The organism is Actinoallomurus sp. NBC_01490, assembly GCF_036227085.1.
Lineage (GTDB): Bacteria > Actinomycetota > Actinomycetes > Streptosporangiales > Streptosporangiaceae > Actinoallomurus > Actinoallomurus oryzae.
The window spans coordinates 8,069,594-8,181,605 of sequence record NZ_CP109433.1; the positions used below are offsets into that span (position 1 = coordinate 8,069,594).

At 70.4% G+C, this 112,012-nt stretch carries 118 protein-coding genes (3 of these 118 running past the window's edge); 34 read left to right on the top strand and 84 right to left on the bottom strand.

Features of this window, described 5'->3' with window-relative positions; all coding sequences use genetic code 11:
- Positions 1-69, bottom strand: partial view of an asparagine synthase (glutamine-hydrolyzing) gene (gene asnB / locus OG417_RS37155; protein WP_329239173.1) — the beginning only. It extends 1,947 nt beyond the left edge of the window; only the first 69 of its 2,016 coding nucleotides appear in the window; it begins with the start codon at positions 67-69; the stop codon falls past the left edge of the window.
- Positions 1-778 carry the 5' portion of an SDR family oxidoreductase gene (locus OG417_RS37160; protein ID WP_329239176.1) on the bottom strand. 35 nt of this gene lie to the left of the window's left edge, so the window shows 778 of its 813 coding nt (coding positions 1-778); it begins with the start codon at positions 776-778; its stop codon lies beyond the left edge, outside the window. Before OG417_RS37160 ends, asnB begins: the two co-directional genes overlap by 104 nt.
- 62 nt (positions 779-840) lie before the next feature.
- The gene (locus OG417_RS37165; protein WP_329239179.1) at positions 841-2,340 is read right to left on the bottom strand and encodes an aldehyde dehydrogenase family protein; all 1,500 of its coding nucleotides are present in this window, start codon (positions 2,338-2,340) and stop codon (positions 841-843) included.
- Positions 2,341-2,408: 68 nt separating this feature from the next.
- Entirely contained in the window at positions 2,409-3,278 is an 870-nt protein-coding gene (locus tag OG417_RS37170; protein ID WP_329239182.1) for a TauD/TfdA family dioxygenase, read from the bottom strand.
- A 192-nt stretch (positions 3,279-3,470) separates the two neighbouring features.
- Entirely contained in the window at positions 3,471-4,631 is a 1,161-nt protein-coding gene (locus tag OG417_RS37175; RefSeq protein WP_329239185.1) for an MFS transporter, read from the bottom strand.
- A gap of 143 nt (positions 4,632-4,774) precedes the next feature.
- Complete coding sequence (locus OG417_RS37180; protein ID WP_329239187.1) at positions 4,775-6,838, bottom strand: RiPP maturation radical SAM C-methyltransferase; 2,064 nt, start codon at positions 6,836-6,838, stop codon at positions 4,775-4,777.
- A gap of 209 nt (positions 6,839-7,047) precedes the next feature.
- Complete coding sequence (locus tag OG417_RS37185) at positions 7,048-7,680, bottom strand: CPBP family intramembrane glutamic endopeptidase (protein ID WP_329239190.1); 633 nt, start codon at positions 7,678-7,680, stop codon at positions 7,048-7,050.
- Positions 7,681-7,841: 161 nt separating this feature from the next.
- A complete protein-coding gene (locus tag OG417_RS37190) occupies positions 7,842-8,552 on the bottom strand; it encodes a dTMP kinase (RefSeq protein WP_329239193.1) in 711 nt (236 codons plus the stop codon).
- Positions 8,553-8,557: 5 nt separating this feature from the next.
- A complete protein-coding gene (locus tag OG417_RS37195) occupies positions 8,558-8,770 on the bottom strand; it encodes a PqqD family protein (RefSeq protein ID WP_329239195.1) in 213 nt (70 codons plus the stop codon).
- 508 nt (positions 8,771-9,278) lie between these two features.
- Positions 9,279-10,256, bottom strand: a complete 978-nt coding sequence (locus tag OG417_RS37200) for a helix-turn-helix domain-containing protein (protein ID WP_329239198.1) — start codon at positions 10,254-10,256, stop codon at positions 9,279-9,281.
- Between the two features lie 481 nt (positions 10,257-10,737).
- Complete coding sequence (locus OG417_RS37205; RefSeq protein ID WP_329239202.1) at positions 10,738-12,774, bottom strand: glycoside hydrolase family 31 protein; 2,037 nt, start codon at positions 12,772-12,774, stop codon at positions 10,738-10,740.
- A gap of 236 nt (positions 12,775-13,010) precedes the next feature.
- The gene (locus OG417_RS37210; RefSeq protein WP_329239205.1) at positions 13,011-13,595 is read right to left on the bottom strand and encodes a dihydrofolate reductase family protein; all 585 of its coding nucleotides are present in this window, start codon (positions 13,593-13,595) and stop codon (positions 13,011-13,013) included.
- A 44-nt stretch (positions 13,596-13,639) separates the two neighbouring features.
- Entirely contained in the window at positions 13,640-14,296 is a 657-nt protein-coding gene (locus OG417_RS37215) for an SRPBCC family protein (protein ID WP_329239208.1), read from the bottom strand.
- Complete coding sequence (locus tag OG417_RS37220; RefSeq protein WP_329239211.1) at positions 14,293-14,637, bottom strand: NIPSNAP family protein; 345 nt, start codon at positions 14,635-14,637, stop codon at positions 14,293-14,295. Before OG417_RS37220 ends, OG417_RS37215 begins: the two co-directional genes overlap by 4 nt.
- Before the next feature lies 1 nt (position 14,638).
- A complete protein-coding gene (locus OG417_RS37225; protein ID WP_329239214.1) occupies positions 14,639-15,514 on the bottom strand; it encodes an FAD binding domain-containing protein in 876 nt (291 codons plus the stop codon).
- Positions 15,511-16,494, bottom strand: a complete 984-nt coding sequence (locus tag OG417_RS37230) for an amidohydrolase family protein (protein WP_329239218.1) — start codon at positions 16,492-16,494, stop codon at positions 15,511-15,513. The genes OG417_RS37225 and OG417_RS37230 overlap by 4 nt, the downstream gene beginning before the upstream one ends.
- On the bottom strand, positions 16,491-18,890 hold the full coding sequence (locus tag OG417_RS37235; protein WP_329239222.1) for a xanthine dehydrogenase family protein molybdopterin-binding subunit: 2,400 nt from the start codon (positions 18,888-18,890) through the stop codon (positions 16,491-16,493). Before OG417_RS37235 ends, OG417_RS37230 begins: the two co-directional genes overlap by 4 nt.
- Positions 18,883-19,377 (bottom strand): (2Fe-2S)-binding protein, encoded by a 495-nt coding sequence (locus tag OG417_RS37240; protein WP_329239225.1) that lies wholly within the window; start codon positions 19,375-19,377, stop codon positions 18,883-18,885. Before OG417_RS37240 ends, OG417_RS37235 begins: the two co-directional genes overlap by 8 nt.
- Position 19,378: 1 nt before the next feature.
- Positions 19,379-20,137 (bottom strand): alpha/beta fold hydrolase, encoded by a 759-nt coding sequence (locus tag OG417_RS37245; protein ID WP_329239227.1) that lies wholly within the window; start codon positions 20,135-20,137, stop codon positions 19,379-19,381.
- 2 nt (positions 20,138-20,139) lie between these two features.
- Positions 20,140-20,883 carry an ABC transporter ATP-binding protein gene (locus OG417_RS37250; RefSeq protein ID WP_329239230.1) on the bottom strand — a complete coding sequence of 248 codons (744 nt, stop codon included), beginning with the start codon at positions 20,881-20,883 and terminating at the stop codon, positions 20,140-20,142.
- A 5-nt stretch (positions 20,884-20,888) separates the two neighbouring features.
- The gene (locus OG417_RS37255) at positions 20,889-21,746 is read right to left on the bottom strand and encodes an ABC transporter permease (protein WP_329239233.1); all 858 of its coding nucleotides are present in this window, start codon (positions 21,744-21,746) and stop codon (positions 20,889-20,891) included.
- On the bottom strand, positions 21,746-22,759 hold the full coding sequence (locus tag OG417_RS37260; RefSeq protein WP_329239236.1) for an ABC transporter substrate-binding protein: 1,014 nt from the start codon (positions 22,757-22,759) through the stop codon (positions 21,746-21,748). The genes OG417_RS37255 and OG417_RS37260 overlap by 1 nt, the downstream gene beginning before the upstream one ends.
- Before the next feature lie 19 nt (positions 22,760-22,778).
- A complete protein-coding gene (locus tag OG417_RS37265) occupies positions 22,779-23,582 on the bottom strand; it encodes an IclR family transcriptional regulator (RefSeq protein WP_329239239.1) in 804 nt (267 codons plus the stop codon).
- 100 nt (positions 23,583-23,682) lie between these two features.
- Positions 23,683-24,555: an ATP-binding cassette domain-containing protein gene (locus OG417_RS37270; RefSeq protein ID WP_329239242.1), complete on the bottom strand. Its 873-nt coding sequence runs from the start codon at positions 24,553-24,555 to the stop codon at positions 23,683-23,685.
- Between the two features lie 79 nt (positions 24,556-24,634).
- Entirely contained in the window at positions 24,635-25,678 is a 1,044-nt protein-coding gene (locus tag OG417_RS37275; RefSeq protein WP_329239245.1) for an ABC transporter permease, read from the bottom strand.
- Between the two features lie 13 nt (positions 25,679-25,691).
- Positions 25,692-26,672, bottom strand: a complete 981-nt coding sequence (locus OG417_RS37280; protein ID WP_329239248.1) for a sugar ABC transporter substrate-binding protein — start codon at positions 26,670-26,672, stop codon at positions 25,692-25,694.
- Positions 26,673-26,885: 213 nt separating this feature from the next.
- Between OG417_RS37280 and OG417_RS37285 the strand changes: the two genes are divergently transcribed.
- Entirely contained in the window at positions 26,886-27,680 is a 795-nt protein-coding gene (locus tag OG417_RS37285) for a class I SAM-dependent methyltransferase (protein ID WP_329239251.1), read from the top strand.
- An 18-nt stretch (positions 27,681-27,698) separates the two neighbouring features.
- Here the strand turns inward: OG417_RS37285 and OG417_RS37290 are convergent, their stop codons facing one another.
- Together OG417_RS37290 and OG417_RS37295 are read right to left on the bottom strand one after the other, a co-directional pair.
- Positions 27,699-28,295, bottom strand: coding sequence for a hypothetical protein (locus OG417_RS37290; RefSeq protein WP_329239252.1), 597 nt, complete (start codon positions 28,293-28,295; stop codon positions 27,699-27,701).
- Positions 28,296-28,399: 104 nt separating this feature from the next.
- The gene (locus OG417_RS37295) at positions 28,400-29,371 is read right to left on the bottom strand and encodes a LysR family transcriptional regulator (protein WP_329239256.1); all 972 of its coding nucleotides are present in this window, start codon (positions 29,369-29,371) and stop codon (positions 28,400-28,402) included.
- A gap of 7 nt (positions 29,372-29,378) precedes the next feature.
- Here OG417_RS37295 and OG417_RS37300 point away from each other — a divergent pair, with 7 nt between their 5' ends.
- Positions 29,379-30,176 carry an aspartate/glutamate racemase family protein gene (locus OG417_RS37300; protein ID WP_329239259.1) on the top strand — a complete coding sequence of 266 codons (798 nt, stop codon included), beginning with the start codon at positions 29,379-29,381 and terminating at the stop codon, positions 30,174-30,176.
- Between the two features lie 812 nt (positions 30,177-30,988).
- On the opposite strand, the gene iolD is transcribed toward OG417_RS37300, so the two are convergent.
- The 6 genes from iolD to OG417_RS37330 form a co-directional block, all read right to left on the bottom strand.
- Entirely contained in the window at positions 30,989-32,848 is a 1,860-nt protein-coding gene (iolD, locus tag OG417_RS37305) for a 3D-(3,5/4)-trihydroxycyclohexane-1,2-dione acylhydrolase (decyclizing) (RefSeq protein ID WP_329239262.1), read from the bottom strand.
- A 2-nt stretch (positions 32,849-32,850) separates the two neighbouring features.
- Positions 32,851-33,699, bottom strand: coding sequence for a 5-deoxy-glucuronate isomerase (iolB, locus tag OG417_RS37310; RefSeq protein ID WP_329239265.1), 849 nt, complete (start codon positions 33,697-33,699; stop codon positions 32,851-32,853).
- Positions 33,696-34,586, bottom strand: a complete 891-nt coding sequence (locus tag OG417_RS37315) for a Cgl0159 family (beta/alpha)8-fold protein (RefSeq protein WP_329262851.1) — start codon at positions 34,584-34,586, stop codon at positions 33,696-33,698. Before OG417_RS37315 ends, iolB begins: the two co-directional genes overlap by 4 nt.
- A gap of 82 nt (positions 34,587-34,668) precedes the next feature.
- Positions 34,669-35,613, bottom strand: a complete 945-nt coding sequence (iolC, locus tag OG417_RS37320) for a 5-dehydro-2-deoxygluconokinase (protein WP_329239268.1) — start codon at positions 35,611-35,613, stop codon at positions 34,669-34,671.
- A gap of 66 nt (positions 35,614-35,679) precedes the next feature.
- Complete coding sequence (locus tag OG417_RS37325) at positions 35,680-36,531, bottom strand: TIM barrel protein (RefSeq protein WP_329239271.1); 852 nt, start codon at positions 36,529-36,531, stop codon at positions 35,680-35,682.
- The gene (locus OG417_RS37330) at positions 36,528-37,526 is read right to left on the bottom strand and encodes a Gfo/Idh/MocA family protein (protein WP_329239274.1); all 999 of its coding nucleotides are present in this window, start codon (positions 37,524-37,526) and stop codon (positions 36,528-36,530) included. The genes OG417_RS37325 and OG417_RS37330 overlap by 4 nt, the downstream gene beginning before the upstream one ends.
- A 176-nt stretch (positions 37,527-37,702) precedes the next feature.
- Here OG417_RS37330 and OG417_RS37335 point away from each other — a divergent pair, with 176 nt between their 5' ends.
- From OG417_RS37335 to OG417_RS37350, 4 genes are all read left to right on the top strand, one after another.
- A complete protein-coding gene (locus OG417_RS37335; RefSeq protein ID WP_329239277.1) occupies positions 37,703-38,440 on the top strand; it encodes a GntR family transcriptional regulator in 738 nt (245 codons plus the stop codon).
- A 345-nt stretch (positions 38,441-38,785) separates the two neighbouring features.
- The gene (locus OG417_RS37340) at positions 38,786-39,211 is read left to right on the top strand and encodes a hypothetical protein (protein ID WP_329239280.1); all 426 of its coding nucleotides are present in this window, start codon (positions 38,786-38,788) and stop codon (positions 39,209-39,211) included.
- 67 nt (positions 39,212-39,278) lie between these two features.
- Complete coding sequence (locus tag OG417_RS37345) at positions 39,279-39,929, top strand: DUF6928 family protein (protein WP_329239283.1); 651 nt, start codon at positions 39,279-39,281, stop codon at positions 39,927-39,929.
- A 52-nt stretch (positions 39,930-39,981) separates the two neighbouring features.
- Positions 39,982-41,154, top strand: a complete 1,173-nt coding sequence (locus OG417_RS37350) for a geranylgeranyl reductase family protein (RefSeq protein WP_329239286.1) — start codon at positions 39,982-39,984, stop codon at positions 41,152-41,154.
- 215 nt (positions 41,155-41,369) lie between these two features.
- On the opposite strand, the gene ehuA is transcribed toward OG417_RS37350, so the two are convergent.
- From ehuA to ectA, 8 genes are all read right to left on the bottom strand, one after another.
- Positions 41,370-42,191, bottom strand: a complete 822-nt coding sequence (gene ehuA, locus OG417_RS37355) for an ectoine/hydroxyectoine ABC transporter ATP-binding protein EhuA (protein WP_329239289.1) — start codon at positions 42,189-42,191, stop codon at positions 41,370-41,372.
- On the bottom strand, positions 42,178-42,831 hold the full coding sequence (ehuD, locus tag OG417_RS37360) for an ectoine/hydroxyectoine ABC transporter permease subunit EhuD (RefSeq protein ID WP_329239291.1): 654 nt from the start codon (positions 42,829-42,831) through the stop codon (positions 42,178-42,180). The genes ehuA and ehuD overlap by 14 nt, the downstream gene beginning before the upstream one ends.
- On the bottom strand, positions 42,828-43,529 hold the full coding sequence (ehuC, locus tag OG417_RS37365; protein ID WP_329239294.1) for an ectoine/hydroxyectoine ABC transporter permease subunit EhuC: 702 nt from the start codon (positions 43,527-43,529) through the stop codon (positions 42,828-42,830). The genes ehuD and ehuC overlap by 4 nt, the downstream gene beginning before the upstream one ends.
- A 6-nt stretch (positions 43,530-43,535) precedes the next feature.
- Complete coding sequence (gene ehuB / locus OG417_RS37370; RefSeq protein WP_329239296.1) at positions 43,536-44,423, bottom strand: ectoine/hydroxyectoine ABC transporter substrate-binding protein EhuB; 888 nt, start codon at positions 44,421-44,423, stop codon at positions 43,536-43,538.
- A gap of 79 nt (positions 44,424-44,502) precedes the next feature.
- Complete coding sequence (gene thpD, locus OG417_RS37375) at positions 44,503-45,411, bottom strand: ectoine hydroxylase (RefSeq protein ID WP_329239299.1); 909 nt, start codon at positions 45,409-45,411, stop codon at positions 44,503-44,505.
- Position 45,412: 1 nt separating this feature from the next.
- Positions 45,413-45,805: an ectoine synthase gene (locus OG417_RS37380; RefSeq protein WP_329239301.1), complete on the bottom strand. Its 393-nt coding sequence runs from the start codon at positions 45,803-45,805 to the stop codon at positions 45,413-45,415.
- A gap of 34 nt (positions 45,806-45,839) precedes the next feature.
- Positions 45,840-47,087, bottom strand: a complete 1,248-nt coding sequence (ectB, locus tag OG417_RS37385; protein WP_329239304.1) for a diaminobutyrate--2-oxoglutarate transaminase — start codon at positions 47,085-47,087, stop codon at positions 45,840-45,842.
- A gap of 5 nt (positions 47,088-47,092) precedes the next feature.
- Positions 47,093-47,572 carry a diaminobutyrate acetyltransferase gene (ectA, locus tag OG417_RS37390; protein ID WP_329239307.1) on the bottom strand — a complete coding sequence of 160 codons (480 nt, stop codon included), beginning with the start codon at positions 47,570-47,572 and terminating at the stop codon, positions 47,093-47,095.
- A gap of 434 nt (positions 47,573-48,006) precedes the next feature.
- Here ectA and OG417_RS37395 point away from each other — a divergent pair, with 434 nt between their 5' ends.
- Positions 48,007-49,668: a nitroreductase/quinone reductase family protein gene (locus tag OG417_RS37395; RefSeq protein ID WP_329239310.1), complete on the top strand. Its 1,662-nt coding sequence runs from the start codon at positions 48,007-48,009 to the stop codon at positions 49,666-49,668.
- Between the two features lie 6 nt (positions 49,669-49,674).
- Here OG417_RS37395 and OG417_RS37400 read toward each other — a convergent pair whose 3' ends face one another.
- The 5 genes from OG417_RS37400 to OG417_RS37420 form a co-directional block, all read right to left on the bottom strand.
- Positions 49,675-50,253 (bottom strand): hypothetical protein, encoded by a 579-nt coding sequence (locus OG417_RS37400; protein WP_329239313.1) that lies wholly within the window; start codon positions 50,251-50,253, stop codon positions 49,675-49,677.
- Positions 50,254-50,400: 147 nt separating this feature from the next.
- Positions 50,401-52,797, bottom strand: coding sequence for an endopeptidase La (gene lon / locus OG417_RS37405; RefSeq protein ID WP_329239316.1), 2,397 nt, complete (start codon positions 52,795-52,797; stop codon positions 50,401-50,403).
- Positions 52,798-53,067: 270 nt separating this feature from the next.
- Positions 53,068-53,994 (bottom strand): hypothetical protein, encoded by a 927-nt coding sequence (locus OG417_RS37410; RefSeq protein WP_329239319.1) that lies wholly within the window; start codon positions 53,992-53,994, stop codon positions 53,068-53,070.
- A 218-nt stretch (positions 53,995-54,212) separates the two neighbouring features.
- Positions 54,213-55,232 (bottom strand): HEAT repeat domain-containing protein, encoded by a 1,020-nt coding sequence (locus OG417_RS37415; RefSeq protein WP_329239322.1) that lies wholly within the window; start codon positions 55,230-55,232, stop codon positions 54,213-54,215.
- A 6-nt stretch (positions 55,233-55,238) separates the two neighbouring features.
- Complete coding sequence (locus OG417_RS37420; protein WP_329239325.1) at positions 55,239-55,901, bottom strand: HEAT repeat domain-containing protein; 663 nt, start codon at positions 55,899-55,901, stop codon at positions 55,239-55,241.
- Positions 55,902-56,058: 157 nt separating this feature from the next.
- Between OG417_RS37420 and OG417_RS37425 the strand changes: the two genes are divergently transcribed.
- A complete protein-coding gene (locus OG417_RS37425) occupies positions 56,059-56,466 on the top strand; it encodes a hypothetical protein (protein WP_329239329.1) in 408 nt (135 codons plus the stop codon).
- A 59-nt stretch (positions 56,467-56,525) separates the two neighbouring features.
- Here OG417_RS37425 and OG417_RS37430 read toward each other — a convergent pair whose 3' ends face one another.
- From OG417_RS37430 to OG417_RS37440, 3 genes are all read right to left on the bottom strand, one after another.
- Positions 56,526-58,475: an FtsX-like permease family protein gene (locus OG417_RS37430; protein ID WP_329239332.1), complete on the bottom strand. Its 1,950-nt coding sequence runs from the start codon at positions 58,473-58,475 to the stop codon at positions 56,526-56,528.
- Positions 58,472-59,239, bottom strand: coding sequence for an ABC transporter ATP-binding protein (locus OG417_RS37435; RefSeq protein ID WP_329239335.1), 768 nt, complete (start codon positions 59,237-59,239; stop codon positions 58,472-58,474). The genes OG417_RS37430 and OG417_RS37435 overlap by 4 nt, the downstream gene beginning before the upstream one ends.
- A gap of 83 nt (positions 59,240-59,322) precedes the next feature.
- Entirely contained in the window at positions 59,323-59,901 is a 579-nt protein-coding gene (locus OG417_RS37440) for a hypothetical protein (protein ID WP_329239338.1), read from the bottom strand.
- A gap of 173 nt (positions 59,902-60,074) precedes the next feature.
- On the opposite strand from OG417_RS37440, the gene OG417_RS37445 reads away from it, so the two are divergent.
- The 3 genes from OG417_RS37445 to OG417_RS37455 are packed head-to-tail and all read left to right on the top strand — an operon-like array spanning position 60,075 to position 62,181.
- The gene (locus OG417_RS37445; RefSeq protein ID WP_329239340.1) at positions 60,075-61,418 is read left to right on the top strand and encodes a sensor histidine kinase; all 1,344 of its coding nucleotides are present in this window, start codon (positions 60,075-60,077) and stop codon (positions 61,416-61,418) included.
- Complete coding sequence (locus OG417_RS37450; RefSeq protein WP_329239342.1) at positions 61,388-62,062, top strand: response regulator transcription factor; 675 nt, start codon at positions 61,388-61,390, stop codon at positions 62,060-62,062. The genes OG417_RS37445 and OG417_RS37450 overlap by 31 nt, the downstream gene beginning before the upstream one ends.
- The gene (locus OG417_RS37455) at positions 62,059-62,181 is read left to right on the top strand and encodes a hypothetical protein (protein ID WP_329239345.1); all 123 of its coding nucleotides are present in this window, start codon (positions 62,059-62,061) and stop codon (positions 62,179-62,181) included. The genes OG417_RS37450 and OG417_RS37455 overlap by 4 nt, the downstream gene beginning before the upstream one ends.
- On the opposite strand, the gene OG417_RS37460 is transcribed toward OG417_RS37455, so the two are convergent.
- Positions 62,171-62,932, bottom strand: a complete 762-nt coding sequence (locus tag OG417_RS37460; RefSeq protein ID WP_329239347.1) for a class I SAM-dependent methyltransferase — start codon at positions 62,930-62,932, stop codon at positions 62,171-62,173. The genes OG417_RS37455 and OG417_RS37460 overlap by 11 nt on opposite strands.
- 110 nt (positions 62,933-63,042) lie before the next feature.
- Between OG417_RS37460 and OG417_RS37465 the strand changes: the two genes are divergently transcribed.
- Positions 63,043-64,032, top strand: coding sequence for an NAD-dependent epimerase/dehydratase family protein (locus OG417_RS37465; protein ID WP_329239349.1), 990 nt, complete (start codon positions 63,043-63,045; stop codon positions 64,030-64,032).
- A gap of 17 nt (positions 64,033-64,049) precedes the next feature.
- On the opposite strand, the gene OG417_RS37470 is transcribed toward OG417_RS37465, so the two are convergent.
- From OG417_RS37470 to OG417_RS37490, 5 genes are all read right to left on the bottom strand, one after another.
- Positions 64,050-64,505 carry a GNAT family N-acetyltransferase gene (locus tag OG417_RS37470; protein ID WP_329239351.1) on the bottom strand — a complete coding sequence of 152 codons (456 nt, stop codon included), beginning with the start codon at positions 64,503-64,505 and terminating at the stop codon, positions 64,050-64,052.
- A gap of 96 nt (positions 64,506-64,601) precedes the next feature.
- Entirely contained in the window at positions 64,602-64,787 is a 186-nt protein-coding gene (locus tag OG417_RS37475) for a hypothetical protein (protein WP_329239352.1), read from the bottom strand.
- Complete coding sequence (locus OG417_RS37480; protein ID WP_329239354.1) at positions 64,784-65,134, bottom strand: hypothetical protein; 351 nt, start codon at positions 65,132-65,134, stop codon at positions 64,784-64,786. The genes OG417_RS37475 and OG417_RS37480 overlap by 4 nt, the downstream gene beginning before the upstream one ends.
- A 109-nt stretch (positions 65,135-65,243) precedes the next feature.
- The gene (locus tag OG417_RS37485) at positions 65,244-66,110 is read right to left on the bottom strand and encodes an alpha/beta fold hydrolase (RefSeq protein ID WP_329239356.1); all 867 of its coding nucleotides are present in this window, start codon (positions 66,108-66,110) and stop codon (positions 65,244-65,246) included.
- Positions 66,111-66,196: 86 nt separating this feature from the next.
- On the bottom strand, positions 66,197-66,820 hold the full coding sequence (locus tag OG417_RS37490) for a hypothetical protein (protein ID WP_329239358.1): 624 nt from the start codon (positions 66,818-66,820) through the stop codon (positions 66,197-66,199).
- Positions 66,821-67,263: 443 nt separating this feature from the next.
- Between OG417_RS37490 and OG417_RS37495 the strand changes: the two genes are divergently transcribed.
- The 4 genes from OG417_RS37495 to OG417_RS37510 all read left to right on the top strand — a co-directional run bounded on the left by OG417_RS37495 (position 67,264) and on the right by OG417_RS37510 (position 69,409).
- Positions 67,264-67,806: a membrane dipeptidase gene (locus OG417_RS37495; RefSeq protein WP_329239360.1), complete on the top strand. Its 543-nt coding sequence runs from the start codon at positions 67,264-67,266 to the stop codon at positions 67,804-67,806.
- Positions 67,787-67,984: a hypothetical protein gene (locus OG417_RS37500; protein ID WP_329239362.1), complete on the top strand. Its 198-nt coding sequence runs from the start codon at positions 67,787-67,789 to the stop codon at positions 67,982-67,984. Before OG417_RS37495 ends, OG417_RS37500 begins: the two co-directional genes overlap by 20 nt.
- A gap of 213 nt (positions 67,985-68,197) precedes the next feature.
- Positions 68,198-68,512, top strand: a complete 315-nt coding sequence (locus OG417_RS37505; protein ID WP_329239364.1) for a hypothetical protein — start codon at positions 68,198-68,200, stop codon at positions 68,510-68,512.
- 369 nt (positions 68,513-68,881) lie between these two features.
- Complete coding sequence (locus OG417_RS37510; RefSeq protein WP_329239366.1) at positions 68,882-69,409, top strand: hemerythrin domain-containing protein; 528 nt, start codon at positions 68,882-68,884, stop codon at positions 69,407-69,409.
- Here the strand turns inward: OG417_RS37510 and OG417_RS37515 are convergent.
- Both OG417_RS37515 and OG417_RS37520 read right to left on the bottom strand, forming a co-directional pair.
- Positions 69,400-70,344: a phosphotransferase family protein gene (locus OG417_RS37515; protein ID WP_329239368.1), complete on the bottom strand. Its 945-nt coding sequence runs from the start codon at positions 70,342-70,344 to the stop codon at positions 69,400-69,402. The genes OG417_RS37510 and OG417_RS37515 overlap by 10 nt on opposite strands.
- Before the next feature lie 116 nt (positions 70,345-70,460).
- Positions 70,461-71,393 carry a phosphotransferase family protein gene (locus OG417_RS37520; RefSeq protein WP_329239370.1) on the bottom strand — a complete coding sequence of 311 codons (933 nt, stop codon included), beginning with the start codon at positions 71,391-71,393 and terminating at the stop codon, positions 70,461-70,463.
- A 36-nt stretch (positions 71,394-71,429) separates the two neighbouring features.
- On the opposite strand from OG417_RS37520, the gene OG417_RS37525 reads away from it, so the two are divergent.
- Positions 71,430-72,212 (top strand): class I SAM-dependent methyltransferase, encoded by a 783-nt coding sequence (locus tag OG417_RS37525; RefSeq protein WP_329239371.1) that lies wholly within the window; start codon positions 71,430-71,432, stop codon positions 72,210-72,212.
- A gap of 94 nt (positions 72,213-72,306) precedes the next feature.
- On the opposite strand, the gene ftrA is transcribed toward OG417_RS37525, so the two are convergent.
- On the bottom strand, positions 72,307-73,278 hold the full coding sequence (gene ftrA, locus OG417_RS37530; protein ID WP_329239372.1) for a transcriptional regulator FtrA: 972 nt from the start codon (positions 73,276-73,278) through the stop codon (positions 72,307-72,309).
- Positions 73,279-73,349: 71 nt separating this feature from the next.
- Between ftrA and OG417_RS37535 the strand changes: the two genes are divergently transcribed.
- The 3 genes from OG417_RS37535 (at position 73,350) to OG417_RS37545 (ending at position 75,845) form a co-directional block, all read left to right on the top strand.
- Positions 73,350-73,808, top strand: a complete 459-nt coding sequence (locus OG417_RS37535) for a rhodanese-like domain-containing protein (RefSeq protein ID WP_329239373.1) — start codon at positions 73,350-73,352, stop codon at positions 73,806-73,808.
- 839 nt (positions 73,809-74,647) lie between these two features.
- Positions 74,648-75,238, top strand: coding sequence for a PadR family transcriptional regulator (locus OG417_RS37540; RefSeq protein ID WP_329239375.1), 591 nt, complete (start codon positions 74,648-74,650; stop codon positions 75,236-75,238).
- A complete protein-coding gene (locus OG417_RS37545; RefSeq protein WP_329239377.1) occupies positions 75,219-75,845 on the top strand; it encodes a GyrI-like domain-containing protein in 627 nt (208 codons plus the stop codon). The genes OG417_RS37540 and OG417_RS37545 overlap by 20 nt, the downstream gene beginning before the upstream one ends.
- A gap of 132 nt (positions 75,846-75,977) precedes the next feature.
- Here OG417_RS37545 and OG417_RS37550 read toward each other — a convergent pair whose 3' ends face one another.
- From OG417_RS37550 to OG417_RS37560, 3 genes are all read right to left on the bottom strand, one after another.
- The gene (locus OG417_RS37550; protein WP_329239379.1) at positions 75,978-76,295 is read right to left on the bottom strand and encodes a DUF3817 domain-containing protein; all 318 of its coding nucleotides are present in this window, start codon (positions 76,293-76,295) and stop codon (positions 75,978-75,980) included.
- Positions 76,296-76,335: 40 nt separating this feature from the next.
- Positions 76,336-76,677 (bottom strand): hypothetical protein, encoded by a 342-nt coding sequence (locus OG417_RS37555; protein WP_329239381.1) that lies wholly within the window; start codon positions 76,675-76,677, stop codon positions 76,336-76,338.
- A gap of 147 nt (positions 76,678-76,824) precedes the next feature.
- Complete coding sequence (locus tag OG417_RS37560; RefSeq protein ID WP_329239382.1) at positions 76,825-77,664, bottom strand: helix-turn-helix transcriptional regulator; 840 nt, start codon at positions 77,662-77,664, stop codon at positions 76,825-76,827.
- Between the two features lie 101 nt (positions 77,665-77,765).
- Here OG417_RS37560 and OG417_RS37565 point away from each other — a divergent pair, with 101 nt between their 5' ends.
- Complete coding sequence (locus tag OG417_RS37565; protein ID WP_329239384.1) at positions 77,766-78,650, top strand: NAD(P)-dependent oxidoreductase; 885 nt, start codon at positions 77,766-77,768, stop codon at positions 78,648-78,650.
- Positions 78,647-79,426 (top strand): SDR family NAD(P)-dependent oxidoreductase, encoded by a 780-nt coding sequence (locus tag OG417_RS37570; protein WP_329239386.1) that lies wholly within the window; start codon positions 78,647-78,649, stop codon positions 79,424-79,426. Before OG417_RS37565 ends, OG417_RS37570 begins: the two co-directional genes overlap by 4 nt.
- A gap of 259 nt (positions 79,427-79,685) precedes the next feature.
- Here OG417_RS37570 and OG417_RS37575 read toward each other — a convergent pair whose 3' ends face one another.
- A complete protein-coding gene (locus OG417_RS37575) occupies positions 79,686-80,900 on the bottom strand; it encodes a citrate/2-methylcitrate synthase (RefSeq protein WP_329239388.1) in 1,215 nt (404 codons plus the stop codon).
- 139 nt (positions 80,901-81,039) lie between these two features.
- Here OG417_RS37575 and OG417_RS37580 point away from each other — a divergent pair, with 139 nt between their 5' ends.
- Positions 81,040-81,570: a methylated-DNA--[protein]-cysteine S-methyltransferase gene (locus tag OG417_RS37580; protein ID WP_329239390.1), complete on the top strand. Its 531-nt coding sequence runs from the start codon at positions 81,040-81,042 to the stop codon at positions 81,568-81,570.
- 7 nt (positions 81,571-81,577) lie between these two features.
- Here OG417_RS37580 and OG417_RS37585 read toward each other — a convergent pair whose 3' ends face one another.
- Complete coding sequence (locus OG417_RS37585; RefSeq protein WP_329239391.1) at positions 81,578-82,486, bottom strand: oxidoreductase; 909 nt, start codon at positions 82,484-82,486, stop codon at positions 81,578-81,580.
- A 25-nt stretch (positions 82,487-82,511) separates the two neighbouring features.
- Here OG417_RS37585 and OG417_RS37590 point away from each other — a divergent pair, with 25 nt between their 5' ends.
- A complete protein-coding gene (locus tag OG417_RS37590; RefSeq protein WP_329239394.1) occupies positions 82,512-83,183 on the top strand; it encodes a hypothetical protein in 672 nt (223 codons plus the stop codon).
- Between the two features lie 74 nt (positions 83,184-83,257).
- On the opposite strand, the gene OG417_RS37595 is transcribed toward OG417_RS37590, so the two are convergent.
- Positions 83,258-84,484 carry an IS110 family transposase gene (locus OG417_RS37595; RefSeq protein WP_329239396.1) on the bottom strand — a complete coding sequence of 409 codons (1,227 nt, stop codon included), beginning with the start codon at positions 84,482-84,484 and terminating at the stop codon, positions 83,258-83,260.
- A gap of 458 nt (positions 84,485-84,942) precedes the next feature.
- On the opposite strand from OG417_RS37595, the gene OG417_RS37600 reads away from it, so the two are divergent.
- From OG417_RS37600 to OG417_RS37610, 3 genes are all read left to right on the top strand, one after another.
- The gene (locus OG417_RS37600) at positions 84,943-85,323 is read left to right on the top strand and encodes a hypothetical protein (RefSeq protein ID WP_329239398.1); all 381 of its coding nucleotides are present in this window, start codon (positions 84,943-84,945) and stop codon (positions 85,321-85,323) included.
- Between the two features lie 144 nt (positions 85,324-85,467).
- Positions 85,468-86,223, top strand: coding sequence for a hypothetical protein (locus OG417_RS37605; protein WP_329239399.1), 756 nt, complete (start codon positions 85,468-85,470; stop codon positions 86,221-86,223).
- 44 nt (positions 86,224-86,267) lie between these two features.
- Positions 86,268-87,113, top strand: a complete 846-nt coding sequence (locus OG417_RS37610; RefSeq protein ID WP_329239401.1) for an NAD(P)H-binding protein — start codon at positions 86,268-86,270, stop codon at positions 87,111-87,113.
- 27 nt (positions 87,114-87,140) lie between these two features.
- On the opposite strand, the gene OG417_RS37615 is transcribed toward OG417_RS37610, so the two are convergent.
- Both OG417_RS37615 and OG417_RS37620 read right to left on the bottom strand, forming a co-directional pair.
- A complete protein-coding gene (locus OG417_RS37615) occupies positions 87,141-87,725 on the bottom strand; it encodes a TIGR00725 family protein (RefSeq protein WP_329239403.1) in 585 nt (194 codons plus the stop codon).
- Positions 87,608-88,093: a glutathione peroxidase gene (locus OG417_RS37620; RefSeq protein ID WP_329239404.1), complete on the bottom strand. Its 486-nt coding sequence runs from the start codon at positions 88,091-88,093 to the stop codon at positions 87,608-87,610. Before OG417_RS37620 ends, OG417_RS37615 begins: the two co-directional genes overlap by 118 nt.
- 23 nt (positions 88,094-88,116) lie before the next feature.
- Between OG417_RS37620 and OG417_RS37625 the strand changes: the two genes are divergently transcribed.
- Entirely contained in the window at positions 88,117-89,004 is an 888-nt protein-coding gene (locus tag OG417_RS37625) for a DUF72 domain-containing protein (protein ID WP_329239405.1), read from the top strand.
- Between the two features lie 84 nt (positions 89,005-89,088).
- Here the strand turns inward: OG417_RS37625 and OG417_RS37630 are convergent, their stop codons facing one another.
- From OG417_RS37630 to OG417_RS37650, 5 genes are all read right to left on the bottom strand, one after another.
- Positions 89,089-89,241, bottom strand: a complete 153-nt coding sequence (locus tag OG417_RS37630) for a hypothetical protein (protein WP_329239407.1) — start codon at positions 89,239-89,241, stop codon at positions 89,089-89,091.
- A 133-nt stretch (positions 89,242-89,374) separates the two neighbouring features.
- Positions 89,375-90,427 (bottom strand): LCP family protein, encoded by a 1,053-nt coding sequence (locus tag OG417_RS37635; RefSeq protein WP_329239408.1) that lies wholly within the window; start codon positions 90,425-90,427, stop codon positions 89,375-89,377.
- A gap of 92 nt (positions 90,428-90,519) precedes the next feature.
- Complete coding sequence (locus tag OG417_RS37640; protein WP_329239410.1) at positions 90,520-91,086, bottom strand: nitrile hydratase subunit alpha; 567 nt, start codon at positions 91,084-91,086, stop codon at positions 90,520-90,522.
- Positions 91,076-91,360, bottom strand: a complete 285-nt coding sequence (locus tag OG417_RS37645) for an SH3-like domain-containing protein (RefSeq protein WP_329239411.1) — start codon at positions 91,358-91,360, stop codon at positions 91,076-91,078. The genes OG417_RS37640 and OG417_RS37645 overlap by 11 nt, the downstream gene beginning before the upstream one ends.
- Entirely contained in the window at positions 91,357-91,620 is a 264-nt protein-coding gene (locus tag OG417_RS37650) for a hypothetical protein (RefSeq protein WP_329239413.1), read from the bottom strand. Before OG417_RS37650 ends, OG417_RS37645 begins: the two co-directional genes overlap by 4 nt.
- Positions 91,621-91,684: 64 nt before the next feature.
- Between OG417_RS37650 and OG417_RS37655 the strand changes: the two genes are divergently transcribed.
- Positions 91,685-91,945 (top strand): hypothetical protein, encoded by a 261-nt coding sequence (locus tag OG417_RS37655; protein WP_329239418.1) that lies wholly within the window; start codon positions 91,685-91,687, stop codon positions 91,943-91,945.
- Positions 91,946-91,963: 18 nt separating this feature from the next.
- On the opposite strand, the gene OG417_RS37660 is transcribed toward OG417_RS37655, so the two are convergent.
- Positions 91,964-95,488, bottom strand: coding sequence for an AAA family ATPase (locus OG417_RS37660; RefSeq protein ID WP_329239421.1), 3,525 nt, complete (start codon positions 95,486-95,488; stop codon positions 91,964-91,966).
- Positions 95,489-95,559: 71 nt separating this feature from the next.
- On the bottom strand, positions 95,560-95,850 hold the full coding sequence (locus OG417_RS37665) for a type II toxin-antitoxin system Phd/YefM family antitoxin (RefSeq protein WP_329239424.1): 291 nt from the start codon (positions 95,848-95,850) through the stop codon (positions 95,560-95,562).
- A 63-nt stretch (positions 95,851-95,913) separates the two neighbouring features.
- Here OG417_RS37665 and OG417_RS37670 point away from each other — a divergent pair, with 63 nt between their 5' ends.
- Both OG417_RS37670 and OG417_RS37675 read left to right on the top strand, forming a co-directional pair.
- On the top strand, positions 95,914-96,531 hold the full coding sequence (locus tag OG417_RS37670; protein WP_329239427.1) for a ClpP family protease: 618 nt from the start codon (positions 95,914-95,916) through the stop codon (positions 96,529-96,531).
- Positions 96,532-96,545: 14 nt separating this feature from the next.
- On the top strand, positions 96,546-97,154 hold the full coding sequence (locus OG417_RS37675; RefSeq protein WP_329262858.1) for an ATP-dependent Clp protease proteolytic subunit: 609 nt from the start codon (positions 96,546-96,548) through the stop codon (positions 97,152-97,154).
- Between the two features lie 49 nt (positions 97,155-97,203).
- Here OG417_RS37675 and OG417_RS37680 read toward each other — a convergent pair whose 3' ends face one another.
- The 9 genes from OG417_RS37680 to OG417_RS37720 all read right to left on the bottom strand — a co-directional run bounded on the left by OG417_RS37680 (position 97,204) and on the right by OG417_RS37720 (position 106,420).
- Complete coding sequence (locus OG417_RS37680; protein WP_329239430.1) at positions 97,204-98,166, bottom strand: ABC transporter substrate-binding protein; 963 nt, start codon at positions 98,164-98,166, stop codon at positions 97,204-97,206.
- 13 nt (positions 98,167-98,179) lie between these two features.
- Entirely contained in the window at positions 98,180-99,196 is a 1,017-nt protein-coding gene (locus OG417_RS37685) for an ABC transporter permease (protein ID WP_329239433.1), read from the bottom strand.
- A gap of 82 nt (positions 99,197-99,278) precedes the next feature.
- Entirely contained in the window at positions 99,279-100,034 is a 756-nt protein-coding gene (locus tag OG417_RS37690) for an ATP-binding cassette domain-containing protein (protein WP_329239436.1), read from the bottom strand.
- 14 nt (positions 100,035-100,048) lie between these two features.
- Complete coding sequence (locus OG417_RS37695) at positions 100,049-101,038, bottom strand: LacI family DNA-binding transcriptional regulator (RefSeq protein WP_329239438.1); 990 nt, start codon at positions 101,036-101,038, stop codon at positions 100,049-100,051.
- A gap of 229 nt (positions 101,039-101,267) precedes the next feature.
- Complete coding sequence (locus tag OG417_RS37700) at positions 101,268-102,044, bottom strand: SGNH/GDSL hydrolase family protein (protein ID WP_442875598.1); 777 nt, start codon at positions 102,042-102,044, stop codon at positions 101,268-101,270.
- 39 nt (positions 102,045-102,083) lie between these two features.
- Complete coding sequence (locus OG417_RS37705; protein WP_329239443.1) at positions 102,084-102,644, bottom strand: GTP-binding protein; 561 nt, start codon at positions 102,642-102,644, stop codon at positions 102,084-102,086.
- A 19-nt stretch (positions 102,645-102,663) separates the two neighbouring features.
- Positions 102,664-103,116, bottom strand: coding sequence for a DUF742 domain-containing protein (locus OG417_RS37710; protein WP_378201960.1), 453 nt, complete (start codon positions 103,114-103,116; stop codon positions 102,664-102,666).
- Between the two features lie 2 nt (positions 103,117-103,118).
- On the bottom strand, positions 103,119-103,520 hold the full coding sequence (locus OG417_RS37715; RefSeq protein WP_285576345.1) for a roadblock/LC7 domain-containing protein: 402 nt from the start codon (positions 103,518-103,520) through the stop codon (positions 103,119-103,121).
- Positions 103,517-106,420, bottom strand: a complete 2,904-nt coding sequence (locus OG417_RS37720) for a sensor histidine kinase (RefSeq protein WP_329239445.1) — start codon at positions 106,418-106,420, stop codon at positions 103,517-103,519. The genes OG417_RS37715 and OG417_RS37720 overlap by 4 nt, the downstream gene beginning before the upstream one ends.
- 748 nt (positions 106,421-107,168) lie before the next feature.
- On the opposite strand from OG417_RS37720, the gene OG417_RS37725 reads away from it, so the two are divergent.
- Together OG417_RS37725 and OG417_RS37730 are read left to right on the top strand one after the other, a co-directional pair.
- Positions 107,169-107,909, top strand: a complete 741-nt coding sequence (locus OG417_RS37725; RefSeq protein ID WP_329239448.1) for an ABC transporter permease — start codon at positions 107,169-107,171, stop codon at positions 107,907-107,909.
- A gap of 64 nt (positions 107,910-107,973) precedes the next feature.
- Positions 107,974-108,843, top strand: a complete 870-nt coding sequence (locus tag OG417_RS37730) for an ABC transporter permease (protein ID WP_329239451.1) — start codon at positions 107,974-107,976, stop codon at positions 108,841-108,843.
- 77 nt (positions 108,844-108,920) lie between these two features.
- On the opposite strand, the gene OG417_RS37735 is transcribed toward OG417_RS37730, so the two are convergent.
- Positions 108,921-110,573, bottom strand: a complete 1,653-nt coding sequence (locus tag OG417_RS37735) for a thiamine pyrophosphate-binding protein (protein WP_329239454.1) — start codon at positions 110,571-110,573, stop codon at positions 108,921-108,923.
- A gap of 553 nt (positions 110,574-111,126) precedes the next feature.
- On the opposite strand from OG417_RS37735, the gene OG417_RS37740 reads away from it, so the two are divergent.
- Positions 111,127-112,012 carry the 5' portion of an ABC transporter substrate-binding protein gene (locus OG417_RS37740; RefSeq protein ID WP_329239457.1) on the top strand. Its footprint extends 74 nt past the window's final position, so 886 of the gene's 960 nt are visible here — the first part of the coding sequence; the start codon lies at positions 111,127-111,129; the stop codon falls past the right edge of the window.

A 112,012-nucleotide genomic window follows, 5' to 3' on the forward strand; every position in this document is an offset into this window, starting at 1 on the left:
CGCTGATGACCGCGCCCGTGGTGGCTCTGCTAAGTGGTGACAACAGGAAGAGGACCGCGTTCGCGACATCTGCCGGCGACACCCGTACGCCCAGGAGTGTTCGCTTCGCGTAGAAGTCTGGAAGCTCGGCAACGCTGACACCGTGCGACTGAGCCTTTTCCGCGGACAGACCCTGCTCCCAGAACTTTGAGCCGTCGAACACCGCGCCGGGATTGACGGTGTTCGCCCGCACACCGAGCGGGGCGCCCTCGAGAGCAAAAAGACGAGCCAACTGGAGCACTGCGCCTTTGGCGATCGGATATCCGCCGAAGCCCGAGCTGGGGGCCACCGCCTGCTTTGACGCGATGTAAACCAACGAACATTGAGCGCCGACACGCTGGGTGGTCCGGTGCCGCAGGACCGCCTGTGACAGCGGCAGATGCACGGTCAGGTTGCGGGCCAAGTCCTCATCGAAGTCCTTCAGCTCGATCTCAGTCATCGAACCGGCCGAAGAAGTACCGGCGGCGAACACTACTCCGTCGAGCCGCCCACTGGCCGTGGCGATCTCGAGCGCCCGATCGGCAACGCTCGGCAGCGTCACGTCGCCGCACACCGCCCTGACGTCACCGTCGAGACCTGTGACCGCATCGGTGTTGATGTCGACCACGACGACCGACGAACCCAGCGCGACAAGGTGCTTGACCGTGCACAGCCCGATCCCGGACCCACCGCCAGTGACGATAAAGGTCTTTCCACCCAGGGCGAGCGGCCCATCGACATTCGGACTTGGAAACGACACAGCCCGAGTTCCTCTCTTCTTTGGTTCACGAATCGCGGGGCTGCAGGAGCCTTTATGAGGCCTCACTCGTGGTGGATCGCTCTCCCTGTTCGTCTCAGACCGGACACGTCGCGAACGTCGGATCCGAGATCGACCCACACAGCCTTCTGTTCGCTGAACTCGTCGAGGCAGCCGGGCCCGTTCTCGCGGCCGAGGCCACTCATGCCCATACCCCCGAACGGCACATTGTGCGCAAGCTTGCGATAGGTGTTCACCCACACCGTGCCGGCGATCAGACGGCTGGCGACTCGATCCGAGCGCCGGCGGTCGGTCGTCCAGACCCCGGCCGCCAGCCCATATCTGGTGCTGTTGGCCAGGCGGACGGCTTCATCCTCGCTTTCGAAGGGAATGACGCACACCACTGGGCCGAAGACCTCCTCATGGAATATCCGTGAGTCAGGGGTCACATCCGTCAGCACGGTCGGACGGTAGAAGAACCCTTCGGGCAGCTCGGCGACGTACTCGCGCCTTCCACCTGCGGCAACGCACGCGCCGCCCGCGACAGCTTCGTCAACCATCGTTTCGATCTTCTGCAATTGCGCTGCCGAGGCGATCGGGCCCATGTCGACCGACGGATCGAGGGGATTACCGATGCGGATGGCGTCGGCAGCGGCAACGAGGCCGTGGAGCACCTCGTCGTAGACGGATCTCTCGACCAGGATGCGCGAGCCCGCCATACATGCCTGCCCGGCCGCCCCGAACGCCCCGTTGGCCGCACCGCGTACCGCTTGTTCGAGGTCAGCGTCCCCGAACACGACATTGGCACTCTTGCCGCCGAGTTCCAGCGAGACCGGCCGAAGACCGCGCGCAGCGGCTACCGCGACCTGCTCACCGGTGGCCGAAGAACCAGTGAACGCAATGCGCGCGACCGAAGGGTGTTCGACGAGCGCACGGCCGACCGCGGCGTCACCCGACACCACATTGAGGACCCCTGGTGGCAAGCCGGCCTTCGTGGCCAACTCTGCGAGCCGCAGCGTCGAGAGCGGGGTGACCTCTGATGGCTTTACGACAACGGTGTTGGCCATCGCGATCGCCGGCCCCAACTTCCACAGCAAGAGGTTGATCGGCGAGTTCCACGGCGTTAGGCAGGCCACAACGCCGATCGGCACTCGTTCCGTGTGGACGCGCATCGACCCGGCCGGCGGCTCCACGACGTACCCACTCGGCATCTGTAGCAGATGCGCGGAGTATCGCAGGTGGTCTCCGTAACGCTGGGCGTTACGCACGTTCAGCGCCTTGCCATTCTCCCGGACCTGGAGGACGGCAAGCTCCTGAGCGTGATCATCCAGCAGCGCTGCCAGAGCGGTCAGGACGGCGACACGTCGCGGCGTGGGTGCTTCACGCCAGTCAAGAAAAGCCTCCTCGGCAGCCGACACAGCGCGGGCAACGTCGGTGGCCGATGCGGTGGATATGCGGTCGACCAGCTCACCATTCCAGGGCGATCGCACGTCGAGCACGGCGCCGTTTCCCGGGGTAAGACGACCATTGATGAAGCATCCCGGCCCCACGTCTTCGTCGCTCACGACCTACTCCCCCTAATATCCGATCGCACCGATAGCACCCAACGCCTGATGCCGGATGTCCTACAGCGTCAGATGATCGTGTGATACCTCGAGTTAAGAAAGTAACCTTTGGAGCGTCGCAGCTCGCGTGCGCCTTTTCCCAACGCCGTCCGCGCGTGGAGCGCGCGACGGTTGTCGATCAGGAGATAGTCGCGTGGTTGCAGACGAATAATGATTTCGACGTCATCGAGCGGATCAGCGAGCACGGATTGAAAAATGCGCAACGCCCTGCCGTGTCGTTCGTCCAGCTCGTACTTTGGTAGCAGTGCCTCCAAGACGTCGCTGCGATACCGTACGTGCCACTCGTCTGCGACACGCCGTAGAAGGGGGACTTTCTGCACGCCGTAGCCGACGACCGGATCACGCAGGAAAAACGGGAACACTGGATCCTGGAGCGCGAGCAAGGCCTCATGGCCCGCTTTAGACTCGACCTGGGCGGCGATATCCGCCGCCCGTATCAAGCTGGAGTCGCCACCGCCGGAATCGTTGACGACACACCCCAGACCGAGCATCTCGTGAGGATGGATCATATACGTCGAGTCGGAGTGGAACGGGAAGGGCGCCCCGGTTCTCGACACGTCAGCCACCTCGCCCTCGCCAGCCGTCGGGGATATAGTAAAAAACAACTCGCCGCCGTTGCCCTCGTTCGAGAGGGTCGACACCAGCCCCAGGAATGTCGCCAATTCCTCATCAGATCGAGTCGGCACGTCGTGAACGAGGCAGTATCCGTGATCATTGACTTCTCGCAGCACGCGAGACGCAAGGTTCTTGAGGGCCTCAGAACGTCCTGTAGCACGTCTCAATGCCTCAAGCGTTGCCTGGTCCAGTGCCCACCCTGTCGCGGTCGACGCCACTTCAGAGAGTTCACTTCGCTCGTGTTCGGTGAGCGTCGTCACCATCTCGACGCCTTTCTTGATCAATGAATGGGCACTGGACCAGTGTTTCGACTAGAGCTAGTCGATCAGCTGCGCACCGAGAAGGTCGATGTTACGAACCGCCGGCTTCACATAGCGCTTCTTCATCCCGCCACACCTCCTTTCATACCATTGACTAAGCATTAATTCATTCTACCATAAATGGTAGAAGAATATCTACTGGAAAGCTTCTAGTTTCATTGCCTTCAAACGCTGGTCGGCCATGCCCACAGCGTGCGGAACAAAAAGGCTCGCAACGCTCACGACAATGGCAAGCGCGACCCAGCCGACCAGCCCGGTACTCAGCACACCAACTGCCAATAGATAAGGCCCAGCAGACGTTGCCAGCCCGAGACCGAGCGTGAATACGCCGCCGTACTCACCCTGCAACTCCTTAGGGGCGAGTCCGAAGCTCAACTCGAACTCGGCCGCTGCGTAACGGATCTCTGCAAAAGACAAAAGGGTCATGCTCGCGATCAACACAACGACCGCGCCCACCGTTCCCAAGAGAGAGCTCGCCCCGATCGCCAGGAAAGAGACCGCAAGCCCGAAGCCCGACGTTCTCATGACCCTGCCGGCGATCGTGACACCGTCGACTCCACGCGCCGCGCGTATCTGAAACAGCGTCACTACGGCCGTGTTCAGCACCACGAGTACTGCGAATAGCGAGGGCGGGGCATCGGTACTGCTCTCGATCCACAGCGGGAGCGCGAATGTGAACACCGGCGCTTGAAGGATCAACACCGAATTGAGCAGGGTGACCAGCAAGAAAGGGAAGTTTTTGAGGGCCGCGTCCGATCGTCTTCTCGCCCGCTGCGGCGTGCGCGCGACCTTTGGGAGCTTGAGAACAATGAAGACGTTGGCGGCGAAGGTCAACGCATTGGCAGAGATCAGCGTGTAGTACGCCGGCGCGACGTCGAAGTAGATCGCAACACCGGCCACGAGGGCTCCGAAGCTCGAGGCAAGATTCACGATAGTGCGAATCACCGACCGCAAATGGGTTGCGGAGTCACCTCCTACCATACGGAAGACCGGTAGGCGCGCAGTCTGACTGGCCGCAGCGGCGAACTGACTCACACACGCGACAACGAGAAATGCCCAGAAAGATCGAGCGACGAGAAAGGCAGCCATGGCTGAGGCTTCGATACCCAACGATGCGGCCCAAACGCCCCGCGCACCCCAACCATCGGCCAACCGCCCAACGGACAAGTTCGCGCTGAGCGCCACGAAGCCGGCCACCGTGAGCCCGACGCCGACTTGCGCTGCCGAAAGCCCGACGATACCTGTGAAGTACAGGGCGCTGGAGGTGATGAACATCCCCGTGCCGACAGAGTTCACCAGTGTTGACCACGCTACCGTCCGCCGCGGACCGGGCGGGAGATTGAGCGCGCCGACGACTCTTGACCAGATCCGGATGCGAGGCTCACCCGACGGCTTCATGCGGGACACCGTCCGATCAGTTTGACTACTCGCCGCGCCACTCACGTTGATTGCACCAGCGGCAAGGCGTGACGCACGCGCGAGGACGACGCCTGGGGAAGGTTTCGTCGATTGAGTATGGGCAAGCCGAGATAGGTGCCGCCGTTCTCGATGACCAGACCACGTTCGACCAGTTCCTCGAGGATCTTCGCGGTGCGCTCACCCGGAACGGGGAACGGGAGTGCGCGTTCGATCGCGCGGAGCGAACGCATCTGATCGACGGCGATCAAGACGCTGCTCTCCTCCCGGCCCAGCTTGGTCATCCCCGACGGCCCACTCCACATCGCACGTTCGTCCCGCACCATCAGACCGTCATCGGTCCAGGTAGCCTCGAGCCGGGCATCGCGATGGGCCGCACTCCAGCGCGCTGCCGACTGCCGGACTTTGTCGAGGACGAAGTCGGAAGCCAAGGACTTTCCATGTTCCATCCTGAAAAAGTAAGCGATATCGCTGCGCCTGTCCGCCGGCGTTTCGAAATAGATATGGTCGTAAGCGCGCTCGTGGGTCAATCGCCGGATGCCGAAGATTTCGGGTGTTTGTTGAAAAGGACTGAAGCGGTCCGCGCGAGCCGGACCGACGTGCTCAGGAGGAGGAAGGTGTGAGATCAGGGAGAACAGTTCCGGGAGCTCACGGTAGTCATCGTCACTTTCCCCGGGGAAACCGTGCAGATAGTTCCAGGACACACCGATACCGAGCTCTGTAGACCACTTCATTGTTTGAATATTGCGAAGCCGGGTCGTCCCCTTCCGCATGGTTTCTAGCAGGTGATCACTCATCGACTCGATACCTGGCTGCAAATGGAGCACGCCGGCAGCGCGCAAGAGTTCCAGCTGGTCATAGCGAAGGTTTGATTTGACCTCGAAATGCAGGGTGACTCGCAGATCGGACTCGGCGATCATTGGCAGCAGATCGTTGAAATACCGGTAGTCCAGGATATTATCCACGACCAGTACGTATGTGCGTCTACGGGGATCCGCGCCATGTCGTTCGACAAGGTCTGCCAGTTCCAGAAATGCGCGGTCCGCAGACTTACTGCGGAATGACATGGTTAGTCCGTTCAATCCGCAAAACGTGCAGTGTTTCTTCTCGCCCCACCAACATCCACGAGACATCTCAATCGGGATGGCCGTGTCCGCAGGCAGATCACTACCTTCTAGGCGGCGTTGGAGGCGCGCGTAGAAGTCGTGATAGGTCGGTTGGGGAATGTCGTCCATGTTCGGCATCGAGTCACTGCGGATGACTGCCCTCCCATCAGTGGTCAGCTCCGCTCGTTCGGACCAGTAGGAGTGATCGTTGAGCCACGTCCGCCGATCGTCCGCCGTTCGTAGGTCGCGGACGAATCGGGATATCGACGACTCGGCATCACCTTGGAACACGTAGTCGATTGCGGGAAACGATTCGAGAAGTGCACGACCCATCGGGCCTTCGCAGTTTCCCCCGCCCATGATCGTCGTAACCTCCGGCCGGCGTCGTTTGAGACGCTCGGCCAGACCAACCACGGGCATGTTCTGCTGGAATGTTGAGGTCATGCCTACGATGTCGTAGTGCTCCCACACGTCGTGTGCGGCCACATCATCGAGAAATTTCGCGCCGATGGCGCGCACCTCACCCATCTCGAAAATCGTCGCGAAGTCGAAAAAGTCAGCGTGCTCAGCGAGGAGAACCTCCGCCAGGTACCGTTCCGCTGCGTCGATGTCGTTGGGGGCCGGGCCGAAGATCCAGTCCCCGGCGAGGCTGGTCTTTGGCGTCGCCGCGCCGATACGGTTGTAGACCCGCGCCCCAACCGCCTCGGCCAGGTCGAGGTTAGGGTAGATGACGTCGCACGGAATTCGATCGGCGTCCAACGCGGATTGCAAGATGGACACCCCGATCGACGCCCAGCGAATATCGGCCCAAGGCATTACTACCAACGCGACTCGTGGGCTCTCTGGAGCAGCGTGGATCTTCTCCAGTGTGATATCTAGGCTGGTAAGCGGAGGCGCAGTCGACATCGAGCGAGCTCTGTCGGATCCGACGTACTCTTCGATCTCCTCGAGCAACGCGACGCGATCGGCGACGTTTTCCACTGCCATATCCGAGTCCGAGAGGGCGGCGGCTGCATCACGACACAAGTTTCGCCGAAAATCCGCATCAGAAAGGACCCGTGCAAGTACGCGCCGGCGAAACAACTCGCCCTTACCTGTAGAATCCCCCATTGTCGTCTACCTCGCAAACCTTGACGTACAAATGTTGTTTAGTGCATCGAAGCACTCCACCATAGGGTGCCTCGGAACCCTCAGGTCGCAGTCGCCAGGTACGGATTGACGCGCCGGTGCCAAAGCCCCTGCAATACCGGAACCAAGTTGTATGCCAGGTGTCCGGCAACGGCGGGTATCACCGAGTCCGCGACGTAGGCGACAACCGCCAGGCCAATGGACAAAACGCTGATACGAGCCAGGTAGCCGGTCGTGAAAATCGTGGCCGCCCACCGGTTGGACCGGTGCTCGGCGACGAACAATGCTGCGGACACTGGCACGACACCCCAATTCAACACCGGCGCAAGGAGCACGAAGATCACGCCTCGATAGAAGAGCTCCTGCCCGATCGCGGCTGCAATTGACTGATAAGAGCGCAGCAGGAGGGTGGAACGCCGCAGAGGCGGCATCAGTTCCAGCATCCCCCTGTCAAAGCCGAGCCGGAGTCGGGAGAATTCGGTCAGGCGCACACCTACGGCAATACCGACGGCGACGACGATCCCGACCAGCGCCGGCTTCAACGATGGTGGGAACATCACGCACCACACTATGTACGGCAAGAAGAACAGCAGAAATGGCGCTGCGAACTGGACTTCAGCGACCCAGTTGTCGCCCGTCATGCTAAGCCGGCGAATGGCGGGAGCGAGCAGTTGCATGAACGTCACTGCGCTCACGCCGGCCAGCGCCCAACCGGGTCCGGTCCACGCTAGTGCCCAGCACAACAACGCACCAAGCCCGGCCACAACAGGCAAACCGAGCGTCCTCAGAGTGAATATAGGTGGCAGCGGCCGCCCCGTCCGCGGCGCTGGATACAATCTCGACAATCGGGGAGCCATCAGATCACATCTTCATCCAACCGTGGCGGTCGCACTCCTGCGGCCGCCGTGTTGATTGCCGCATACACCGCTTGGGCAACCTCATAGGGCGGGCAGGTCGCGTCGACCGTCACCTGCGGGATATGCGTCGGCAGGAGGCGTCTGACTTCGTCGATAACACGCCGTTGAAAACTTGCATAGGCTTCCCAGCTCGGAACCGCCCCCTCGATTTCGAAGACCGTCGGGGAGCCGTTCCGACGCCAGGACTCCGTCAGCGGCATGTCCAGCCAGATTACAAGGTGCGGATCTGGCATCGTTGCCGCAAGTTTCTCCAGGAGAAAGGCGGCCTCGGGGTTGTGGACCGACTCCTTCACGGTGGCCCGATACCAGTAGGAGTCACTCACCACAACGCCGCCGGCCTCTAGGTGCGGACGCATCCGGTACTCCCAGGCCATCGATAGCACGTGAGTGAAAAACGAAACTCGCGTGAGCGGCCGCATATGCGCGACATACTCGCGTGGATGGGTGGACAGCGCCCAAAGGTTATATTCAGGGATTTCGTCGAGCGGGTACAGGTCCTCGGGCTGCAAGGATGCGAAATGCCAGTCCGCGGCCAGGGTCCGCAACTCACGGCTAAGCGTGGTCTTCCCCGCGCCGTCCGGCCCGAGTATGACGGCGAGAAATCCCGTACTGTGCGCGCCGTTAGCTGGTCCGATTCCATTCGAGGTCAACGCGGCTACGCTTTCGGCTCCAGATCGAGCGCATCGAGGGCCTCCAACTCTTGGACGAGTTCAATGACATCCTCGGCGATCTGCTCGGACTCGGCGTCATACTCGTCCGCGATCGAGTCGACGATGGATTGGATCGGGACCTCCCCCGAACACAGGCGCCACACGGCTTCGGCAGTATCGTTCAACTCGACGCCCTGTGAGCCGAGGACCAGCACCACTCGCGTCCCTATGCGCCGCAAGCGAACGCCATCTCGACGCCTTGGTCGAACATCAAGGTCAAGGTTGGGCATGCGCACATCCCCCGTTTCGGTACACGTGTCGGACGAATTCAGGCCGAGCCGACCCCGTACCCGTGGGGGAAGGCCCCGCTAGCGACTCCCATCGTGGTGGCGCCGGCGGGCGTTGTCTTTGACAGTGAGTGCACTGCTTCTTGACGATGCGTACCCGGACGCGACCCGGCTTTCAGAGCGCGTTGAGAAGTGGTGCCATCGGGCGCGTTCGGGCGGCCGGCGGTCTGGGGGCGGCGGATCTTCCGCGCACGCAGGGGTGACCTCCGCCGGCCTCACTACGGCCGTGTAGGGGCCGTGCATGCGGACGTTCTACGGACGGGTTGGTCCGTCGGTTCGGGCGCGAAACGACCCCAGGGCCGTACGAAAGCCCGGAGCCGAGGGGAGACCCGTCGGTGGCGGGACCTCGCCCGGCGGTCGTGCGGGTGGCTGGTCCGCCTTACATCAACGCCCTTAGAACGTGCTGTCGATAGTCCCTGGGCGGGACGTCATAGGCGGCGTGGAAGGCACGGGTGAAGCTGGCGTGATCGTTGAATCCCCAGCGAGTCGCGATCTGGTGGACGGGCATGATCAGCAGCGTCGGGTCGGCGAGGTCACGCCGCGCGCGTTCAAGGCGCTGGCGGCGGATCCACGCTGAGACGGTGGTGCCGTGGTCACGGAAAATACGGTGCAGATAGCTGACAGAGATATGGTGCGCGGCGGCGATCGACCGCGGCGATATCTGCGGGTCGTGCAGGCGCTGTTGCACGAACGCCTCGATGCGCAGGAACAGGGCGCGCCGGCGGGAGTCGGCCGGCATCTCGGTGTATGCGTCGATGTGGTGAGCGATCGTTGCGCTCACCAGATCGACGGCCACGCCGCTCAGCCGAGGGATGTCGGCCGGCCGGTAGCACGCCGAGCCTGCGGTCAGACTGGTCAGGAACTGGGTGAGCAGAGCCCCCACCCCTCCGCGCCCGGACATGGGAACCGCGAGAATCCGGTCGACCTGGCGCGCGGGCAGCGGCAGGAGGACCCGTGGCAGGTGGGCACGCACCAGCGTCGCTGTCTCGCCCTCGGGAGCGATTCGTACCTGCAGGGACCGCTGGCTGTCGTACAACGCGAAGTCTCGCGCTGAGAGAGTGGCTCGGCGGTCGGCCTGGACCACGTCGACCCGGCCGCGCAGGGGAAACACGATCGAGTACAACTCCGGGTCGTGGTCTCGGATCATCCGGGGCGTCCGCCGTACGTCGGCCGAAGAGCATGTCAGCTCCACCACGTTCACTGCCGCGAGGTCGAGTTCTCGCGCCGTGGCGCGGAAGTTCTCCGGCTCATCGCTGCGCACCCGCATCGGGCAACAACTGTTGACCTGAAGCTCATCGAAGCGGGTCAACCGGTTTTGCCGAGGCACGTCGTCGCTGTGAAACACCGTCTTGATCATTGTCCCTCGAGCACGCGATCAGGGCAGTTACGGACACCTTTAACCTGTGCCGGCGCCATACTCTCATCGCGATTATTGCGTTGTCATGCGCATATTGATCTTGACAGAGTTCGCAGGGACCCCTGAGGCGGGTCACGCCGATCTGAAGCGAGAGACCTGCAAGGCCGGAGGTGCTGCTGCTTTCAGCCAATGGCGCGGAGGAAGGCGTCCTACCGTGGACGGCCTGTTTCCTGACCCCGGCGCCCGGCTCGATGGCCACATCGAGCTGGGTAATGTCGAGCGAGGCGAGGGGCGAGGTATCAGGCGGACGAAGGTGTCGTTTCCGGAGGCAGCAAGGCTATACCGGGACACATCGTGCCGTATCGCGGCCGGCGCCCCGCACGGTCTTGTCGGGACTCACCGGCGACGCCGGGCCGTGACGGTGCCGGCCCGGAACCGAACGCGCGGCGCCGCGCCGAGCGCGGCGCCGCCCGCTTCCATCTCAATAACGCAGGGCGCTGATCAGGGATTTGGTGTCGCCGGTGCCCATGCGGACGAACAGCGGCAGGGTGCCCAGGTCCGCCGGGTAGGCCTTCAGGTCGCCGTGGACGACCTTGCCGTGGGCCACGTCGTACCAGGCGCCCGGCGGGAGGTGGACGTCGCGGCTCGTGCCCGCCGACAGCAGCGGTGCGGCCAGCAGCGAGTCGCCCAGGAGCCACTCGTCGCCCACCGTGTACGACGCCTGGTCCGACGGGAAGTCGAAGAACAGCGGCTGCATGATCGGGTCACCCGTCCTCAGCGTGCGCTTCACCTGCCGCTGGATGTACGGCGCGAGGCGCTTGTGCACGTCCAGGGCCTTCGCGTACAGCTTCGCCGTGTCCGCGTCGTAGTCGACCCACTTCTTGTTCACGTAGTCATAGACACGGATCGGTGACGTGGAGGAGTAGACGAGCGGCATCGCGGCGGCCGCCTGCGCCCAGCGGATGAGCACCTCCTTCGACGGCGGAGGCTCACTCTCCGAACCGCCGACCATGTCGGTCTCCACGAACGGGTAGCCGATGGTGGAGATCGCCAGGTCCTGGTGGACGGCGGCCTGGAGCGACCTCCAGTCGGTGCCCTTGTCGATCTCCCGGGTCACGAAGCCGTACTTCTGCGACCCGGTCCAGTGGATCCGCACGCCGACGCCCTGCTGGTCGAACTCGTCGGTGAGCTGGGCGCCCAGCTTGACGTAGTCGTTCGCGGTGTAGCCGGAGGCGGGGGCGCACGTCTCGTCGTAGAAGCGGGTGTCGAACTTGAAGCCGTCCACGCCGTACGTCTGCTGGAGCGCCTTCAGCTGTCCCTCGTACCAGGCGCGGGCGTCGGGGTTGCCCAGGTCGACGATGCCCGCCTTGCCGTTCCACCAGGTGACCGTGCACGGCTTGGACGGGTCGTCCTTGGACTTCAGCAGGTATCCCTTGTCCGCGGCGACCTTGTAGTTGTCGGCGTCGAGGTTGATCCACAGGGTCACCCAGAGGCCGAACTTGTAGCCCAGCCGGTGCACCTCGTCGGACATGGCCTTCGGGTCGGGGAACTTGCCGTTGAAGGTGAAGTCGCCGTAGTGGCTCATCCAGCCGTCGTCGAGCGACATCGTGTGGCCGGACACGCCGGCGTCGTGCAGGCGGTGGACGTAGTCCAGGAAGCTCGCCTGGTCCACGTTCGTGTAGAACTGCGCCCAGGAGTTCCACAGCGGGGTCTCGTACTGGTACGGCTCCGCGTCGCTCTTGGCCGGCTTGCCGGTGACGCCGATGTAGTCGTCGTAGACCGCCTTGGGCGTCTTCTCCACGAAGAAGGTGGCGGCGAGGCTCGGCGTCCCGGTCACCTCCATGCCGGCGACGCCGGGCGTGTCCTTGCCGAGGGAGACCTTCATCAGGTCCTGCGTGTCGAACCAGATGCCGGCCGCCGACTGGGTGAACCAGAACGGGTCCACCATCTGGTACGACGCGGGTCCGAACGCGTCGTCGGCGACCTTGCCCGAGTCGAGCGGCCAGGGCTGGTCGGTGTACGGGCCACCGGCGTCGGTGCTCGCCTCACCGTGGCCGTACCAGTGCCCGGCGGAGCCCATGGCGAAGCGCATGCCGGTGGACTCCGGCGTCGCGCCCCGGACCGTGCTGTCCAGCCGGTACCGGTCGGCGGAGGGGGTGATCTTCACCGCCAGCGTCGCGGCGGCGTCGGTCGTGCCCACCTGAAGGGTCAGCGCGCCGTGGGACCAGCGCGCCCCGCGCACGTCGGTGGCGGTGACCCGGCCGTCCGGGCCGGAGAAGCCGAGGGCGTCGGTGTTCGTGGTGGCCAGCACCGTACGGCCGGCGCGGCGGGTCGTGATCTGGAACTTCCGCTTGGCCACGACCACCTGGTAGGCGGGCGTGGTCAGCGTGATGGTGCTCGCGCCGTCGCGGTACTTCACGGCGGGCTCGGCGGAGGCCGCACCCGCGGTGAGGGAGGTCGCGACGAGCACGAGGGCGGCGAGAGGAGGGAACAGTCGGCGGGATCTCAGCGCGATCACCTCGCGTGGTCAGGGAGCCGAATGGAAGCCGGGTCGGCGAGCGGTCCAGCGTGCTCCCCGCCGGACTGCTCATTCTTGCGCACTACTGCGGGATACTGCGCATGAACGAGCGCTACGTCAAGATCTTCCCCATGATGACCCGCCGGCGACCGGCCCGCCCTGACGTACGGAGGCGCGTGGCGGCGCCGATCGGGCCCCTCCCCCGCGGCCCCGCCGACGGACCGCGCCGCCCTCCCTCACCGGCGGGTGTAGTGCGCGATGATCACGCCCTTGGTGGTCGTGACGCTGCCGGTCAGCGCGAACTCGGCCGGCGGGGCGGAGCCGTCGAACAGCCGCTTGCCACCTCCCAGGGTCAGCGGGTGGATCAGCAGCGTGTAGCGATCGATCAGGCCGGCGGCGTGCAGGCTCCGGACCAGCGACGCGCTGCCGTTGATCGACAGGTCGCCGCCCGGCCGGGCCTTCAGCTCGGCCACCGTCTCGACGGCCTCGCCGCGCAGCAGGATCGAGTTCTGCCAGGCGTCGGCGTTCTCGAGCGTTCTCGACACGACGTACTTCGTGGCCGCGTTCATGTGCGCGGTGAACGGGTTGCCGTCGGTCGCGCGTCCCCACGCGGTGGTGAAGTCCTGCCAGGTCGAGCGCCCGAACAGCATGTCGCCGGGCTTGGCCATGCCCTTGGCCAGCTCGCGGCCCATCACCTCGTCGTTGTACCGCGGGCCCCAGCCCCCGTGGGCGAAGCCGCCGCTGGTGTCCTCATCCGGGCGGCCGAGTCCCTGCACCACTCCGTCGAGGGTGACGAACATCGTGGCGGTGATCGAACGCATCGCACCTGGTCCCTTCGTGCCGCAGGCCGCCCTGCGCGGCCCCGTCACCCCCTACACGAACGACCACCGGCGAATTCGACACCGCCACGAGATCCCCGGTGGGCGCTCCAGCGGCCGACGACGAGGCCGGCCAGGCCGGCGAGCACGGCGGTGACGGCGGGGATCGCGGCGCGGCGCAGCACGGGGACGACCACCGTCGCGGCGAGGTCGAGGCTCTCCCCCGGCCCGTCGGCGACCGGCGCGGGCGCTGCCGTCGTCCCCTCCCGTGCCATCGCCTCCAGCCGGCTCGCGAACTGGGCCATCAGCGCGGCGCTGACCTCGCTGAACAGGCTGCGGCCGAACTGGGCGGCCCGGCCGCTGATCGAGAGTTCGGTGGCGACCTCGACGCGGGTGCCGTCGCCGTCCGGGTGCAGGGTCGCGGTCACCGTGGCGGCGGCGGTGCCGGCGCCGCGCTCCTCGCGGCCCCGTGCCTCGATGACGCCGCGGTGGCCGACGTCGTCGCGCTCGACGAAGCGGGCGGTCCCCCGGTAGCGGGCCGTGATCGGGCCGATCTTGGTGGACAGGCCGCCCCGGTACTCGCCGTCGACGACGTCGTCCAGGTGCGCTCCCGGCAGGCAGGGCGCGATCCGGGGCAGGTCGGTCAGCAGCTCCCAGGTCCGCTCGACCGGCAGCGGCACGCGGAAGGTGTTCTCGAGTCTCATCGCCCGCCCTCCGAGCTCACGGTCTCGTGCGGCCAGTACGGCGCGCGGTCCAGCGTGCGGCTGTGCATCTCCGCGACGATCTTTCCGTCCGCCTCGCTCTCCGCCTTCACCCGCTGCCAGTCGGGGTCGGCCTGGAACGCGGCCCACGCCGCGCGCTGGGCGTCGGCGTCCGGGAAGGCCAGCAGGTAGACGACGCGGTCGCGGTCCGCCCGGTCGGTCCAGAATCCGGCGACCCGCATCCCGTGCCGGGCGAACAGGCCGAGCGTGTGGTCCGCGAAGCGCGCGTGCAGCGCGTCGGCGCGGCCGGGCACGGCCACGTACTCACGTAGTTCGTAGATCAATTCAGTTCTCCTCGGGTACGGCACGGCGGCAGGCGGCGCTGATGGCGCGGGTCAGCAGGGTGCCGGCCACGTCCTTCCGGTAGCCGGCGGTCGCGTGCAGGTCGTCGCTCGGCGTGACGGTGTCGCGGACCGCGTCGGCGGCGCGGGTCAGCTCGGCGGGCTCCGGCGGGCGCCCGCGGAGCAGCTCCTCCGCCTCGGTGGCGCGGTACGGCGTCGACGCCACGCCGGTCAGGCAGACCCGTACGTCGGCGAGCAGGCCGTCGTCCAGGGTGACCTGCGCGGCCACGCCGACCAGCGCGAAGTCGCCGCGCCTGCGCCCCACCTCCTCGAACGCGGCGCCGGTGCGCGGGGCGGCGCGGGGGAAGCGGACCGCCACGAGCAGCTCGTCCGCCTCCAGGTCGGTGGTGAGGTGGGTGCGGAAGAAGTCCCGGGCCGCGATCTCGCGTCGCCCGCGCGGCCCGGCGGCGACGAACACCGCGTCGAGCGCCCGGGCGACGGCCGGCAGCTCGGCGGCCGGGTCCGCGTGCGCGAGGCTGCCGCCGACGGTGCCCCGGTTGCGGATCGGCGGATGGGCGATGTTGGGAAACGCCGCGGCGAGCAGCGGGGCGTGCGCCGCGACGGCCGGGGAAGCCTCGGCCCGCGCCTGGACGACCATGGCGCCGACCACCAGTTCGTCGTGCGTACGCCGCAGCTCGGCCAGTGCCGCGATCCGCCCGAGGTCGACCAGGTGCTCCGGACGAGCGAGCCGGAAGTTCAGCAACGGCAGCAGGCTCTGGCCACCCGCCAGCACCTTGACGTCCGCGGAGTGTTCGGCGAGCAGCGCGACCGCCTCGTCCGTCGTGGCCGGGCGGTGCAGCGTGAAGTCGACCGGCTTCATGACGACAGGAGCCGCGCGACGGCGCCGCCCAGGATCTCGGACCGATCGCCGTCCTTCAGCTCCGCCCGGTCGACCACCTGGCGCGGCGTGAGGTCGCCGATCGGGAAGGGGTAGTCCGAGCCGAGCAGGACCCGCTCGGCACCGACCTTGCCGACGAGGAACTCCAGCGCGGCCGGGTCGAACACGACGCTGTCGAAGTACAGCCGGCCGAACGACTCCAGCGGGTCGGCGGTGCCTTCGGGGTTGATGAGGTGGTTGCGGACCAGCCGGCCGAGGACGTACGGCAGGGCGGCGCCGCCGTGCGCGACGACGATCCGCGCGCCCGGGTGCCGCGCCGGGACGCCCGCGTACAGCAGCCGCGCGAGCGTCACGGTGCTGTCCTCCAGGCGGGCGAGCCCGTTGACCAGCCCGAAGTCCTGGTATCGCGCGCTGGCGCCGCCGAAGCCCGGATGCAGCAGGACGACCGCGCCGGTCGCGTCGGCGGCCTCCCAGAAGGGGGTGAAGGCCGGGTCGTCGAGTTCACGCCCGCCCGCCCGGGTGGCGATCATGACGCCGGGCAGACCGGCGGCGCGGCAGGCCGCGAGCGCCTCGGCCGCGCGTCCGGGGTCCTGCAGCGGCACCGTGCCCAGCCCGACGAGCCGGTCGTCGGCGCCGGCCTCCTCGCCGATCGCCTCGGTCAGGCACGTGGACCAGTCGGCGCCCTCGTCGGCGGGCAGGTCGTAGCCGAAGATGTCGAGCCAGCCGCCGACGATCTGGCGGCCGACCCCCTGCTCGGTGAGCCAGTTCCGGCGCCGCTCCAGGTCGACGAGGCCGGGTGCGATCGGCCGGGTGGGCGTTCCGCCGGCGAAGCTGACGACGTGCGTGGCCTCGTGCGGGCGCACCTCGACATGCGGGAACCGCACGCGGCCCGCGGCCAGATCCTCCAGCAGCCCGCGGGGCACGAGGTGTGCGTGGATATCGGTCACCGGCATATCGGTCATTTCTCTCCTTGTTCTTCGGTCGCCCGCAGCGCCGACCAGACGTCGCTCGGCTTGATGGGCAGTGCGTGGATCGGTGGTGCGCCGCGCGCGGCGAGCGCGTCGTTGACGGCGCCGGCCACGGCGGCGGGAGCGCCCATGTAGCCGGCCTCCCCGGCGCCCTTCTGCCCCAGGCTGGTGAACGGCGACGGGGTGCAGTGCTCGGCGTCGGCGATGTCGGGGACCTCGTGGGCGCTGGGCAGCAGGTAGTCCATGAAGGACGTGGTGAGCGGCTGTCCGTCCGGGCTGAAGGCGAACTGCTCGTACAGCGCGACCCCGATCCCGTGCGCGGTGCCGCCGTACACCATCCCGCGTACGACGTCCGGGTTGATCACGGTGCCGCAGTCGTGCGCGATGAAGTAGCGGTCGAGTTCGACCCGGCCGGTGCCCGGGTCGATCGCCGCGAGCACCAAGTGGGCCTCGAACGAGTAGCAGGGGTAGAGCTGCACGGTGCCGTCCGGAGCGGCCAGGGTGCCGGACCGCGGCGTGTGCGCCACGTGGACGACCTCCAGGCCGGGCTGGATCCCCGGCGGCATCCGGTGCTGTTTCCGGTGGGCGATCACGGCGATCTCCCGCCAGCCGAGCCGCCGGTCCGGGTCCGTACGGACGAACACCTCGCCGCCGTCGTACCCGACCTCATCGGGTGACACGCCGAGGTTGTGCGCGCCGATCGCGGCGACCTTGGCCTTCAGCTCGTCGGCGGCGCCGCGGATCGCCTGCCCGAGGACGATCGTCATCCGGCTGCCCACCGGGCTCTGGGAGGGCATCCCGGTGAGCGAGTCGGCCCGGATCACCGCGATCGTCCGCGGGTCGCGGCCCAGCTCCTCCCCCACGAGGGTGGAGACCATCGTGTCGTGGCTCTGGCCGGCGGAGGAGATCCCGATGACCGCGGTGACCTGGCCGTCGGCGTCGACGCGGAGCCGGCAGCCCTCCGGGAAGGTCGTCTTGTCATTGGCCGGGTTCATGACGTTCTCGAAGATCGCGTTGCCGCCGCCGGGCTCCAGGCACGTCGCGACGCCGATGCCGGCCAGGCGCCCGGAGGCGCGGATCTCGTCGCGGCGGGCCTCCAGCGCGGCCAGGTCGGCGAGCGCCTCCGCCTTGTCGAGCACGGCCGGGTAGTCCCCGGAGTCGTACTCGGTGCCGCTGGGAATCCGGTACGGGAACTCCTCGGGCTGGATGAAGTTGCGGCGCCGCAGCTCCAGCCGGTCGACGCCCAGGTCACGCGCTGCCGCGTCCACCGCGGCCTCGATCGCGTAGTTCGTCGGCGACTGGCCGAACCCGCGCACCGCCACCTGCCCGGTCTTGTTCGTCACGACGGCGGTGGCGTTGTAGGCGACGCCGCCGATCCGGTACGGGCCGACGATGGCGCCGATGGGCTTGGCGAGCTGGAGCGGCGACCGGCCGGGGTAGGCGCCCTCGTCGTCGATCACGTCGATGCGGATGCCGGTGAAGACGCCGTCGGCGGTGTAGGCGAGCTCGACGTCGAAGATCCGGTCGGGACCGTGGAAGTCGCCGCCGTGCATGTTCTCGGTGCGGTCCTCGATGAGCTTCACCGGCACGCCGAGCATCCGCGACAGGTAGCCGGTGAGCACGCCGTGCTTGATCCCGCGCTTGACGCCGTAGCTGCCGCCGACGTCGACGTCGAAGTGCACGCGCACCTGGTTCGTGGGGATGCGCAGGGCGTGCGCGAGCTGGTCGGGGAACTGCGGCATCTGGATGGAGGCCCAGACGTCGAGCAGGTCGCGCGTCCGGTCCCAGGAGGCGACCACGCCGAAGGTCTCGATCGGCACCGTGGAGTTGCGGTTCCAGCGGCACCGGACGCGGGACGTGCCGGCGGCCTGTTCGAACGCCGCGTCCACCTCACCCCACCGGAACTCCCGGTGCGCCATGACGTTCGTGCCGTGGGCCGGGTGGACGAGCGGCGCGTCGGGGGCCGCCGCGACCTCGGGGTCGAGCACCGCCTCCAGCGGTTCGTAGTCGACGGAGACGAGCTCGGCCCCGTCCTCGGCGACCGCCCGCGACTCGGCGACCACGGCGGCCACCCACTCCCCGGCGTACCGGGTCTCCTCGGCGGCGAGCGGCCGCCACTGGACCTCCGGAACCGCGAGGTACTGGCGCAGTGGATCGGTGTCCTTGGCCAGCTCCGCACCGGTCAGCACGGCGACCACGCCGTCCAGCGCGAGGGCCTCCGACGCGTCGACGCCGGTGATGCGGGCGTGCGCGTACGGGCTGGTGACCAGGCCGACGTGAAGGGTGCCCGGCGGCGTGATGTCGGCGACGTAGCGCCCCCGGCCCGTGACGAAACGCCGGTCCTCACGGATGTTCCCCGGCCGGGACACCCAGCGGTAGGACTCACTCATGCGGCACGGCCTCCTCCGCGAGCGTCCGCGCGGCGCGTTCGACCGCCGCGCGGATCTGTACGTAGCCGGTGCAGCGGCAGATGTTGCCGCCGAGCGCCTCGTCGATCGCCTCGCGGGAGGGGTCGGGGTCGGCGTCCAGCAGCGCCTGCGCGGCCAGCACCATGCCGGAGGTGCAGTAGCCGCACTGCAGGGCGTGGGTCTCGCAGAACGCCTCCTGCACCGGGCTCAGGGCGTCCGGCCCGCCGACGCCCTCGATCGTGGTGACCTCGCGCTCCTCGGCCTGGACCGCCAGCACGATGCAGGAGCGGACCGGCGCGCCGTCGAGCAGCACCGTGCAGGCGCCGCAGACGCCCTGCTCACAGCCCAGATGTGTGCCGGTCAGGCCCAGGGTGTCGCGCAGGAAGTCGGCGAGGCTCGTCCGCGCGGGCGCCGTGCCGCGGCGCTCCTCGCCGTTGACGACCAGGGAGACCTCATGTCGGCTGCCCACGTCAGCTCCTTCCGTCGGCGAAGCCGGCCACGAGGCGCGTGAACTCCGCGGGGTTCTCCAGGTTGGACAGGTGGCCCGCGCCGGGGACCTCGGCGAGCTCGGCACCCTCGATGCCGGCGGCGATCCGCTCGGACAGCGCGCGCGGCGTCTTGCGGTCCCGGTCGCCCCACAGCACCAGCGTGGGCGCCCGGACCGCGCCGAGCCGGTCCTCCACCCGGGCGCCGAAGCAGGCGCGGGCGGTCGCCGCGTACGCCTCGGCGTCCATGCCGGCGATCGCGGACCGCACCACCTCGGCTCCCGGTGGCAGCGGCGAGACCGTGAAGGTGTCCGCGACGTAGGTGTCGGCGAGCGCGGCGGTGCCCTCCGACAGCGCCTGCCCGGCCAGCCCCTCGGCCTTGGCCGTGGCGACCTCCGGGTCGAGGGCGGCGAAGCTGTCGGCGACGACGAGCGCGGACACCCGGCCGGGGTGCGCGGCGGCGTACGCGATGGCCTGGATGCCGCCGAGGGAGAGCCCGACGAGCACGGCCCGCCGTACGCCGGCGGCGTCCAGAACGCCGTCCAGGTCGGTCACCCAGTCGCCGACGGCCGGCGGGCCGGTCCAGGCGGAGCCGCCGTGCCCGCGGCTGTCCGGCAGCACCACCCGGTGCCGGGTCCCCAGCGCCTCGGCCTGGTCGCGCCACATCCGGTGGTCGGTGCCGAGGCTGTGCAGGAACACCACGGCCGTGTCGCCGTCGGGTCCGGCGCTCACGTGGTTCAGCACCGTCACTCCGTGCCGCCTTCCGGGGTCATGCCGGCCAGCACCCGCGCGCGCAGCGCCTCCAGCGCGGCCGGGTCCGGGTCGGAGGGCACGGCGATATCGTCGGCGAGGTGTCCGGGCGGGCGCAGCACGAGGATGCGGCTGCCGAGCGTCAGCGCCTCGGCGAGCGAGTGCGTGATGACGACGCCGGTCTTGCCGCCTTCGCGCACCAGGTCGACGAACTCCCGCCGCAGCCCCTGTGCGGTGATCTCGTCGAGCGCGGAGAACGACTCGTCGCACAGGATGATCTCCGGGTCGACGGAGAAGGCGCGTGCCAGCGAGACGCGTTGCCGCTGCCCGCCGGAGAGCTGGTGCGGGTAGGCGTTCTCCCGCCCGGCGAGGCCGAGGCGCGCCAGCCAGTCGCGTGCGCGGTCCTGCCACTGGTCCTTGGGGATCCCGGCGAACCGCATCCCGATGCAGACGTTCTGCAGGGCGGTACGCCACGGCAGCAGGCGCGCGTCCTGGAACACCACCGCGACACGACGGCGGAACCAGTCGAACTCCGCGTACGGGTCGTGCCCCGCGACCCGTACCGTGCCCTCGCTGGGCGGGAACAGGCCGAGGATCAGGTTGAACGTGGTCGACTTGCCGCAGCCGGTGACACCGACGACGCTGACCAGCTCGCCCTCCTCGATGCCGAAGGTCAGATCGTGCACCGCGCGGTGGTCGACGAAGGCCTTCTCGACGCCGGTGAACTCGATGACGGGCATGGCGATCAGCCCTTCTGTGACGGGGTGGTGACGGACGCGCGGGTGTGACCGGCGGCGGACGGCCGGTAGCGCAGCGCCCACGCCTCGACGAGTTCGACGACGCCCTGGACGATCAGCATGCAGACGGCGAGCAACAGGGTCCACGAGACCACCGACGCCATGTCGAACAGCTGCTGCGCGGTCAGGAGCTGCGCGCCCACCCCGACAGTCGCGCCGACCAGCTCGGCGACCAGCACCATCCGGATGCCGAGCCCGAGGTTGACCTTCCACGCGGTGAAGATCCCCGGCGTGATGGCCGGCAGCGTGAGCTCGCGGAACAGCGCCCACCGGCCCGGCCGGAAGGACCGCGCCATGTCGCGCAGCTCCGCGGGCACCGCCCGATAGGAGTCGTACGTCTGCAGCACGAACCCCGGCAGCGTGACGACGAACATCACGAACCAGATCCGGAACTCCACGTTGGCGAACCAGATCACCGCGATGATCACCCAGGACAGGGACGGGATGCCCTGGACGAAGCGGACCGGCGGCAGCAGGTAGCGGGCGGCGAACCGACGGCCGCCCATGAGAAGGCCGAGGGCCAGCCCGACGACGAAGGACGCGGCCAACCCGGCGAACACGCGCAGCAGCGTCGTGAAGAGGCTGCTCAGCGAGTCGCCCGAGGTGAGGATGTCGCCGAGCTCGCGGGCGACGCTGGAGATGCTCGGCACGTCGTACTCGGGCGTGAAGCGCGACACGATCGCCCACACCGCGAGCAGCACGACGATCAGGATCGGCATGCTCGGGTCGCGGAACCGGCGCCGGGCGGGTCGGGAGTCGGTGGTGGAGGCCGCCTTGGGCGGCGGCGTGACGGTTGAGGTGGCCATCAGAGCCCCCGGTAGACGATTCCGGCAGGTGGATTCTTGGTCAGGTAACCGGTCTGGCGTCCGGCGTCGAACACGGCGCCGATGCCGGCGGTGAGCTGGGCGGCGGGCCGTACGTTGAGGCGCAGGCGGGCGTTGTCCTCGATGAGCGCCTGGATCGTGGCGGGCTTGCCCTTGGGGATCGCGGCGGCGATGGCCTTGGCGGCCTTCGCCGGCTCGCGCCGGGTGAAGGTGGCGGCGTCGGAGTAGATCTTGTAGAGGGTGGCGACGGTGTCCGGGTGGGACCGCGCCCACGCCGTGTGGGCGGCCAGGCCGAGGTAGGGCATCTGGTCGGTGCCGAACGCCCGCTGCCAGTTGGGCAGGCCCAGGTCCAGGGTGCGGATGCCGGGTTTGGCGTGCCGCAGCGAGGAGTAGGCGGGCTCCCAGATCTCGGTGGCGTCGGCCCGCCCCATGAGGGCCATGGTCGACAGGCCGGCGGTGGTCTGGTTGAGCAGCTCGACCTTGTGCAGGTCGAGCCCGGCCTGGCGGGCGAACCACTCGAACATCGCGTGGTTCGTCGTGCCGGTCGCCGCGGCGAGGCTGTGGCCGCGCAGGTCTCCCAGCCCGCGGATGGCGGGGTCGGAGGTGACGACCGCGGTGAAGTAGTCGAACAGGTTGAACAGGTAGCTCACGGCGACGCCGCGTTCGGTGCGCAGCGCCTCCGACAGCAGGGCGGCGCTGGCGCCGACCTCGTAGTGCCCGGAGGCGAACTCGGTGTTGTAGTTGTCCGGGGTGGCGTAGGCGTAGGAGACACGCAGGTTGTGCGCGACGTCGATGCCCTGGCTCTTGATCACGGCCGGGAGGAAGGCGCCGAGCGAGGGGGCACGGAACGCCAGGATCCGGATCGAGGCCCGGCCGTCCGAGGCGACGGTCAGGCCCTCGGCCGAGCCGCAGCCGGCCGCGGCGAGCGCCATCGCCGACAGGCCGCCGCCGAGCAGGGACCGGCGGGTCACGGACGGGTTCCGCGGGGGGATCATCACGGCTCCTCGGGGGGTCTCAGGCGTCATTCCGGGCGGCGGTGACCAGCGACGCCGGGCCGCCCAGCGCCCGTGAGACGGCGACGGCCGTGGCGACCGTACGGTCGCGGAGCTCGGGGAAGCGGTCGGGGCCGAAGCGCTGCTCGGGCAGGCAGATGCCGACCGAGGCCACGACCCTCCCGGTGTGGTCGCGGATCGGTGCGGCGACGCCGCCGACCCCTTCGCGGTAGCTGCCGTGGTTGACCGCGTGTCCCTCGTCGCGGACGGCCGCCAGGAGATCGGCGAGCGCGGCCGGGTCGGTCACCGAGTCGGCGGTGTAGGCCGGCAGGGGGCCGGTCAGGACGCGTTCGATCTCCTCGGCGGGCTCGAAGGCGAGCAGCGCCCGGCCGGTGGCCACGCACGTGGCCGGGCAGCGGCGGCCCACGTAGGACTTGGCCACGACCGGCTGGCGGCTCTCCAGCTTCTCGATGTAGACGACGTCACCGTGGTCGTAGACCGCGAGGTGGATCGTCTCCCCGGTCTCCTCGTTCAGCTGCGCGAGGAGGGGAGCGGCGACGGCGCGCATGTCGAGGTTCTGCACCCACATGCTGCCGAGCTCGAAGCAGCGGACGCCGGCGGAGTAGAGGGACGTCCGCGGCTCCTGGGTGACGTAGCCCCGCGCCTGGAGCGTGGACAGCAGACGGTGGATCGTGGCCTTCGGCCCGCCGACCTCGTCGACGATCTCGGCGAGCCGCCGCGGACCGCCGGAGCGTACGAGCAGCTCAAGGATGTCGAGCGAGCGTTCGAGCTGAGCGCTGCCCATGGAGTTGAACCCTTGTTCCATAAGTAACTTGTAGTTGGAACGCAGGTCCAATGTCAATGGGTGTAACAATACAAAACCGCCCTGCCCGGCACGAACCGGACAGGGCGGGTGGATGGATCGGTCAGTCGGACAGGCCGAGGTCGCGGGCGTCCTCGCGCAGCTCCGGTGCGCCCTCGACGCCCGCGCTCTCCAGCTCGTGCGCGAGCTCCTCCAGCTCCGCGCCGCCCGCCATCTCCGCGGTCAGCTCGGCGAGGGTGATGTCCCCTTTGGTGTGGTATCCGAGAGTACGACCACGTTTGAGCAGCAAAAACCGGTCTCCCACCGGGTACGCGTGGTGGGGGTTGTGGGAGATGAAGATGACGCCGAGACCGCGTTCGCGCGCCTGGGCGATGTAGCGGAGCACGACGCCCGCCTGCTTGACGCCGAGCGCGGCGGTCGGCTCGTCCAGGATCAGCACCTTCGCGCCGAAGTACACCGCGCGGGCGATCGCGACGCACTGGCGCTCGCCGCCCGACAGCGTGCCGATCGGCTGGTCGACGTCGCGCAGGTCGATCCCCATGTCGAGGAGTTCCCGCTTGGCCGTCGACCGCATGAACGAGGTGTCGAGCCGCTTGAACGGGCCGACGCCGGTGCGCTTCTCCGAGCCGAGGAAGAAGTTGCGCCACACCGGCATGAGCGGCACGACGGCCAGGTCCTGGTAGACCGTCGCGATGCCGCGTTCGAGCGCCTCGCGAGGCGATCCGAACGAAACCCGCTCGCCCTCGACCCGGAACACGCCCTCGTCGTGCCGGTGCAGGCCGGCGACGATCTTGATCAGCGTGGACTTGCCCGCGCCGTTGTCACCGAGCACGCAGGTGATCTCGCTCGCGCTCACCTCCAGGTCGATGTCGCGCAGCGCGATGATGTTGCCGTACCGCTTGCCGACGCCCTCCAGCTCGACCAGCGGCGTACCCGCGCCCACCGCGACGTCCTCGTTCACCTCGCTCGTGCTCATGATTCGCTCACCCACCTCACTCGCTCCGCGGACGGCCTCGTACCTCGACCGGCCGCTCCGCTCGCTGCGGTGTGCTCGCTCATTTCCCTGCCTCCGCCCGGCGCCGTACGACCAGGTTGACCACGGTGGCGGCGAGCAGCATCGCGCCGAGGAAGAACTTGAACCAGTCCGGGTTCCACTCGGCGTACACGATGCCGTTGCTCGTCATGCCCCAGATGAAGGCCCCGATGGCCGCGCCGATCGCCGAGCCGTACCCGCCGGTCAGCAGGCAGCCGCCGACCACCGCGCAGATGATGTAGAAGAACTCGTTGCCGACGCCCTCCCCGGACTGCACGGACTTGAAGTTGAACAGGATGTGCATCCCGTAGAACCACGCCGTGAAGGACACGCCCATGAACAGGGCGATCTTCGTCCGGGTGACCGGCACGCCGACCGCGCGGGCGCTGGCGGCCGACCCGCCGACCGCGAAGATCCAGTTGCCCGAGCGGGTGCGCAGCAGCAGCCACGTCGCGATGGCCACGAACACGATCCACCACAGCACGCTGATGTTCACCTGGACGCCGCCGATCGTGAAGTCGCGGGCGAACACGTCGCGGGCCTGGGCGAACCCGTCCATGTCCTCGATCGACGGCGTCGCGACGTTGTGCGTGATCAGCTTGGTGAAGCCCAGGTTGAGGCCGGCCAGCATGAAGAAGGTGCCGAGCGTCACGATGAAGCTCGGCAGCCCGGTCTTGACGTACAGCAGGCCGTTGAGGAAGCCGAGCGCCAGGGTCACCACGAGGGAGACCGCCACGCCCACCCAGACGTTCAGCGTGAGCTCGTAGCTGAACATCGACGCGATCAGCGCGGAGGAGGTGACCATCACCCCCGCGGACAGGTCGAACTCCCCGCCGATCATCAGCAGCGACACCGACACGGCCATGATGCCCATCGACGCGCTGGAGTACAGCACGGTCGAGAACGACGAGGCGCGCAGGAACGCGTCGGCGACCAGCGAGAAGAAGACGAACAAGACGATGGCGCCGATGAGGGAGCCGATCTCCGGCCGCCCCAGCAGCCTGCGGAACGACGAACGGGCCGCGAGGCGCTCGTCCACGGCGGGCGCGGACGGTGCGATGGTCATGAGTCTCCCGTCCTTATCGGGTGCCCCGGTCCGCGTACGGTGCGACGGCGTCCGCGTTGGACTTGTCGACGATCGCCGGCCCGGTGAGCACCGGCTGGCCGCCGCCGAGGATGTCGCCGTTGCGCTTGTACAGCCACAGCTCGTCGACGGCCTCGTAGCCCTGCAGGTACGGCTGCTGGTCGACGGCGAACTGGATGCGGCCGTCCTTGATCGCCGACACCAGGTCCTTGTTCATGTCGAACGTGGCGACCTTGGCCTTGCTCCCGGCGCCCTTGGCGGCGTCGACGGCGGTCAGCGCGATCTGGGCGTTCAGGGCCAGGATGCCGTCGATGCCCTTGTCGGCCTGAAGCTTGGCGGTCACCGCCGACTTCACCTGCGGCATGTTCGCGCCCTGCACGAAGAGGTTCTGCATCTGGCCGGAGAAGGTCTTCTTCGCACCGGCGCAGCGGGCCTCGAGGCCGACGTTGCCCTGCTCGTGGATCAGGCAGACGGCCTTCTTGATCCCGGCCTTGTTGAGCTGCTCACCGGCCGCCTGACCGGCGATGCTCTCGTCCTGGCCGAAGTGGGCCAGCGCGCCGAACTTGGCGGACTCCTCCGCGCCGGAGTTGATCGTCACGACCGGGATCTTGGCCGCGACGGCCTTGGCGACGACGTCCTTGAGCGCGTCCGGCTTGGCCAGCGTGACGATGATGCCGTCGACGTGCTGGTCGATGTAGGACTGCACGAGCTGCGCCTGCTTGCCCCCGTCCGGGTCCGCGGCGTACAGGAACTGCACGTTGTCCTTGGCGGACGCCGACTGCGCCCCCTTCTGCACGATGTCCCAGAACGCGTCGCCCTGAGCCGAGTGCGTGACCATGGCGATCTTGAGCCGGGGACCGCCGCTGCCGCTCAGTGCCTTGGTCGCCTGTTCGTCGGCCTTCTTCCCGCCCGAACTGCTGCACGCGCTCAGCGCCAGCAGCCCGGCCAGGGCCGCGGCGATCACCGTCCGCTTCATGACTGTCGGTCTCCTCTCGGGGGCACGCATCGACCGCGGCACCGACCGCATGGGGCGTGCGCCGAGGGTGCGACGCCCCGGGGGGTACGGTCCAGCCGCGGCTGGCGTGAGGGTACCGGCTCCGCCGGGCGCCGGACCAGCGCAGACCGTCTCTGTTCGGTTACGAGGGATTGATCGGATCTAACAAGATAATTCCGCTGGAGGCGATGGGCCATGGAGGATGACGCGAGGCGTCACGACCTGCGCGCCGGTTTCGACCGCGCGGCAGAGGACTACCAGCGCACGAGGCCGGTGTGCCCGCCCCGGCTGTTCGACGACCTGATCGACCGGGCCGGGCTCCGGGCGGGTGACCGGGTGGTCGAGATCGGCTGCGGTACGGGACAGGCGACCGTGCCGCTCGCCCGGCGCGGCCTGGCCGTCACCGCCGTCGAGCCGGGCGCCGGGCTGGCCGCCGTCGCCCGCCGTCGGCTGGCCGGATTCCCCACCGCCGAGGTGGTGACCTGCTTGTTCGAGGACTGGCGGCCACGGGACGACACTCCGGTCGACGCGGTGGTGGCCGTGAACTCCCTGCACTGGATCGACCCGGCGCTCCGTTACGCCAAGCCGCACGCGCTGCTGCGCCCCGGGGGCGCCATGGCCGTGGCCGAATGCCGGTGGGCACGGCCCGCGGACGCCGAACCCTTCTGGACGGAGGTGCAGGAGGACTACCGGGCCGTGGAGTTCGAGGGCAGCCCTCCGCCGCCGCCGGAACGGATCGGTCCGTGGCACTTTCCCCCCGAGGCGCGGAGCCTCTTCGAGGAGACGGCGAGCCTGCGCTACCCCTTCCAGGTCCGCTACAGCGCCGATGACTACCTCGCCAACCTGGCCACACAGTCGGGCACCGACGCGCTCGGCGAGGCGCGGCGCGCCGAGTTCCTCGCCCGCGTACGGCACCGGCTGGAGTCGCTCGGCTCGCCGACGCTCACCGCCACCTTCGTCGGCCGGCTGACCGTCGGACGGCGGGCGTGACGCCGGACCGAGAACGTCTCAGCCGTGGGGCAGCGACGCGAAGAGCGCCGACCTCGCGGCGCCCGAGGCGAAGTAGGCGCGCAGGATTCCGTTGCCGAGGGTTCCGCAGCCGTCGCTGATCGAGGCCACCAGGTCGGGAGCGTCGGTGTATCCGGCGATCAGCGAGGTGTGCCGCATGGTCGCCAGCAGGGGGCACGAGTGATCGCCGGGTTTCAACGGGACTCTCACCCCCTGCACCACACGAGCGATGTCGCGGTGATCGACCGAGAGGCCCGACCGCAGCCTCAGGTTCCATCCGGTGCTCTCCGAGCCTCCGTAGCGGCAGATGACGAGGCTCCGCGGGGTTCCGGGAATGAGCTGCTTCGCGTCAACCGCGCGATATCGGCTCTGCTCTCTCACCCGTCCCTCCGGCAGCGGGGTCCGGGGACAGCCCGCGGCGCCGGAGTGTCCGAGCACGCCGATCGTGACGACGAACCCGGCCGCCACGGTCAGGCACAGCGTGATGACGAGCGTCCGGTTCCGCGGTAACCGGGGCCGCCTGCGGCGGACGGCGCGCGCCGGAGCGGCGTCCGCGCCCCGGTGGGCGCCGTCCCGACGGGACTGTTCGGGATCCATGTCCGGAGACTAGAGGTAAGGCCGCTGTTCCTGCTTGCCAAGCGGGGTGGCGTGCCCACCGCCGGCTGTCGCGGGTCATGACGTCGTTGCCTTAGCGCCGTCGATCACTGATCAGTCAGCAGGCGCTTCTCGCCGCCCACCGGCGCCGGCGTTGATGACGCCGTGGTTGGCGGCGTCGCGCCGAGAGGTCCGCGCCGGGTCAGCTCGTCGAGCAGTTGCCGAGCGGAGGGTGGGGTGGGTCGCTCTGCCGGGAGCCAGACCGCGATCTCGCGGTACAGGGGTGGGTCTAGCGGAAGCACGGTTATGTCGCGGCGTCGGTGGGCGGCGAGGGAGAGTTCGGGAAGTATGGCCGCGCCTTGTCCGGCTGCCACCATCGCCTGCATCAGCACGTAGTCGTCGGTCACCTGATGGTGCAGAGTGGGGTGGACGGACTCGCGTGCGCAGTGCCGGATGAACCGTTCTTGGCAGACGGGACACCCGGCAATGACCGTGGCCGTGTCGAGATCCTTTACGGCCACCGCTTCGGTCGTGGCCAGCGCGTGCTTGGCGGGGAGCGCGACAAGGACGGGATCACGTCCAAGGATCGTCACCCGTGCGCCTTGGGGTGGCTCGTCGTGGAAGGTGACCGCCACATCGGCTGCCCCGTCGTCCAAGGCTGCCAGGGCCTCAGGGGGTTCTGCTTGTCGCACATCGACCCGCAGGTTCGGTTCCGTACCGGTGAGTGAGGTGATGGCGTCGACGAGCAGGGTGGCGCACGCCGTCGGGAACGCGGCCACCCGAAGCCGCGGTGCGTGGCCGCGCGCCAGGTCGGGCAGGGTGTCCCGGGCGGCGGTCAAGGAGGCAGCGATCTCAGCTGCGTGACGGGCGAGGACGGTACCGGCCGAGGTGAGTCGGACTCCCCGCCCGGATCGCTCGACCAGGGCACAGCCGGCGGAACGTTCGAGTCGCTTCACGTGCTGGCTGATGGCTGGATGGGTCCAGCCGAGCTCACGTGCCGCAGCGGACATGGAGCCGGTGCGTTCGATGAGATGGAGCACGACAAGGCTTCGAGGGTCGAGGTCGAGCAGGTGTCCCATGTCATGAATGGTGACAGGTGCCGTCACGAAGTCACTCTTTTTCTTTCAGGTTCGGCGGCGCACCATGGCTGCCATGGAACTTATTGGGGTCATCGGCGGTATGAGCTGGGAGTCGACGGCGGAATACCTGCGGCTGCTGAACAACGGCGCGAGGGCCCGGCTCGGCGGGCTGCACTCTGCCCGACTGCGGGTGGCGACCGTGGACTTCGCACTGATCGAACGGATGCAGGCGGACGGCGATTGGTCCGCCGCAGCAGACGCGCTGGTCCGGGAGGCTCGATCGCTCCAGGCCGCGGGCGCGGCGTTCGTCCTCATCGCGACGAACACGATGCACAAGGTCTATGACGAGGTCGCTGAGGCTGTCACGATCCCGGTGCTGCACCTCGGCGATGTCACCGCCAAGGCCGTCACCGCCGCCAAGCTGACGCGAGTGGGGTTGCTGGCCACGAAGTACACGATGGAGCAGTCCTTCTACCGCGATCGGCTCGCGATGCATGGCATCCAGACCCTTACCCCGGATGACACGGACCGGCAGACCGTGCAGCGGATCATCTACGACGAGCTGTGCGTCGGACGAGTCGAACCCTCGTCCCGTGACCAACTGCTCGCCATCGCCCGATCACTGGTCGCCGGCGGAGCCGAAGGCATCGTCCTCGGGTGCACGGAACTCGAACTCAGCATCAGCCGGGAACACCTCGACGTCCCCGTCTTCCCGACTACCACGCTGCACTGCCAGGCCGCACTCGATCGAGCCCTCGCACCCGATCGAATCTCCGGGCTCCCGACGGTGTCAACAACGTCCTGACCAGCAGCTGGTCCGCGGCCATCCTGGCGCGGGGCGAGGTACCGGCCGCTCTCGGGCGCCGTGGTCGTTCGCTCACTGGCTGCGATCCCGCCGACCGTGCGGGCATGCGACGTCCCGATCATCTACGTCCGTGCGGCGCTTCGTCCGGACGCTGCCGAGGTGCCCACCCGCAACCCGCTCGCCACCTGGACGCTGGGCGCCGGGGGAGCTGTTCCAGGAATCGTTTGAGCAGCGTGTTGGCCACAGCCGGCCCGACCCTGCGAGCCTGGCACTGGGGTCCATGCGACCCCGAGGGGTTCGCAGCGATGGGCGTCGCCGAAACGTTGCTGCACACCCACGACATCACGCGAGGACTGGCCGTGGACTGGCTGCCGCCCGCGCCGCTGAGCGCAGCCGTACTCAAACGGCTGTTTCCGGACGCCTCGCATGGAGACCCCGTTCAGGTACTTCTCTGGTGCAGCGGACGCGGGGACCTGGAAGGCATCCCCCGCCGGACATCGTGGACGTGGAAAGCAGCACGATCCGACTGATTCTCGCACGCTCGCATCGGCCACCGTTCGCCGCCGACGTCGCCGCCGCCGACGTCAGCGAGGCGGCAGGATTCGCCGCGTGGCCGCACATGGACATGCACGATGTCGGAACGGCCCGCGCTTACTACCGCATGACCGTCGAACGCGCACGGGACGCCGGTGACGGCCTGCTCGCCGCACGAGACCATGACCTGCCCGTCCGCGTCTCCTGCCCAGATGGCGCGTCACGCGACGAGCCATCTGGGCCTTAATCCCAATCTGTGATGATTTTCCCTACACAGGTCACAGGTAGGGGCGCTGTTCCTGCTTGTCCTTCTCATAACGGGCGCGGGCCTCGCGTACGGTGTCCAGGCTCGAGACCTCGGCGACCGGGACGTCCCACCAGGCCTCGCCGTCCGGGGCCGGGCGCAGCGGGTCGGTCTCGACGTGTACGACCGTCGTGCCGGACTCCTCGCGGGCCCGGGCGAGGGCGTCGCGCAGCTCCGGGGCGGTGCGCGCGGTGAACACCCGTGCGCCGAGGCTCGCGGCGTTGGCGGCGAGGTCGACGGGGAGCACGTCGCCGTTCAGGCCCGAGGGGGTGCGGTAGCGGTAACGGGTGCCGAACCGCTGCGCGCCGACCGACTCCGACAGGTTGCCGATCGAGGCGAAGCCGTGGTTCTGCACGAGGACGACGATGAGCTTGACGCCCTCCTGCACGGCCGTGACCAGCTCGCCGGACATCATCAGGTACGACCCGTCGCCGACCATGACGAACACCTCGCGGCCGGTGTCGCCGCCCTCGTCGAGGGCCATCTTCACGCCCAGGCCGCCGGCGATCTCGTACCCCATGCACGAGTAGCCGTACTCGACGTGGTACCCCTTCGGGTCCCGAGGCCGCCACAGTTTGTGCAGGTCACCGGGCATCGCACCCGCGGCGCACACCACGACGTCGCGATCCCGCGCCGCCTCGCCCACGAGGCCGAGCACCTCCGACTGGGCGGGCAGGCCGTTCTCCGACGGGCGGAAGGCCTCGTCCACGACGGCGTTCCAGCGGGCGACGCGCTCGCGGGTCTCCTCCCGGTACGCCTCGGGCACCGACCAGCCCTCCAGCGCGCCGCGCAGCGCCGCCAGGCCGGCCGCCGCGTCGGCGACCAGTGAGGTGCCGGCGTGCTTGGCCGCGTCGAACGCGGCCACGTTCAGGTTGACGAACCGGGCCCGCCCGAAGAGGCTGCGCGAGGCCGTCGTGAAGTCGCTGTAGCGGGTGCCGACGCCGATGACCACGTCGGCCTCGCGGGCCAGGGCGTTCGCCGCGGTGGTGCCGGTGGCGCCGATCGCGCCGGCCGCCTGCGGGTGGTCCCACGGCAGCGAGCCCTTGCCGGCCTGGGTCTCCCCCACCGGGACGCCGGTCGCCTCGGCGAAGGCGCGCAGCTCCTCCGTGGCACGGGAGTAGATCACTCCGCCGCCCGCCACGATCAGCGGCCGCTCGGCGCCGCGGATCAGCTCGGCCGCCCGCGCGAGCGCGGCGGGCTCGGGCACCGGCCGGGCCACGTGCCAGACCCGCTCGGCGAACAGCTCCTCGGGCCAGTCGTACGCCTCGGCCTGCACGTCCTGCGGCAACGCCAGGGTCACCGCACCCGTCTCGGCCGGATCGGTCAGCACCCGCATCGCGGCCAGCAGCGCCGACGGGAGCTGCTCGGGCCGGTTGATCCGGTCCCAGAACCGTGACACCGGCTTGAACGCGTCGTTGACCGACACGTCGTACGAGCGTGGGTCCTCCAGCTCCTGGAGCACGGGATTGGCGACGCGGGTGGCGAAGACGTCGCCGGGCAGGAGCAGCACCGGGATCCGGTTGATCGTCGCCAGTGCGGCGCCGGTCACCATGTTGGTCGCGCCCGGCCCGATCGAGCTGGTGCACGCGAACGCGCGCAGCCGGTCGTGCGCCCGCGCGAAGCCGACGGCCGTGTGCACCATCGCCTGCTCGTTGCGCGCCTGGTAGTACGGCAGGTCCTTGCCGTACTCCAGCAGTGCCTCGCCGATCCCCGCGACGTTGCCGTGGCCGAAGATGCCGAAGCAGCCGGCGAAGAACCGCTGCCGTACGCCGTCGCGCTCGGTCCACTGGTTCGCCAGGAAACGGACGATCGCCTGTCCGGTGGTGAGCCTCATGATCACTCCGCTGCCGAGGTCAGGGGAAGGCGGGGGTCGGGTTCCTGCCCCGCCCAGGTCTCACGGATCCACGCGTGCGCGGGATCGTCGCAGATCAGCCACTGCCGCTCCGCTCCCGGACCGGCCATGACGTTCAGGTAGTACAGGTCGTACCCCGGTGTGGCCATCGACGGGCCGTGCCAGCCGTGCGGGATGACCACGACGTCTCCGGTGCGCACCTCGGCCAGCACGTCGATCGGCCGGTCCTCGGTGCCGTACACCCGCTGGTAGGCCATGCCGCCGCCGGCCACCTCGAAGTAGTAGATCTCCTCCAGCTCGCACTCGCCCTCACGCGCCTCGTCGTGCTTGTGCGGCGGGTAGGAGGACCAGCAGCCGCCCGGCGTGATCACCTCGCAGGCGATCAGCTTGTCGGCGTACGGGAAGGCCTCCGGGGTGCAGAAGTTGTTCACCTGGCGGCTGGCGACGCCCGCGCCCCGCAGCTCCACCGGGACATCCTCGGCCGGGACGTACCGGGCGGTCAGGCGCCGTTCGCACCGCGCCGACGGCAGCGCGAACCGCCCGCTCCCGCGTACGCGCACGGTGGCCTCGCGCGGCACGTACACGAAGTCGGTGACGCGGGAGAAGACGTCCTCGCGCCCGGCGACCTCGAACGTCGCGCCGTCGCACTCGACCGTGCAGCCGCCGTTCAGCGGTAGCACGAGCATCTCCTCCTCTCCCGTCCCGAACACGTGCTCGCCGTCGATCTCCAGCGTTCGCAGCCCGGAATAGGTCCAGCCCGCCGTCTCCGGCGTGACGACCAGACCGTACGGCGCGGACGCCGTGCTTCCCTGGGGCAGGTGGTACTTCGTCAAGGCATGACCTCCACCGCCGCGTCCACTGCGGCCGCGACGTCGTCTCCGGGCGGATACAGCAGGGTGCGGCCGGCCACGATGCCCATCACACCGGGCAGCGCCAGGGCCTTGCGCCAGGTCGCCAGGGCGGCGTCCCGGTCGTCGGTGACCTCACCGCCGAGCAGCAGCGCCGGCAGCGTCGAGGCCGCCATCACGCGCTCCATCTCGTCCACGACCGGCACTTTCAGCCAGGTGTGGGCCGAGGTGGCGCCCAGCCCCGAGGCGATCGCGACGGCCCGCGTCATGGCCTCTGGGGTGAGCACGTTGCGCACCCGGCCGCCCTCGCGCCGGGAGATGAACGGTTCGACCATCGCCATGAGCCCCTGCCGGGCCAGACCGGTCACCGCGTGCGCGCACGACTCCAGCGTGCGGGCGGTCGCCGGATCGTCGTCGTCGATCCGCAGCAGCATCTTGCCGCCGTCCAGTCCCCGTTCGGCGATGGCCGGCACGTCGTAGGCGGTGAACCGGTCGTCGATCTCGAACGACGCCCCGGCCAGCCCGCCGCGGTTCATCGAGCCGATGACGACCTTGTCGTCCAGGACGCCGAGGAGCAGCAGGTCCTCGATCACGTCGGGCGTGCCCAGCACGCCGTCCACGCCGGGCCGCCCCAGCGCCACGCACAGCCGGCGCAGCAGCTCGGCGCGGTCGGCCATGGCCAGCGGCCGGTCGCCGGCGGCGAAGGCGCCACGCGCCGGATGGTCCGCCGCGACGATCATGAGCCGGCCGGACGGGCCGAGCAGCGACGGCCGTCGTTTCCGGGTGGCCGCCGCCTCGGCGACGGCCTGCGGACGGTGCGCGCGGATCTCGGTCAGCGCGCCGATCCGTTCCGCGAACTCGCCGCCGTGCATGCCGGTTCCCTCGTTCACGGGCCCTCCTTCGTCGGGAGAGTGACCGGGCACACGTGGTGTCCGGTCCGCTCGCTGCGCTCGCTCACGGGGCCTCCGTTCGCTGGGAGAGCAGTTCTTCGACCTCGGCGGTGGTGGGCATCGCCTCCGAGCAGGCGATCCGCGAGGCGACGATCGCGCCGGCCGCGTTCGCGAACCGGATGATCCGGCCGGCGTCCCAGCCGGCCAGCAGGCCGTGGCAGAGAGCGCCGCCGAACGCGTCGCCCGCGCCGAGCCCGTTGACGACGTCGACCGCGACCGGCGGCGCCTCGACCACGCCGTCGTCGTCGGCGGCCAGGACGCCCTTGGGGCCCTGCTTGACGATCGCCAGCCGCACACCGCGCTCCCGCAGCGCGGCGGCGGCGCGGCGCGGGTCGCTCTCGCCCACCGCGACGGCGCACTCCTCCTGGTTGCCGACCACGACGGTGACGTGGTCGAGGGCCTTGTCCACCCAGTGCCGCGCCTCCTCCGGCGACGGCCAGAGCATCGGCCGGTAGTCCAGGTCGAGCACCGTGGTCCCGGCGTGCGCCTCCAGGCCGGCGAGCGTCGCCGTACGGCTCGGCTCGTCGGACAGGCCCGTCACCGTCGCCCAGAAGATCGTCGCCGCGCGGATGGCGTCGAGGTCGAGCTCGTCCGCGCGGATCTCCATGTCGGGCGCCTTGGGATAGCGGTAGAAGTACAGCGGGAAGTCGTCGGGGGGAAAGATCTCACAGAACACCACCGGCGTGGGCAGTTCGCGCACCGGCGTCACGAAGCGGTCGTCCACGCCGTACCCGCGCAGCGCCTGGTGGATGAAGCGCCCGAACGGGTCGTCGCCGGTCCGTGTGATCACCGCGGTCTTCCGCCCGTGACGGGCGGCGGCGACCGCCACGTTGGTCGAGCTGCCGCCGAGGTACTTGCCGAAGGTCTCGACGTCCTCCAGCCGTACGCCGACCTGGAGCGGGTAGACGTCGACGCTCACCCGCCCCATCGTGATCAGATCAAAGCCCATGAGTCCTCTTCCGCCGGAGGGGGTGACCGCTGGCGCCGTACTCGTCGATTCCCTCGTTCCGCTCGGTCATGTGGTCTCCATGAACGCCACGCTCGTCCGTACGTCGTCGACCGGGCCCGTGTCGGGAGGCGGCTCGGCGGTAAGGATCGTGTCCTGTTCCATGACATACCAACCGCCATAGCCCGCTGCGGTGAGGGCGTCGATGATTCCGGGGATGTCGATGTCCCCCTTGCCGAGGGGCCGGTAGATCCCCTGCCGTACGGCGTCGGTGTAGAGGAGCTCTCCGGCGCGCACCCGTGCGGCCAGCCGGGCGTCCACGTCCTTCAGGTGGACGTGGGCGATCCGGCCGGACGCGGCGCGGGCCAGCGCTAGCGGGTCGGTGCCGCCGATGAGCAGGTGGCCGGTGTCGAGGCAGAGCGCGATCCGCGACCCGGCCAGGACGCGGTCGACCTCCGCGGGCCCCTCGACGACCGTGCCGACGTGCGGGTGCAGCGTGGCCAGCAGGCCGCGGCCCGCGGCGTGGTCGGCGACGCGGTCGAGGTTGGTCAGGAGGGTCCGCCAGTCGTCGTCGGTCAGGGCGGGCCGTTCGTCGTAGCCGTCCAGGCCGGTCGCGGCGGCCAGCACGAGCGTGCGGGCGTCGCCGAACCCGGCGAGCGCGCGCTCGACGTCCGGAAGCGGGTCGTGGCCGGCGTCGTGGAGCACGACCGGGACGAAGCCGCCGACCGCCCCGAGCCCGTACTCCGCCAGCAGCGCGGACCGCTCGCCCGGCTCGGCCGGCAAAAACCCGTCCGGGCCGAACTCCGTCGCGGCCAGCCCGGCGTCCCGCATCTCGGCCAGCACCCGGCCGGGCTCCATCTGGTGACCCCAGCCCGGCACCTCGCACACGCCCCAGGAGATCGGCGCACCGGCGATCCTCATGCGCGGACCTCCTCGACCGGCACGGCGCGCGCCTCCCGCCGGGACCGCTCGCACGCCTCGGCGACGTAGAACGCCTCCAGCGCCTCCTCCGGCGGGCAGGGGCTCTCGGCCTCGCCGGCGACGACCCGCAGGAACGCCCGCATCTCGGCGGTGTACGCCGGGCCGAACCGGTCGAGGAATCCGGTGCAGGGCGCGCCGGCGTGCAGGAGGTCCCCGTCGGCGGTCGCGAGCGGCGTGTGCTCGTTCAGGCCGGCGACCAGGCTGTCCTTGGCTCCCAGCGCCTCCAGCCGCACGTCATAGCCGGCCGCGTTGTAGCGGGTCTCGCTGATGATCGCGATGGTGCCGTCGTCCAAGGTGAGCAGGGCGGCGCCGGTGTCCACGTCGCCGCTCTCGGCGAAGTAGTCCTCGCCCTTGTTCGCGCCGACCGCCACGACCTGGACGACCTCGCGGCCGGTGACGAAGCGGACGCCGTCGATATCGTGGACCGCGCAGTCGCGGAAGATGCCGCCGGAGACCGGGATGTAGCCGGGGGGCGGCGGCGCCGGGTCGAGCGTGCAGGACCGTACGGTGTGCAGCCAGCCGAGCCGTCCGGCCGCCACGGCGTCGCGCACGGCGACGTGGCCGGCGTCGAAACGACGCTGGAACCCCATCTGGACCTGGCAGCCGGACCGCCGGACGGCCTCCATGACTTGGAGCGTTCCAACGATGTCCGGCGCGACGGGCTTTTCGCAGAAGACCGGGATGCCGGTATCGGCCGCGCGCGTCACGAGGTCCGCGTGGGCGTCGGTCGCGGCCGCCACGACGATCGCGTCGAGGCCGGAGGAGAACAGGTCGCCGACCGAGTCCGCCGCCCGCGCCCCGTGCTTGCGGGCGAGCGCCCTCGCCCTGTCGGCATCGACATCAGCGATCAGGACCGACTCGACTTCTGGCAGACCGCCCAGGGTTTCGGCGTGCCGGGCCCCGATGCGCCCGGCTCCGGCGAGCCCGATTCTCATAGGGTCCTCCGTGGTAGAACGTGTGCGAGCCGCGTTACGAGCGGGTTAACTCGGTGTTCCCGAGTCTGCTGCCGGATCTCCGGCCATGTCAACGATTTGTCATGACATTAAGAGGTAATACCTAAGTTGGGGAGAGCGGCGCTAAGATCTCGACATTCCGACCCTGAGGATCCGAGGTGCAGCGACCACCACTGACCGTCGACCGGAACAGCCCGGTCCCGCTCTACTTCCAGCTGGCGGAGCAGTTGGAGGCCGCGATCGTGGCGGGGACGCTCACTCCCGGATCACGCCTGGAGAACGAGATCGAGCTCGCCGACCGGTGCGGCCTCTCCCGGCCGACGGTCCGCCAGGCGATCCAGCACCTGGTCGACAAGGGCCTGCTGGTGCGCAAGCGCGGCGTCGGCACCCAGGTCGTCCAGGCGCAGGTCAAACGCCCCATCGAGCTCACCAGCCTGTACGACGACCTGGCCGCCGCCCAGCGCTCCCCGCGCACGAAGGTGCTCGAACTGGCCACCGTGCCGGCCGGCGACGAGGTCGCCAAGGACCTCGGCGTGTCCCTCGGCACGCCCGTCGTCCGCCTGCGGCGGCTGCGGCTGACCGACAGCGAGCCGCTGGCCCTGCTGACCAACCACCTGCCCCTCGACGTCGTCGAGCTGACCGCCGAGCGGCTCGAACGCCACGGGCTGTATGAGATCCTGCGCGCGGCCGGGGTCAACCTGCGGATCGCGAACCAGACCATCGGCGCGCGTGCCGCGACCACGGCGGAGGCCATGCTGCTGGACGAGCGTCGGGGCGTGCCGCTGCTCACCATGACCCGCACGGCCTTCGACGACAAGGGCCGCGCCATCGAGTACGCCACGCACGTGTACCGTGCGAGCCGCTACTCCTTCACCCTCACCCTCGTCGAACGCTGACGCCCGCGCCGGGGCCGGCGTTCGTGACGAAGGGGAGGACGGCGGGCCGCTACGGTCGGGCTCGGTGCCGGCCGCCGCTCGCCCGCGGCGCGTGGTCGGTGAAGGCCGGCGGCGTCGACGGGCGATCAAACAGCCGGCTCCGGATCCCGACGTCCTCGGCGGTGGGGCCGGCGATGCCGAGCCCGGTGAAGATTCCGCCCGCGGCCGTCTTCGGCGCGGACGGTTCGCCGTACCCCACGACGAACAGAGGACAGGCGACCCCGTCCTGGCGCCGCCGTGCGGACGGGGAATAGTCTCGGCGCCTGGCCGGCGCCCGCCGGCCCGATTCTTCGCGGTGGTGACCACGTGCTCGATCCCGGCGACGGCCCGGTGAGACGCTCCCCCGAACTCTCCGGTGACGATCCGGGCGAACAATTCCCGGAAAGGCCCGGCGACGATCCGGCCGGACATTCGCCGGGCGTGCCCGGCGAGCGACGGCCGTGGCTCGTCGCCTGCCTCGTCGCCGTCTTCGTCGCGGCGGGCCTCATCATGATCCTCACGTCCGGGCAGGACCACCACGGCGAGGCGAGACTCGTCTGCGAACGCTTCGTCAAGGGCCGCGTGCCCGGCACCGACGTGCGCTTCTCCGGGGAGAAGGTCCGCGACCTGTCATCGATCCGGCACACCGTCACCGGGACGGCACTCGTCGCCGGCCGTCCGCCGGCGCCGTACACCTGCACCGTCGACCACGGCGGAACGTCGTGGCGTCTGGTCTCCCTGACCGGAGTCTGACGCCGGGCCCGTCTGTCGGCACCCACGGATAGCGTGCGGCCGTCACTGCGGAATCCGAAGGAGCGGCATGGGTGCGAAGACGGCGTCGCTGGCGTTCAGCGAGGGCGACCTCCGTTCCGCGTTGCGCGGAGCGACACGGGCGGAGCGGTCCGAGGTCGAGCCGCTGGTGCGCCGGGTCCATCCGGACCACGCGGTCGCTCCCGCCGGGGACGGGACGCTGCTGGACAGGATTCACCCACCAGACGACATGACGTACGCGACGGTCCTCGCCGGCGCGGAGCTGTTCTGCGACCGGAGGTTCATGCTCGGCTGCCCGTCCGAGCTGCCGGCGCACCTGCTCGAGCTCGGCGCGGGCCGGCGGATCATCGTGCACGGGATGCACTCGGTGGTGGACTGGCTCGGCTTCGCGGTCTGGGAGGAGGGCGAGCTGGTCCGGTCGCTGAGCCTGTCCCCCGACGGCGGTGTCACGGAGAACATCGGCGACCCGTACGACTTCGAGCTGCCGTTCTGGGCGGGCGAGCGTCCCGTCGAGCCGGTACCCGAGTGGGACGACGGACCGTACCCATTGCCGTTCCACCCACTCGAGCTGGGAGAAGAGGCCTTGCGCGCGCTGCTCGGCTTCGTCATAGAGGGCTTCCTGGAACCGGACGACGTCGATCCGGAGGAAGTTCGCCTGCACGGGTTCCGCGTGACCGGCGTGGCAGGCGATCGGCCCTGACGGCGACCGAACGCGTACGGGCGGTCCTCGCGTGCTCGATAGGGTGACGGGCGTGGCAGGGGGCATCGAGACATCAGAGCCGTACGACGTCGTCATCGTCGGCGCGGGGCCGGCCGGCAGCAGCGCGGCGCTCGCGGCCGCCGAGGCCGGTGCGAACACCCTGGTCCTCGACCGCTCGTCGTTCCCCCGCTACAAGACCTGCGGCGGGGGGCTCATCGGCGTCACGCTCGACTCGCTGCCCGCCGGTCTGGACGTCCCCGTGCGGCAGGAGATCGTGGCGGCGACCTTCAGCGATCGCGGGAAGGACGTCCGGCACCGCAGTTCGCCCACGCGCATCCTGTCGCTCACCGACCGCGCCGACTTCGACCACGCCCTCCTCACCAGGGCCGTCGCCGGGGGCGCCGCGGTACGGCACGGGGTGACGGTCTCCTCGATCACCGAGGCGGACGGCGTGGTGGAGCTGGCCACGAGCGAGGGGCCGGTGCGCGCGCGTTACGTCGTCGGCGCGGACGGCAGCGCCAGCCGTACGGCCCGGCACGTCGGCGTGGAGCTCGGCCAGGTCGACCTCGGCCTGGAGGTCGAGCTCGACGCGGCGGGCGTGAGCGACGCGTGGCAGGGGCGGATCCACATCGACTGGGGGCCGATCCCCGGATCGTACGCGTGGGTGTTCCCCAAGGGCGAGCGCCTCACGGTCGGGGTCATCGCCCGCAAGGGCGCGCCCGATCAGACGCGCGCCTACCTCAAGGCGTTCCTGCGCGAGCAGGGGCTGCGGGAGCAGAAGGTCCTCCGCGAGTCCGGCCACCTGACACGCTGCCGCACCCACGGATCGCCGCTGGGGCGCGGACGGGTCCTGCTCTGCGGCGACGCCGCCGGCCTGCTCGAACCCTGGACCCGTGAGGGCATCTCCTTCGCCGTCAGGTCGGGGGCCATGGCGGGCGGCACCGCGGCGCGGGCGGCGCGGGGAGAGCTCGCCGACGCGCAGGAGGCGTACGCGGCGCGGATCGACTCGTCGCTGGCGCGCGAGATGCGGGCCGGGGTCCTGTTCCTGACGGCCTTCGAACGCCGCCCGCGGGTGATGCACCGGCTGCTGACCCGCACCCCGTGGGGGTGGCGCCTGTTCTGCCGCATCACCCTCGGCGAGACGACGCTCGCCCGGGTCGCACGCCACCGGTCGGCACGGCTGGCACTGCGTCTCCTGGCCGGCGGCCAGGCCCCGGCGCGGTAACCCCCACCCGTGGCCGACGACACCGCGCGGCGGGACGACGGAACGGCCCTGATGCACGCCCGGCGCGCCGCGCCTCCTGGCCTGCACGCGAAACCCCCACCCGTGGCCGACGACACCGCGCGGCGGGCCCCCGGGGAATGAGAGACCGCCGGGAGCCTGTCGGCGTCCCGGCGGTCTCCGCGGCGCGCCCTCGCGGGAACCGGCCGCTGGTCGAATCAGTGCTGGTCGAGGACGGCGTGCAGGAAGTCCTGCGTGCGCTGGTTCTCCGGCTCGCTGAAGATCTTCTCCGGCGAGCCCTCCTCGACGATCTGCCCCTTGTCGAACATCAGCACGCGGTCGGAGACATCCCGTGCGAAGCCCATCTCGTGGGTCACGCAGAGCATCGTGATGTCGGTTTCGTTCGCGATGTTGCGCAGCACGTCGAGCACGCCCGCCACGAGTTCGGGGTCGAGCGCCGAGGTGACCTCGTCCAGCAGCAGGATCTTCGGCTGCATCGCGAGGGCCCGGGCGATCGCGACGCGCTGCTGCTGGCCACCCGACAGCTGGGCGGGATGAGCGTCGGCCTTGTCGGCCAGGCCGACCAGGTCCAGCAGCTCACGGGCCCGCTCGTTCGCCTCGTCGCGGGACAACCTCAGGACGTGCACCGGCGCCTCGGTGACGTTGCGCAGCACCGACATGTTCGGGAACAGGTTGAACTGCTGGAACACCATCCCGATGTCGCTGCGGACCCGGTGCAGGTACTTCTCGTCCGCGGGCACGAGGCGCGGGCCCCGCTTCATGTGCGACAGCGGGTGGCCGTTCACCCAGATGACGCCGTCGTCCACCTTCTCCAGCGTCATGAGCAGCCGCAGGATCGTGGTCTTGCCCGAACCGCTCGGCCCGATGAGGGTGACGCGCTCGCCGGGGGCGACGGAGAAGTCCAGCTCGCGCAGGACCACGTTGTCGCCGAAGCGCTTCACGACGCCCTCGAACCGGATGCCGTCGGCGCTGTCCTCCGACGGTGGCAGGGCCTCGGCTGCGGGGTCAGTTGTTGCCATAGCGGAACTCCAGGCGTCGCAGGAGGAGGGAGGACAGGACGCTGACGATGACGAACAGCACGCCGACGATCGTCATCGGCTCCAGGAAGCGCAGCGACTTGGCGCCCACTTCGTACGCGCTGTGCAGCATCTCGGGCACGGTGATCGCCAGCAGCAGCGGCGAGTCCTTGAACATCGCGATGAGGTAGTTGCCCAGGGTCGGGATGACCTTGCGCACGGCTTGCGGGAGGACGACGCCGAACCAGACCCGCCGGCGCGGCAGGTTGAGGGCGGTCGTGGCCTCCCACTGGCCGGCGGGCACGTCCGCGATGCCGGCCCGGTACACCTCCGAGGTGTAGGAGGAGTAGTGCACGCCGAGGCCGATCACGCCCGTGACCAGCGCGCTGAACGTCAGGCCGATCGAGGGCAGCGCGAAGAACAGGAAGAACAGCTGCACCAGCAGCGGCGTGCTGCGGATGAACTCCACCACCCAGCGGACCACCTGGTTGAGGATCCGGCTGGGCGAGCGGCGCAGCACGGCCCATAGCAGGCCGAGGACCAGCGCGACGGCGTAGCCGAGCAGCGTCGCCTCGATCGTGACGACCAGCCCGCGCAGCAGGTCCGGGAGGATCTTCCCGGCGAAGTGCCAGTCCCAGATCACTTGGCCGCCTCCAGGGTCTCCAGGGCCGAGCGCGCCGCGCGTCCCGGCCGCCGCCCGAGCATGATGTCGGCGCGGCGCTCGAGGTAACGCACGAGCAGCTGGAGCACCTGGGCGATCACGAAGTACATCACCAGGATCACCAGGAAGGCCGAGGTGGTCTGGCCGGTGGACTGGCGCAGCTGCTGCGCCCGGAGCATCAGGTCGGCGATGGAGATCAGCGACACGACGGCGCTGCCCTTCATCAGCTCGATCAGCAGGTTGCCGAACGGCGGCAGCATCAGCGCGATCGCCTGCGGCAGCAGGACCCGCCGCAGGCGCTGCCACGGCCGCATGTTGAGTGCGACCGTGGCCTCGTACTGCGCCTTCGGCACCGCCTTCACCGCGCCGCGCACGACCTCGGCGCCGTACGCGCCGACGTTGAGGCCGAGCGCGAGCACGGCCGCGAACATCGGTGCGAACCTGAAGCCGACCAGCGGCAGCGCGTAGAACAGCCAGTACATGAGCACGAGCGTCGCGGTGCCGCGGAAGAACTCCACGTAGACCCGGCCGACCGCCCGCACCCACACCGACCTGGCGCCGCCCATGAGCCCGAAGACGAAGGCGAGCACGAGCGCGAGCGCGCTGCCGTACACGGTGAGCTGAATGGTGACCCACGCGCCCCGGAGCAACAGCGGGTAGCTGCTGAGGACGTCCGACACCCCGGATCAGCCCTTGCAGAGCTCGGCGGCGGTGTGGCTGCCGGGCAGCTCGGCCTGCGTGAAGCCGAACGGCTTGATGATCGGCAGAAGCCGGTTGTTCTGCTTGAGCTCCGCGAGCTTGCCGTTGAAGGCGTTGACCAGATCCGTGTCCGCCTTGCGGAACGCGAAGCCGCCGCCGCCGATCTGCTCCTTGCCGTCGATCACCGGCACGAACGCCTCGGTGATCTCGTACGGTGCGCCCGGGTGCTTGGACAGCGTGTCGGCGAGCGAGATGCGGGTCAGGGCGATCGCCTCGATGCGCCCGGCCTTGAGAGCCTCGTACGCGCTGGGCTGGTCGGCGAAGGTCTTGATGTTGCCCTTCTTCACGCCGAGCTTGGACGCGTAGCCCTCCTCGACCGCGCCGGTGAGCACGCCGAGCTTGATGTTCTGCTTGGCGGCGTCCTCGAACTTCTTGATGCCCTTCGGGTTCCCCTTGTGCACCATGAACGCGGTCGTCCCGACGAAGTCCGGATCGGCGAAGGCGACCTGGGCGCAGCGCTCCGGGGTGATGGACATGCCGGCGGCGATGGTGTCGAACCGGCGTGCCTGCAGGCCGCCGATGAGCCCGCCGAAGTCGACCTGGACGCCCCGCACCTCATTGACGCCGAGTTCCTTGAAGATCACCCGAGCCAGCTCCGGCGCCTCACCGGTCAGCTTGCCGCTCTTGTCCATGTAGTCATACGGCGACTCGTTGGCGAAGCCCACCTGGATATAGCCCTGCTGCTTGATGCGATCCAGGGTGCCACCGCCGGACCGCTCCTTCGCCGGGTCGGTGGTCGAGCACGCCGCCGCGAGAGGCACGGCACCGGCCAGCACGGCCGCGGTACGGAGGAAGTCACGTCGTGATGAGGTCATGGGGTCTCCAAGGTCCGAGAGCCCGGCGGTGGCCACCCCGGAGATATCCGGGGTGGCCACCGCCGAAGGCTCGGGGGGGTTATCTGCCGCCTACCGGGGTGAAGTCTCGGGAGGCGATGAACTCGGGTCGTCGGGACGGTGCGGCGAAAGGCTCCTCACAGGTGTTCTCGACGCTGTTGAAGACGATGAAGACGTTCGACCGCGGGAACGGTGTGATGTTGCCGTTCGAACCGTGCATGCAATTGCAGTCGAACATCGTCGCCGAGCCCGCGGGCCCGGTGAACAGATCGATGCCGTGCTTGTTGGCCAGGATGGACAGGCTGTCGGGGTCGGGGGTACCGATCTCCTGACCGCGCAGCGACTCCTTGTAGTGATCGTCGGGGGTTTCGCCCACACACGAGACGAATGTCCGATGCGATCCCGGCATGATCATCAAGCCACCATTGTGGACGAAATTCTCGGTGAGCGCGATGGAAATGCTTACAGCGCGCATACGGGGCATTCCGTCTTCGGCGTGCCAGGTCTCGAAGTCCGAGTGCCAGTAGAAGTCCTTGCCCTTGAACCCCGGCTTGTAGTTGACGCGGCTCTGGTGCACGTACACGTCGGAGCCCAGGATCTGGCGGGCCCGGCCGACCACGCGCGGGTCGGTCACCAGCTCGGCGAACACCTCGCTGACCTTGTGCACCTCGAAGACGGACCGGATCTCGTCGGAGCCGCGCTCGGTGACCGTCCGCTCGTCGCGCAGCACGGCCTGGTCCTCGGCCAGCCGGCGCAGCTCGGCGCGGTAGCGTTCGATCTCTTCGGGGACGAGCAGCTCGTCGACCGTCAGGAAGCCCTTCTCGTCGAACGAGGCCAGGGTCTCCGGGTCGATGGGCCCGTCGTCCGGACCGCCGTACACCACGGGGTCGGTGCGGTAGAGCAGGGCGGGCTCGCCGGCCTTACGGGTGGGGTAGAGGTCGTTGGGTCCGGGGTTCGGGTGCTCGATCATGTCAGGCCTCCTCGGTGATCAGTGGATAGACGCCGTTCTCGTCGTGCACCTCCCGTCCGGTGCACGGTGGATTGAAGACGCAGACGGTCCGCAGGTCGGTCTGGGGGCGCACGGTGTGGTGCTCGTGGCCGTCGAGGAGATAGAGCGTGCCGGGCTCGAGGCGGTGCTTCTCGCCGGTGTCGTCGTTGACGAGCTCGCCCTCGCCCTCGATGACGTAGACCGCTTCGATGTGGTTGGCGTACCACATGTGCGTCTCGGTGCCGGCGTACATCACGGTCTCGTGCATCGAGAAGCCGACCTTCTCGCTCGCCAGCACGAAGCGGCGGCTCCGCCAGGTGGGTGCCTCCACGTCGCGCTCGGTGCCGCTGATCTCCTTCAGCGAGCGTACGATCAAGACGTCTCCCTTCGTTGTGCCTTGTCTTTCCTGGTCAGGCGAGCACCGCGTCCACGGAGGCCGCGATGATGTCGAGCCCTTCGTCGAGCTCGTCGGGGGTGGTGGTGAGGGGCGGCAGGAGCTTGACGACCTCGCTCTCCGGCCCGGAGGTCTCCATCAGCAGGCGGCGGTCGAACGCCTGGGCGCAGACCTTCGTGGCCGTCGCGGGGTCGGTGAAGGCCAGTCCCTGGGCGAGGCCGCGCCCGCGGACCCCGCTGATCGCCTCGGGGTGGGCCGCGGCGATCCGGCCGAGACCCTGCTCGACCTGCTCGCTCTTGGCGAGGGTCTCCTTCTCCAGCCCCTCGCCGTTCCAGAACTCCAGCGCGGCCGTGGCGGTCACGAACGCCGGGTTCGGCCCGCGGAACGTTCCATTGTGCTCACCTGGCTCCCAGACGTCGAGTTCCGGTTTGAGCAGCGTCACGGCGAACGGCAGGCCGTACCCGCTCAGCGACTTGGACAGGCAGACGATGTCGGGCACGATGCCGGCCTGCTCGAAGCTGAAGAACGGTCCCGTGCGCCCGCAGCCCATCTGAACGTCGTCGACGATGAGCAGCATCTCGTGGCGCCGGCACACGTCGGCCAGGCCGCGGAGCCATTCGGGGGTGGCGGCGTTCAGGCCGCCCTCGCCCTGGACCGTCTCCACGATGACCGCGGCCGGGGCGTCCAGGCCGCTGCCGCTGTCTTCCAGGAGCCGCTCGAACAGCAGGAAGTCCGGCGTCCGCCCGTCGAGGTAGTTGTCGAACGGCATGGGCACGGCGTGGCCCAGCGGGATCCCGGCGCCGCCGCGCTTCATGCCGTTGCCGGTGACGGCGAGCGCGCCGAGCGACATGCCGTGGAAGGCGTTGGTGAAGCTGACGATCGTCTCCCGGCCGGTGTACTTGCGGGCGAGCTTCAACGCCGCCTCGACCGCGGTCGTACCCGCCGGGCCGGGGAACTGGACCCGGTAGTCGAGACCGCGCGGCGCCAGCACGACCTCGTGGAAGGTCTCGAGGAAGCGCCGCTTCGCGACGGTGTACATGTCGAGGCTGTGCACGATGTTGTCGTCCGCCAGGTAAGCGAGGAGCTTCTCCTTCAGCAGCGGATGATTGTGGCCGTAGTTGAGGGTGCCCGCTCCGGCGAAGAAGTCGAGGAAGGCGTTGTCCTCCTCGTCGTACAGCCGGCTGCCGGAGGCCTTCTGGAAGACCGCGGGCCATCCCCGGCAGTAGCTGCGGACCTCGGACTCGTGCGACTCGAACACGTCCATGCGTCTCACCTGTCTCCTGACGTGGCTGGTACGTCCAGTGGGCCGATGCGGTAGAGCTCCTCCGGCTCGTGGTCGCCGGGGAACAGGTCCTCGGAGAGGAGCGGAGTGCGGCGCAGTTCGGTGCCGCGATCACGGGCGAAGGCGGTGAAGAGGCGATCCGAGGCGACGTTGTCCGGGGTCACGGTCGCCTCGACGTACCGGTGGCCCCGGTCGGCGAGGTGGCCGAGCATCCGGCCCGCGAGCGAGCGGCCGCGCCAGTCCTCCTCGACCGCGACCTGCCACACGAAGAGCGTCCCGGGCTCCTCGGGGCGGTCGAAGCCGGTCACGAAGCCGCGGATCTCGCCGTCGGCCCGGGCGACCACGGAGGTCGCCGCGAAGTCACGGCACCAGAGCACGTAGCTGTAGGGAGAATTGAGGTCGAGGGTCTTTGAATCACGGGCGATGCGCCACAATTGGCGGCCGTCTTCGATTCTGGGAGGCTCCAAGATCTCGGTAGCGGTGGCGGTCGGGGAATGCTGTGCGCTCGGATGTCCTGGCGACATGGGTTACGAATTTAGCGAACCCGAAACCGCGTCTCGGACCGCTTTTCGATCACGGTGTTTGAGGCCCGTAATTCGGGGGTAGAGAGGCAGGTTTTCCGCTTTTCGGGGGCCGGGACGGTGGTCGCGTGAAAACGATCACGAAGGCCCATATCCCCTCTGACCAGGGAAAACACGGACAGATCGCCGCCACGGGGCCCGCTGCCCGTCCCAGCATGTGGACACATCGCCCCCCGGACCACAGCGCCCGCTCCGCCCGGGACGCGGAGTTCAATATTGAGATCTAGATCACACGTTTTGTTGCAAACCGGTAACGGATGTGAGGCGTCTCGGCCCCCGTATGTGACGGCGGATGATCACTGAGTACTACGTTGAAGGTCATGCGGGTACTCGTCACCGGTGCTTCGGGATACGTCGGATCGCACGCGGTGAAGTCGCTCCTCGCCTCCGGCCACCGTCCCCGGCTGCTCGTCCGCGACCCCGGCCGGACGGGCCGCGTCCTCGCTGCGATCGGGGTGGACGCCGGCGACGCCGAGATGTGCCACGGCGACATGCTGGACGAGGAGGCCGTCGACCGCGCGCTGGACGGCTGCGACGCGGTGATCCACGCCGCGGCCGCCCTCGGCGTCACGGGCCGCCGCACGGACCTGGTCACGGTCAACGTCACCGGCACCCGCAACGTGGTCGGCGGCGCGGTGGCCCGCGGCCTGGACCCGGTGATCCACACGTCGACGATCGCGGTGTTCGTCCCGCCCGCGGGCCCGATGATCACCTCCGACGCTCCCCTGGCACGGCCGCGCACGGGGTACGGACGATCCAAGCTGGAGGCCGAGCGGTACGCACGGAGCCTGCAGGACGACGGCGCGCCGGTCACGATCGTCTATCCCGGCGGGGTGCTCGGGCCGTCCCAGCCCCACCTGGACGCGATGCCGGCGGGCCTGGCCGCCGGGCTGGGCATCGCGTGGCCGGTGTCGCCCGGCGGGGTGTCGCTGCTGGACGTGCGCGACCTGGGGGACGCGCTCGCGCGCTGCGTCGAGCCCGGCCGGGGCGGCCGGCGGCTCATCCTGGGCGGGCACTACGTGCGATGGCCGGAGTTCGCCGACCTGTGCGACGCGCTGACCGGCGTCCGCTGCCGCCGGATCCCGTTGCCCGGCGGCCTCATGATCGCGCTCGGCACTCTTCTGGACGCCGCCAAGAAGGTGCACGGGTTCCGGTATCCGCTGACGCGGGACGCGGCCGAGCTGATGGTGACGCTCGTCCCCTCGGACGACACGGTCGCGCTCGACGCTCTCGGCCTGACGCTCCGCCCGCTGGAGGAGAGCGTGGCCGACACGCTGCGCTGGCTCGTCGCCGCGGGGCACCTGCGCCCGGCCCGTGCCGGGCGCCTGGGGCCGGTCTCCAAGTCCCCCTCCGCGGCGCGCCGCGAGGCGGAACAGGGAGCCGGCCCGGATCCGGCCCTCGACCGGCGACGCGGGGCGGCGCCGCCCGGGCGCCGTGCAGGAGGACAGCGGGGCCTTGAGACGGGCCCCGGCAGCCACAAGGAGTTCGTGATGCCCGTACGCGCTTTGCAGGGAGTGCTCACGCCGGTCGCCCAGAGGCTGGCGAGCGCACCGTGGTTCGCCCGGATCGGCCCCAAGGTCGTGCCGCCGCTCGACCGGGTGCTGCACCGGCTGTCCGGCGGGCGCGTCCTGCTGCCGGCGATCGTGCTGCCGAGCATCGTGCTCACGACGACCGGCCGCAAGACCGGCCTGCCGCGGGAGACGCCGCTGATCTGCCTGCCCGAGGAGGACGGGTCGTTCGTCGTCGTCGGCAGCAACTTCGGCCGCGACCACCACCCGGCCTGGACGGTGAACCTCCTGGCCGACCCGCGGGCCGAGGTCCGCTACCAGGGCCGCCGCATCCCGGTCACGGCCCAGGCGCTGGAGGGCGCCGAACGCGCCGAGGTCTGGCCGCGGCTCGTACGGATCTGGTCGGTCTATGACACCTACGTCGAGCGCGCCGACCAGCGTGAGCTGCGCGTCTTTCGGCTCACTCCGTCCTGACCGGGGTCAGCCGCTCGACTTCGGGGAAGGCACCGGGGCCGGTGTGGCCGGCTGACCCGGCTGCGGCACGCGGCGGTTCGGTCCCCAGCCGTTCGGCGGCGCCCAGTCACGCGGGGCGTGGCCGTAGCCGCGGCCCATGATTCCCCCCGGACCGAAACGGACCTGGACCGACCGATCGTGGCCGTGGTCGTCGTCGAACGCGGCCACGATGCCGCCGCCGACCAGCCCGCCGACCAGGCCGGCCACCAGGGTCAGCGCGCCGGCCCGCACCGACCCGTTGGAGGACCACCGGCGCCAGCGGCCCGGCCCGGGCGGCGGCGCGGCGCCCTCCACGTACGGCGGGGCCGTGCGGCCGGACTCCAGGAAATCCGTCTGCGCGCCGCCCTGAGGCGGCGGCGCTCCCGGGCCGGGCGGCGCCGGCGCGACCGGCCGGTCCGGCGGAGGCGGTGCCTGCCCGCCACCGGCCGGCGCGGCCGGGGTCTCACCGCCGTTGGCCGGCGCGGCGGATGGGCCGGGTCGTGCGGCCGGCGACTCCCCGGCCGGTGTGGCGCCCTCGCGGGGATCGTGCTCGTCCTGTTCCGCCATTTTCACTTTTCCTCACGATTCCGTTGGCCTAGCGAATCCGATTGTCGCGCAGAAACCCCTAAGCATGGCGTAAACGGAAAAGGCGGCCCCGCCTCCGCGAGACCGCCCTTCCGGCCGTCATCGGCCATCAGGCCATTCAGGAAATTGTCAGGCGGCCACCGTCTGCCCGGTCGTCGCCGGCTCCAGCGCCCAGTCGAGCACCTCGCGGACGTCCGAGGCCAGGTGGACGGTCAGCTGCTCCAGCACCTCCGCCGGCACGTCGTCCAGGTCCGGCTCGTTGCGCTTGGGGATGAGGACCGTGGTGATCCCCGCCCGGTGCGCGGCGAGCAGCTTCTGCTTGACCCCGCCGATCGGCAGGACGCGCCCGGTCAGCGAGACCTCGCCGGTCATCGCCACGTCGGAGCGTACGAGCCGGCCGGACAGCAGCGACGCGAGGGCGGTCGTCATCGTGACGCCGGCGCTCGGCCCGTCCTTGGGCACCGCCCCGGCCGGCACGTGGACGTGCACGCCGCGGTTCTTCAGGTCGCCGACCGGCAGCTCCATCTCCGCGCCGCGCGAGCGCAGGTACGACAGGGCGATCCGGGCCGACTCCTTCATGACGTCGCCGAGCTGGCCGGTCAGCGTCACGCCGGTCTCGCCGGTCTCCTCGTCGGCCAGCGACGCCTCGATATAGAGCACGTCGCCGCCCGCGCCGGTGACCGCCAGGCCGGTGGCCACGCCCGGCACCGCCGTACGGCGCTCCTCCTCCTTGAGCGAGGTCTCCGGGGTGAACCGGGGCCGCCCGAGGTAGTCGCGCAGGTCGTCCGCACCCACCGACACCGGCAGGGTCGCGGTCTCCAGTGCGACGTTCGCCGCGACCTTGCGGAGGACCCGCGCGATCGACCGCTCCAGGCTCCGTACGCCCGCCTCACGGGTGTACTCCCCCGCCAGCAGCCGCAGCGCGTCCTCACCGACCGTGACCTCTTCGGCGGTCAGGCCCGCCTTGTCGAGCTGACGCGGCAACAGGTGGTCGCGGGCGATGGTGACCTTCTCGTCCTCGGTGTAGCCGTCGAGCGAGACCAGCTCCATGCGGTCCAGCAGCGGGCCGGGGATCGTTTCCAGGGCGTTGGCGGTGGCCAGGAAGACCACGTCGGACAGGTCGAGCTCCACCTCGAGGTAGTGGTCGCGGAATGTATGGTTCTGCGCCGGGTCCAGCACCTCGAGCAGGGCGGCCGTCGGGTCGCCGCGGTAGTCGGCGCCGACCTTGTCGATCTCGTCGAGGAGGACGACCGGGTTCATCGTGCCCGCCTCGCGGATCGCGCGCACGATCCGGCCGGGCAGCGCCCCGACGTACGTGCGGCGGTGGCCGCGGATCTCCGCCTCGTCCCGTACGCCGCCGAGCGCGACGCGGACGAACTTGCGCCCCATCGCGCGTGCGACGCTCTCGCCGAGCGACGTCTTGCCGACCCCGGGCGGGCCGACGAGGGCCAGCACCGCGCCGGAACGCCGTCCGCCGATCACGCCGAGCCCGCGGTCCTCCCGCCGCTTGCGCACGGCGAGGTACTCGACGATGCGCTCCTTGACGTCGTCGAGCCCGGTGTGGTCCTCGTCGAGGACCTCCCTGGCACCGACGATGTCGTACGCGTCCTCGGTCCGTTCGTTCCACGGGATGTCGAGGACCGTGTCGAGCCAGGTGCGGATCCAGCCGACCTCGGGCGACTGCTCGGCGGTCCGCTCGAGCTTGTCGACCTCCTTCAGCGCGGCCTCGCGCACCTTCTCCGGCAGGTCGGCGGCCTCCACCCGGGCGCGGTAGTCCTCCTCCTCGCTGGAGGGGTCGCCGCTGAGCTCGCCCAGCTCCTTGCGGATGGCGGCGAGCTGCTGGCGGAGCAGGAACTCCTTCTGCTGCTTCTCCACTCCCTCCTCGACGTCCTTGCGGATCGTCTCGGCGACGTCCAGCTCGGCCAGGTGCTCGCGGGTCCAGCCGATCGCCAGCTCCAGCCGCTCGGTCACGTCGGTGGTCTCGAGGATCCGCACCTTCTGCTCGGCGTCGAGGTAGGACGCGTAGCCGGAGCGGTCGGCCATCACCGACGGGTCCTCGATCTGGCGGATCATGTCGATGACCTGCCAGGCACCGCGCTTCTCCAGCACGCCGACGACCAGGGCCCGGTACTCCTTGGCCAGTTCGCCGGCCCGCGCGCCGAGGCCGGTGTCCTCGGCCACGGTGCCCTCGACCCACAGCGCCTTGCCCGGACCGGACGTACCGGTGCCGATGCGCACCCGCGCCACACCGCGTACGACGGCCCCGGGGTCGCCGCCCGGCAGCCGGCCGATCTGCTCGATGACCGCCAGGGTGCCGACGGCCGCATATTTCCCGTTCAGCCGAGGCACGATGAGCACCTGCGGCTTGTCATCCTCGTTGTCCGATGGCGTCCCCGGCGCCGTGGTGCGCGCCGTCTCGATGGCGCCTCGTACCTCATCGTCCGTAAGAGACAACGGCACGACCATCGCGGGCAGCACGACCTCGTCGTCGAGGGGCAGCACCGGCAGGGTGACGGTCTTGCTCATCAGGCCTCCAAAGATTGAGTCACTCACACTCAAGAAAGGAGAGCCGTGATCTATTTCCCGGAGGTCGTTCGCTCTGAGCGAGCACCGCCACGCAGCCCAACCCCCGCATGGCCCCAACGACCTTCCCCCGTACGCCGCCCGAGAACACCGGAGCTCAGGCCCCTCGCCGGCGCGGCTCCGCGCGCAGGCCGCCGCAGATGACGGTCATCATCCGTAGCACCATCCGCCGGTCACCCTGTTCTCGTTCCGCGGCGGCATGATCAGCAGGCTTCATTCGGTGGTATCACCAAAACCTACATGTGGTAGGTGCAAGTGAATTGCCAGGAAGTAAACACAGAAAATAAGGGGCGGCGCAAGAAGTGCGCATATCCGTGAACGTCGACCCAACCAAAGCGCAACCACCAGGAGCAGAGTCGGCAATACCAGACATACCACGAACAGCAAGTAAAGAATAAGGCCAGGGTGGTCCAGGCATGGCGCTGCAGCACCCGAGCCACAATCATTTGTGTTGATCATCGAACCGATACTGATAATTCCGCCGAAGATCCACATAGGCACGCTCAGCAGGATGCTCACCGCATAGCTGATCTTCTGCGCTTGCCCCGGCCTTAAGCTGCTATCACGCAGAGTACGGGTAGCATCGACCGCGGCCACCGCGATCATTCCCCCGGCCACAGTCGTCATGGCCAGCGTTGCCATGGCCCACGCCCACCCATTGCCTCCAGATTCGGGATCACCGAACTCATCGGTCAGGGCGAGCCGATGAGATTGCCCCACAAAGGCAAGAAACATCATGATCGGTATTGCAGCCCAGCCTCCAAGGGCGGTGATGCCGAGAAGAAATCTTGTCTTTATGGTCTCACGACCGATCATCCATCTCCTGCGCACACCGGACGAGAACCGAAGCGATCGCGGAGCCCCGTCACGATCCGCCGACGCTGCGGCAACACCGGAAACCACACCACGACTCGTCGCCATACCGATGTCGGAAGAGGCCGAGTTCTCGCCATGTTCACCGGATCCGCTCGCGCGGGCGGTCGCCTCCTTGTATTCGGCTGCGGCCCACGCGGGCTCCCTGGACTGCTCCGGCCGGGAAATCGCTCGCGACCGCGTGGTGGCCATGACCTGCAACACGCACACAGCAATGACGCCGCCTGCCAGGCAGACCGCAGCCGCGACAAGAAGGACGGTAGTCATGAGATCCAACGTAGTGTGCTCGATCGTCAGCCATCTACCGGCTGGATCGGCCTGGGCGCATTGGCAGGCCGCGAGTCACCGGGCCGTCCGTGCCGCTCGCCGGTGCTGGTTACCTGGCCATGCGCCGCGATCGCACTCGTCCCCACCCTGCTGATCCCGCGCCGCCACACCATCCGACCGGCCGGGACGTGACAACGCCAACGCCGCCGCGGACGAAGTCACGGCTCCTCCCGGGCGCGTGCGTCGCGCAGCCTGAGGATGGAGATCGCGGTAAGCGCGACGGCACGGTCTTCGTCATGTGACAGGTCCGCGAGGGCACGTGACGGCGTGATCCCCGGGATGTCCGCGAGCGCCTCTGTCAGCCGTCGGCGCACAGACGGTGCGTCGGCGCCGCGGGCGAGGCAGTCGACGAGCCTGGCGGCGATCTGATCCGCCAGCGCGGGGTCGGTCGCCAACGCGCTCAGCGCATCGGCCGCATCGGCGTCGTTCGCCTCGTCGACGATCATGTCGATCAGCGTCGGGACCGCGTCGGCCACTCCCCGTGCGCCGAGTGCCAGAGCCGCGCACCTGCGGACCACGATGTCGGAGTCGGTGAGGGCGTCCCGCAGCAGTGCGGTCGCCTCGCCGTCCGGAATCTCGGCGATGGACTGGACGGCGCGTTTCCGCACCTCGGCCGCTGGTGAGCCGAGTCCCTCCGCCAGCCGCGCCAGTCCGCCCCCGCCCGACTGCGCCAGGGCCCATCGGAGGGCTCCGGCGACGTTCGGGTCCGTCTCGCTCAAGGCCGCCTCGGCCAGAGCCTCCGCCGGCAACGGAACCCCTTCGACCGAGGACAGGGCCGCGCGCTGGCGCTTCCCCGCGCTCTCCGAACCCAAGCCCTGGAGGAGCGCGACGATCTGGAGGACGCCCTCCCAGCCGGCGGGTTCGGCGGCACCGATCCGATGGAGTCGCGTGAGCAGCTCCGTCTCGGCCGCGATGCGTTCTCGCGTCTGGCGGATGAGGTCGTCGACGAGCTCCGAGGGCGTGAAACCGGGATCATCCAGCGCGCGCCCGACTTCACGCAGCGACAGCCCCAATGACCGCAGGCTCTCGACGTGGAAGATCCGCCGGATGTCCTCACGGGAGTACTCCCGGTAGCCGGCCCTGGTACGACCCGTCGGCCGCACCAGGCCGAGCGACTCGTAATGCCTGAGCATGCGGGCGCTGACCTCGGACCGTCGTGCCACCTCACCGATCAACACTGCCCATCACTCCTCCTGCCCGGTCGTGCCCAGGGCCACGAGGCGCTTCGCCTCCTCGATCGCGAACTCGAATCCGGCATCCGGGTCGCGCCACAGCCGCTCCGTGGCGATCGCGTGCTGACGCACGCGAGGATCGGGATCCGTCATCGCGGCGCGCAGGGTCGGCATGATCACCTCACCGAGCGCGATCAGCGCCCGGCTGAGACTCGACTGCGTCTCACGCTCGCCTCGCCCGAGTTGTGTCGCCAGCACGCCGGCCAACTCGGATTCTTCATTTTCGGGCACGAGTACGACGGCTGCTCGCCACGCGGCCCGCGCCACCTCGTCGTCGGCGTCGGTCAGCAGCGCTCGTGTGATCGCCGGCCACGCTCGCCGATCCCCGATCTTGGACAGCGTGTGCAACGCCTGGCTCCGTCCCCGCGCACGTTCGGAGTGGAGTTCGTCGATGAGCCTTGGGACCGTCATCGCTGGTGAGTGGCGGGTGAGTGCCCAGGTCAGCATGTCGCGCACGAAGAATTCAGGCTCGATCGCGCAGCGTTCGACGAGCCGGTCGATGAACCCCCGGTCCGGGGTCATGCCGGCCGCCATCGCCACCTGCAGCCGCACCGACGAGTCCCCGCTGTCCAGCCCCTGGAGCGCTCGCATCGTGTTCGTGTCCTCTCTCGGCATGGTCGTCGGACCACCTCCCTGGCCGCAGTGAAGGCCTTGTCACCGTGTCAAGGTCAAGCGGGGGCGGGCCGTCCGTATCTGGGCGGGCCGGCCGCGTCGCACGGCTCGCCCGGATAACGGCTGGTGCACCGGAGCCAGAGCTTGCGATCATCACGGCATGACCGCCCCCGACACCGCGATGCTGGACCGCCTCGCCGCCGAGTGCGCTCGGCTGGTCGCCGCCGACCACGGCCGCCGCCTCGACGGTTCGCTCGCCTCCCTCGTCGACCTGGACGAGGTGTGCCTGGCCCTGCTGGCCGACGGGCCGCTCGCCGAGGACCGGCTCCGGCTGTGGTGGCGACTCGTCGGCGCCTATACCGGCCGGGTCCTGGTCCAGGTGTACGGCGGCACGTGGATCGATCACGAAGGAGGCCTCGCCGTCGAGGTCTCCGGGGTGAAGGCGTTCCCCTTCTCCACCGCGCACCGGGTGCTGAGCGGCGAGGAGGGCAAGAGCCTGGCCTCCTTCGGACGGGCTCTGCCCGTCATCATCGACCGGCAGAGTCGCGCCTCGGAGACTCCCGATTAGCCTCCGTACGCAGCGGTCGGCGGTCGTCATCCGCCCTGACGGAGGCCTCGCACTCCGGCTCACTCCCGTGCGGACACCAGGGTGACGGGTCGCCGCCGCGTGGCCGACAGCGTGCTCCACACACTGGCCGCGCCGGTCACCAGGAAGGCCCCGGGGACCAGCAGGAGCAGCGGGGTCCACGGCACCGCGACGAGCGGCACGCCGACCGCGCGGACGCCGGCCGCGGCGATGCCGGCCAGCGCGCCCGCCGCGACCAGGCCGCCGAGCGCCAGCCCGATCGCGGTCACCGCCGACGCCTCGATCAGCGCCATGCGCACGACCTGGGGCCGGCTCAGACCGGTGACGCGGGCGACCGCGAACTCCGCCGTACGCTCGGCGCCGGCGATGATCACGGCGTTGAGGACGGCGACGGCCGCGTACAGGCCGCCGAGCCCCATGAGGACGGCGAAGATCGCCATGTTCCCGCGCTCCTCCGCCGCGGCCCGGTCGCCGGCCCAGCGCGCCACGGTGCGCACCGTGCCGACGCCGGCGGCGCGAAGCCGCCCGGCGACCGCCGCAGGGTCGGTGCCGGGGGCGACCTGGACCACGGTCTGTGCCGGTGCCCGGTCCGCGATCGCGTCCGGAACCAGCTCGCGCGGCACCAGGAAGTTGTCGGCGCCGTTCTCCAGGGTCGGCGGCAGCAGGGCGACGATCCGCAGTCGTATCCGCTGCCCGCCGACGCGCGCGGTGACCACGTCGCCGAGACGCCACCCCTCCTCGCTCTGCCCTGGAGCCACGGCGATGGTCCGGCCGTGGAGCCGGTCCAGTGAGCCGGCGCGGGCTACCGGCCGGTGCGTTCGCCCGTAGGCCGGCGGGTCCACCGCGACGACCCCCGAGTAGACGGTCCGCCGGTACGCACGGCCGGCCCTCCGGTGCCGGCCCGTCACGGAGACGGGAACCGTGGACTGGACCGACGCGACCGCGACCCCGCGCACCTCCGCGATCCGCGCGGCGGCCGCACCGGTCGAGTCCACGACCAGGTCTCCCGCGACGACGCGCCGCTGCTCTTCGCCGACCATCTTCGCCAGCGAGTCCAGCGTTCCGGTCAGACCGAGGACCAGGGCGACGAGCACGATCAGCGGAGCGGCCGTGGAGGCGCTGCGGCGCACGGCGTCCCGCAGGTTCGCCTGGGCGAGCCCGCCGAGGGTGCTCGGCCGCAGCACCAGCCCGAACAGTCTGCCCGCGAGCGGCACGACCAGCGGGCTCAACAGGCTCAGCGCCACCGCGCCGAGAACTGAGACGCCCAGCGCGATCACGATCGCTCCCAGGACCTCGGACGCCTGCCCGACCCAGATCATCCAGATCGTGAGGGCCAGGAGAGACGTGCCGAAGAACCAGCGGGACACGGTCATCACCCGCGCGGCGCGTCCGGTGGCGCGCAGGGCCTCTAGCGGGCGTACCGCGGCCGCCCGCCGGGCGGCCGCGAGCACCCCGAGCAGCGCCACCCCGAGCCCGGTGCACGCCGACGCGAGCATGATCCCGCCGTCCAGCTGCGGGGAGAACCCGGCCGGCAGGAAGCCGAGCGCGACGAGCGACCAGGATTGCGCCCAGGTGGCGGGCACGCCGACCAGCACTCCCGCCGCCGTCCCGGCCGTGCCGAGCAGCGACGCCTCGCACAGCAGCAGGCCGAGGAGTTGCGGACGGCTTCCCCCGGCCAGGCGCAGCAGCGCGAGTTCCTTACGGCGCTGGGCGACGGTGAAGGCGAAGGTCGAGCTCACGATGAACAACGTCAGGAACGCCGCCAGCAGAACCGTCATCCCGAGCAGCGTCGCGGCGCCCGCGTAGGCGTCCCGCAACCGCTCCCTGGCCTGGCCGGTCGGGCTCGAAGGTATCTCCGCGTCGGAGATGGCCGCCATCACCAGCAGCGACGACTCCAGGAGCGCGACGCCCAGGGCCACGGCCACGATGGCGCCGGCGAACAGCCGGCGATGCTCCCGGAAGGTCGTGAGCGACAACCGCAGCACGTTCATCCCTCCAGCCGCGCGAGGCGGTCGGCGACCGCGCCCACGGAGGGCCGGACCAGGCGGTCCATGACCCGGCCGTCGGACAGGAACACCACGGCGTCCGCGCTCGCGGCCGCCGCCGGATCGTGGGTGACCATGACGATCGTCTGGCCTCCCGCGTCGACCAGACCGCGCATCAGCCCGAGCACCGTACGGGCGGACGTGGAGTCCAGCGCGCCGGTCGGCTCGTCGGCGAACAGGACCTCGGGCCGGGTCACCATCGCACGGGCGATCGCCACCCGCTGCTGCTGGCCGCCCGACAGCTCGCGTGGCCGGTGCCCCAGCCGGTCCCCCAGCCCGACGGCCGCCAGCACGTCCCGAACGTCCTTGCGGGACACCCCGCTCCGGGCCAGTCTCAGCGGCAGGGCGACGTTCTGCTCCGCGGACAGAGACCCGATCAGGTTGAAGCTCTGGAAGACGAAACCGACGGTACGGCGCCGCAACGCGGTGAGGACCCCGTCCGGCGCGGAGGTGATGTCCCGGCCGAGCAGGAAGACCCGCCCGTCGCTCACCTTCTCCAGGCCGGCCGCGCAGTGCATCAGCGTGGACTTTCCCGAACCCGACGGCCCCATCACCGCCGTCCACGACCCGGCGGGGAACCCGATGTGCACGCCGTCGAGCGCACGGATCCGTGCCTGTCCCGCCCCGTACTCCCTGGTCACGCCGCGCAGTTCCACGACGATCCGGCTCACTCCCGCGGGCCGTTCCGGCCCGGTCCATCCCACCATCATGGAGTCGATTCCATCGGCGGGCCGGGCCTCCGTACATCGGGCCGGGCCACCGACCTCGGGTATGCCTGGCCCTACCTCCGGTCTCATCGGTACGCGTACCCGGGAGACCGGGGAACACCCGGCCGGCCCCTACCGAGTCGGCCGGTGAGGACGACCCAGACGGCGACGGCGCCGATCGGCACCGCGGTGAGCAGCGTGGTGGCCGTGACACCGAGGCCGCCGTTCGACAGCAGCTCCCCGGTCAGCAGCGACAGGACCATGTTGTTCCCGGCGTGTGCGAGGCTCGGCGCCCACACGCTGCCGCTGCGCGACCAGAGCCAGGCCAGGGACCTCCTGGAACAGGAAGGACATCGTCCAGACCGCCAGGCCCAGAGCGACGTCGCCGAAGTGGATGTACCCGAGGAACGCCAGCGGGTAGTGCCACACCGCCCAGAGGACCATCCTCTCCTCAGCCGCACCGCCAGCCCGGCGTCGCGGAAGCCCTCGCCGGTGACCCAGCGGCGTACGATCACCGCCGCGGCGGCGGGCGCGAACCCCATGGGGAGCTGTACCAGCGGGTTGACGAGCGAGAGCCCGAGCGCCAGCCGGGCGGTGAACAGGTAACCCCAGGACAGGCCGAAGGAGATGAGGAGGTACGCGAGTACCCCTGTGCGCGTTTTCAAGGCCCCGAACGCACCTTTCCGTGTAAGTCGGACGCGTCCGTTCACGGAATCACCGGGCCGGTGGCGCGGCCATCACGGCGGACCACCGGATCCGAGGTAGTGCTGGGCCTACCAGGTTGATCGCGGCGGCCTCGTGAGCGGCGCGAACCGAGGCCGCCGGTAGCGTGGCGCGTGTGCCCTCCGCCGTGCCGAACACCGCGCTGGAGGCGGTCGCCCGGCGCCGCTTCCTCCTCAGCCGCTGGCCGTGGCGGTCCCTGGGCTACCTGCTGACCGCCGCCGTGCCCGTGTTCGTGGCCGTCCTGCCCCTGGCGCTGCTCACCTCGCCGTGGGCCGTCGCCCTGCGCCTGGCGACCAGGGACGGGCGGCCGCCGTACGGCCTGATCACGTCGCTCGTCGCGTTCGGGCTGCTGCTCGTGGTGGGCATCGGCCCGGTGGTGGCCCTGCCCCTGGCGGGGTTGGAGCGGGGACGGCTGCGCCTGGTGGACTCGCGGCCGGTGGCGTCCGCGCACCGCCGCCCGCCGGCCGGCGGGCCGTGGCCGTGGCTGCGCACCCGCTACACGGAGGCGGCCACCTGGCAGGCCCTCGGTTACACCGCCCTGCTCGTCACCGTGACCGTCGCGCTCTGGCCCGCCGTCCTGCTGCTCCTCCTGCTGATCGGCGGATTGGTCGCGAGTCCGCTGCTGGCGCGGGACGGTCATCCCGTGTCGCTCGTCGTCGGCCACGCCGGCACACCGGCGGCGGCCCTGCCGTACGCGGTCACCGGTCTGATGCTGCTACCGGTCACCGCGTACGTGCTGGCGTTGCTCGCCGGCGTGCACGGCGCGATGGCGCGGGCCCTGCTCGCGCGCGGGACCGGCGAGCGGCTGCGCGCGGAGCTGGTCGAGGTGTCGCGCTCGCGCGCCCGGCTCGTCGACGCCTTCGAGGCCGAACGCCGCCGGATCGAGCGTGACCTGCACGACGGCGCCCAGCAGCGGCTCCTCGGCCTCACCCTGCAACTGGGCCTCGCCCGGCTCGACCTCCCGCCCGAGTCGCCCGCGAGCAAGAGTGTCGCCGACGCGCACGAACAGGCGAAACAGCTCATGGTCGAGTTGCGGGAGCTCGTCCGCGGCATTCATCCCCGGGTGCTCACCGACCGGGGACTCCCGGCGGCGATCGGCGAGCTGGCCGACCGGTTCCATCTCCCGGTGACGGTGAGCGCCGACCTGCCCGCCCGGCCGCCCCGCCACGTCGAGGGCACGGCCTACTTCGTCGTCGCCGAGGCCCTCACGAACATCACCAAGCACAGCGGGGCGACCGCGGCGAGCGTCACCGTAGGGCACGACGGAGACGTGCTCACCGTGGAGATCCACGACGACGGCGACGGCGGCGCGGACCCACGGCGCGGCACCGGCCTGACCGGCCTGGCCGACCGGGTGGCCGTGACGGACGGGAGAATGCTGCTGTCGAGCCCGGCCGGTGGGCCGACGGTCCTACGAGTGGAGCTTCCGTGCAGCCTGAGCGAACCGCGGTCCGAGTAGTCCTCGCCGAGGACGGCGTGCTCCTCCGGGAAGGGCCCGCGGGGCTGCTCCACAGGTTCGGGTTCGAGGTCGCCGCCACGGCCGGCGACGCCGCGACGCTCAAGAAGGCCGTCACCGAGCACGCCCCCGACCTGGTGATCACCGACATCCGGATGCCTCCGGAGTACACGGACGAGGGGCTGCGCGCCGCCGTCGAACTCCGCCGCGCCGACCCGAGCCTGGCCGTCGTCGCGCTCAGCCAGTACGTCGAACTGAGTTACGCCTCCGATCTGCTCGACTCCGGCGACGGCAGAGGCGTCGGCTACCTCCTCAAGGACCGGGTGGTCGACGTCGAGGAGTTCGTCGCCACGCTGCGCCAGGTGGCCGGCGGCGGAACCGTGGTCGACCCCCAGGTCGTACGCCAGTTGCTGCGCCGGCAGCGCGACCCGCTGAGCCGCCTGTCCGCACGGGAGCGCGAGGTTCTCGGCCTCATCGCCGAAGGGCACTCGAACACCGCGATTGCCCGGCTGCTCGTCGTCTCCGAGGCCACGGTCGGCAAGCACGTCGGCAGCATCCTCACCAAACTCGACCTCCCTCCGGACGACGACACGAGCCGCCGGGTCCTCGCGGTACTGACCTACCTGCGGAGCGGCTCCGCCCGGTGACGCGCACGGCCCGCGCCCGGCTCATCGTCTTCGGCGCGAACGTGACCGCGACCAGCACCGCCGGCCGGGTTCGGCGTTCTCCGCGGGAGACTCCCGAGCGGGTGACGGTCAGCGACTGATCACGCGCTGGGCGACGAACACGAACTCCCGCTCCGGGCGGTCCGGGGCCTGCCGTACGTCCAGCACGCGATAGCCGCCGTCGGCCATGCTCCGCTCCAGCTCGTCGCGCTCGCGGAACCTCAGCGTCGAGTCCGACGTGAGGACCGCGCCGTCCGTCAGGAACCGGTAGATGTAGCGGAAGGAGACCAGGGGGAGGCTGACATCGGTGACCTCGAGACGCCGCTCCACCGGACCGATCCCCGGAACGTCGAGGGTGAGCGGAGCCGTGTCGGCGGCCCACTCCGCCCAGGCGCGGCGCTCGGGGCGCCGGGTCTCGAACACGAGGTGACCACCGGGACGAAGCGCGGCGTGAACGCCTCGCAGCGCCCGTGCCCAGTCGTCGTCGGTGAGGAAGACCTGCGCGACGTTCCCGGTCATCACCGCCAGGTCGAAGCCGGCCCCGGGCGCCGTGGTGGAAGCGGCGAACTCGACCATCAGACGCGCGTCGCCGTGCACCCAGGTGATCCTTCCACCCGGGTCCTTGGATCGCGCGACGTCGAGCGACGCCTCCGCCGGGTCGACGCCCACGACCGTACGGCCGCTGTCGGCGAGCAGTATCGCCAGGCAGCCCGTCCCGCAGCCGACGTCGAGCACCCGGTCCGCGCCCAGCTCGCCGGCGATGGCGACGTAGGCCGCGAGGTCGTCCCGGTCGCCGTCGAAGGCGTCGTAGACGGGTGCGAGCCGGGGATGGGCGAAGAGCGCGTCGGGCACCAGGCGACCGTACTCGCGGCGGGGCGCTCCGGCGACGGGTTTTCCCGGTGCGCTACGCCTCCGGTGAAACGACGTGTCGCCCGACCGTCCGGATCGCCAGGATGGCCGATATGAGACTGCTCGTACTGGGAGGAACGCATCACGTCGGACGCGCCGTCGTCGAGGCGGCGCTGGCGCGGGGCGATGAGGTCACCACCGTCAACCGGGGACTGAGCCGGGCGCCCGCACCCGGGGTGGAGGCCCTCATCGCCGACCGGACCGACCGTGACGCCCTGCGCCGGGCGGTCGCGGGCCGGGAGTGGGACGCGGTGATCGACACCTGGAGCGGACCGCCGCGGACGGTGCGCGACGCGTGCGAGTCGCTCGCCGGCCGGACCGGTCACTACGGGTACGTCTCCAGCCGGTCGGTCTACCGGTGGCCGATCCCGCGCGGCGCCGACGAGAACGCCCCGGTGGTCGATGCCGACCCCGGCGCGGAGGACGACGAGGACTACGCCGCCGCCAAGCGCGGCGGCGAACTCGCCGCGCTGGAGGCGTTCGGCGACCGGGCGCTGCTCGCCCGCGCCGGACTCATCCTCGGCCCGTACGAGAACGTCGGCCGCATGCCGTGGTGGCTGCGCCGGATCGAGCGCGGCGGGCCCGTCCTGGCCCCCGAGCCCGAACGCCCCCTCCAGTACATCGACGCACGCGACCTGGCCCGCTGGATGCTGTCGGCCGCGGACCGCCGGATCTCCGGCGCCTTCAACACCGTCAGCCCGACCGGGTACTGCACGATGGGCGAACTGCTGGAGACCGCCGTACGAGTGACCGGCGCGGACGCGGAACTGGTCTGGGTCTCCCCCGAGGCGATCGAGGAGGCGGGCATCAGCCCCTGGATCGAACTGCCGATCTGGCTGCCGCAGGACGAGGAGTACGGGGGCATGCACGACTCGGACGTGTCCGCCGCCGTCGGCACCGGCCTCACCTTCCGGCCGATGCCGGAGACGGTCGCCGACACGTGGACCTGGCTCCAGACGGAGGGAGACCCAGAGCCGCGGCACCGGCTCGGACTCGACCCGGACAAGGAGCGGCGCGTCCTGGAGAAGATCCGCGCCCGGTGAGCCGGCGACGCGAGCCTTCAGGACGGGGGAAGGTCTTTGAGGTAGCGGACGCTGCGGTCGCCTGAGTCCTCGTAACCGAGGTGCCGGTAGAAGGGGTGGGACCCGTCGCGGTGCCGCCCGCTGGTGACCTCCATCCGTACGCAGCCGAGGTCGCCGGCCGTGCGTTCGGCCGCCTCGACGAGACGGCGGCCGATCCCCCGGCCCCGGTACCCCGCGGCGGTCACCAGGGCGACGATGCGGCCCCAGCGTCCGTCGCGCTCCAGGAACGGAGCCGCCGCGACCGCGACCGTACCCACCACGCGGGCGTCGTCCTCGGCGACGAGAACGACGCCGGACGGCTCCCGCTCCCACATCGCCAGGCGCCGCCGTACGGCATCGGCCCCGTTGGCGGGATAGCCCAGGTCGGCCAGCAGTGCCGCGACCGCCGCGGCGTCGTCGGGCCGTGCCCTCCGGATGACGAGATCCGTACTCATGAGCCCTCCTTCGTCGGGGAGTGACCAGGCGCACTGTTCTTGTCGTTTCGCTCGCTCCGCTCGCTCATCGCGTCTCCTTCCTGTCGTGTACGCCGGTCAGCGCAGGCGCGAGGACGAGAGGATCGACGCGACGTGAGCGACGACCATCGCCCAGGTGACGCCCGCGATGGCCATGACGGCCAGCCGGGTCGGTCCCAGACCTCCGGCCGCCGCGTCGGCGACCGCGGCGCACAGCAGGACGAGGGACGCCTCGATGCCGTTCGTGATGCGGTGGAGCTTCACCGCCGAGGCCAGCCGCCGGACCGAGGCGAGACCCGCCGCCCGAGGCCGTGCCGCTTCGTCAGCAGGAAGAGCTGGAACAGCAGCGCCGCCGCCACGGCCCCCGCCGGTCCGGGAACGAGCAGGGCCGGGCCCGAGGCCACGCCGCACACCACCATCGACCACGTCAGGGCGTCCGGCGTCACCCGGGTGCGGACGAGGCGGCGGGTGAGGCGCAACGAGATCCGCCGCATGTACAGGCGGCCCGCCCAGTGTTCGCCGTTGCGGCTCCGCAGCTTCGCGCCCGGCTGGCAGACCTCGCGCAGTTCGGCGAGTGTCGGAACGGCGGCCGCGCGGGGCGTTTCGAGCATCCGGTCAGGATAGAGGCTTCGCGGTCGCCGCCACCCGTGGTGCGCCACGACCCGCGAGGGGACCTCGATCACTTCGCGGGAGGGCATGGGGCGGTCGAATGGACGGGGTTCACTGCCGGGTGAAGGCGCGGATGAGTTCGGCGAGTCTCTCCGGGCGGTCCAGGGGGATGAGCGTGTCGCTGTCGCCGACCTCGGCCAGGTGGGCCTGCGGCAGGAGGGCGGCCAGGCGGCGGCCGTGGTCCAGGGGCATCACGCGGTCCTCGGTCGCCCACACCACGAGGGCCGGGCGGTCGAACCTCGGCAGGCGTTCCGCGGCGGCCAGCAGGATGTCCGGGTCGGCCGCGGCGGCGCGCAGGACGCGTACGGTGTCGCGGCGGATCTCCGGCCGGGTCAGCACGGGGCGCATCCATCGCGCGGTGGCCGCGTCGCCTCGCCTCGTCAGGTGGCCGAACGCCAGTGGCAGGCGCCGTACGGGACGGAGCCGCATGTGCTGCATGAACAGGCCGAACAGCCACGGTGACAGCCGGCCCGAACGCACCAGCGTGCGGCCGGTGAGTCCCGGCGGGAAGTTGTCGAAGGCGTCACACGAGACCAGCACCGCCCCGGCCACGCGCGGCCGGTCCTCGCCGATGAGGAGCTGGACGAGCGCGCCGCCCGTGTCGTTGCCGACCAGGGTGACATCGCGCAGGTCGAGACGGTCGAGGAACTCCGCCACCAGCTTCGCCACGCCCGGGAGCGACAGGTCGGCCCCAGGGTCCATCGCTCGGCGATGCGCGCCCAGAGGCAGTGTCGGCACCACGCACCGATGGTCGGCGGACAGGTCGGTGACCGGGCCGTCCCACAGCGAGGCGTCCATCATCAGGCCGTGCAACAGGACGAGCACCGGGCCGTCACCGGTGTCCTCGTACTCGATGACGCCGCCGGACAGCGTGACCTCTCGCGCGCCGCGGCTCTCTTTCGCTCCGTGTCCCGGCATGGCGGACCTCCGCTCAGGGAAGTGAACCGTATGGTTCACATAACAAGTGAACCATGCGGTTCGCACCTGCTCCCCGGCGGGTACGGCTAGACGGCGGCCTCCTCGCGTTCCAGCGTCCGGACCAGGGCCTCGAAGCCCGCGGCGACCCCGGCGTCGTCCTCGCCGATCAGGCGTTCGAGCAGGAAGCCCCGCAGGGTCGCGAGGATCATCTGGGCGACCTGGGCTCTGCGCTCCTCGGTCCAGCCGTCCGGGCACAGGGACCGCAGCACCGGCAGATACTGCCCCGAGGCCTCCCGGCCCAGCTCGGCGTACCGCACCGGGTCGTACATCGCCAGACCCATCGCCTGGTCGAGCACCCGCCGCAGCCCCGACTCCTCCTCCATCAGAATCGGCCAGATGGCACGTACGCCCTCCGCCAGCGTGCCGCCCCGCGCGGCGATCGCGGGCAGCGCGTTGCCGATGCGGCGTTCGCGCAGCTTGAAGACCGCCTGCCGGAGCAGGTCCTCGGCCCCGTCGAAGTGGTAGAGCAGCACCTTGTGCGTGGTACCGGCCGCACGCGCGGCACGCCGGAGCGAGAAGTCCACGAGCCCGTTCGCCGCCAGGTCGTCGGTGACCCGGTCGAGCAGTTCCCGCCGCCTCGCCTCACCGCGCGGCGACCCCGCCGACCGCCGGTACCCCGCACGTGAGCCGTCATGCGCAGAGGTGTTCATGCCCCCAGCTTCCCAAGCCGCTAGTGCAAGTTCGGATCCCGTCACGCGCTCGACGCATGAAGACCCAGGCCAGAGCGGCGATTTCGACGCTGGGCCTACAACGGTTGCGGCATTTCGCCTCCGGCGGGGGCCTCCGACTCCGGGACGATCGCCCTGCGCTGGTGAGCGTTGTGGGTGGTGAAGGTGGAAGCCTCGATCATCCCGCCCGTCGACGTCCGAGACGAAGCCAAGCAGACCAGGTGCCTCGCCCGCTTCCCTACGGGTGGGACGGACGACGGAGGGGATGACCCGGCAGGAGCTGCAGCGGACGAAGAGTGGCCCCAGCTTGAGCCCCGTGCGCGGGATTGTCACCTGCCTGACAGCGCCGAGTGCGCAATCAGCCGGAGGCCATTGACTGAATAAATCAGGCCGACCGATGCTGTGGCTAAGGCAGGATGGCCCGGGTGACCAATGCGAAAGGTGAAACCTTGGACGGCCTGCCGCCGCTGCTGTGGGACCAGCACTGCTGCCTGCCGCTGACGCCCGACGCCAACGTCGGCCACCTCCTGCGATTCCAAGAGATCGGAGCGAGTTTCGTCTCGGTCAACGTCGGCTATGCGCCGAACGATGCCGATTCGACGCTGACGATTCTCGAATCGTTCCGGCGGCAGCTCGCTGCGGACCAGCGTTTCCTGCTCGCCGGATCGGCGGCCGACGTGGTCACGGCCCAGGAATCCGGTCGGCTTGCGGTTGCCTTCGACCTAGAGGACGCCAACCCACTCGACGGCCAGCTCGACATGGTCGAGCGCTATCACCGGTTGGGGGTACGGACGCTGGTCCCCGCCTACAACTACCGCAACGCGGCCGGCTCAGGATGCATGGATGCCGAGGACGAGGGACTGACCGCCTACGGCCGTGCGATGGTGCGAGAAATGAACCAGGTGGGGATGGTCGCCGACGGCTCGCACTCCAGCATCCGGACCGGGCTTGACCTATGCGAGGTTTGAGCCCGAGACACTCTCCCCGCTCGCTGCCGTCCTTGCCGACCGTGGCTATCCTGACGAGGCGATCACCGGCATCCTCGGCGGCAACTTCATGCGCGTCGCACGTCAGGCATGGAACCCGACCACTGATGCCGCGACCGGACCGCCATCGGACCACGGCGTCCCGGACGGCGCACCGTAGCTTTCCAACGATGCCCCAGGGCCGAGACCGGCACGCCATGCTCGGCGCCTCATACCCGGCGAAGTCCTCGAAGTCCCCGGCGTTGGGATCCGCTGGGTCGATCTCAAGCGATTCCGCCTGCCCCGGCCGGCGCAAAGCGATACGCACATCCTGGAGGCCCTGATCAGGCACGACCACTTCCGGGACGACTACGCAGGGGGCGGGGTCGACCCGGTGGGAACTCGACACGGCCCCTACTGGCTGGACCGCATCTCCGCCGACGCGTACGAGCCGGTCGATGAGACGACCGCGACGTACACCTTGGACTTGTGGGCCGGCCAGTACGGCGAGTTGCCCCGGGCGTTGAAGGTGGCCTTGGAGCGGGACGTCCACGCGCCGGTGCGGGGCGCCACAAGCCGATACCGCCTCAAGGACCTGGGCAAAGGCGCGCTGCACGACTGGGGCGGCGTGCACGGTGAGTTCTACGAGCTGGTCGTGATCGACCGCACTATCGGCAGCCTGGCTCTGATCGTCGCCGCCGACGACTGAGACCGCCGCGGAGCGTCCGCGGCGCGCGTGCGGGCGATGGCGAGGAGGACCTCCTGCCGGCGTTGACCACCGTCGTAGTGCCGTGGTACGTCATACGTCGTGTCGCGTGTCGGGGCGCCAGGTGGACGGCGTCGGCATGGAGGCACCGTGATCAAGGAGACCGCCATGCGTCCACCTCTTCTTTCCTGCTGAGTGACGCCGGGCCCGCACCGGTCCCGGCCCGGACTCCTCATCGCCGCTCGCCCGGCTGTTCCGGCCGGCGCCGTCTGTTCTCCTTGATCGAAAGTTGATTCATGCCTGCTCACCTGCCGAATCCGGCCTGCCCTCGTGCACCCCGATCAACCAGCCGATCGTCGCGGAGTTCACGCGATGACCGGCCATGAGCAGGGCCCGGTCTCCGCGGACCGGGCACGGGCCCTGGGCCGGCAGCTGATCGAGGTGCACCAGTGGCTCCGCGCCGAACTGGCACGGCTCCGCGAGGAGATCGCCGCCTACGCCGGGCGCGGCACGCCGCAGCCCCCGGTCCCGCTGCGGGCGCACTGCACGGCCTTCTGCCAGGCCCTGACCCGCCATCACACGAGCGAGGACACCACCGGGTTCCCGGCCCTCGCCGAGCAGTTCCCCGAGCTGAACCCGGTGCTGGAAGAACTGCGGCAGGATCATCTGCTGGTCGCCGACATCCTCCGCAGGCTGCAACGACTCCTCACGACCCTGTCACCGGACAACGCCGAACCGGTACGACGGGAGCTCGACGGGCTGACCGCCATTCTCGAATCCCACTTCCGGTGGGAGGAGAGAAGACTGGTGGACGCCTTCGACGCACTCAGGTCACCGAGAGCGGGTGAGGAGCTGTTCGGAGAAGTGCTGGAGGCCGTCCGAGGAGACGTTCAGCGTTGAGCGGTCAGCGTCCGGAGGTCGTCGGCGATGCCGGGCAGCGGAGAGACGTTGCCGATCAAGGCGAACCAGTCCCACAGTTCGAGAGCGTGGTAGAGGCGATAGAGGCGCACGCGGTCGGCCCAGTCGTCGGGCAATGGTCCGTACCCGTCCAGCAGGCCGGACAGTTTCGCCTCGTCGTCGTGGACCGAGTAGTACTGCGTCTTGGCCAGGTCCAGCAGTGGATCCGCGGCAACGGCGTTCTCCACGTCGATGAACCCGGTCAGCGTCCAGCCGTCCGCCTCGGGGGCGACCAGGATGTTCCCCTCGTAGAAGTCGTTGTGGCACAGCCTCGGTCCCACGGACGCCGCGAACAACTCGGCCTGGTGCGCGACGTGTTCCTCGATCCTGTCGTGGAGCGCGGGATCGCCGCCGTGTTCGGCGAACTCCCGTAGCTTCTCGGCGAACCGGCGGTTCATGTACGCGGTGTTGTCCGGCTCGGGGTGCCACAGGCGGGTGGTGAGGTAGCCGTAGGCGTCCTGTTCGACACGGTGGATCGCCGACAGCACCGCGCCCATCTGGCGGTAGACGCCGCGGACCTGGTCGGTGTCGAACTCGTCGATGGCCTCCGACAACGGCCGGCCGCTGAGCCTCGTCATGACGGCGAAGGGCGAGCCGATGAGATCCGTACCGTACTCGGCGTGCAGGATCGTCGGCGCCGGCCGGACGCCCTGGTCGGCGAGGACGCCGTAGACGTGTACTTCTTTGGCGAGCTTCCAGCGCCACCGCTCTGCGTAGATCTTCACGACCACCGCGTCCGGCGACCCCGCGCACCGGATCTCGTACACCGTGCTCAGCTCGCCACCCGTACGAGCGATCACCTCGGTGACGGCGGCTCCGGGCGAGACCAGGCTCAGGATCTCGCGGGCCTGGTGCAGGGTGAGCGCTCCGTCGGACACGCGGAACACTGTAGGAGCGGTCTTGGCACCGATCGACTGGATTTTCCTCACGCCGCGAAGACCCCTGCCGGCGTATCGCGACGGCACCGGCCGCCACCCGCCCGGCGGCACGACGTTCAGAGCGAGCGGGGTACGCCCTCGGCGACCCAGTGGCGGATCCGCTCGGCCGCCTGGTCGGCGACGGAATGCCCGGGAGGGCGGGTGACGAGGTCGCTGAGCGCGAACATGTCCAGCACGCGCCCCAGGTAGCCCCAGTCCTCCTGCAGCGGCAGGCCGGCGGGCGGGTGGCCGGCGAATCCGGCGCGGAAGCCGTCGAGGAAGGCCGCCGGGTAGTCGTGCCCGAAGCGCGCCATGTTGGCGGCGTCGCCGTACGGGCAGCCGGAGTAGGCGAACTCCCAGTCCAGGACGGCCTCGACACGCCAGCCCGCGCGGGTACGGGCGACCAGGATGTTCTTGGGGTTGACGTCGGCGTGCACGAGCCGCGCGTGGTCGTCGACGGCGGCGAGTGCCGGGGCGTGGGCCTCGCACAGGGCCGCCCAGGCACGCCGCGTGGCCTCGTCCAGCCGGCTCTCGGAGGCGCCGGCCATGCACTTGTCCGCGAACGCGGGAAGCTGCTCGGACCACGGGCGCTCCGGGCCGGCGGTCAGCGACGCGTCGGTGAAGAAGCCCCGGCGTTCGAAGCGCACCGCGGCGATGCCGGCGACGACCCGCCCGACCTCCGCGCCGAGTTCCCGCATCCACGCGCCGTCGCCCGTGGCGAGCACCCGGGCGAGCAGCTCACCCGGCACGTACTCCACGAGCATGACGGGCCGGGTGCGCTCCGTCGCGGGAAGGACGGCCAGGACCTCCGGGACGGGCACGTGGCGGCGGGCGGTCGCCATCACCGCCGCCTCCACACCCGGGTCGGGGCCGCCGAGCCGGGCCACGACCCGGCCCCCGGCGTACGTGACCAGGCACGTCTCGTGAGAGAAGCCTCCCGCCAGGGTGGACGCGGCCGACACCGCGCCGCCGAGCGCCTCGGCGATCGCCTCCGTCTCCTCCGATCGCATCGGCCCAGTCAACCACTCGTGTGAGAGCGTGGAGGCGTGGAACTGCGTGAGACGTTCGACCGGGCGGCATCGCTGTACCAGCGGGCCCGCCCGGACTATCCGGACGCGCTGTACGACGACCTGCTCGCCCTGACGGACGTCGTGCCTCCCGCGCGCCTGCTCGAAGTCGGATGCGGGCCGGGCAAGGCGACGCTGCCGCTCGCCCGCCGGGGGTTCCGCATCACCGCCGTCGAACTCGGCACGGCCCTCGCGGCGGAGGCCCGGCGCCGTCTCGCCGGGTTCCCGCACGTCGAGGTGGTCAGGTCGTCGTTCGAGGAGTGGGAGCCCCCGGGCACGCCGTACGACCTCGTGTACGCGGCCACGGCGTGGAAGTGGGTCGATCCGCGCGTCCGGTACGCGAAGGCGGCGGCGCTGCTGCGACCGGGCGGGCGGCTGGCCGTGTGGGACGCCGGGCACGCGTTCCCCGAGGATTTCGACCCCTTCTTCGCCGAGATCCAGAAGGTGTACGACGCGCTCGGCGAGGGCGGCGACGACGTGTGGCCGCCACCGCGGCCCGAGGACCGGCCGGACCCGCACGCCGCGGACCTCGCGGCGTCCGGACGGTTCGAGGTCGTGGGCACGCGGCGGCACGTCTGGGCCCTGCGTTACACGGCCGAGGAGTACCTCGCACTGCTCGACACGTTCTCCGGCCACATCGCGATGGCACCGGAGCGGCGCGACCACCTCTACGCCGAGGTCCGCCGCCGCCTCGCCGCCCGCCCGGACGGGCGGCTCACCCGGCACTGGTCGGCCGTGCTCACCGTCGGCCGTCGCGTGTGACCCCCGTGCGGAGACCGCCCGCCGTTCGCCGGGCCGATGACCCGCCAGGGCTGCCCGCTCCGGTCCGCGAGCGCCGGCATGCTTTGAGTCGGGCCTACGCGCCGGCGAAGGCGCGCCGGTAGGCCGACGGTGAGGTGCGCATCGCCCGGGTGAAGTGGGACCGGTACGTCACCGGGCTGGCGAAGCCGACCGTACGGGCGATCTCCTCGATCGGCGCCGAGGTCCGTTCGAGGAGCGGCAGGCTCGCCTGGATCCGCTGGTGGATCAGCCAGCGGATCGGGCTGGTCCCCGTACAGCGGGCGAAGTGGCGCAGGTACGTGCGCGGGGACATGTGTGCGCGGCGCGCCAGGGTCTCGACCGTGATCTCCCGCCGGAGGTCCGTCAGGGCCCAGGCCATGGTGCCGGTGATCCGGTCGTCGTCGAGGTCGTGCGGCACGGGCGCCTCGATGAACTGGGCCTGCCCGCCCTCCCGGTGCGGCGGGACGACCAGCCGCCGTGCCACGGCGTTGGCGATGCTCGGGCCGTGGTCCAGGCGCACCAGGTGCAGGCACAGGTCCAGGCCGGCCGCGCTGCCGGCGCTGGTCAGCACGTCGCCGTCGTCGATGTAGAGGACGTCGGGATCGACCCGTACGCGGGGGAAGCGGCGGCGCAGCAGGTCCGCGTACTGCCAGTGGGTGGTCGCCCGCCGGCCGTCCAGCAGGCCCGCGGCGGCCAGCGCGAACGCGCCGGAGCAGATCGAGACGACGCGGGCGCTCCGTGCGTGCGCCCGGCGCAGCGCCGCGACCAGCGCGGGCGAGGACCCGGCGCGTACGTCGCTGACGCCGGGCACGATCACCGTCTCGGCGGAGGCGAGCACGTCCAGGCCGTGCCGGGTGTCCAGGGTCGCTCCCCCGACGACCCGCAGCGGGCCGGGCCGTTCCGCGCACACCGTCAGGTCGTACCAGGGCACGTCCAGCTCGGGTCTCGGCAGGCCGAACACCTCGGTCACGATGCCGGTCTCGAACGGCGACATGCCGTCGTAGGCGAGCACCGCGACGGTGCGCCGGCGATGTGGCGGACTGAGCATGGCGGGATCTTAGCGGTGAGCGGCGCCAGCGCCACTGGCGGCGGGAGGCCGGGACCGCGAGCATCGTCGGCATGTCCACTGTTCTGTCCACCGCACCCGCGGATCCCGCCGAGGCCGCCGCCCACTTCGCCGCTCGCCTGGCGTTCGAGACCGACGTCTCCGACGTGCACGCCGACCTGGAGGCCGGGGTGCCCGGCCTGGTCGTGGTCGACTCCCGCAGCACCGAGTCCTGGGAGCAGGGCCACCTGCCCGGCGCCGTACACCTGCCCTCCGGCGAGGTCGCCGAACGGGCGTCCGCCGTCGTGCCGCGTGACGCCACGGTCGTCACCTACTGCTGGGGCCCGGGCTGCAACGGCGCGACCCGTGCCGCGCTGGCGTTCGCGCGCCTCGGCTACCGGGTCAAGGAGATGACCGGCGGTTATGAGTACTGGGTACGCGAGGGCTTCGCGGTACGGACTCCGGCCGGCCGGGTCGTCGGGCCCACCGACCCGCTCACCGCACCCGTCTCGGCGGCGGCCTGCGGCTGCTGAGACCGCCGATGATCCCCTACCGGCCGTTGACCGTGCCAGATGATCTTTTACTCGCAGGAAGGCCCGATCACATTTCTTGCTTGACCTGGGTTTACGCCCTCATCGACCACGGGTACTCACAGTAACGAGATCGCAACACCGTGTGATGAGTCCTGGGCGGGTCCGCCCGAGTCATCGTGTGCGATTCAAGGAGGGCCGATGAGGGTCGTGACGGCGAAACGACGCCGGCGGATGATTCCCCCCATCCGTTTTCTGGCGGCACCCCGCGCCATCCGCCCTTTCCTGTCCTCTCGGCGCCGGCGCCGTACGCCCCCACGGCACCGGGCCGCCACGGCCGGGTCGGCGGTCCCCGATGCCGCCGGCCCGGCGCCCCCGACCGGCGACACCGGTCCCCCGGCGACCCGGACGCCCGCCGACCGGGGGTACGAACGCCACCGGCCCGGTGACCGGACGCCCGCGCCGGGGTCCCGACACTCGCCGACGCGGGAGTCAGACGCCCGCTGACTCGGTGGCCGGACGCCCGCCGACACGGGGGGCCGGACGTCCGGCGACCGCGAGTAACCGGACACCCGCCGACTCGGGCGCCGGACGCTCACCGACCGGGGGTAACGGACGCCTGCCGATGCGGCGGCCGGACGCCCGCTGATCGCCGGCGATCAGGCGCCCGCCGGCTCGGGGGCCGGACGTTCACCGACCGGAGGCATCCGGACGCCCGCCGATGCGGGGCGGACGCCCGCCGACCGGGGTGGAAGAGACCGCGCCGGCCCGCGACGGACCATACGCCGCCGCGGGCCGGCGCCCTCGGTCACGACGCTTTATTCTAGTACTAGGATAAAGCCGTGGATGCCGACCTGACGTCCGCCGAGCTGACCTTGCTCGGCCTGCTCGTCGAGAAGCCGCGGCACGGCTACGAGCTCGACGAGGTCATCAGCGCCCGCGGTATGCGGGAGTGGACCGAGATCGGCTTCAGCTCGATCTACTACCTTCTGGCCCGGCTCCGCGACCGTGGGCTGATCACCGAGATCGACACGACGCGAGGCGCCCGGGGAAAGGCTCGCCGGATCTACGGGCCGACGGCCGAGGGGCGGCGGGCGTGCGCGCGGGCGGCCGAGGCCGCGGTGGCCGAGCTTCGGCCGGTGTTCCCGCCCCTCCTGGTCGGTCTGGCCAACCAGCCGGTCATTCCGCCCGAACGCCTGCGGGCCGCGCTCGACCGGCGGGCGGCGGCCCTGGCGGAGAAGATCGCCGCCATCGGCGCGGCCCGCGACGCCCAACCCGGCATGCCCGGTTTCGTCCGCGCCATCTTCGACTTTTCGCTGAGCCAGCTGGCCGCCGAACAGCAGTGGCTGTCCGCCTACCGGGCGGCCGAACCCGGCGACCGGCCGCCCACCGAGCCCCCCTCCAGGAGTGCAGATGACCACGGCCCGCTATGACGTCAAACGAGAGCTCAAGCAGTGCTACGCGCCGAGGAACACCGACTGGGCGCTGGTCGAGGTGCCCGCGCAGCGGTTCATCGCCATCGACGGTCACGGCGATCCCAACACCAGCGCCGACTACGCCCGCGCGGTCGAGGCGCTCTACGCCGTCGCCTACACGATCAAGTTCGCGAGCAAGAACGCCCTCGGCCGGGACTTCGTCGTCGGGCCGCTCGAAGGGCTGTGGTGGTCAGACCGCCCGGAGGTGTTCATCACCCGCGACAAGGATGCCTGGCACTGGCGCATGCTCATCAGTCAGCCCGGCTGGATCACCGACGACCTCATCGACGAGTCCAAAGACACCGCGCTGACCAAGAAGAGCCTCCCCGCGATCGCCGAGGTCCGCCGCGAGAGGTTGGAGGAGGGTACGAGCGCCCAGCTCCTGCACGTCGGCCCCTACGACGACGAAGGTCCCGCACTCGCCAGGCTCCATCACGAGTACCTCGCCGCCAACGGCCTGCGCATGTCCGGGCACCACCACGAGATCTACCTCGGTGACCACCGCCGCACCGAGCCCGCCAGGTTCAAGACCGTCCTGCGGCAACCCGTGCGCACGGTGAACTGACGCGGCGACACCGCCGGGCTCCGTGCGGTGCGAAGGCGTCAGGCGGCGCCGACGTTCGTGGCCGGCTCCGTGCGGTGCGAAGGCGTCAGGCGGCGCCGACGTTCGTGGCCGGCTCCGTGCGGTGCGAAGGCGTCAGGCGGCGCCGACGTTCGTGGCCGGCTCCGGGCGGGTGCGCAGTTCGTTCACGACCCGGCGTTCGACGTAGAAGGCCAGAAACGGGATCACGCCCGCGAGCACGATCAGCACGACCCTCCCCAGCGGCCAGCGCGCCCGGCGGTAGAGGTCGAAGGTGGCCAGCAGGTACAGCGGGTAGCAGATCACGCCGTGGGGCACTCCGACCGCGTTGGACAGGACACCGTTGTGCGCGAAGATCTTCAGCGGGACCGCCACGAAGCACAGCACGATCAGCAGCGTGCCGGTCACGTACGCCATGATGCGGTAACGGGTCACCGCTCCTTGCACGGGATGTCCTTCCGTGAGGCCCGCGCCGTCAGTGGCGCGCGCTCTCGTCGTTCAGCCGGGCGAGACGGCGGTTGTAGGCCGCCAGCTCCTCGTCGTCCTCGTCGTCGATCTCCACTCGCGGCGCGGCGCGCTCGGGCACCACGGTGCCCGGACCTTCGGTCTTGCCGCGCAACTCGTCGCGCACCATCCGGACCCACATCGCGATCACGAAGATCGCGAACATCGGCCACTCGATGACGTAGGCCCAGCTCTGCAGGTTGCCGTCCTGGGCACGCGTCAGCTGCCACCAGCCGGCCAGCAGGAAGATCCCGATCAGCACAATGGCGATCAGGTGAAGCCCCAGCCAGCCGGGAGTGAAGAACCGTCGCACATACGTGAGCGTACCCGCGTCGTCGCGGAACCGTGCCGGACCCCCGCCGCAAGCGACAAGACCGTGGCTGCGGGTTCCGCCCGGGGGCCGGGGCGCGATGGAAGTGCGGGCCGGAGACGGATCTGACGGGGACTCCCGAGACAGGGCCTAACCGACGAGTGACTGGGTGCCCAGGACGGTGAGCAGTTCAAGCCGCTCGGCATCCTCGGTGCCGGGTTCCGCGGTGTAGACCATGATTCGCAGGTCGCTGCCCGCCACGCTGAGCACGTCACAGTCGAGTGTCACCGCGCCGACATGAGGGTGGTCGATCGTCTTGCGGGCCGCCTCGTGGTGACCGGTGACACCGGTCTCCCACAGCTCCGTGAACCTGTCGCTGCGCGCACGCAGATCCGCGACCAGCCGCTTGAGCCGCTGGTCGGCCGGGTAGCGCGCGGTGACCGCACGAAGGTCGGCGACCAGCGCGGCCTGCAGGGCGTGCCGTGACTCCGGGGTGAGCCGCGCCCGGTCGTTCAGGCCGAGGAAGTTGCGCCACACCCCGTTGCGCTCGTGACCGTTCCAGCCCGCCGGATCACCCATGAGGGCGGCGTAGGGCGGGTTGGCCACGAGCAGTGTCCAAGCCGCGTCGAACACCGCGACAGGAGTGCCGGTCAGCCGGTCCAGCAGGCGCTGCACGCTGGGGGTGAGATGGGAGGGCACGCTCTCTGGGCGGGGCGGCTGGAGTCCGCCCAGCCGGAACAGGTGTGCGCGCTCGGCGGCCGACAGGCGCAGGGCCCTGGCCAGCGCTTCGATGACCTGCGCCGACGGGTTGGTCGCGCGGCCCTGTTCGAGGCGGGTGACGTAGTCGGCCGAAATGCCCGCCAGCTGGGCGAGCTCCTCGCGGCGCAGCCCCGGGACGCGTCGCTGGCCGCCGGCGGACAGTCCCGCGGCCTCCGGCGAGACCCGGTCGCGCCACCGGTGCACGGCCTGCCCGAATTCCGTCGTCCCCATACGTCCAGTATGTCCGTACGGTTTCCGCACCGCCTGGTACCGGCATTCCTAGGAAGACCAGGCGTCTGGCTGGTCACCCCGAGCCGTCACAACCTTGAGGCATGAACACCGGTCGCGAACGGCCGCCCGTCGGCTTCATCGGCCTGGGCGACCAGGGCCTGCCCATGGCGACGGCCATCGCCGAGGCGGGATTTCCCCTGCACGCCTGGGCGAGGCGGCCCACCTCTCTGGACGGCCTGCGCGGCGTGTCACACGTCCGCCACGACGGCATCCGGGATCTGGCCGCGTCGTGCGACATCGTCGGGTTGTGCGTCAGCACCGACGAAGACGTTCTGCGGTTGGTCACGGGCGGGCTGTTGGACGCCCTGCGTCCCGGTGCGGTCGTGGTGAACCACGGCACCGGCCTTCCCGCCAACGCGGTGCGGCTGACCGAGATCTGCGCGCCGGCCGGAGTCGAGGTCCTGGACGCGCCGGTCAGCGGAGGACGGCCGGCCGCAGAGGAACGGCGGCTGACCACCATGGTCGGCGGACCGCGGACGGCCGCGGAGCGCTGCGAGCCCGTGTTCTCGTCGTTCTCCCGCCACGTCGTCCATCTCGGCGGCGCGGGTGCCGGGCAGACCGCGAAGCTGTTCAACAACGCGCTGCTGATGATGAACCAGGCCAACATCACCGAGATCGTCGATCTGGCCATCGAACTGGGCATGGACCCGGCGCGGCTGGTCGGCGTGCTGAAGCTGGGCAGCGCCTCCAGCGCCGCCCTGACCCTGCTGAACACGATGGTCACCCTCGACAACGTCGCGCACCTGTCCAGTGTCGAGGCGCTGGACATGGAACTGTTCGACACCGCGATGCGCGAGGCCGATCTCGACCCCCGCGCGGTGACCGAACGCGGCATGGCGGGCGCACGCGGGCTGGCCCGGCTGCTGCACTCGCTGACCCCAGGAAACCCGGCCGCGACGGCCGGCAACGGAAAGGAACACCAATGAGCAGGCTCGCACTCGTCACCGGTGCCACCTCCGGCATCGGCAGGGCTTTCGCCGGACGCCTGGCCGCGGACGGCTACGACCTGGTGCTGGTGGGCCGGCGGAAGGAGCGACTGGACGAGTTCGCCGGCGCGCACCCGGAGGTCAAGGTACGGACCGTCTCCGCCGATCTGTCCACGAGCGACGGAATCGACGAGGTGGCCCGGATCTGCGCGACCGAGCCGCTGACCATGCTGGTGAACAACGCCGGCGTCGCCCACTACATGCCGCTCGCCGAGCTCCCCGCCGACAAGGCCGGCGAACTCGTCGGCGTCAAGGTCCTCGCGCCCACGATGCTCACCCGAGCCGCCGTCGCGGGTATGCGGGAGCGCGGCGAGGGCACGATCATCAACGTCGCCGGCATGATCGCTTTCAGCGGCCCCGCGCCGCACTCGCAGATGCCCCGTCGTGCCGTCTACGGCGGAAGCCTGGCCTACCTCGTCGCGCTGTCCCAGCTCCTGAGCGCGGAACTCGAGGGCACGGGAGTCCGCGTCCAGGTCGTGTGCCCTGGTGTGGTGGCCACCGAGTTCCACGAGCGCCAGGGCATCGACATGAGCGTGGTGCCCCGCATGGCGGCCGACGATGTCGTGACCGCCAGCCTGCGCGGCCTGGAGCTGGGCGAGACCGTCTGCGCCCCGGGTGTCGAGGATGCCGGCCTGCTGGACGCGGTCTTCCAGGCCGACCTCGCCGCCTTCGGCGCACAGAGCCCGGAACTCGCCACGCGCTACCGCGCCGTCTGAACCGAACCGAGGTGGCCGCCTGAATCATGGCTCTGCCGCGGACGTCACGACTCGCCGCGAGAACGATCCGAAGATCGGCTCGCAGCGATCGAACGCCGTCCGGCCCGCGACGTGACGCGGTAGCCCGGTGCCGACCGCCGGGCCACCGTTCTCCGTTCGGCCGTCAGCGGGTGCCGAGCGCCTCGGCGAGGAAGCCGATCGTCGCGACGGAGGAAGTACCCCTCCGCAGCCGGCGGGAGATCCCCGCAGGCGAGACGCCCTAACGGGAGCCTGGCCGCTCCGGCGGCGGGCCGGAGTAGACGGCGCGCGGACGCAGTGGCGCGTCATGGGCGTACTCCTCCAGCGCGTGGGCCAGCCAGCCGGCCGTTCGGGCGACGGCGAACACCGCCTCGCCCGCGCCCTGGATCATCCCGGTGACGTACGCGAGGGCGGCGACCGCGACGTCGAGTGCCGGATCGGGCAGCCGCCGGGCGCGTGCCTCGGCGAGGACCGCCTCGACCACCCGCAGGCGGTCGCGGTCCGGGGCGGTGGCCCGGACGATGTCGAGCAGGCACGTCGCGCGGGCGTCGCCGCCCGCGTACAGCCGGCCGCCGAAGCCCGGGACGCGGTCGCCGCGCCGGAGGCGTTCGCCGATGACACGGCCCGCGCGGTCGGGCCTGCCGACCTCGGCGAACAGCGCCTCCGCGCCGAGCGACGCGCCGCCGTGGAGCGTCCCGCCGAGCACGCCGAGACCCGCGCCGACGGCGGCGTACGGGTCCGCGCGCACCGACGCGGCGACCCGCACGGCCACGGTCGAGGCGGCCAGCTCGTGATCGGCCAGCAGCACGAGCGTCGACCGCAGGGCGCCGACCGCCTCCGGGCGCGGCTCCGCGGCGGTGAGGCGGGTCCACAGGCGTTCGGGGATCGCGGTCGCGGCCGGGTCGTTCTCTCCCGGGAGCGCGTCGACCATGCCCGCGATGAGGTTGCGGCCGGCGGCGGTCACGGCCGCCGGGTCGAGGTTGAGACGCAGCGGATCGGCGGTCGCGAGCGCCACGGTGATCACCTGGAGGCGTTCGAGCGGCAGCGTGCCCGCCGCCAGCCCCGACTGGGCCGCGCGGGCGGCGGCCACCGCGTCCGGGTGCGCCCGCCACGGCGTCGTCGCGACCGGCTCCTCACCGGTCCACAGCCAGTGCGCGACGTCCTCGAACCGGTGCGTCGCGGCCAGGCGGAGGGCGTCGCGTCCGCGGTAGTAGGGCCGGTCGTCGCCCAGGACGGTCAGCCGCGACTCGATGACCAGCTCATGTCCGCCGCGCCGGGGACGGCCCCGCCGGGCGAGCTCCTCCACCTCGGCCGGGTCGAACAGGCTCCGCCGGCCGTCCGGCGTCCGGGCGCGGCGCAGGATCCCGCGGCTCACGTAGGCGTACAGCGTGGCGGGCTTGACGCCGAGCCGGTCCGCCGCGCTCGCCGCGTCGATCCATCCGCCCGTCTCCGCCACCCGGCCTCCGTTGATTTCCGTCAATGTTGACGCGCATTCTCCGCTCCCTGTGAAGGGCGTCGCAACTCCGCGCTCCGGCCGGACGGTGATGTCGGAAATCCGCGAGCCGCGGGCGTGCCCGTGTTGGTAGGAAAGAAGAATGGACGTCGCGATCGAAGCCCTCGACACCCCGCTGGGCACGCTGGCGTACGCCTGCACCCCGATCGGGCTGTCCGGCCTGTCCTTCCGGGACACGCCGCGCGAGCGGGCGCGGCTGCGCGGCGGCCTGCCGCTCGTGACGGCCCCCGAGCGCACCGAGACCGTACGCCGCCGGCTGGCCGCCTACTTCGCCGGCCGGGAGGCCGACTTCGACCTGCCCATCGACTGGCGCCACACGTCGGGCGCGCAGCGCGAGGTGCTGGAGAAGCTCTACGCCGGTGTGCCGTACGGCCGCACCGTGACCTACGGAGAGCTGGCCGGCCTCAGCGGCACCGGCGTCCCGGCACGGGCCATCGGCACGATCATGGGCTCCAACCCGATCCCGATCGTCGTCCCCTGCCACCGCGTGGTCGCCTCGGACGGCCTTGGCGGCTACAGCGGGGGCACCGGCGTCGAGGTGAAGCGCTGGCTGCTCACCCTGGAGGGCGCCATTCCCGCGACTCTCGACTGGGACCCCGCGACCGGGCCGTGACGGGGCGTCACGCCCGCAGCGCGTCGTAGGACACGCCGGTGCGCTCCTCGGAGAGGTGCCACAGGCGGCGGCCCAGCTCCGGGTCGGCGGCGCGTGGCAGGGTCGGGACACGACGCGGCGCGCCGCGGCTCTGTCCCGGACCACGCGGGCCGTAGCACCGGCCGCCCTCGACGCCCGGGGCGGTCGCCGCGTACAGCGAGGGCCACGCCCCGGCGGCGTCGGACTGGCCGAGCAGGGTGTTCAGCAGGCCGTACAGCGCGGCCTTTCTCCGGTGGCCGCCCATGAGCGGGCCGGCCTGCTGGAGGTTGGTCGAGGCGTATCCGGGGTGCGCGGCGACGCTGACGAAGGGCGCCCGGCGGTCGAGCTCCTTGGCGAAGACGAGGTTGGCCAGCTTCGACCGGCAGTACGCGGGCCACTTGTGGTAGCCGTGCTCGCCGTCGTCGTCGAAGTCGGCGCGGCCCACCCAGTGCATCATGCTCGTGACGGTGACGACGCGGGCGCCGGGGCGCTTGAGCAGGGCGGGCAGGAGCAGCCCGGTGAGCACGAAGTGGCCCAGGTGGTTGGTGCCGAACTGCATCTCGAAGCCGTCGGCCGTCGTGCGGTACGGCAGCGCCATCACGCCGGCGTTGTTGACGAGGACGTCGAGCGGCTCGGGATGCGCCTCCGCGAAGGCGCGTACGGACGCCAGGTCGGCCAGGTCGAGCGAGCCGAGGACGACGTCGGCGTCCGGCACGGCCCCGCGGATGGTGGCGACGGCCCGCTCTCCGCGCTCGGCGCTGCGGCAGGCGAGAACGACGGTGGCGCCGTGGCGGGCGAGCTCGAGGGAGGTCCACAGGCCGAGCCCGCTGTTGGCCCCCGTGACGATCACCCGCTTTCCGGCGAGATCGGGTATGTCGTCCGTCGTCCACTTGGGCATCGCTCGCCACCTTTCCCTGGTGGTCATGGTAGAGATTCGGCCGAACGGACACCGCGTGGTCGGCGAGTTCCCCGGGTTCCGGCCGGGCCTGCCGAATAATGAGATCATGGCGTCGCAGGTCATCGTCCCGCACCGGCCCGGTCCACTCGTCGACGTCCCGCAGGACGGCGGTCCTGCCGCCGACGAGCCGCCCTCCCGTCTCATCGGGGCGCCGGAGGCCGTGCTGGCGGCCGGTGGCGGCATCCTGCTCGGCGCAGTGCTCCTCACGGGTCTGCCCGGCTGGCTGACCGTGATCGCCGTCGCCTGCCTCGCCCTCGGGCTGGCGCTGCCCGCCCACGCCGCGCTGCTGACGGCGATGCGCCGCCGCGCCGACCGCCGGCGCCGCGAGGCCCTCGGCCACGGCACCCTGCTCGACGTCTCGGACTCCTCGGTGCGCCGTCTCGTCGCGGCGTACGGGCGGCTGGAGCGTACGGCCGGCGCCGGCATGGGACGGGACGCCGCGCATCTGGCCCTCGCCGAGGTCGCGGGCATGCTGGAGGGCCGGCCGCCCCGCGACGCGGAGCGCGAGTACGTGATCGCCCGCGCGGAGGCGGTGTCGGCGCTGGCCGACCGCCTCGCCGAGGGCCCGGTGATGCCGGTCGAGCTGGCCGGCGCCGACTCGCTGGCCCGCATCAAGGCGCTGCTCACGGAGAACTGACGCGGCGCCCAGGACCTCCGCCACGTCGGCGAGGCCCTCGTTTTCCGTGTGAGACACCCCTGGAGCTGGGGGTGTCAAGCGGCGGTGTTGTGGTGGACTCGGTGTGCCCATGCGGTGGCCGGGTTGTAGGGGGTGCTGGTCTTCAGGCAGCCGTGCAGGATGCCGACGAGTCGGTTGCCGAGTTGGCGGAGGGCGGCGTTGTGGCTGGTGCCGCGTGTGCGGAGCTCGTCGTAGTAGGCGCGGCATCCGGTGTCGTGCAAGATCGCGCAGGATGCCTGCATGTGGAGGGCGTCGAGGAGACGGTCGTTGTGGACGAAGCGGGCGTGGACGGTTTTGGACTTGCCGGATTGGCGGGTGATCGGGCTGGTGCCGGCGTAGTTCTTGCGGGACTTGGCGTCTGCGTAGCGTCCGTCGGCGTCGCCGAACTCTGCGAGTACCCGGGCGCTGAGGATGGGGCCCAGACCAGGCTGGGATAGGTAGATCTCAGCGTCCGGGTGCCGGCCAAAATAGGCCTCGACCTGCTCTTCCATTGCCTTGATCTCGCTGGTGAGGGTCTGCAGGACCGCCACGGTCGCCCGTGTCGTCGCGGCGTAGGCCGCGGTGATGATGGGGCTTTGATCCAGGTGTGGGGTGCTCAGCGCGTCGTGGATCGCCTTTGCCTTGGCCGTGATGTCACGGCGGCGGCCGGTGAGCGCTGCGGTGATCGCCTGTGGGCCGAGTTCGGCGGCCGCCTGTGGGGTGGGGGCCGCCGCCAGCAGCTCCAGGGTGTCGGCGGCGGTCAGCCCCAGGTCTTTGTAGGCCATCAGTGCGGCCGGGAAGTACTCGCGCAGCGCGGCCCGTAACCGGAGCATGTGCCGGGTCCGTTCCCAGATCAGCGTCTGATGCGCACGGGCCAAGACCTTGACCGCCTCGGCGATGCCGGAGTCGGCGGCGACCTGGCGGAGCTGGTGACGGCGGGTCCGGGCCATGTCGGCCAGGGAGCTCGCGTCGGCCTTGTCGCTCTTGGCGCCGGAGACCGACACGATCTCCCGGTGCCGGGCGGCGACCTTGGGGTTCACCCCATACACCTGGTAGCCGGCCGCGATCAGCGCCCGTACCCACGGGCCCCGGTCGGTCTCGATACACACCACCACCTGCGAGGGGTCACCGTCATCGGGCAGGAGGGCCGCGAGGAGTTCATGCAGACCAGACACCCCCGCCACACCCTCGGGCAGCCGGGCCTTCCTCAGCGCCCGGCCCGAGCCGTCCTGAACCTCCACATCATGGTGATCTTCGGCCCAGTCATCTCCGACGAACAACATCGCCGCTCCGCTCCATCGGGGGTATCGATCCAGATCAGCAGCCCGCGAGAGCCCACCGGCGGCCTAATGGACCAGTGCTCACGCCAACCGGCGGGCACGACACCCCATCAGCGGTCCGGCTCCCGACCACCAGCGAGGGCACGATCTCACACCAGGACTCAACAACGGTCCAGGGGCACCGAGTGCTCACCCACCAGCGGCTACCAGGCACCGAGTCTGTCCCACAAACTCACCCGGCACCTCCCATTAGGGGCACCCTCACACGGGCCTGGCGTGGTGAGGGGCACCCCCACCGGGCCTGGCCTGGTGAGCGGCACCCCCACCCGGGCCTGACACGGTGAGGGGCACCCCCACCGTCGCGAGTCTCGGCGGCTTCGGAGGGCGCTCCTCAAGGTCTGGGTGATTGTCGCTTAGGGTTACTGCGTATATGCACACGGTAATCACGTGAGAGGGAGACCATGCGCTTGTCACTTTCCCTGGCCCTGGGCATCGGCGTGGGCGTGCTGGGCCTTGCCGCCACCGCCCAGGTCCCCGCCGCCCAGGCCGCCACCGCCCCGGTCCCGGCCGCCGGGGCCGCGACCGTCTCGGCCGTGGCCGGTGAGCCCACCTACACCTGTCAGACCGACACTCCGGGGAACACCGGCTTCCCGATCCTGATCCACGGCATCGGCTGCCAGGCCTCCAACGGCGCCCCCACCACCGGCGTGAGCGGACCGGTCAAGCTGGTCATCAACCAGCCGCGCTACCACCCCCGCGTGCCGGCCTGGACCTGCCATCAGGCCCGGGTGCTCGGCTCCGCCGCCGCCATGGAGATCATGGCCGTGGACTGCCGCTACTAGCTCCAAGCCAGGCTCGCCGACGCCGCCCCGGACCGCGCCCGGGGCGGCACGGCGTCGGATCGCTCCCGTTCGCACCAGGCCGGCCGAGCCGGGGCATCGCGGCAAATCGGCCCGCAACGTCGGTGTGATCGATAACGTGCCGGGATGAGTGAAGCGTTTCCGCGGCATGTGCTGTGCGTGCTCGGTTCCGGGCTGGACCTTTCGGAGATGGAACGGATCGCCGCCGGCTTCGGCGGTTTCGTTCTCGACCGTGAGTACTCCGAGGCCGCACCCGACCCTCGGATGCCGGAGGCGTTCGAGGCCTGCATGGCGGCGGCCTCGTTCGACGAGGCGGACCGGGCCGCGGTCGAATCCCACGACACCGTCGGCTACCTGTTGTCCGCGCCGATGATGCGTGAGCTGGCGGCCGACACCTCGCGGCGGCTGCTGGCGGCGACGGCCGCTCTGCTGCGGTCCGGTGCCACGGCGGTGAAGAACGAGAGCAGTGGGCTCACGCACGGCCGAAACCGCTGGGCGTCGCTGGCCGGCCGGGCGGCCGACGCCGCGGGCGAGGAACTCGCCATCGCGCTCGTCGACGCCTGGGTGAAGCGGCCGATCTACGACGGTGAAGTGCTCTACAGCTGCGGCATGCACCTGCTCGGCGCTCCCGAGGTGGAGATCGAGGCCGATGAGGATCAGCTGACCGAGGACGGGTTGCCTCGGTTGCTCGCGCACCTGGACACGCTGGCGATCTACCTGCTGACCGATCCGCGCGCGGACGAGATCGAGGACGGCGCCGGCTTCCGGATGACCGAGGACTCCCCTCTCTGGTCGCTGCGCACCGGCACATGCGACCGCTACGACGAGGACGACCTGTTCTTCAACCCGTACGGATATGTCCGCCTCACTCCGTCCGAGTGACCGCCTGAGGAAATATGCCGGGCCCGGCGCGGTTGACCATGGTCATGGCCAAGATTCTTGTCACGGGCGCGACGGGCAACGTCGGCCGGGAGGTCACCGCTCAGCTCGTTTCTGCAGGGTTCTCCGTGCGTGCGTTCGTGCGCGATGCGCGCGCTCCCCGTCTTCCACAAGGTGCGGAGCTCGCGGAAGGGGATCTGGCCGCTCCGGAGACTCTGGAAAGGGCGCTGGACGGTATCGACGCGGTGTTCCTGGTATGGCCCTTCCTCACCTCCGACGGCGCGTCCGCCGTCCTGGCGACGATCGCACGTGCCGCCCGTCGGCTCGTGTATCTGTCATCGTCTGGAGTGAACGAGGACGCCGACCGGCAGACCGATCCGATCAATCAGCTTCACGCCGACATGGAAAGCCTGATCGAGACCTCAGGCCTGGAGTGGATCATCCTGCGGGCGAACACCATCGCCTCCAACGCCTTGGGGTGGGCCGGGCAGATCCGTGACGGGGGTGTCGTCCGAGGTCCCGACATCGCTGCCACGGCGGTGATCGACCAACGCGACGTCGCGGCCGTGGCGGCACGGGTCCTGACCGATGACGGGCATGCGGGTGCCAAGCACGTGCTGACCGGCCCGCAGGTGCTGAGCAGGGCCGAGCAGGTCCGCGCGATCGGAGCGGCGATCGGCCGTCCGGTGCGCTTCGAGAAGGTCCCCGTGCGGGTCGCCCGAGACCGGATGCTCGCGGACGGCAGGCCGCCGGCCCTGGTGGAGGCCCTGTTGGCCAGTGCGGAGACCCGGCCCGCCTCGGATGTGGTCACCTCGACGGTGGAACAGATCACCGGCACGGCAGCGCGCACGTTCCGTGAATGGGCCACCGACCACGCTCATGATTTCCGTTGACGCCGAGGTGAGGTGCTCGACGAACTACTAGGGCCACAGGCCGGTGAGGGCGACGGCCTCTTCGGGAGAGGCGGCCTCCACCGGTCCCGGCACCGGTGCGCCGTCGGTGTCGTGCAGGCGCCAGCCGCCGAGCTGCACGACCGGCACCGTGCCCCGGCGCAGGGCGTGGGCCACCTCGGACAGGGTGCCCCAGGAGCCGCCGACCGCGATGACCGCGTCGGCGGAGCCCACGATCAGCGCGTTGCGCGCCTGGCCCATGCCGGTCGCGATGGCCGCGCTGAGGCCCGGGTGGGCCTCGGCGCGGTCGGCGCCGGAGAGCACGCCCACGACCAGCCCGCCGGCCGAACGGGCGCCCTCGGTCACCGCGCCCATCACGCCTCCGTACCCGCCGCAGAGCACGACGGCGCCGCGGGCGGCCAGCAGCCGGCCGACCTCATGCGCCGCACGCCGTTCCGCCTCGGTGCAGTCGGCCGGGCCGCAGACCGCGACCTGGATCAGGGCAGCGCCTTCTCGATGGCCTGGACGACCTCGTCGGTGTCGGGCTCGGCCTGCGGCGCGAAGCGTGCCACGACCGTGCCGTCGGGAGCGATGAGGAACTTCTCGAAGTTCCACCGGATGTCGCCGGTGTGCCCCGAGGCGTCCGGGGTGGTGACGAGCCCGGCGTACAGCGGATGCCGGCCGGGCCCGTTGACCTCGACCTTCTCCGTCATCGGGAAGGTGACGCCGTACGTCGCCGAGCAGAACTCCGCGATCTCGTCGGCGGTGCCCGGCTCCTGCTGCATGAACTGGTTGCACGGCACGCCGAGCACGGTGAAGCCGCGTTCGCCGTAGGTGTCCTGGAGCCGTTGCAGCCCCTCGTACTGGGGCGTGAGGCCGCACCGGGAGGCGACGTTCACCACGAGCACCGCCGTGCCGCGGTACTGCCCGAGATCCGCCGGTCCGCCCTGCAGGCGTTCGATGTCCACGTCATAGATCGACACGAGGTCGATCCTAACCTTGTGTCATGGGCGACATCCTGGTCGGCACGGCCTCCTGGACCGACAAGACGCTGCTCGCGACGGACTGGTATCCGCCCGAGGTCAAGACGGCCGAGCAGCGGCTGGGCTACTACGCGTCGCGGTTCCCGCTCGTCGAGGTGGACTCCACCTACTACTCGCCACCCGCCGAACGCACGGTCGGCTACTGGCGGGACCGTACGCCGGAGGGGTTCACGTTCAACGTGAAGGCGTTCTCGCTGCTCACCCAGCACCCCACCCGACCGGGCGCGCTGTACAAGGACCTGCGGGAGAAGGTGCCGGACAAGAAGAACCTCTACCCGCGCGACCTGCCGGACGAGGTGACCGACGAGGTCTGGCAGCGGTTCCTGGACGCGCTGTGGCCGCTGCACGAGGCCGGCAAGCTGACCGCGCTGCTGTTCCAGTTCCCCCAGTGGTTCGTCATCGGCCGGCGGAACAAGGAGTACATCCTGGAGGCGAAGCGTCGCTGCGACCCGATGCGGATCTGCGTGGAGTTCCGCAACAGGACCTGGATGAGCGAGGAGAACCGCGGGGAGACACTGGACTTCCTGACCAGGTACGCCGTGCCGTACGTCAGCGTGGACATGCCGCAGGGTCACACGAGTTCGATCCCGCCGGTCTTCGCCGCGACGTCGGACCTGGCCGTGGTGCGGCTGCACGGCCACTCCGACAAGTGGACGAGCAAGAACATCTACGATCGGTTCGGCTACCTCTACCGGCCCGGCGAACTCAAGGAACTCGCGCCGAAGATCCGCGGCCTGGCGGAGAACGCCGAGACGACGCACGTGCTGTTCAACAACTGCTACCAGGACTATGCGCAGCGGAACGCGACGGACCTGATGAGCCTGCTGGACGGCGACGGGGGTTCCGCCTGAGGAGCGGATCCGCGCACGGCCGGAGCCTCGCGGCGGCGGCTCCGCCGGGAGGCGGCGGAGCCGGGCCGGTTCCGGCGGCGACGGTCAGGGTAGATCGCTGACGAAACTCGACAGGGACGTGGCGGCGCCGGTGAGCCCGCCGAGAGCGCCATGCACGACGTTCGCCGCCTTGTGGGGCTGACTGACCAGGTAGAACGCCAGGAAGGCCAAGCTTCCCCATTTGGCGACCTTCTTCATATTTGGTCACTCCTCGTATCGACCTAGATACGGAGAGTAACTACCCGTTCTGGTGCTGCGACAGTACCGACGCCCCGCAAATCAGCGCTCGCGAACGGCAAAGGATTCGAAAGCGCCCCAGGGCGGGCGCCGCTCAGCCGGCCGGCCGCAGGCTCTTCGGCACCGGCTGGTCCTCGCGGAGGGCGCGGAACAGCTCACCGGCCTTCGTCGTGTCCCAGGTGATGTACGCCCCGGCGCTCGGTGAGTAGCCGTTCCCGCCGAGCGGAACCGTCGTGGTGAGGCCGTCGCCCTTGGTCAGGCCGCGCATCGCCCAGGCGAACCCGGCCAGGTTGTACAGATGGTCGTCCTGGTCCACGGAGAAGTCACTCGTGGAGCGGAGAACGAACGGCACGATGCGGAACGGGTTGAGCAGCGTGCCGGGGCTCGTCGCCTTGTGGGTCAGCGCGGCCAGGAACTTGCGCTGGTTCTGCACCCGCTGCAGGTCCTGGCTGGCGAACGCGTGGCGGGTGCGGACGAAGCCCAGGGCCTCCGGGCCGTTGAGCGTCTGGCAGCCCTTCTTCAGGTTGATGCCCGCGGCCGTGTCCTTGATCGGCTGGGGGATGCACATGTCGACTCCGCCGACCGCGTCGACCATGCCGACGAACCCGCCGAAGCCGATCTCCGCATAGTGGTCGATGTGGATCTTCGTGGCCTGCTCGACCGTACGGACCAGCAGCTTGGGCCCGCCGAACGCGTACGCGGCGTTGAGCTTGTTGGGGTCGTGCCCGGGAATCGGGACATAGGAGTCGCGCGGGAGGCTGACCAGGGTGTTGCCGTGGTCACCGATGTGCAGCAGCATCATCGAGTCGGTGCGCTTCCCCTCGGCCTTGCCGGTGTGGAGCTTCTTGCGCTGCTCGGCCGACAGGCCCTGCCGGCTGTCGGAGCCGACGATCAGCCAGTTGGTGCCCGGAGTGTCCGCGGGCCGCCCCGTGTAGTCGGTGAAGACGTCGATGCGGTTCAACCGCGAGTCGAGGTAGAAGTACGCACCGATCAGCAGGAGGAGGAGCACCAGTATGACGATCATCGTGGTCCGGCCCCAGCGACGCCGCCGTCTGCCGCGCAGGGGCTGCCCGTCACGGTCGTATGCCCGCCCGTCCGCTGCGTACGACGCCGCGCCCCTTTGCCCGTGATCCGCCCAATCGCTCATGGCAGACACCGTAGAGGGTCACGTCAAGCCGAGGCGTCAGCTTGGCGAGTGATTCCGGGCCGGGTGGCGTCATTCCCCCGTAGGGCACGGGCCTAGATCGCCGCCGTACCGATGAGGCCCCGTCGGGTGACGCGGGACGCCAGCTCCTCCTCCGTCAGATCGTCCTCGGGGCGCCGGGGGACCACGAGGTAGCGTGTCTCGGCGCTGGAGTCCCACACGACGATCTCCACGTCGTCCGGCAGCGTCAGCCCGAACTCCTCCAGGACGGCGCGCGGCTCCCGTACGACGCGGGAACGGTAGGCGAAGCTGCGGTACCAGCCCGGCGACGGGCCGAGGAGCGAGATCGGGTAGCAGGAGCACAGCGTGCACACGATCACGTTGTGCACCGCCGGGGTGTTCTCCACCGCGCGCAGGCGGTAGCCGAACGTGCCGAAGCCGAGCTCGGCGGCCGCGGCATTCGCGTCGGACCGCAGGGTCTCGCGATAGCCCGGGTCGGTCCACGCCCGGGCGACCATCCGGGCCCCGTTCACCGGCGAGGCGTTCACCAGGAGATCGTCCAGGATCGCGTCCAGTTCGCCGTCGGTGGTCAGACCGGCGGCGATCACCCGCTCCTCCAGCCGGCGCACGCGCGCGGCGACCGGCAGGTCGTCATGGCCCATCGGTGGTGACCTCCTCCAGGTAGGACTCCCACAGGTCCACCGTCACCGAGTGCGCGCCGGCGCCCCACAGGTCACGGGCCGGGAACCGCACCGCGTACACCGTCTCGACGCGCGGCGGGGTGATGCCGCGCGCCCGGTCGTCGGGCAGCGGCCACTCGCCCTCACACTCGACGATCTCCCCCACGTGGCCGCGGACGTAGACCGGCACCCGCGTGTGGTGCGCGGGATCGCCCGGCCGCGCGCGCACGCGCGTGCCCGGGGAGTACGGACTCATGCCAGGCCCTTCTCGCCGAGGATCGTCTCGATCGCGGCCAGCCAGCGCTCGTAGTAGGAGGCGGACAGGTACTCCCGCGGCGGGATGCGCTCGATCGCGTCGCGCATCTCATCCAGGTTGAACACCCCGCGCCGCAGCAGCGCACGGGTCAGGGCGTAGACCCGGGCCTCCCAGTCGGCGTGGAACGGCTCGGCGTCGTCGTCTCCCACCGGCACCGGCCCGAACCCGCTCTGGCCTCCCATGTCGTGCACTCTGCTCACCCTTCCGACGCTAACCGTCCCCGCCCGGCGCGGGAAGCCCCCGGACGTCTGGTTGGCTGGAGGCATGGCGGAAGATCTGGAGAACCTGACGTCGAAAGAGCTGCACGACCGCGCGATCGACCGGGCCGTTCACCACCTCGACGTGGGCTTCCTGTGGCGGCTGACCAGGGCGATCCCGGCGGCCCAGGCGGCGGCCGGGCACACGGACCAGGCCGAGGCCGACGTGTCGCACCTGTCGGCGATCCTCAACGAGCTGGTGCACTCCGGCGGCGGCGCGGTCGCCGACGAGCTCCGGCCGCTCTACATCGAGTACCTGCGCGGCTGAGAGCGCGGGGGCCCTGAATCACAGGTACTGGCCGAGGTTGTCGTCGGTGCTCGTCGTGCCCCCGGTCTCCGGCAGGTCCTCGACCCGCAGGGTGCCGACGTCGGCCCGCGCCGGGTCGTCCTCGCGGGTGATGCGGCGTGCCTGCAGGGCGATGGCGCGGTCCAGGTGGTTGCGCATGAGCCGGGCGTTGCCGAACGACTCGCCGCGGGCGGCGGTGCGCAGGTGGCGGCGTACGGCGTCGAGCACGCCCCCGCCCAGGCTGAAGCCCGCGTCCGCGGCCATCACCTCGAAGATCGCCACCAGCTCGTCGTCGGTGTAGTCGGGGAAGCGCAGCACCAGGGGGAAGCGCGAGGCGAGGCCGGGGTTGAAGTCGAGGAACCGCAGCATCGGGCCCTCGTAGCCGGCCACGATGACGACGATGTCCGCGCGGTGCTCCTCCATGAGCTTGAGCAGCTCGGCGATGGCCTCGTGGCCGTAGTCGCGGCCGGAGTCGGCGGGGGTCAGGGCGTACGCCTCGTCGATGAACAGCACACCGCCGAGCGCGCGCTCGACCGCGGCGCGCACCTTGGGCGCGGTCTGCCCGATGTACTCCCCCACCAGGTCGGCGCGGGAGACCTCGACCAGGTGCCCGGACGACAGCAGGCCCAGCTTGGCGTAGACGGCCGCGAGCAGGCGGGCCATGGTCGTCTTGGCCGTGCCGGGGTTGCCGGTGAAGACCATGTGGCGGGTGGGCGGGGCGATCGGGATGCCCGCGTCGCGGCGCAGCTGCTCGGCCCGTGCCTCGGCGACGAGCAGGTGCACCTCGTGCTTGACGGTGTCGAGGCCGATGAGCTTCTCGATCTCGGCGAGCGGGTCGCCGGGCAGGTCGACGTGGCCGCTCGCGACGAGCGTGCCCGGGATGTCGTCCGCGAAGATCTCGTCCAGGGACTCGTCGTCGGTGAGCACCCCGTCGTCGAGGACCCGCCGCGACTGCATCGCGATGGCGCGGTCGAGCAGGTTGATCATGGCGCGGGCGTTGCCGACGTTGCTGTCGCGGGTGCTGCCGTGGACCAGTTCGCGCACCTTGTCCAGCACGCCCTCGCGCAGCGCGAAGCCGGCGTCAACGGCCTTGGCCTTGAAGATCTCGATGAGCTCGTCCTCGGTCAGGCCGGGGAAGCGCAGCCGCTTGGGGAAGTAGGCGGACAGCTCCGAGTCGCTCTTGAGCAGGCTGTTGATCGGCCCCTCGGGTCCGCACAGCACGACGACGAGGTCCTCGGTCTGCGCCTGGACGCAGGCGAGGAGCACGTCGACGGCCTCGCGGTTGCGCGGCGACTCGCCGGGCATCAGGTTGTGGGCGTCGTTGACGGCCAGGATGCCGCCCTGCGCCCGCTCGACCGCGCGGCGCACCCGTGGCCCGCTCTCGCTGACGTACTCCCCCACGAGGTCGGAGCGGTCGACCTCGACGAGGTGGCCCGAGGAGAGCACGCCCAGGTCGGCGTAGATGCGTCCGAGGATGCGGGCGACCTTGGACTTGCCCGTGCCGGCGCCGCCGCTGAAGACGATGTGCTTGGGCCGCATCGCCACCGGCATGCCGGCCTCGCGGCGCATCCGCGCCGCCTCCGCCTCGGCGACGAGCAGGCGGACCTCGTTCTTGACCGACTCCAGGCCGACGCAGGACTCCAGCTCGGCCATCGGGTCGGAGTGCTCGGCGCCGCCGGCGATGACCCGCTGCGGCAGATCGGCCGGCGCGACCTCGGTCTCACCGCGCGCCACCGCCGCCGTGACGCACTGCTCGGCGAGGTACTCCACGAGGCGCGCGCCGCGGAGGTTCAGCAGTGGCGGGGTGCGGGTGAGCAGCACGCCGGCGGTGGCCGCCGCCTCACGCGCGACGGTCAGGTCGCGCCGGGCGACGGCGCGGCGGAACAGCTCGGCGTAGGCGTCCTCGCCGAACTCCTGCGTGCGCGCGACGCGGAAGTGCTGGTGCAGCGCCGGGTTGACGTCGAAGACCCGTCGGTCGCCGCCCACCCGGCACAGGACCACGACGTTCAGCTTCTGGTGACGTTCGAGGGCGCGGCGCAGCTCCTCGGCGAACGCGATGCCGCAGTTGTCGAACGCGAGGATGCGGTCCAGCCCGTCGATGACCAGGAGGCGGCCCTCCAGGCACTCGCGCACCCGGGCGAGGAAGTACAGGATCGTGTCGCTGACGTGGAGGTTGGCGAAGACCTGGTCCGACACCCACACCGTCTCGCGGACGTCGCCGCGCGCCATCAGGGCGCTCTCCAGCGCGCGTACGGCGGTGCCCTTGCCGGTGGCGTCCGGGCCGCTGACGAGCAGCCGTACCGGGCGGGACGCGTCGGCGCGCAGCACGTCGGTGACGGCGGTGACCAGATCGGGCTGGCCGACGATGTCGTTCGCGACCTCGTCGGCCGCCGCCGAGGCGCGCGACTCCTCGGCCGGTGCGGGACCGGCGAACGCGGCGGCGAGGGGGTTGACGACCGTCGGCGCCTGGAAGAGCCGGCGCAGGTCCATCTGGAAGCCGCGTACGGGCACGCGGCACTTGGGGCTGACGGCGGTGTCGGGCAGCCCCTGCACGCAGCCGGTGATGCGCAGGGCCATGTCGAGCCAGGCGCGGCAGACGTCCGCCTCACCGGCGACGAGCCCGCGCGCCAGCCAGGACCGCACCTCGGCCTGCCAGGAGTCGACGCGGAAGCCCTCCCGGAGCCGCTGGACGTGCTCCTGGACGGTCTCGTAGCGCTCGACGCCGACGGCGAAGGCCATCTCCGCCGGCACCGCCTTGACCTCGGCCTGCAACAGCAGCCGGGCGAGCGCCACGTCGAGCGGGTCGTGGCCGGGCACCGCCGACGTCAGGCGCTCGTGCGCGGCGACCCAGCCCGAGCACGCCCAGCCGAGGTAGCCGACCGGCCCGGCGAGCTCGGGCAGCACGGCCAGGGTCTCCTCGGGCAGGCCGGCCGCCCAGAGGCGTTCGAGCTCGCCCTGCGGGACGCTCAGGTCGGCGGCGTGCGTCTCCGGGTCCGCGGCGCGCCGGTCGTACAGCGCGATCATCGCCTGCCGGCGCTTCTCGATCGGCTCGATGCCCGCGAGCACGTCGAGGGCCTCCCGCGCGAGCGTGTACATCGTCGCGCGCCGGTCGGGGTCGTCGCCGACGTTCTCCACGAGCCACAGGCCGGGCGGGCGCAGCCGGCCGCCCTGGCTGAACCAGGCGTACGGGTCGCGCACCGGCGCCTCGGGCTTGGCGAGGAAGCCGGCGAACAGCTCGTAGTCGATGTCGCCGCGTGAGCCCGCGCGGATCGCCGAGGCGCCGAGCAGGAAGGTGAGCAACGACCACAGCTCGGCGCCCGCCGCCGAGGTCTCAGGGCCGTAGAAGTCGCTGAGCCCGCTGGTCAGCTCCTTTGCCCGATCGTCGCGGTCGAACTTCACCGCGCGCTCGCGCACCTCGTCGTACAGCCCGTCGGGAACTCTCCACGGACCGTGGGAGTAGACGTCGAGCACGGGCTCGTCGGTCAGGAGCAGGCCGAGGTGTTCGGGTAGGCGTGGGGCGCTCACGGGTAGACCTTACGACCCACGCACGGTGGGCCGCAGCCGCGCGCGCATCGGCCCTGGTGACGGTAACGCGCTCAGCGCGGGCGCCTGCGGTCGCGGTGTTCGGCGGCGATGCGCAGCGGGCCGGACGGGCGCTCGGGTCGGTCGCGCGGCTCGGGCTTGGACTCGGGCTCGGGCTGCGGGGCGAAGGTGAACCCGATCTCGGCCGGTCGGCGTTCGAGCGCCTCCAGGTCGTCGACCGGGACGAGCGCGGCGAGGGCCTTGCCGTGGCGGGTCAGCAGGATCCGCTCTCCGCTGTAGCCGACGCGGCTGACGAGTTCCGCCAGCTCGGCGCGGGCCTGGGTCACGGGTACCTCTCGTGTCATGCATCGATTCTAGCATTCTGTACAGTTTTGCTATTCTGTACAGAACTCAAGGAGGTGCAGTCCATGGACATTCCGACGTACGAGCCGCGCGCGCGGGTGACCGAGCTGCCGGAGGCGAACGTCACCGACCAGGTGTTCCAGCGTCTGCTCGGGCAGCGCATCGTCTTCATCGGCTCGGAGATCGACGACAACCTGGCCAACCGGGTCTGCTCGCAGCTCCTGCTCCTCGCGGCGCAGGACGGGCAGCGCGACATCAAGCTCTTCATCAACTCGCCGGGCGGATCGATGGACGCGATGTTCGCCATGTACGACGTGATGAAGTACCTGCCGAACGACGTGTCGACGGTCGCGCTCGGCATGGCGGCCTCGGCGGGGCAGTTCCTGCTCACCGCGGGGACACCGGGCAAGCGCTACGCGCTGCGGAACACGCGGATCATGATGCACCAGCCCCTGGGCGGCATCCGCGGCAGCGCCTCCGACATCCGCATCCAGGCCGAGCAGTCGCTGCACCTGAAGCAGCGCTTCCTGGAGCTGATCGCCGAGCACACGGGGCGGCCGTTCGAGCAGATCGAGCACGACGCCGACCGCGACCGCTACTTCACCCCCGCGGAGGCCCGCGAATACGGCCTGATCGACCACGTCGTGACGAGCGCGCTGGAGGCGGGAGGCGTCGCGCCGTGAGGATCCACGAGCCGATGGGCATCGAGGCCCGGTACGTCCTGCCGTCCTACGTCGAGCGCACCTCGTACGGGATGAAGGAGAGCAACCCGTACAACAAGCTGTTCGAGGAGCGGATCGTCTTCGTCGGAGCGCCCATCGACGACACGCTCGCCAACGACGTGATCGCCCAGCTCATCGCGCTGGAGGGGATGGACACCGACCGGACGATCAGCCTGTACATCAACTCCCCCGGCGGCTCGCTCACCGCGATGACGGCGATCTACGACACGATGCAGTTCGTCAAGCCGGACATCGAGACGACGTGCGTCGGGCAGGCCGCCTCGGCGGCGGCGACGCTCCTGGCGGCCGGCTCACCGGGCAAGCGCGCCGCGCTGCCGCACGCGCGCATCCTCATCCACCAGCCGCACACCGAGGGCGGGTACGGCCAGACCAGCGACCTGGAGATCCAGGCGAAGGAGATCATCCGCCAGCGCGAGGAGCTGGAGGAGATGCTGTCCCGGCACTCCGGCCGCCCGGTCGAACAGGTACGCGCCGACATCGAGCGCGACCGCTTCCTCACCGCGCAGGAGGCACGCGAGTACGGCCTCATCGACGAGATCATCACCAGCCGCAAGGTCCGCTGAGAGACATCCGGGGGTGGCCTACGGGGTCGGTCCACCCCCGGATCCGGCGTCAGCAGCTCTGCTTGTACAGGTACTTGGCCACGTCGGGGCTGTCGACGTTGTCCTTGGTGACCGCCACGAGCCTCGTCTGGATGTGCTTGGTCACGGGCTTGCCGCCGAGGGCGTTCATCGCCTGGTCGACGCCCTGGCGCCCGATCTCCAGGGGCTCCTGGCCGATGAGGCCCTGGATCGTGCCCGCCCGCAGGTCCTCGACCTGCTTGGGGCTCGCGTCGAACTCGATGAGCTTCACCTTGCCGACCTTCTTGGCCTGCTTGAGCGATGCCGCCGATCCCTCGCCGGTGACCAGGTTGGAGGCGAAGATGCCCGCCAGGTCCGGGCTCTTGGACAGCTCGCCGTTCACGATCTCGGTGGCCTTGCCCGCGTCGTCGCCCGGGTACTGCTCCGAGACCAGCGTGATGCCCGGATGCTTGGCGATCTCCTCCTTGAAGCCGGCCACCCGGTCGTCGGTGGTGGCGATGCCCCGCGTGGGCGCGAGCACCATCACCTTGCCCTTGTCACCGATCTGCTTCGCCAGCGTCTGCGCCGCGAGCCGCCCGCCGAGCCGGTTGTCGGAGGAGACGCGGGACAGGCCGACCGACTGGTCGGCCAGCTCGGTGTCGACGAAGATCACCTTGCTGCCGTTGCCGGTGAGCTGGCGGACCGGGCCGGCCATGGCGTCCTTGTCGACCGGGGCGATCAGCACCGCGTCCGGCCGCGAGGCGGCCACCGAGGTCACCACCTGGGTCTGCTGCGCCACGTCCCACTGGGCCGGCGCCTGCACGCTGAGCCGGGCGCCGAGCCGCGCCGCCTCGTCCTTGGCTCCGCAGTACATCGAGATGTAGAAGGGCTCGTTGGCGATTCCCTGGATGAGGGTGAGCTTCTTGCCCCCGCCTCCGGACGAGGGCGAGGAGTTCCCGCACCCACCGGCCAGGGCCAGTGACAGCGCGGTGGCCACGACGACGTACCTGTTCACCGATGTGCCTCCTTTATCGACGTTCTCGCGCCCGCCGCCGCAGCTGGTCGAAGAACACCGCGACGACCAGCACGGCCCCGACCGCGACATCGAGCCAGAACCGCTGTGCCCCGAGGATGATCAGACCGTTGCGCAGGACGCCGGGGATCAGCACGCCGATCACCGTTCCCGCGACGGTGCCGACGCCGCCGAACAGGCTCGCGCCGCCGATGACGACGGCGGCGATCGCGCTCAGGTTGTCGGACGTGTGGCTGGCGATCGTGGTGGTCGTGTAGTGGGCCAGCGACAGCACGCCGGCCACTCCGGACAGGAGGCCGGACAGCGCGTACACCTTGATGAGGTGCCGGTCGACCTTGATGCCGACCCGGCGCGCCGCCTCGGCGTTGGACCCGATCGCGTACGTGTGGCGGCCGAACCGGGTGAGCGCGAGCAGCAGCCCGAAGACGACCGCGATGAGCACGGCGATGATGACGAGCCAGGGCACCCCGGCGACCAGGCCGTACCCGATGGCGTTGGCCAGCTTGGCGGGGATCCGGTTCACGTCGCTGCCGCCCGTGATGACCTGGGCGAGGCCGAGCGCCACGCCGAGACTGCCGAGGGTGGCGATGAGAGACGGGATCTTCGCCTTCGCCACGAGCAGGCCGTTCACCAGGCCCCAGCCGAGACCGCAGCCCATCCCGGCGAGCGCGCCGAGCGCGATGCCGCCCCAGCCCGCGGTCGTGCCGCCCAGCGCGACCATCGTCTTGGCGGCGACGACACCGGAGAAGACCAGCACCGAGCCGACCGACAGGTCGATGCCGGCGGTGACGATGACGAAGGTCATGCCGACCGCGAGGACGAGCAGGATGGCCGAGTCGGTCGCGACGTTGCGGACGTTGAAGGTCGTGGCGAACTCGGCCGGCCTGAGCACGGCGAACAACGCGAACAGGGCGACGAGGACGGCGAGCGTCCACACCGTGTTCGAGCGCAGCAGGGCCGGAAGCCGTCCCGGCTCCGTCGTCTCCTCGGATTCGACGATCGTCGTGCTCATGCTGTGTCCTTCACGTCGAGTCCGCTACTCCGTGCGCTCATGCCTTCCTTCGCGTCGGGGCCACTTCGCTCACTCCGTTCGCTCATGCGGCACCTTCCTGGTCCAGTCCTCCGGTCATCGCCGAGACGAGCTGCTCCACCGACGTGTCCGCGGCGGTGAACCGGGCCACCCGGCGGCCCAGGCGCAGCACCTCCACCCGGTCGGCGACGGCGAGCACCTCGGGCATGTTGTGGCTGATCAGGACGACCGTCACGCCGCGGTCGCGGACGCGACGGATGAGGTCGAGCACCTGTTTTCGCTGGACGACGCCGAGCGCGGCGGTCGGCTCGTCCATGAACACCACGCGCGACGCCCACGCCACCGCGCGCGCCACGGCGACGCACTGGCGCTGCCCGCCCGACAGCTGCCGTACCGGCGCGGACATGTCGGGCAGCCGGATGCCGAGTTCGTCGAAGGCCTCCGCCGCCCGCCGCCGCATCGCAGCCCGGTCGAGCACGTTGAGGAAGGAGAACCGGGTCGGCTCACGGCCGAGGAAGAGGTTGGCGGCGGCGTCGAGGTCGTGGGCGAGCGCGAGGTCCTGGTAGACGGTCTCGATGCCGAGCCGCTGCGCGTCGACCGGGTCGGTCAGGTGCACCGGACGGCCGTCGAGCAGGATCTCGCCGCCGTCGGGCCGCAGCGCGCCGGCCAGCGTCTTGACCAGAGTGCTCTTGCCGGCGCCGTTGTCGCCGATGAGCGCGACGACCTCGCCCGCGTACGCGGTGAAGGCGGCCCCTCGCAGGGCCTGGACATGACCGAAACGCCTCGTGACGCCTCGTGCTTCGAGCAGCGGTTCCGTCATGTGCACCTTCCTCGCTAGGGCGGCGGCAGCTCCCCGGAGCCGCGGACGATGAGGTGGGTCGGCAGCACCACGCGTTGCGGCGGCAGTTCCTCGCCCGCCATGCGGCGGCACAGCAGCTCCGCCGCGCGCCGGCCCATCTCCACGGGCTGGTGCGCCACGACGGTCACCGGCGTCGCGAGCATGTCGGCGAGCTCCAGGTCGTCGAAGCCGACCAGTGCCGTGCCCGCGCCGGCGGCCTGGATGGCCCGCAGCGCGCCGACCGTCAGCCGGTTGTTGCCGGTGAAGACGGCCGTCGGCGGGTCGTCGAGGGCCAGCAGCTCCGCCATGGCCGACTCCGCGCCCGTCACGTCGTGCCGGCCCGGGCGTACGAGGGCCTCGTCCACGGGCACGCCGTGCTCGCCCAGCGCCTCGCGGTAGCCCCGCAGACGCTCGCTAGCGGTGAAGATGCCGGGCAGGTCGGACAGGCAGGCGATGCGGCGGTGGCCGTGCCGCAGGAGGTGGTCGACGGCCGCGCGGGCCCCGCCGACGCTGTCGATGAGGACGACATCGGCCTCGAGGGCCTCCTCGGGCGGGCGGTCGATGAAGACCGCGGGAGTGCCCATGCTGATCTCGGAGATCAGGTAGCGGTGGTCGTTGCCGGAGGGCACGACGAGCAGGCCGTCCACCCGACGCTCGCACAGCGACCGGATGAGGTGGCGCTCCCGCGCCGGGTCCTCGTCCGAGCAGCCGGAGATGACCAGGAGGTCGTTGGCCCGCGCGACCTCTTCCACCCCGCGCGCGATCTGGGAGTAGAAGGGGTTGGCGACGTCCTTGATGACGAGCCCGAGGCTGCGGGTGCGCTTTCCGCCGCGCAGCGCGCGGGCGATGTCGTTGCGGCGGAAGCCCAGCGCGGAGATCGCGGCGTTGACCTTCGCGGTCGTGTCCGGCCGTACGCCGCCCTCGCCGTTGACGACGCGGGAGACCGTCTTGAGGCTCACGCCGGCGCGCCGGGCGACATCACGCATGGTCGGCCGCATGGGCTCCCTCAAGACTCGGCTGAACGGGCGTCGAGACCGCCGGCCGCAAGAGACCGCCCGGAACCCCGCGACGCGAACGGCGCGGGCCCTGGGCGATCCCTCAGGACGACAACGTTGTCATCTCATCTCCGCACACCCGGCGTCAAGCCCGCGGCCCGACCACGGCACGAACCGGCCGCGTGGGCTGGGAACCCGCGCGGTCAGGGGGCGCAGGCTCTTAGAGTGGATGGAGGTCCGGGCGCTTGGCGGTGAGGCCGTCGCCGGACGAACGCCCCTGCAGACGCCGCTGGATCCACGGCAGGAAGTAGGTCCGCGCCCACTCCAGGTCGCTGCGCCGCGAGGTCAGCCAGTCGACCGGCGGCGCCGCCGGCCAGGGCTCGCGCCAGTCGCCGGTGGCCTCGACGCCGAGCGCCTCGCAGGCGGCCAGCGCCACGCGCCGGTGCCCGGCCGGTGACAGGTGAAGCCGGTCCGGCGCCCAGGCGCGCGGGTCCAGCAGCGTCCGCATCGACCACAGGTCCACCAGTCGGCAGCCGTGCCGGTCGGCGATGGAGCGGACGTGCAGGTTGTACATCGCCGCCTTGCCGCGGATCCGGCTCAGCACGGGCACGCCACGCGTGTCGAAGCCGGTGAAGAGCAGCACCTCGGCACCGGTCGCCCGCAGCCGCCGGACCGCGTCCTCGATGACGATGGCCAGCCGGTCGGGATCCGAGCGCGGGCGCAGCAGGTCGTTGCCGCCCGCGGCGAGCGTGATCAGGTCCGGCCGCAGCTCGATGGCGCGCGGGACCTGCTCGGTCACCACCTGGCCCAGCAGCCGCCCGCGTACGGCGAGGTTGGCGTAGCGCAGGCCGGTGGTGGTGGCCGCGATGTGCTCGGCGAGCCGGTCGGCCCAGCCGCGGTAGCCGCCGGCGGGATCCGGGTCGTCGAGGCCCTCGGTGAAACTGTCACCGAGGGCCACGTATGAGGAGTACGTCGAAACGGAGTCGGTCACGTCCATCAATGATGCATGACGCCGTCCATCGGCGATCACGGCCCCTCAGTGGTTGATCGGCACTCCCCGGCCGCGCATCGACAGGGCGTGCTCGACCAGCGTGATGAGCGTCGCCTTGGTGGACTCGCGGTTGCGCGCGTCACAGGTGACGATCGGCACGTGCGCGCCGATCGTGAGCGCCTCGCGGATGTCCTCGGTCGTGTGGGTGTAGACGCCGTCGAAGCCGTTGATGCCCACGACGAAGGGCACCCCCGACTCCTCGAAGTAGTCGACCGCGGCGAAGGAGTCGGCGAGCCGGCGCGTGTCCACGAGGACCACCGCGCCGATCGCGCCCTTCACCAGGTCGTCCCACATGAACCAGAACCGGTGCTGTCCGGGCGTGCCGAACAGGTAGAGGATCAACTCCCGGTCGAGGCTGACCCGGCCGAAGTCCATCGCGACCGTGGTGGTCGTCTTGTCCGGGGTGGACGACAGGTCGTCGACCTCCGCGCTGGCCGAGGTCATGACGGCCTCGGTGGTCAGCGGCATGATCTCCGATACCGAGCCGACGAAGGTCGTCTTCCCCACACCGAAGCCTCCCCCGACAATGATTTTGACGGAGGTCATCCCGGGGGAGGCACCCGGATTAGAGCTTGCGAAGTCCACTGAGAACCCTTTCCAGCAGCTGGAGGTCAGGCTGCCCCTCAGTGAAGGGAGACTGATGCAGGCGTAGCAGGCCTTCGTGTGCCATGTCCGCGATCAGCACACGGGCCACGCCGAGCGGCAGTCTGAGCAGGGCCGACACTTCCGCCACCGAACGCCAGTTACGGCACAGATCGATGATGGCTTTGTACTCGGGGGTGAGAGTCGTGATGTCTTGCCGCGGATACGGAGCGACCGAGATCAGTGCCTCGATCGGCAGGTCGTACCGTGGTTTGGTGCGCCCGCCCGTGACCGCGTACGGCCGGACCAGCGAACTCGAGTCTCCCGCTTCCGAGGGCGGCGACGAAGGCGGCCCCGGCGGCGGGTCTCGGTGCGGCCCTGGATTCGACCCGTGCTGAGGCCCGAACCCGTAATTCCCGTACCTCCCGCCGTCCACCACTAACCGATCCCGGGTTCGGCGCGCAGGGCGGGCGTCAGCACGCGGCCCACACGTTCGACGAGCAGTGCCATCTCGTAGGCCACCAATCCCATGTCGCAGTCGGGTGCGGCGAGAACGCCGAGCACGGAACCGTCACTGATGGCCATCACGAAGAGCAGCCCTCGCTCCATCTCGACGAGCGTCTGCGTGACCGCACCGCCCTCAAAGATACGGGCCGCGCCCTGGGTGAGGCTGGTCAGTCCCGACGCGATCGCGGCGAGTTGATCGACACGGTCGGCCGGGAAGCCTTCCGAGTACGCCATCGGCAGACCGTCGGAGGAGACCACCACGGCGTGCGCGACGCGCGGGACGCGTTCGACGAAGTTCGTCACCAGCCAACTGAGGTCCTGGCGGCTGTTCACTGGTTCTCCCGTTCATCATCTTCGGGCTGGATCGCGGCGCGACCCTTCCGTACGCCCTGCTGGAAGCTCGCGAAACGGTTCCGTACGGTTTCCGCCTCCGGCGGGCGGGACTCCATTCTGGGTGCGGGCTGCGCGGGCTGCGCGGACGGCCCCGGCTGTGTCGGCATCGGCGCCGGCCGGACCGATCCGGGGATCCGGTTGCTTCCGGGAACCCGTTTCGGCAGGCCCGCACTGGTCTGCCCGCCGGTGGCGGGGGCGCGGATCGTCTCCGCGGCTCGCCAACCATCGTCGCCGGGTGAGGACCACTCCCTCGGTGGGGAGGACTCAGCACGGTTCATTGATCCCGTCTTACGCCGCTGAAACCATTCCGATTGCATTGCCTCGAAGATAGGGGAGCGTCCGTTGTTCTCCGTAGCCGAGCGAGGCTCACCGAACGCCGGACCCGCCGGCTGGGGTTGCGCCTGGGGCACCGGCCTGGGCGGCGGAGGCTCCTGTGGCGGACCCGGCGGCGGGCCTGACCTGGAGGGCGGCGTTCCCTGCGGGCGCGACGAGCGCGACGGAGCGGTCGAACCCGGGCCACGGCCCGGCGGTGACGTCGGCGCCGGCTTACGCTTGGGCAACGGCGTCCCGTGCGACCGCAACGGCTCGCGCGGCGTGTCCGGTACGGGCGGCCGCCCGCTCTCGCCGGGCCGTCCCCTCTCCCCCGGGCGCCCGCTCTCGCCGGGCCGTCCGGTCTCGCCCGGCCGGTCGATCTCACCGCGGACGACCGGCGACTGCAGGGGCTGTACCGGCTGGACCGGCTGCAGGGGCTGCACCGGCGAGGCCTGGCCGCGGTCCAGCGACGGACCGCCGAACGCGTCGAGCCGCTGCGGGCGCACCTTCTGGGGGTCCTGCATGATCGTGTTCGGGGCGAGGATGACGAACGCGGTCAGGCCGCCGGACAGCGCGGCGCGCAGCTCGACCCGGATGCCGTGCCGCTGGGCGAGACGGCCGACCACGAACAGGCCCATGCGCCGGGAGACCGACACGTCGATCGTCGGCGGGTTGGCCAGCCGCCAGTTGGCCTCCTCGAGCTCCTCCGGCGACATGCCGACCCCGCTGTCGGAGATCTGGAGCATGGCCCCGCCTCCGCTGAGCAGGTGTCCCGACACCGCCACCTTCGTGTGCTCGGGCGAGAAGGAGGTGGCGTTCTCCACCAGCTCCGCCACGAGGTGGACCAGGTCGTTGACGACCCGGCCGTTCACCGAGACCTCGTCCTGGATCCGCAGCGTGATCCGCTCGTACTGCTCGACCTCGGACAGGGACGCGCGGACGATGTCCACCAGCGCGACCGGCTTGTTCCACCGCCGCGCCTGCTCCTGACCGCCGAGGACCAGGAGGTTCTCACAGTTGCGGCGCATGCGGGTCGCCAGGTGGTCGAGCTTGAAGAGGCTGTCCAGCCGGCCGGAGTCCTGCTCGCTCTGTTCGAGGTCCTCGATGAGGCGCAGCTGGCGTTCGATCAGCGACTGGCTCCGCCGGGAGAGGTTGACGAACATCGCGTTGACGTTGCCTCGCAGCATGGCCTCGTTGGAGGCCAGGCGTACCGCCTCGCGGTGGACCTCGTCGAAGGCCCGCGCGACCTCACCGATCTCGTCGGTCGAGTCGACCTCGATCGGTTCGACGTCGAAGCCCACCTGCTCGACGTCCGGCTCGCGCAGCCGGCGGACGAAGTCGGGCAGCCGGGAGCCGGCCACGTCGAGCGCGCCTCCCCGCAGCCGGCGCAGCGGCCGGACCAGCGACTGGGCGACGATGACGACCGCGAGGATCACGAGCAGCAGGACGACGAGCAGGAGGCCGCCGATCAGCAGTGCCGACCGCTGCGCCTGGCTCTTGAGGCTGTGGCTCTTGTCCAGCAGGTTACGGACGGCCTGGTCCTCGACCGTGCGCATCTTGTCGGCGCGCACCGTCATGTCGTTGAACCATTTGCGCGGGTCGTCGTTGACGCCCATGCCGGCGAGCGACAGCTCGGACGCCTTGCCCGCCTGCGTCACCGCCTGCTGGCGGATCAGCTCCGCCTGGTCGACCTCCGGCCCGGCGACCGTGTCGGAGTAGAACTGGGCCAACGCCGGCGTCGCGGACGCCTGGAAGGCCGCGACGTCGGTGTCACGCTGGCTGCGCGCCGCCTGGAACTCGTTGAAGGCGTCGGGCTGGAACCCGTGCGTCGCCAGCGCCACCGCGAGGAAGCCCCGCTCCCTGGTGGAGTCCTCCTTCGCCTCCGCCAGCGTGTCGAGCGCGCGGGCGGCCTCGGCGAGGTCGGAGTTCGAGCTGTCCTGGGCGATCTGGTCGTTGAAGTTCAGCAGGTCCGTGACGAACTCGCTGTACTTGTCGATCGTCGCGTCGGGCGGAAGCTTGGTCTGTGTCGCCACCGTCCGCAGGCCGCTCAACTGGTTCAGCCGGGTCAGGATGTCGCGAACCTGGGTCCGGGTCTGACTCGAATAGGAGTCGTCGATGCCCGCGGTCTGGGAGCGCACGCCCTGGACGGCCGTGTCCACCTGACTCTCGACCCGCTGCAGGTCGCTCTTGCTCGCGCTCTTCCCGGACGAGGCCACATAAAGGGCCGTCATGTCGCGCTCGGCTTCGAGCGCGTGCGTCAGCACGCTCAGCTTGTCACCCAGTGCGGCCAGTCGCTCGATACGGCCGAACGTCGACGCGTTCGCCAGGGCGCTGTTGACGCGCAGGCCCGCGAGCACACCGGCCACGATGGTCGGGATGACGATGAGCGCGACGAGCCGAGCGGACACCTTCCAGTTACGCAGGGCGAAACGCCCGACAAGTCGCCGCTTGGGGCGGCTCGCCGCTTCGTCCAGGGGCTGGGACGTGTCCGCGGCACTCTGCCGCGTCCGATCTCCGTCGCTGTCCACACTACCTTCCGCTGCGTCTCACGGATCGAACCGTGTCGGGCCTGCCGGACGATGCGATCGATCGACGGGAGGCAGGTCCGCCGGCCGAGCACGGTTTCGCCTACACAGAGTGGGCTCGCTACCCAAAACGAACCGTCTGTATATATCCGAGGCGATCCTATGTCCCACCTATCTAAATTTCTCTGCTTTCTGCATCATCCTGCCCCGAAGGTGGGCACCGACTGATTTGCGGCCAACATCATTGCCTCCGCTCGTGCTCTACGGCAAGTAGTGGACGAGCACTCCCTCCGGAAGAGATCGAACTGAGAGCAATGGTCACAGAGAGTTTCTCGGTGACGACTCACCGGTCATCAATAGGGGATCTCATTCGCCGTTCCGGGGCGGCGGACGGACCGGAACGCGGGGCTGACACCGCACCACTACACAAAGTAACCGCCACGACCACCGCAATCGGCGCCGGAAGTCCGGTATCGCGTCATTACGATAGGTTCTCCCCACCGTCAGGCCCGAGGCGGCTCCGAACGGAACGCCGGAGGGACGGCGCCGTTCCACGGCGCGTTGCCACATTCCGCGCACGTCAGGCCGCTATCCACGGCCGTCCAGGGAGTGAGCATTGGCTGACCACAGTGTCAGGACATCGGTCCCGGCGACGGATTCGATTGCAGGTAGTCGCATCCCCGCCGGCGCCTCGCGAAATGCGAAAAAGCAGCCACGAGCAGGAAGGATCGTCCGCGGCGTCATCGGCGTCGTGATCTTCCTTCTGATCGGCGAGGTGGTCGGCCGCATCGGCCTCGTCGATCGTTCCTATCTGCCGCCGTCATCCACCGTGCTGGCGCGGGCCGTCCGGCTCATCGTGGACGGCGGTTTCCTCCAGGACATCGGCTGGACGCTCGGCGCGTGGGCCGTGGGACTGCTCATCGCCGCCGTGATCGCGGTGCCCGTCGGCCTCGTGCTCGGCAGCCTGCCCTTCGTCAACTCCGCCGTCCGGATGCTGATCGAGTTCCTGCGGCCGATCCCGGCGGTGGCGCTGATCCCACTCGTCATCTTGATGATCCCCGAGCAGGCGCAGATCGAGCAGACGGTGGCGGCGTACGCGGCGATGTGGCCGATCCTGATCAACACGATCTACGCCGTGGGCGACGTCGACCCGGTCCCGCGCGAGATGGCACGGTCGTTCGGCCTGGGCCGGCTCGTCATCCTCACCCGTATCGCGCTGCCGAGCGTCGCTCCGTTCGTCGCGACCGGCATCCGCGTGGCGTCCTCGATCGCCCTCATCGTGACCATCAGCACCGAGCTGATCGCGGGCGGCGGGGAGCACGGCATCGGCATGTTCATCCTCAACGCGAGCGCCAACGCGGGCCAGGCCGACGTCGTCTTCGCGGCGGCGGGGATCGCGGGCCTGCTCGGGTTCCTCATCGACCTTGCCATGCGCACCCTCGAACGACGTCTGTTCCGCTGGCACTTCGAGCGTCTCGGGAGGTCTTCATGACCACGCGGAACCCGGATGCCGAAGGCACGCGCCGACGGTCACTCGCTCCGGCGAAGGAGGCCTCATGACCGCCCCGACCACGACAGCACCCGTCGCGGCCGCGCCGCGCAGGACCCGGCCGTTCGGCCGGTCCGGGCCGACGGGCCTGCTCCTGCGATGGATCGTCTTCGCCGTGGCGGTCGCGCTCTGGCAGCTCGCGACGTACGTCGCGGTGCCCGAGGACGACAAGATCTTCTTCCCCGCCCCGACGGTGATCGCCAAGAAGATGTACGAGCTGTGGCTGACCGGCCCGGCGAGCCATCTCTTCCTCACGCCGGCGGCCACCTCGAACATCCTGCCCAGCATCGGGCGGATGCTCGCCGGCTGGGGCATCGCGGTGGTCGTCGGGGTCGGGCTGGGCGTGCTGCTCGGGCGGTCACGGCGGCTGGCCGACTACGTCGACCCGCTGATCCAGTTCTTCCGCGCCATCCCGTCGCCGGCGCTGATCCCGGTGTTCATCGTCTTGTTCAAGCTCGGCCTGACGATGCGGCTCGCGGTGATCGTCTTCGGTGTGCTCTGGCCGATCCTGCTGAACTCGATCGACGGGGCGCGCTCGATCGAGCCGCTGCAGCTGGATCTCGCCCGGGTGTTCGCGCTGACGCGGTTCGAGCGCTTCCGGTTGATCGTCATGCCCTCCGCCGCACCGAAGATCTTCGCGGGCCTGCGGGTCAGCCTGTCGATGTCGATCATCCTGATGGTGATCTCGGAGATGGTCGGCGGCACGAACGGCATCGGCTACACCCTCTACGCCGCCAAGGACTCCTTCATGCTGCCGGACATGTGGGCGGCGATCGTGTTGCTCGGCATCCTCGGCTACACGCTCAACGCGCTGTTGCTCTGGGCGGAGCGGCGCCTCCTGTCCTGGCACCGCGGCGCCCGCCGCACGGATCCGTAGGGTCGCGGACGACGGGAGCGGCCCGCCGGTCTCCGGCGGGCCGCTCCCTTTTCGTTCCGGCGATCGCGCTCGGGCGATCAGGGACCGAGATAGTCGGGATCCGTCATGATCTCGATCAGCGACGGGCCCGGGTGCGCGCGTGCCTTGGCCATCGCCTCGCCGAGTTCGGCGGCCTTGTGGATCCGCTGGCCGAACACGCCGTACCCGCGGGCGATCGCGGCCACGTCGGCGCCGGACAGGTCCTTGCCCGGGAACTCACCGCGCTCGACGGCGGTCCCGCCGTACCGCCGCAGCGCCGCCGCCACGGCCGCGTACGACTCGTTGTTGATCACGACGTACGTCACGGGGATCTGGTAGCGGGCGGCGGCCCAGAGGCCCTGGGGCCCGAACTGGAACGCTCCGTCGCCCAGGACGGCCACCACATCGCGCTCCGGCAGCCCGAGCTTGACGCCGAGCGCGGCGCCCATCGCCCAGCCGAGCGACCCGGAGGACGTCGTGTAGTACTGGTGCGGCGGGTCCTGCGGGAGCCGCCGCAGGAGGATCGCCCCGGTGGTCGTCGCGTCGCCGACGACGGTCGTGTTCTCCCCGACCTGCTCGGCGAGCGCGTCGGCCACCGCGGCGACGTTCTCGACGTCCTCGCGCTCCGGCGGCAGCGGGCCGGTGCCGGCGAGGTACTCCTCGCGCACCTCGTCCAGCCGGCCCGCCCGCACGGCCAGGCCGTCCTGTGGGAGCGCCGCGAGCAGTGCGGACAGCGCCAGCCCCTCGTCGGCGACGATGCCGGTGTCGACGCCGTAGATGTGGCCGATCTCGGCGGCGTCGGAGTGGATGTGGACGACGCGGGCGCCCTCGGGCACGTCGGGCCCGACCGGCACCTCGAACTCGGTGAAGCAGTGGCACCCGGCGAAGACGATCACATCGCTGTCGCGCACGGTCGCGCGCCTGGCGTCGTACAGGCCGGCGAAGTTCGGGTGGGACGTGGGGAAGCCCGGCCGCTCGTAGGTCCGCCGGTCCTCGTTGACCACCGGCACGCCGAGCCGCTCGGCGAGCGCGATCAACTCGCCGACGGCGCCGTGCCGGGCGACCTCCGCCCCGGCCACCAGCAGCGGGCTGGTGGCGGAGGCCAGCAGCGCGGCCGCCTCGCGGATCAGCTCCGGATCCGGGGCCGTACGCGCGCGCGGGCGGTACCGCTGCGGGTCGGGCACCGGCGCGGTGCACGTGTCGTTCATCAGGTCCTGCGACAGGCCCACCCACGTCGGCCCGGCCGGCTCGGTGAGCGCGAGGCGGAAGGCGCGGTTCAGGTCCGCGGGGATGTCCTCGGTCCGCAGCGACTGCCACTGCGCGCGCACGTAGGGCTCGGCCAGGCGGCCGGTGTCCGGGACGCACGTGAAGCCGCGGTGCGACTGGAGGAGCGCGGGCTTGAGGCCGGTGAGCACGACCACCGGCGAGTGGGCGAGCCGCGCGGCGTTCAGGTGGCCGAGGCTGTTGGCCAGCCCGAGGTGCGTGTGCAGGTAGGCGACGGCGGGCTCGCCGGTGGCCCGCGCGTAGCCGTCGGCCGCCGAGACGGCGATGGACTCGTGCGGGGTGAGCACGACCTCGAAGTCCGGATGATCCAGCGTCGCGTCGAGGAAGGCCGCCTCCGTGCTTCCCGGGCAGGTGAAGACGCGGCGTATACCCCAGGCGCGCAGGGTCTCCAGTACGGCGCGCCCGCCGCTGCGGCCCGCGCCGGTCACGCCGTCCTCCCGGCGGCCGGGACGGACCGGCGGTCCGCCCGGGCTTGGTGACGGCGCGTCGCCGGGCGGACCGGCGTCGGGACGTGGATCGATGGGACTGGGAACATGACCCTCTTTTCCTTGGGTGCCGACGGCCGTACCGGTCCGGCGCACGCCGTGGCCGAGCGTCCGCCCCGCGTGCGGGCCGGGCCGCGGAACTGTGGGGGTTCGCCAACGGCCCTTCAGTGCGCCTCGGATGCTATAGCACCCGATTCATCACGAATAAGGGTGACTTGTCCCGTGACTCCTCCCTGACAGAGCCGGACTCGACAGCCGTGACATGAACGTGATCAATGCCACACTCAGCGCAGGCTTTGCGCACTCTCTGTGACGAACGTCCTGAACGTCCGCATCTGTTACTGATTTTGCAGATGGTGCCCAGACATACCGATGTTGCAGGCCTATACTCTGGCCCGGCTGTTAACTCTGCGACCTGAAGCCGGTGGCCGGCGCCTGCCCCCTCCCCTGCGCACGCCGACTAAGGGTCTAGCGCGCATCCCTCTCGAGGAGCTCCATGAAAATACGTCGCTGGACATATGCGACAGCCCTTGTCACGCTCGCGGTGTCGGCGCTCACCGCCTGCGGTGGATCGGACTCGTCCAAGAACACGAGCGGACCGGAGAAGACCAACATCAAGGTGGGTGTTCTGCCGATCCCGGACGCGGCGACCGTTTATCTGGCGCGCCAGAAGGGCTACTTCAAGGCCGAGGGCCTCAACGTCACCCCCACCATTCTGGCCAATGGCTCGGAGACGATTTCCCGGACCATGTCGGGCGGAGTGGACTTCTCGTACAGCGCTTACATCCCGATCGTCCAGGCGGCGACCCAGGGCGTGAAGATCAAGGTGGTGACCGACGGCTACCAGGGCCGCAGCAATCTGTACCCCCTGATCACCTTGCCGAACTCCCCCATTCACAACGCCAAGCAACTCATCGGCAAGAAGATCGGCCTGATCAACACCAAGGGCTTCCCGTCCCTGCTGACCAACGCGGCGTTGAAAAACCAGGGAGTCGCTCCCAACCAGGTCCACCTCGTCGAGATCCAGTATCCGAACATGCCCGCGGCGCTCCAGAACCACTCGATCGACGCCGCCTTCATGACCGAGCCGTTCCTGAGCCAGTCACAGCAGAAGTTCGGGGCCCGGGTAATCCTGGACACGATGAGCGGCCCGACGGCCGACCTTCCGGTCGGCGGTTACCTCACGTCCCAGAAGTTCGCGAAGCAGAATCCGAAGACCGTCGCGGCCTTCCAGCGGGCCATGGCAAAGGCGCAGCAGGCCGCGACCGACCGGAACCTGGTCAGCCAGATCCTGCCGACCTACGTCAAGAACCTGTCGCCGCAGGTGGCGCAGACCATCACCCTCGGCACTTACCCGGCGTCACTGAGCAAGACGCGGTTGC

Excerpts from the sequence above, each read along its gene's own strand:
- OG417_RS37170 (WP_329239182.1), bottom strand. The coding sequence starts at position 3,278 with ATGGTGACGACGCTCACCGAACACGAGCGAAGTGAACTCTCTGAAGTG.
- OG417_RS37200 (WP_329239198.1), bottom strand. The coding sequence starts at position 10,256 with ATGATCAAGACGGTGTTTCACAGCGACGACGTGCCTCGGCAAAACCGG.
- OG417_RS37210 (WP_329239205.1), bottom strand. The coding sequence starts at position 13,595 with ATGCGTTCGATCACCGCCACGATGTTCGTCACCCTCGACGGAGTGGTG.
- OG417_RS37215 (WP_329239208.1), bottom strand. The coding sequence starts at position 14,296 with ATGAGACTCGAGAACACCTTCCGCGTGCCGCTGCCGGTCGAGCGGACC.
- OG417_RS37225 (WP_329239214.1), bottom strand. The coding sequence starts at position 15,514 with ATGAAGCCGGTCGACTTCACGCTGCACCGCCCGGCCACGACGGACGAG.
- OG417_RS37230 (WP_329239218.1), bottom strand. The coding sequence starts at position 16,494 with ATGACCGATATGCCGGTGACCGATATCCACGCACACCTCGTGCCCCGC.
- OG417_RS37235 (WP_329239222.1), bottom strand. The coding sequence starts at position 18,890 with ATGAGTGAGTCCTACCGCTGGGTGTCCCGGCCGGGGAACATCCGTGAG.
- OG417_RS37250 (WP_329239230.1), bottom strand. The coding sequence starts at position 20,883 with ATGCCCGTCATCGAGTTCACCGGCGTCGAGAAGGCCTTCGTCGACCAC.
- OG417_RS37255 (WP_329239233.1), bottom strand. The coding sequence starts at position 21,746 with ATGGCCACCTCAACCGTCACGCCGCCGCCCAAGGCGGCCTCCACCACC.
- OG417_RS37260 (WP_329239236.1), bottom strand. The coding sequence starts at position 22,759 with ATGATCCCCCCGCGGAACCCGTCCGTGACCCGCCGGTCCCTGCTCGGC.
- OG417_RS37265 (WP_329239239.1), bottom strand. The coding sequence starts at position 23,582 with ATGGAACAAGGGTTCAACTCCATGGGCAGCGCTCAGCTCGAACGCTCG.
- OG417_RS37270 (WP_329239242.1), bottom strand. The coding sequence starts at position 24,555 with ATGAGCACGAGCGAGGTGAACGAGGACGTCGCGGTGGGCGCGGGTACG.
- OG417_RS37275 (WP_329239245.1), bottom strand. The coding sequence starts at position 25,678 with ATGACCATCGCACCGTCCGCGCCCGCCGTGGACGAGCGCCTCGCGGCC.
- OG417_RS37280 (WP_329239248.1), bottom strand. The coding sequence starts at position 26,672 with ATGAAGCGGACGGTGATCGCCGCGGCCCTGGCCGGGCTGCTGGCGCTG.
- OG417_RS37285 (WP_329239251.1), top strand. The coding sequence starts at position 26,886 with ATGGAGGATGACGCGAGGCGTCACGACCTGCGCGCCGGTTTCGACCGC.
- OG417_RS37290 (WP_329239252.1), bottom strand. The coding sequence starts at position 28,295 with ATGGATCCCGAACAGTCCCGTCGGGACGGCGCCCACCGGGGCGCGGAC.
- OG417_RS37295 (WP_329239256.1), bottom strand. The coding sequence starts at position 29,371 with ATGGGACACCTGCTCGACCTCGACCCTCGAAGCCTTGTCGTGCTCCAT.
- OG417_RS37300 (WP_329239259.1), top strand. The coding sequence starts at position 29,379 with ATGGTGACAGGTGCCGTCACGAAGTCACTCTTTTTCTTTCAGGTTCGG.
- iolD (WP_329239262.1), bottom strand. The coding sequence starts at position 32,848 with ATGAGGCTCACCACCGGACAGGCGATCGTCCGTTTCCTGGCGAACCAG.
- OG417_RS37315 (WP_329262851.1), bottom strand. The coding sequence starts at position 34,586 with ATGCACGGCGGCGAGTTCGCGGAACGGATCGGCGCGCTGACCGAGATC.
- iolC (WP_329239268.1), bottom strand. The coding sequence starts at position 35,613 with ATGGGCTTTGATCTGATCACGATGGGGCGGGTGAGCGTCGACGTCTAC.
- OG417_RS37325 (WP_329239271.1), bottom strand. The coding sequence starts at position 36,531 with ATGAGGATCGCCGGTGCGCCGATCTCCTGGGGCGTGTGCGAGGTGCCG.
- OG417_RS37330 (WP_329239274.1), bottom strand. The coding sequence starts at position 37,526 with ATGAGAATCGGGCTCGCCGGAGCCGGGCGCATCGGGGCCCGGCACGCC.
- OG417_RS37345 (WP_329239283.1), top strand. The coding sequence starts at position 39,279 with ATGGGTGCGAAGACGGCGTCGCTGGCGTTCAGCGAGGGCGACCTCCGT.
- ehuA (WP_329239289.1), bottom strand. The coding sequence starts at position 42,191 with ATGGCAACAACTGACCCCGCAGCCGAGGCCCTGCCACCGTCGGAGGAC.
- ehuB (WP_329239296.1), bottom strand. The coding sequence starts at position 44,423 with ATGACCTCATCACGACGTGACTTCCTCCGTACCGCGGCCGTGCTGGCC.
- thpD (WP_329239299.1), bottom strand. The coding sequence starts at position 45,411 with ATGATCGAGCACCCGAACCCCGGACCCAACGACCTCTACCCCACCCGT.
- ectB (WP_329239304.1), bottom strand. The coding sequence starts at position 47,087 with ATGGACGTGTTCGAGTCGCACGAGTCCGAGGTCCGCAGCTACTGCCGG.
- OG417_RS37395 (WP_329239310.1), top strand. The coding sequence starts at position 48,007 with ATGCGGGTACTCGTCACCGGTGCTTCGGGATACGTCGGATCGCACGCG.
- OG417_RS37400 (WP_329239313.1), bottom strand. The coding sequence starts at position 50,253 with ATGGCGGAACAGGACGAGCACGATCCCCGCGAGGGCGCCACACCGGCC.
- lon (WP_329239316.1), bottom strand. The coding sequence starts at position 52,797 with ATGAGCAAGACCGTCACCCTGCCGGTGCTGCCCCTCGACGACGAGGTC.
- OG417_RS37410 (WP_329239319.1), bottom strand. The coding sequence starts at position 53,994 with ATGACTACCGTCCTTCTTGTCGCGGCTGCGGTCTGCCTGGCAGGCGGC.
- OG417_RS37420 (WP_329239325.1), bottom strand. The coding sequence starts at position 55,901 with ATGCCGAGAGAGGACACGAACACGATGCGAGCGCTCCAGGGGCTGGAC.
- OG417_RS37425 (WP_329239329.1), top strand. The coding sequence starts at position 56,059 with ATGACCGCCCCCGACACCGCGATGCTGGACCGCCTCGCCGCCGAGTGC.
- OG417_RS37430 (WP_329239332.1), bottom strand. The coding sequence starts at position 58,475 with ATGAACGTGCTGCGGTTGTCGCTCACGACCTTCCGGGAGCATCGCCGG.
- OG417_RS37435 (WP_329239335.1), bottom strand. The coding sequence starts at position 59,239 with ATGATGGTGGGATGGACCGGGCCGGAACGGCCCGCGGGAGTGAGCCGG.
- OG417_RS37465 (WP_329239349.1), top strand. The coding sequence starts at position 63,043 with ATGAGACTGCTCGTACTGGGAGGAACGCATCACGTCGGACGCGCCGTC.
- OG417_RS37470 (WP_329239351.1), bottom strand. The coding sequence starts at position 64,505 with ATGAGTACGGATCTCGTCATCCGGAGGGCACGGCCCGACGACGCCGCG.
- OG417_RS37480 (WP_329239354.1), bottom strand. The coding sequence starts at position 65,134 with ATGCTCGAAACGCCCCGCGCGGCCGCCGTTCCGACACTCGCCGAACTG.
- OG417_RS37485 (WP_329239356.1), bottom strand. The coding sequence starts at position 66,110 with ATGCCGGGACACGGAGCGAAAGAGAGCCGCGGCGCGCGAGAGGTCACG.
- OG417_RS37490 (WP_329239358.1), bottom strand. The coding sequence starts at position 66,820 with ATGAACACCTCTGCGCATGACGGCTCACGTGCGGGGTACCGGCGGTCG.
- OG417_RS37510 (WP_329239366.1), top strand. The coding sequence starts at position 68,882 with ATGACCGGCCATGAGCAGGGCCCGGTCTCCGCGGACCGGGCACGGGCC.
- OG417_RS37520 (WP_329239370.1), bottom strand. The coding sequence starts at position 71,393 with ATGCGATCGGAGGAGACGGAGGCGATCGCCGAGGCGCTCGGCGGCGCG.
- ftrA (WP_329239372.1), bottom strand. The coding sequence starts at position 73,278 with ATGCTCAGTCCGCCACATCGCCGGCGCACCGTCGCGGTGCTCGCCTAC.
- OG417_RS37535 (WP_329239373.1), top strand. The coding sequence starts at position 73,350 with ATGTCCACTGTTCTGTCCACCGCACCCGCGGATCCCGCCGAGGCCGCC.
- OG417_RS37545 (WP_329239377.1), top strand. The coding sequence starts at position 75,219 with ATGACCACGGCCCGCTATGACGTCAAACGAGAGCTCAAGCAGTGCTAC.
- OG417_RS37560 (WP_329239382.1), bottom strand. The coding sequence starts at position 77,664 with ATGGGGACGACGGAATTCGGGCAGGCCGTGCACCGGTGGCGCGACCGG.
- OG417_RS37565 (WP_329239384.1), top strand. The coding sequence starts at position 77,766 with ATGAACACCGGTCGCGAACGGCCGCCCGTCGGCTTCATCGGCCTGGGC.
- OG417_RS37570 (WP_329239386.1), top strand. The coding sequence starts at position 78,647 with ATGAGCAGGCTCGCACTCGTCACCGGTGCCACCTCCGGCATCGGCAGG.
- OG417_RS37580 (WP_329239390.1), top strand. The coding sequence starts at position 81,040 with ATGGACGTCGCGATCGAAGCCCTCGACACCCCGCTGGGCACGCTGGCG.
- OG417_RS37585 (WP_329239391.1), bottom strand. The coding sequence starts at position 82,486 with ATGCCCAAGTGGACGACGGACGACATACCCGATCTCGCCGGAAAGCGG.
- OG417_RS37590 (WP_329239394.1), top strand. The coding sequence starts at position 82,512 with ATGGTAGAGATTCGGCCGAACGGACACCGCGTGGTCGGCGAGTTCCCC.
- OG417_RS37595 (WP_329239396.1), bottom strand. The coding sequence starts at position 84,484 with ATGTTGTTCGTCGGAGATGACTGGGCCGAAGATCACCATGATGTGGAG.
- OG417_RS37600 (WP_329239398.1), top strand. The coding sequence starts at position 84,943 with ATGCGCTTGTCACTTTCCCTGGCCCTGGGCATCGGCGTGGGCGTGCTG.
- OG417_RS37605 (WP_329239399.1), top strand. The coding sequence starts at position 85,468 with ATGAGTGAAGCGTTTCCGCGGCATGTGCTGTGCGTGCTCGGTTCCGGG.
- OG417_RS37610 (WP_329239401.1), top strand. The coding sequence starts at position 86,268 with ATGGCCAAGATTCTTGTCACGGGCGCGACGGGCAACGTCGGCCGGGAG.
- OG417_RS37625 (WP_329239405.1), top strand. The coding sequence starts at position 88,117 with ATGGGCGACATCCTGGTCGGCACGGCCTCCTGGACCGACAAGACGCTG.
- OG417_RS37630 (WP_329239407.1), bottom strand. The coding sequence starts at position 89,241 with ATGAAGAAGGTCGCCAAATGGGGAAGCTTGGCCTTCCTGGCGTTCTAC.
- OG417_RS37635 (WP_329239408.1), bottom strand. The coding sequence starts at position 90,427 with ATGAGCGATTGGGCGGATCACGGGCAAAGGGGCGCGGCGTCGTACGCA.
- OG417_RS37640 (WP_329239410.1), bottom strand. The coding sequence starts at position 91,086 with ATGGGCCATGACGACCTGCCGGTCGCCGCGCGCGTGCGCCGGCTGGAG.
- OG417_RS37645 (WP_329239411.1), bottom strand. The coding sequence starts at position 91,360 with ATGAGTCCGTACTCCCCGGGCACGCGCGTGCGCGCGCGGCCGGGCGAT.
- OG417_RS37655 (WP_329239418.1), top strand. The coding sequence starts at position 91,685 with ATGGCGGAAGATCTGGAGAACCTGACGTCGAAAGAGCTGCACGACCGC.
- OG417_RS37665 (WP_329239424.1), bottom strand. The coding sequence starts at position 95,850 with ATGACACGAGAGGTACCCGTGACCCAGGCCCGCGCCGAGCTGGCGGAA.
- OG417_RS37670 (WP_329239427.1), top strand. The coding sequence starts at position 95,914 with ATGGACATTCCGACGTACGAGCCGCGCGCGCGGGTGACCGAGCTGCCG.
- OG417_RS37675 (WP_329262858.1), top strand. The coding sequence starts at position 96,546 with ATGGGCATCGAGGCCCGGTACGTCCTGCCGTCCTACGTCGAGCGCACC.
- OG417_RS37685 (WP_329239433.1), bottom strand. The coding sequence starts at position 99,196 with ATGAGCACGACGATCGTCGAATCCGAGGAGACGACGGAGCCGGGACGG.
- OG417_RS37690 (WP_329239436.1), bottom strand. The coding sequence starts at position 100,034 with ATGACGGAACCGCTGCTCGAAGCACGAGGCGTCACGAGGCGTTTCGGT.
- OG417_RS37695 (WP_329239438.1), bottom strand. The coding sequence starts at position 101,038 with ATGCGTGATGTCGCCCGGCGCGCCGGCGTGAGCCTCAAGACGGTCTCC.
- OG417_RS37700 (WP_442875598.1), bottom strand. The coding sequence starts at position 102,044 with ATGGACGTGACCGACTCCGTTTCGACGTACTCCTCATACGTGGCCCTC.
- OG417_RS37705 (WP_329239443.1), bottom strand. The coding sequence starts at position 102,644 with ATGACCTCCGTCAAAATCATTGTCGGGGGAGGCTTCGGTGTGGGGAAG.
- OG417_RS37730 (WP_329239451.1), top strand. The coding sequence starts at position 107,974 with ATGACCGCCCCGACCACGACAGCACCCGTCGCGGCCGCGCCGCGCAGG.